This window comes from Acinetobacter sp. YH12254 (assembly GCF_013417415.1).
GTDB classification, from domain to species: domain Bacteria; phylum Pseudomonadota; class Gammaproteobacteria; order Pseudomonadales; family Moraxellaceae; genus Acinetobacter; species Acinetobacter pseudolwoffii.
The window spans coordinates 1-115343 of the sequence record NZ_VPEB01000007.1 but is presented as its reverse complement, the minus strand read 5'-3'; the positions used below and the strand labels follow the sequence as shown (position 1 = coordinate 115343).

The window sequence follows — 115343 nt, the reverse complement described above, 5'->3', positions numbered from 1 at the left end:
AACACAATTTGTTAAAGAAAAATCAAAACCGATTAACAATAATTTCACTTAAGAAAATTGTATTATTTTTCAACAGCAAGACCACTTAAAATGCGTACAGAACTTATTCTTGAGCCGTTATAAAAAACTTATTAAGGCTAGGCTAAAGCTTCTCGGGATAGACTGAAACAGTCGAGTTCATTTTTTAGCTCATCTCTCTGTCGGCGAGTTGCACTACTGAAATAATTTTGTATCCAGCTATCCCCATTCCGGGCTCCATTGCAGGATTTAAGACTCTGCCCCGCTGTTCTCCCTTTTCGAGCCTGTCTGTATGAGCAAACTATATCGCCTGCTTCAATCAACTTTCAATAATATCCGGTAGCCCAGATTATCCCGCTCACTCATCTTAATATCTGAGCTCTATTTAAAGATACCTGAATCTCACATATAAGCCTCAATCATAGTTTCTAATAAAGAGCTAAACTTAAAATTAATAGATCTATTTTAGCAAATAAATTTCCAGGATATTAAGCCTCTTGTTATTAATATATTGACTTAGCAAATTTATTTAAAAATTTCTTATTTTACCTCTATGAAATAGGTTATTTTCAAGCTAATCAATTGAAAATATACAGCTTAAATTCAAACTGATTCTCGGTCTCTATTCTTATGCAAAAATTCAGAATATATAAGCATCATCAGACATGAATTAATGAAAGTTTTTTAGGCTATTATTAAAAAAATCACTACTCATAATGAAGAAAATAAGCAATATTAAAATTTTGTTACTTTTTCATTTTCTGACTGACATCCATCTTTATTCTAATAAAAACCATGCAATAAATACCTGTAATTCCTATAAAAATATAGAAACAACAAATCTATATTTGATAAGATGTTGAAATCAAAAATAGCCTTATATCAGCAAAGAATCTACATAATTAATGACTTCATCAGTAAATTTGATGATTTTATGTTAACCTCTACGCCAATTGCTGAGGAAATGTCCACATTCAGGACGCATGAATCATCCTCTTTTCTGCTGCAGATATGAATATCCAATTGATATTCAGACGCTGGTTTTTTTATTTTCTGTAGCTTCACTGCTCTGTCTAATCTAGAGCCTTAATCTGTTGCCAATGATTTAATTTTCAAAAACAAAAGGTGACCCGCTTAAGGAGTATGTATGTTTCAATTCACTAGTACAGCAACTGTACTATTGATGGTGCTTTTCTATGGCATCACCTTTCTATTGTCGTTACGCATTAAGCAAAAAAATGAAAATGTCGATGGATATATGGTCTCGAATGGCTCCATCGGATTTGGAATGTCTGCGGCCAGTATGACCGCCACCTGGATCTGGGCCGCTTCATTTTATGCAGCAGCTTCGTCCGGATATAAATACGGTGTTTCCGGTGCCTTACACTATGGTTTGTGGGGTGCACTGATGATTTTATTTATCTACCCATTCGGCAAACGTTTCCGCGACCTGGCACCCAATGCACACACTTTGGCAGAAATCATGCATGCACGGCATGGTAACCAGAGCCAGATGATTCTGGCAGGCTCCAACATTGTCGGGAGCGTGATCAGTCTGATGGTAAACTTTACCGCAGCAGGTGCGCTGGTTGAAATTCTGTCTCCCCTCAGCTTTATCCATGGGGTCTTGATTACCGGAATTGGCGTCCTGTCCTATACCTTATGGTCCGGTTTCCGCTCCTCGGTATTTACCGACTTTGGGCAACTGGTCGCCATGATTGTGGCGGCAGTGATCATTATTCCGACGCTATTTTTCACCCTGGGCGGCCCTTCACTGTTCCAGACCGGCATGCATAATCTGCAACCGGAACAACTGGATTTCTTTTCGAAAACCGCATTTTTAGAACAGGGTGCACCATTTTTTGTGGCGGTACTGGCTTATGCGATTGGTAACCAGACCATCGCCCAACGCCTGTTTGCAGTGCGTAAAGACTTGATCAAACCCAGCTTCATTACTGCAACCATCGGTTATGCCGCGATTGTCGTCGGTTTGGGAATGCTCGGATTATTGGCGCTATTTGCCGGGATTCAGCCGATTGATGGCAACCTGAACAACCTGATTCCACAAATGGCAGCAACGTATCTGTCTCCATTTATGGTGGCCTTACTCTTTGTCATGGTGATTGGCGCGCTTTCGTCAACGGCGGATTCGGATTTATCTGCCCTGTCTGCCATCGTAATGACCGATATTTATGGCAAACAGATTGCTAAAAATCGTCCTGATCCGAAGAAAATGCTGTTTATTGGCCGGATGACCATGATTGTAGCCACCATGCTCGGTATTTTAATTGCCACGCTTAAATTCGACATTCTAGCGATGCTGATTTTCGTCGGTGCACTCTGGGGTGCCATCGTATTCCCGGTGATTGCCAGCCTGTACTGGGACAAGGTCAATGCCCGTGCCTTTAACTGGTCTGTCGGTATCGCATTTTTAAGCTTTCTGGTGGTTCGATTTGAATGGCTGCCAATTCAGGGTCTGATCGCACTCAGTTTTGAGCTTATGGCCACCATCGGTATTGGTGTGGTACTGGGTCTGATGAGCTTTGGCTTCTTTGGCAAGAAAGTCGGCCTGGTGGTCGGTATTCTGGCCAGTATCGGCTTCCTTCCATGGACCATCGGCTTCCTGCGTGATTATGGCACGCTATTGAGTTCCCTGACCGCCTACGGCAGCAGCGCCATTGTCTGTACCGTACTGACTTTAATGAATAGCAAAGAACGATTTGATTTTAAACAAATCAATAAGATGGTGATTGAATTTCACCAGGTATCTGAGAAAAGTAAATAAGGAGATTTCAGATGAGTAGTCAATTTATGACCCTATATGTACTTTTTTGGCCATTGGTGGCGACGATGATTTTGTTCGTCATTTGCATGGGGGTCTATAAAGACATCCAGGAAGCCAAGATCAGTGGTGAAGATTTGCTTTAGTCCACTTCTATCATGAGATAAAAACAGGTCAATATGACCTGTTTTTTTATAGCGATTGTTCAGCTGAAATTTCCACAGGGTTTTGTTTGTTCCGACAATTCATGTCGCAGCACTCTAGTGCTGTTGCTACTTTTTTGGCATGATGCACTTAGCAAAGAATTGAATAATGATAAATGACTCAAATGCGTTGGTTAGAGCTGCTTTCGACAGTTCGGATTGGTAGTAAAAAGCAAAGTACTGAACTGGCACGTAGCCCGTTCCACAAAGATTATGACCGTATTATTTTTTCACAAAGTTTCCGCCAGCTGAACCGTAAAACTCAGGTTCACCCTTTAACCCAGCACGATGGTATTCATACACGACTCACACATTCACTTGAAGTGTCCTGTATTGGGCGTTCACTCGGGATGCTGGCCGCAGAGAAAATAAAAGATCAGTTACCGCCCTGGATTTCCCCGGCCGATGTCGGTGCCATTATTCAGGCTGCCTGTCTGGCACATGATATTGGTAATCCCCCTTTTGGCCATGCCGGTGAATATGCCATTCGAGAATGGTTCGACGATGCATCGCATACCGATTTTTTAAAAGATCTCAGTCCTGAACAAGAAGCCGATGTACGTCAGTTTGAAGGCAATGCCCAAGGTCTACGCCTGTTGACCAAAATCGATTACCATCCCAATGATGGCGGCATGCGTTTGACTTATGCCACGTTAGGGGCTTATTTAAAATATCCGTGGCTGTCAAAAACCATGGCATCTCAAGTCGATTTACCTGCCAGCAATCGGGCCAAGTTTGGCTGCTATCAGGCCGAGAAAGAGATTTTAAAGCAGATTGCAGAACAACTCGGACTGATTCAGTTAGCTGAATATCATTACTGCCGTCATCCACTGACCTATCTGCTCGAAGCGGCTGATGATATCTGTTATGCTCTGATTGACCTTGAAGATGGTATTAGCCTGAATATGCTCAGTTATGACGAAGTTGAGCCGGTCTTTTTAAATCTGCTCGGTGATTATGGTATTCCTTCTGAAATCGCCATGAGCAATACCACCTGGCAGCAAAAAATTGCCGCCTTGCGTGGTCGGGTCATGAAACGTCTGGTCGATGAAGTGACAACGGCTTTTGCCCGTCATCATGACCAGATTTTATCGGGTCAGTTACAAGGTACTTTATTGCAATATTGTACTGCGGACATTGAAATCGGGATTAATCGCGCCAAAGAACTGGCACGGGATAAAATTTTTGAGCATCCGCAAAAAGCAGGACTGGAAATTATCGCGCATCAATGTTTGCAAAATATTCTGGATGCCTTTATTCCCTTAACAACGCCGCATAAAAACCTGAGTTTTAAAGAACAGCGCTTGATGTCGATTCTGCAACGTTCAGGGGCGAATTTTAGCGCCAGCCATTATGACAATATCATGCAGGTGCTGGATATTGTTTCGAAATTTTCTGATCATCAGGCTTATAACCTGTCGCAGGAATTACAAGGCAATAAAGCCGGATTGTTATAAAATATTCTGCTGTATAGGAGGATGATTGTAATAAAATCATCTATTTTACAGCGGCAGATTTTGCCTTTCCGGAAAATGCTGACTACTATGCAGCAAAACTGAATTTAGTGATGATAAAAGATGATTGGATGTCTGATTGGTGAAGTACTGGCTTTAGAAGCACCGACCGTACTGTTAAATGTAAATGGTGTCGGTTATGAAATTGATACGCCGCTGACGACTTTCTGCCAGCTGCAAAAAGGACAACAAGTCACACTCTGGACCCATCTGGCCGTGCGTGAAGATGCACAGTTGCTGTATGGCTTTATCAATGCGCAGGAAAAAACCATTTTCCGCACCTTACTCAAAGTCAACGGCGTTGGCCCCAAAATGGCCTTGGGTATTCTTTCAACTTTAAGTGTGGAAATGCTGATTCATACCGTTGAAAATGAAGATGTGAATACCTTGGTCAAAGTTCCCGGTGTCGGTAAAAAAACCGCTGAACGTTTAATGATTGAATTACGTGACCGCTTTAAAGCCATGGCTTCAGGTGCTGCGCCAAGCAATTCAACTGCACCACAGATTCAGTTTATGGGCAATTCAGCCGTGGCTGAAGCAGAAGCTGCATTACAGTCTTTGGGTTATAAACCTGCCGAAGCGCAAAAACTGATTAATGCGGTTAAAGCAGATTACACTGAAGCCAGCGACATTATCCGCGCTGCATTAAAGTCGATGAATCGTTAATACTGATTTAAATATTCGCTGCAAAATGAAGATGAGAAGGCAGCATGAATGCTGCAGCAGAAATATGGCATAGGATGTGCCATTATTTCTGCAAAGGGTTTTGTTACTTTTGCCCTGTCAAAAGTAAGAGCATGCCTGCACAATGGCATACGAATTGTTAAAGCATTTTGAGGCTATGACTTTATTCACCTCAAATAAACCATAGAGATTAACTCAAAAGATATGCAAGACCGTCTCATCAGTGGTTCTGAAAAACCAGAAGATCATTTTGATCGTGCCATCCGCCCAACTTCACTCGATGACTATATTGGTCAGCCTGTGGTTCGAGAGCAAATGGAAATCTTTATTGGTGCCGCCCGTGGCCGTGAAGAAGCGCTGGATCATACATTGATTTTTGGCCCGCCCGGCCTGGGTAAAACCACGCTGGCGAATATTATTGCCCGCGAAATGGGCGGTAATCTTAAGTCGACTTCAGGTCCGGTGCTAGAACGTGCCGGTGATTTGGCCGCCATGCTGACCAATCTGGAAGAAGGTGATGTCCTGTTCATTGATGAGATCCACCGTCTTTCACCGGTGATTGAGGAAATTCTCTATCCAGCGATGGAAGACTACCAGCTCGACATCATGATTGGCGAAGGGCCTGCTGCACGATCAATCAAACTGGATTTGCCACCCTTTACCCTGGTTGCAGCAACCACACGTGCAGGTCTGCTTACCTCTCCTTTGCGTGACCGTTTCGGCATCGTACAGCGTTTAGAATTTTATTCAGTTGAAGATTTGACCCACATTGTCAAACGTTCAGCCAACCTGATGGATGTACCCATGACCGGTGATGGCGCAAAAGAAATTGCCCGTCGCTCACGGGGTACACCGCGTATTGCCAACCGCTTATTGCGTCGTGTACGTGACTATGCTCAGGTCAAAGGCACTGGTGAAATTAATCAGGATATGGCGCAACGTGCTTTGGACATGCTCAAAGTCGATAAAGATGGTTTAGATACTTTAGACCGCCGTTATCTATCGATGTTATTAGAACGTTTTGATGGTGGCCCTGCTGGTGTTGAAGCGTTGGCTGCTGCCATGGCAGAAGATTCTGGTACGCTGGAAGATGTGATTGAACCATATTTGATTCAGCAAGGTTATGTGATGCGTACTGCACGTGGCCGTATTGCCACCAATATGGCCTATTTACAGTTTGGATTGACACCACCTGAGCCAAAAGAAAAGTGATTCAAAAAGCAGCTTAGGCTGCTTTTTTATTGAATATAGATTTCAAATTTTGAATAAGAGAATCTACTACAATGTTTAGAGCTTTGAAACTATCAGCAATACCTTCTTTATCAATTACCGCGGTAATACACATGATTTGTAGCTGAGTGAGATAACGCTCAAATTCGTCCCATTCAGATACTAATTCATGATCTTCCTCTACTAACATTTTTAAATGAGTACTAATACGAGCTATTAAAGGGAATATATCATCTTCTAAACTCTTTAATTCTGAACGCATATCTTCGTATTCATTATTTTTGAACCAGTCTTTCACATCATTTAGTACTAAAGCTACAGAGCCTAACAATGTAATGTATTTATGCACTAATGGTTTCAATACAGCAAGATCGTCTATTAACTTAAGTTTCCAACCTCTATAAAATTCTTCTTGTAATTCAACTCTTTTTAAATTTTCTTGACTTTCTATAAGTTGTTTAGTCATATTTCTATGAGATTCTGCTGCTTCTTTAATATCTTCACTTACTACTTTAAAAGATAGTTCTGTGAGTTGAAAACTCTTACGTCCATACCAATAAGCAAGCCAAGTTGCGAAACTACCTAAAATAAGCGCAATAATGACAGATAAAGTAAATGATGAAATTGCTGTCGTATCTGTCGAATGATTGAGATCAAGCTCCATCTTTCTATTTGGATTCTCTACAACACTTGCCGTTTGATCAAAAGGCTGCTGTGGCACTGTCCATGGCAATTGAAATCATCACTGCATTATTATTCTGCTCTGCCACAATTTCCCCATTTCATTTCAATAAATTTTTATTATTGATATTCTAAAAATTTTCAAACCATTACAAAAGAAAAAGCCAACTGACATGTCTAAATCAGTTGGCAAAAGCACAAAACAAAAAACTAAATAAAAAAATTACTTCTCTTTTTTCTTAAACTCCTAAAAGTCCGCTTTACGAATCATCGCGTGAATACCTTTGGTTTTATCTACCACTTGCGATACTTTAAAATCCGTTGCAGCACTTAAATATGCATAAGCAATTTCTTCTGAAATTCCGTATTCATTGACCAAAAAACGGATTGCTTCGCGTGTCGATTTACGCATGGCTTCGTCTAAGTCTTCATCTAAACCTAGAGTAATCCACAACTCATCATTTTCGCCCAAAGGTTGCGTTAATGATTGTCGCGGAATCTTGTCCTGATCTATTTTTGATATTTGTTTTTATTTTGTCTTATTGATAATTTTGATACCTTTAGCATATAGAAAATAAATAAGGGTACATAATTTTACAATGTAAAAGTATTCATAAAGCTCTTTTAGAACAAGGTCTAACAAGCAATATACCTTAAAGGTATTATCATAATACTTAGAGAGTTTTGGTCAAATTTAAATCAATATGCAATCCTAGAGAATCACTTTAACCATTTAAAATTCTTAAGGTTCTCCCCAAGTATGAATATGTATAAGCAGATTTCCCTTTGTCTTCCTCTTCTTTTCTGTAGCCAACTCAGTCTGGCCGACTGGATTGATGATTCTGTACAAACGGCTGAAGCGCACACCATAAAATTACGCCAGCATATTCATCAATATCCTGAGCTGGGGAATATGGAATTTAAAACCTCGGAACTGGTTCAAAAAGAATTAAAATCCTATGGGATTGAAGTACGAAAAGGTTATGCCAAAACGGGTGTGATCGGTGTACTAAAAGGTGGTAAACCCGGCCCGGTCATGGCATTGCGTGCAGATATGGATGCATTACCAATTAAGGAAACTGCACCGGTATCATTCGCCAGCAAACAAAAAGCCATTTATCAGGGCAAAGAATCTTATGTGATGCATGCCTGTGGTCATGATGCGCATACCGCCATGTTACTGGGTGCAGCCAAAGTTCTGGCCGCCAACAAAGATAAAATTGCAGGAACGGTGGTATTTGTGTTCCAGCCAGCCGAAGAAGGTGGTGCAGATATTGATAACTTTACCCAAGGCGATCAGATTGGTTCGCGTAAAATGATTGCGGACGGCGCCCTGAAAAATCCAAAACCTGAAGTCATTTTCGGTATGCATGTCATGGCCGGTATGCCAAGTGGCAATATCTTCTACAAAGATGGTGCCATTTTAAACAGTGCCGATCATTTACGCATCCAGGTCAATGGAAGTCAGGTTCATGGTTCGATGCCTTGGGCAGGAAAAGATCCAATTTATGCCTCTGCCCAGATGGTCACCAATCTGCAAAGTTTGATCAGCCGTAAAGCGGATCTGACCAAAGGAATGGGCGTGGTCAGTATTGGTAGCATTCAGGGTGGTACCACCGGTAACGTGATTCCAGATCAGGTCAATATGGTCGGGACTATTCGCTCCAATAGTGAAGACGTTCGTCAAGGCATTTTAAAAGACTTACCGAAGATGCTAGAACACAATGCAGCAGCCAACGATGTCAAGGTGAAAGTCGAAATTGCGCCTTATGCCCCGGTCACCACCAATGACAAAACTTTGACCAAGCTGATGCAACCGACCCTGGCCAAAGTCCATGGTGAAGATAAATTGCATGTCTTGGATAATAATGCCAGTGCGAGTGAAGACTTTGCTTACTATGGCCAGCTCATGCCATCCCTGTTTGTCTTTGTCGGTGCCACGCCGGCCGATCAAGATCCGGCTAAAGCCGCGCCAAACCATAATCCGAACTTTATTGTCGATGATGCGACCTTAAAAACCGGTGTCGAAAGTCATGTGCGCTTTATTCTGGATTATCCAAAAGTGGCTGAACAGGTTCAGGCCAACTGGAAACAGAACAATAAAGGTTAATTGCCTGCTATAAAAATGCGCGAGTTGATGAGCTCGCGCATTTCATCATCTTCTGCTGTTTTATAAATGAGCTATCAGGTGCTCTGCGCTTCCTCTTGACTATTTCTAGCCAGATTTGACATCTTGTGCCATTGGTCTCAAAACTCAAAATGCTAAACTTTGTCCCGCTAAATTGCTTGACTTTGGACAGGAATCCGGCAAATTCAAGGATTTTCCTCTCTCCAAAAAACAAGCAAAAATTTCGAACATCTGCATGGAACAAAACTATGGCGAATCATTTTGAATTCAATATCCGCGTATATATTGAAGATACTGATCTAGGTGGTATTGTCTACCATGCTAACCACATTCGCTATATGGAACGTACCCGTACCGAATGGCTGCGTGCTGCCGGAGTCAGTCATTACTGGCAACAGGCAGAATATAATTTTGTGGTACACAAAATTAATGTCAAATATATGCGCCCCATCCTGATGGATGATTTAATTACTGTTACTGCACGTGTGATTTCATGTAAAGCTTCATCATTTGTATTGCAACAAAATATTTATCGTGGTGAAATCATGCTTGCATCGGGTGAGGTTGAGTTGGCATGTATCAGTGCAGAGATGCGACCACGTCGACTCCCGGATGAAATACGCGAACTAATTCAAAAAGAATTGGAACAAGACTAAAAAATTTATTGGCACACGTAACAACTATGGCGACTCAGTTAGAATCATCTCTTCAAGTTTCAGATCTTATTTTACAAGCAAGCCCTGTCGTACAACTGGTGATGCTTTCTCTTCTGTTAGCCTCAATATATAGCTGGTATCTGATTGCCAGACTCTATATGAGTTATAAAAAAGCCCAGGCCGATGATGAACATTTCCAGAAAATCTTCTGGTCTGGCGCTGAACTGAATACCCTGTATAACAATGCCCAGCTCAACTCTAAACGCACTGGCCTTGAAGATATTTTCTATCAGGGTCTGGGTGAGTTCCTGAAACTGAAAAAACGCCATGCACCGACTGCCCAGTCCATTGAAGGAACAGAGCGTATTCTGCGTGTCGGCCTGAGCCGTGATCAAGGTCATCTGGAGCAAGGACTCGGTGCTTTGGCCAGTATTGGTTCGGTTGCACCTTATGTTGGTCTGTTCGGTACCGTCTGGGGCATCATGAACGCTTTTATTGGCCTGGCAGATGTCGATCAGGTGACGCTGGCGACGGTTGCACCTGGTATTGCTGAAGCCCTGATTGCAACTGCCATTGGCCTGTTCGCAGCTATTCCAGCAGTGTTGGCCTTTAACCATTTCACGGCCAAAGGTGAAACCGTTTACTCTGATCGTGCCCTGTTTGCCGAAGAAATGGTGGCACTGCTACAACGTCAGTCCGTGGGCATAACTCAGGACAAAGACTAATGGCGATTCAAGGTTCAGGACGCTTTCAGCGTATTAAAAAGCCACTGAAAAGTGACATGAATGTCGTACCTTATATTGATGTGATGCTGGTGCTTCTGGTGATCTTTATGGTCACTGCACCCATGATCACCAGTGGCATCAAGGTCGACCTACCTCAGGCCAATGGGCTACCGATTGAATCTAAAGATGCACCGACCATTGTCACCCTGAAAGAAGATGGTTCCTATTATTTAGAACATAAAAATCAGGCCACTGGCCCAGTCACGCTGGATGAATTGACTGCTGCCCTTGTTGAAGCGCAAACACAGGCACAAAATGACAATAAAGTGCTGAATGTCGTGATTAATGGCCACAATACCCGTCCTTATGGCGATGTCATGGCCTTGATGTCCAGCCTGCAGGATGCCGGTTTATCTCAGGTCGGTTTACTGACCCAGCCATTAGAATAATGTATGAAAGATTATAAAAAGCCACCATTTCAGAAAAAAGCCATCGCGATTGGATTCACCTTAGGAATCCATGCCGTGGCTTTGGTGGGTTTACTTTATCTTGGCATGAGTAAACCACCTGAACCGCCGAAGCAGATTAAAACGGTCCTGATCAAACCTGAGGACCTCAAACCGGTCACCCGAGAAGAAACGCCGTTTGAGGAAACTGCACATGAAAATGTCGCAGAAGAAATTACTCAAACAGCTGAACCTAGTCCTGAGCCTGCGCCAGTCATTCCGACAGCGGCGCCTGCCACACCTGCTGCTCCGCCTGCACCGAAAGTGGATACACAAAAAGCCCAGCAGGAACTCAAAGAGGTAGCGCAAGCCAAGGCTGTACAACAAGCTGCTGAAGCAGCGAAACGTGCCGAAGCTGCCGAACAGGCGAAACAGGCAGCAGCCAGAGCAAAAGCGGAGGCAGCACAAAAATCCAAGGCAGATGCCGAAGCTGCTCGTAAGGCTGAAATCGATGCACAGCGTAAAGCGGACGCTGCACAGAAAGCCAAATTAGATGCTCAGAAAAAAGCGGATTTGGCCGCCAAACAAAAAGCCGATGCCGCTGCGAAAGCCAAGGCAGATGCTGCTGCAAAGGCGAAAGCTGAGGCGGCAGCTAAAGCAAAAACTGACGCGGATGCAAAACGTAAGGCAGATGCGGAGGCGAAACGTAAAGCTGATGCGGATGCAAAAGCCAAAGCAGAGGCGACAGCTAAAGCAAAAGCTGAGGCGGATGCAAAACGTAAGGCGGATGCCGATGCAAAAGCCAAAAACGATGCTGCTGCAAAGGCCAAAGCAGAGGCGACAGCTAAAGCAAAAGCTGAGGCGGATGCAAAACGTAAGGCGGATGCCGATGCAAAAGCCAAAAACGATGCTGCTGCAAAGGCAAAAGCAGACGCGGATGCAAAACGTAAGGCAGATGCCGATGCAAAAGCCAAAGCAGAGGCAGATGCCAAGGCTTCAGCAGCCAAACAGGCCGCTGAAGAAGCTGCTCAGAAAAAAGCGGAATCAAAACGGATTGCGTCTACTGCAAAACGTGATTTCGAAAATAAAATTAAACGTGCTTGGGATACCCCAGTGGGATCGTCAGGTCAGCGCGCTACTGCTCGTGTGACCTTGAATGACAATGGCGGTGTGGTTTCTGTCATCGTGAACTCAAGTGATGCAGACATGAAAGCCAGTGTCGAAGCTGCGGTGCGGGCTGCTGCGCCGTATCCGATGCCTTCAGATCCAGATGCACGCCGAGAAGCACGAAGTTTTACATCAACCTTTACCGCACAATAAAAACCAAGCCATCACACATTATTGAGGTGATGGCTTTGATTTTTTCAGCTAAACTTCACTTTAATATGATTAAATAATATTCATTTTTCACAGTGTCATAACAGTTTGGTCATAAAATCCTGGTTTTATTCTATTAAATCCATGCGATGATGTAGCCCAAGCTACCTATACAATAAATCCGTTGATTTGAGTAAATAACGAATGATGGAAAAGACTCGCAAACACCTACTCTGCCTCGCAATCATTGGCGCTTTAAGTCCTGTATTGGCAACTCAGTCCTATGCCCAGTTGCATCTGGAAATTACCAAGGCACCTGAGGCAGCACCTAAAATCGCCATTGTGCCATTCAGTCAGGATCAGAGCATCTATCCTATTGTTGAAAATGACTTGAATCGTTCAGGCAGATTTACCAGTGTTTCAAAAAACCTGCCTGCGACTGCCACATTAAATAACCCGAATGCAGAAGCTTGGGCATCCGCTGGCGTTCCCTATGTCGTGACCGGTTCATCAAAAACCACAGCGGATGGTTCTTTTGAAATCCAGTATCAGTTATACGATATCGAAAAAAAACAATATCTATTAAATGAATTACTAACTGTTCCAGCCTCACGTACCCGTCAGGCAGCGCATATGATCAGTGATGCCATCTATCAGGCATTAACTGGCATTCCAGGTGATTTTACTGGACGTATTGCTTATGTACTGCGTAATCCAGCAACACCAGAACAACGTTATACCTTGCAAATTGCCGATACCGATGGCGAACAGCCAAAAACCATTTTGACTTCGCGTGATCCGATTCTTTCTCCAGCCTGGACACCGGATGCCAAAAAAATTGCTTATGTCTCGTTTGAAACCAAACGTCCGGCAATTTATGTACAGGATCTGGCTACAGGACAACGCGAAAAACTGGCCAGTTTCCGTGGCTTAAATGGCGCACCAAGTTTCTCTCCAGATGGCAAGAGCATGCTGTTTACTGCATCCATGCATGGCAATCCGGAAATCTATCAGATGAATCTGGAAACACGTCAATTACAACGTATGACCAATGACAGTGCGATCGATACCGAAGCACGTTATGCTCCAGATGGAAAATCCTTTATCTTTACTTCTGATCGTGGTGGATCTCCACAGATTTATCGCCATGATCTCGCTTCAAGTAGCAATAAACGTCTGACCTTCCGTGGTGCATTTAATGCACGTGGTACGCTGAGCGCAGATGGCAAGAAACTTGCATTGGTTCATCGTCCAAGCGGCAGTAACTATCGGGTTGCCGTTCAAGACATGAACTCTGGTGTAAATAATATTCTGACGCCAACAACTCTAGACGAATCACCAAGTTTCTCGCCAAATGGCCAGATGGTGGTGTATGCCACACGTGAAGGCGCGCGCGGACTTCTGTCGATCATGTCACTAGATGGTCGTTTCCGTATGAACTTGCCAAGTGAAACGGGCGAAGTCCGTGAACCGGCTTGGGCACCAAAATAACATTGGTATTTGTATAAACCTTTTACCCCATAATCAAACTTCATGGAGATGAAGATGAACAAAGTAAAATTATTTGCCTTACCACTTTTAGCAGCAGCTGTCGTCATGACAGGTTGTGCGAGCCGTAAACCTGCCGCTGAAGTTCAAACCGGCGGTTTAGATACAACCAGCTCAACCACAGTGGATACGCAAGGTCTGAGTGAAGATGCTGCATTAAATGCACAAAACATGGCGGGTGCATCGGCAAAGGGTGTCACTGCGGAAAACAAGGCTTTCTTGGCAAAACGTGTCGTACATTTTGACTATGACAGTACTGAACTCAGCAATGAAGATCTTCGTACACTACAAGCACATGCACAGTTCCTGATGGCCAATGCCAACTCACGTGTCGCACTCACCGGCCACACCGATGAACGTGGTACCCGTGAATACAACATGGCGCTTGGTGAGCGTCGTGCCAAAGCTGTTGAAAGCTTCCTGGTGACCACTGGTGTAAATGCTGCTCAATTAGAAGCCGTCAGCTATGGTAAGGAAATGCCAATCAATCCAGGTCATGATGAAAATGCCTGGAAAGAAAACCGCCGTGTTGAAATTAATTATGAAGCGGTACCACCATTGTTGAAATAACTTTCAATGCTGGCGTATCAAATAAAAAGCACTCATGATTGAGTGCTTTTTATTGGGTTGAATGAACAAATCTGTTTATTCTACGGTCTGGCCTGGTTCAACTGCTTGCATCGATTCAATCAGGTCGTGTTTATTGAATTGTTTGTACTCTGGTTTTGCTTCATAATCCCGCCAGGCTTCTTTCATCTTGTCTTCAGAGATATCATCTAAAGTAATGCCTTCACTTGGCGTTGGAGTCGCATCAAACTTTAATGTTGTCATATCTGTGCTCCTATTCTCAATTTTCCCTTGCATTCAACATAGCACTTTCCACAGGAGTTGCAAGGGCAAAATCGATACAAATAATCCAGTTTGATTTTTCTTTTAGTACGTTCTCATCTAAAATATAGCCGCATATCGTTTTGATCATTTTTTCCCGATTTAAGTCTTGGAGTTTTCCCTTATGTCATACCGCACCCTATCCCAGTTTTTACAGCAACAAAGCGGGAATCTCACACCTGAACTTGCACAAGTTATTGAAACGATTGCAAACACTTGCAAGGACATCGATCTGTTGCTGCAAAAAGGTGCTTTAGCGGGTGTATTGGGAAGTGCACAGCATGAAAATGTTCAAGGCGAAGAGCAAAAGAAACTGGATGTCATTTCCAATGATTATCTGATTGATGCTTTACAGCAACACCCGAATGTCGGTGGTTTGGCCTCAGAAGAACTGGATGAATTCACGCCTGCACAGGAAAATGGTCAATTTCTGGTCTTGTTCGACCCACTCGATGGTTCAAGTAATATCGACATCAATATGTGTGTGGGTACGATTTTCTCGATTCTTCCTGCGAAAAATGCCGTGACTCAGGCCGAAGACTTTATGCAAGCCGGTGTCAATCAAGTGGCTGCAGGTTATGTACTGTATGGTCCATCGACCATGATGGCATTGACTGTCGGTGCAGGCGTAGTGTTCTTTACCTTTGACCCGGAAACTCAAGAATTCCTGCTAACTTCTGAAGCGATTCAAGTCGCTGCAGATACCAAAGAATATGCGATCAATGCCTCGAATCAACGCCACTGGGAAGCACCAGTACAACGTTATATCGATGAATTATTGGCAGGCAAAACCGGTCCTCGTGAAAAAGATTTCAATATGCGCTGGGTTGCCTGTATGGTGGGCGATATTCACCGTATTCTTTGTCGTAGCGGTATCTTCATGTATCCATACGACTTTAAAGATCCGGCTAAAGCTGGTCGTCTGCGTTTAATGTATGAAGCCAACCCAATGAGTATGCTCATGGAGCAGGCTGGCGGCGCATCCACCACAGGCCGTGTCCGTATTCTGGAGATCGAACCAACCGATCTACATCAACGTGTGCCAGTGATTATCGGTTCTAAAAACGAAGTTGATCTTGTGACCAGCTATCATAACTAATTTTTTATAGCGGTAGCCGATATTGAATCGGCTACCGTGGATTATATCTCCCATGCCAACTTTTTTTCTTGATTCAAAAGACAATCCAAAAATTAAACACTTACGTGGTTTGATTGAACAAAACACCTATCGTAAAAAACAGGGGCAAACTGTGCTGGAAGGCACGCATCTGTCTCTCGCCTGGCTGCATGAAAACCGTAAAATTGATTCGATTTTTACCACTGAACATGCACTTTCGCATCCTGATTTCGAGAAAATTCTCGCAAAATACACAGGGATGGTCTTTGTTTTAAGCGAATCTTTATACAAAGATTTAAGTACCTTAGGAACATCTTTAGCCTGTTTAGCTGTGGTCACTTTACCGACAGCAAATTATGCACTGGATTTTAAAGCCGACACTTTAATTCTGGAAAATGTACAGGATCCGGGTAATGTCGGTACCCTGCTTCGCTCTGCAGCAGCAGCCGGTATTGAACAGATTGTCTGCACCAAAGGTTCTGCATCACTTTGGTCACCACGAGTATTACGTGCCGGTATGGGCGCACACTTCACGCTGCAAACTTTTGAAAATATTGCACTTGAACAAATTCTTGAGCAATTTCAAATTCCTGTATACGTCACCAGCTCACATCGTGCCGAAAGTCTGTACTCAAAAGATTTAGGTAAACCTTGCGTATGGATCTTGGGCAATGAAGGTCAAGGCGTTTCTGATTATGCAATGCAACACGCAGAAGCTGTCAGTATTCCGCAGCCGGGTGGTCAGGAATCCTTAAATGTTGCGATTGCAGGATCGATCTGTTTCTTTGAAATGGTACGTCAACGTATCTAATTAGGGATTTAGGTTACAGTGTTTTAATTCGGCCCTGCCCGTTTATAAAATAGATTACACTACAAAAATAATAAACTTAATTGTCAACCAAACCATAATTCCCAACGTTATATGATTATGAACTTGGGAATCATGGTGGGTGTCCAATGACAGGATTTTCCATCTCTATGGATTTAGCACCAAAACAGTTGCAATCACACGATGTAAGTATTCTGAAGAGTACGGCTGAAGCACGTCTGAAGAATTTTATGCAAGATGTGACTGGACGCGCCTTGGTGATGATGGAAAGTGCAACTCAAGGTCATCATGGTATTGCCATGGATCTGGTTCAGGAAGCTTTCATTTCCTTACATAAATCCTATGCGGAAAAAAGTACTGAAGAATGGTATCCCCTATTTTATACAATTCTGAACAACAAATTACAGGATTGGCGTCGTAAAGAAGCACGGCGTGGTCAGATGTTTTCATTTTTTAAGAAAGTCAGTCTGGATGATGACGAAATTGAACTTGAGGATATCGTGGACGAAGCTACACCGACGCCTTTGGACTTTCTGGATCAGGCAGTGACAGCTGAAGAAATCCAGGAAGCTATTGCCAAACTACCTGTACGTCAGCAGCAGGCATTTATGCTGAGAGCTTGGGAAGGATTTGATACGCATACCACCGCACAAATTATGGACTGCTCAGAAGGCAGTGTAAAAACTCATTATCACCGTGCTATTCAAGGCTTACGTACCTCTTTGGCACATTTAAATCCATATCTGGGAGGGTCATCCGAATGAATCAAGATGATTTCTTAAAACAAGTAACTTCCAAACTCGATGGACTGGCACAACAACATAAACACAAACCTGTTGTCATGCACCATGTTCTTGAAGAAATTCAGGATTCTAAACATTCACGTTTTGCATTTTTAAAAATGTCAGGTTTTGCCTTGGCAGCAGCAATTGCAGGTGTTGTAGTATTACCCAATATTTCTAGCCACAATGAGCCGCAAACCCAAATGGTGTCAGTACCGAAACTGTCCCCACAAATGCTTGAAGATTTAGAAATGCTAATGGTTCTAGGTGAGGACAAAGTTCCACATGGCAGCTAAAAGATTGGCAATTGCTTTTTGTGCATTCAGTTTTCTGCAAACCAGTTTTGCAGGATTTGAACGTTTTTGGATCTTTTCTAAAGATGCAAATACTCAGGTTTCCGATACCTGGGATAGTCTTTCTGATTCCGAACAGTTGGCACTTATTAAACGCTATCAGTCCCTCAAGGAAATTCCAGAACAGCAGAGCGTCAGCTTACAGCAGCGTATGGACTGGTTTACCCAGCTTCCTGAGGTTGAAAAACAAAGAATGCGTGAGACTTGGCAAATGATGAGCAGTCAGGAACGTCGAGAACTTGGCTTACGCATGCAAAATGCCAAACCTGAAGAACGACTTGCCATTCGGGAAGAGTACATTCTCAAATACCAGCAAACGACTCAACCACCCTCTAGCTCGCATTAAGCGACCCATATAAAAAGCCTCCAAATGGATAATGCCAGTCAGTTAAACAATTGACTGGCATTTTCTTTTTTAAATTCATGATCATATTTGCCAGGTGGAAAAGTCATCCGCAACTGTTGGATGCATGAGGTGTATTGCTCCGCAAGATGCCTTCCTTGTGAAACTCCGCTTCTCATTTGAGCAAAACCAAAGTCACAAATGATATGACAAATATTTGATTTAAAACCTTAAGACTCCATCGTGAACCACTAAAAAGTTAAAGCGTCTATTGCTAAACTCCTTAACTGATCAGCATTCTTCCAAATGGAGGCTTTTGAATTTTCCAATTAGGTTTTATTTTCTTAGACGGCGATAAGCGACCAGCCCAAATAATCCGAATAGTCCCCAAATTCCGAATGAACCACCACTACTTGATGACGTATTGGCATTTTTTACCATATTTCGTAGCAGGATCGTTGCTGTTTCAGACATTTTTTCATCTGCATCAAAAATCGTATACTGCATGCTGTAATCTGCCTGACTTAAGTTATTTCTCACACTAAATGTCAGCTTTCCACCATAGCAGGTCTCGCGCTGATAAGTATCAGGACAAGGGCCTTGTCGCTCTGCATTAAGAGAAACTCCGGCAGGAATCTTCACAATACGAATTGGAATCTCTTTTCCCTCTTTATCCTGATAAAAAGCCGACTTTCCTGAAGGTAGAGGCCCATCACCATCATCACTATCATTTTCAAGTGGATTCACAGTCACTGTCAGATTATTCTCTGGGCTAATCCAATATTCATCACTCTTGGCAATCGGTGCAATATTGTTAAAAGCTGCTTTTAAAATTCCAGCACTGCTGATCCCCGTGGCCTTATCTTTGAGAGTATAGCTACAGAATTCCATATCTGTTGCCTTGGTCATTTTCCCATCGGTACGATACATCATGATCCGGTTGAGATCAGGCTTCCATTCACACTTAAGATTGGGGTCATTCGGATCACCCTTCACACTGGTCGAACTACCGGTACCAATTAACTCACCTACTCCTAAAGACTTAACACTAATATCATAATTTTGTGCATTCAAGACTTTGGTTTGAACCGTATTGCCCATCAAGGTTTCCTGAGGCATGGCCAGCACAAAGGGATTGACATAAATTGCACGGTATTGCTGATATTGCTTGGTATATTTAAGTAAATCTTCGTATTCTTTTAACTCTTCCTTTAAACCAGGTATTTCCTCTGCTGGCGTATTCTTATTTGCAATAATACTTTTGATGTCAGTTATATTGTCCTGATAAAAATTATTCAAATCGACCAAGCTGCTATTTTTCAGATCTGTGATATCTGCTGCGGTCAGACGTCGGATTTCGATTGAACCGATTTCACAGCTATTTTTTGCATCTGGATTTAAGGTAAGAGTAGATCCCACCACCCGATCAATGCCACGTTGATCCTGTTCAGCACAGCCACTTACCCCTACATCTACCAAATCTGTAGCTGTTCCATTATCACGTGGGTAATACATGCCTAGAAAACGGTTATCAATTGCAGGCTCAATATAGGCTGTTAATAAGTTGTTTATCGTGCTGTCAGAAACGTCAAGATTGTTTGAAGTTTCATCCGCATCTAACTCTGGCAATACACAACGTGATAGTCCAGTGGTTTGTATGGCATTTTTAACAGTAGTAAATACGACGCTTTGCTCCTTAGTCGGATTCCCCTGATTTAAGGCATATTCACAAGATAAGCCCTGATTAAATGCTAAAACATTAAAATAGAAATATTTAGAACCTGTTTTGTCATAAAATAAAGTAGATTGAGCTGCATTCTCAACAATAGTATTACTTAAGGCAGTTAAACTGGAAAAGGCACTGAGAGGGCGATTAGCTTGATTGGTCATACGCAAAATATGTCCTGTCTGACTCGCAGTATTTTTGGCAATGGTAGAATTATTCAACTCTACGGTTGCATAACCACAAAAATCAAGAATGCTGGCCGTATTTTCTGACCCATTTTTAACAATACTACTAGAACTAACTTTTACATTGGTTTGAGTCGTCCCTAAATTCCCCTGGCAATCCATAGCCAGCACACTACCATATGAACTTGCCTTATTTTGGTGAAGCAGCGAATCCTGGATGATCACACTCCTTTCGGTATTCATCGCCACCGTATAAATAGCCCCCCCTTCTGCATCTGCCCGGGAATTTACGATTTCACTGCTATTAATGCTTAAGGGGCCCGCCACATAAAAGGTACCGCCATTGCCCTTATCCTGTGTATTTTTTGCCGCATAACCATCTTTTAAGATGAGATGATAGACTTCCAGACTGGATTGACTGGCCATACTGTTAAAGAGACGGGTTTTTCCCTGACCTGAAATCGTGGTTTTTAAAGCATCACGGGTTGGGTATAAATTCGTAATCGGACTACGACTGGTATAACTAAAGGGCGTTTTTCCATAAATTTTGAGCGCGGACTCAATGACAAGTTCGCTGTCTAATTTGTATTCACCCGCTTCAAGCTGAATCACGTCTGGGGCTGAACCATCCAGCCGAAGCGTACGGCCGACGTTACATCCACCATAGGATTTATCTAGTTTTGCAGTTTTAATCGCTTCTCGCAAAGAGCAGGCATTACTGTTCTCTCCGTCTTCATCCACCAAAGTGGTGACATAGATAGTTTTATCTTCGGCTGCCATCAAACTCATGGCAGATAAAATCATGGCCGCAAGCAGTCCTTTTTTATAATTTTTCATGATTTTTCCTTAATCTTTTAATTCACGGCGCAAACCCATTAACCCAATTAAAATCAGTAGCCCACCAAAGCCCCATGCGCCACCTGAAGTTTTGACTGATTTGTCTTCCATTTCATTTTTTGGCTCCTGCACGATTTGAGTGGTAATGGTCAGATAAGGTTTACTTTTATTAAATCGCGTGGATGTGGTTACCACTTGCAGCTCGAAGATATCTGCCCCATGCCAAGTCGAATCTGGGGTATACACCACATTGCCATGAATATCGATACGTGTTTTACCTTTGGACTCTGTTTTAGTTTGCACAACTTTCAAACATCCATCTTGCCAAGGCTCACCTGTCGGCTGTTGACCAACTATGACATTGCATTGTTCTTTTGGAATTAAATCACTATCACCCAAAAAGGATTCAATTGAAAATTTGGCAATTTCACCTTTTAACAGGTCTTGTCCAACCAGACTCCCTGAGGTTGGCACAGTGATTTCAATCGCACCACGGTCACAGAACAGATTATCCATTAAACGGTTGATACCACGCTGGTCAGCAGCTTCACATGCCACTGTCGGGGCTGCAAGATTAAGCGCTGTACCTCTATTTACAATAGATGAGTCGCTGACCTGATTATGACTTAATAAAATACGTGGACGCATATAACCAAGAAATTGCCCTTTAGCAACGCTGTATGGACAAAGTATGGCTGTGCTATTTTCACTCAAGGTTTGACAAACACCTTCACTCTTATTTGAAGCTTCGGCTAAGATTTGTGTACCATTCCAGAGCTCATTTGGAGCAACAGCATCCCCTGTACCGCAGGACACAGTCAGCAGATTGTTTTGAATCAGGGTTTTATCGCCGGTTTCAATTTGGCAGTCCTGTGCACCATTTCTTAAAATAATACTATTTGCCACATAAGCCCTGCCAGCCGGGGCATTCATACGTAAAGCAGTATCAGCATTATCAACGATCGTTAGGTTATTTAATCCCATCCCGTCCATGACATTAATGAGTGTCCCCTTATTTTTTAATAGGGTACTACTTAATACTTCGGCACTAATATTTTGAAGATTCTCTGTGTCAGCAAACTGCCCGGCGCTATAAATATTGGCCGCCGAGTTATCTAAGGTCTGGTTATTTTTAAGGACACTTTGCCTGATAAGGAAAGCGGGCAACTCGCTATATAAAATGCCACCTCGTTGTGCTTTGTTATTTTCAATCAGGCTATTTTTAATTTCAACACGACTGAGAAAGTTCTGACCAAATTGACCCGTATTATAAATTGCCCCACCCAAATTGGCTGCACCATTAAATAAACGGCTATATTCAACCACCACTTGGCCTTTATTATGAATCAGACCACCTTGTTCAGCACAACTGACTTTGCCACAGCCTTCGAGGTCTAGTTCTTTTAAGTTAAGCTGAACCAGTGTATCTGTGCTGTTAAGGCGAAATAGATTGTCAGTTCCTTGCATTTGAATATGGGCATTATGCAGACCCAGTGTTTTTTCAGTTGTACTGAATTCTTCATCGCTATCAGCTACAGACCGAATGCTTAGAGATTTTTTGATTGCTATATGCTTATTGAGCACATAAGTATTTTTTTCTTTTAAAATAATGGTACTGGATGAATTTTCTCCACCACATCCCATAAAACCTTCTTTGGCTAAGCCCCGGTTAATATATCCAACGGCTTCTCGAAGTGAACATTCCTTGTCATCTTTTTCAATATCTTCTGTCGTGGTTACAATAATATCTGCACTATACGCCTGCCCTGCCATACACAGCAAAGCCATGCCTATGCTCTTCTTGAGCATAACCTTCTCCTTAATTTTTATTTCTTTCTTTTTCTTCTAAAGTTGCAGAATCCTTGCAACTGTGAATTATTTTGCCTTACTGTGGCATAGACTGAGCAATTACTCAAGAATTTTTATGATTTACCGATATTCGTCAATCAAGGCATAAATCTGTCGCAGATTGGCATTGCTGACCTTCAGTTTTTCTCCCTTAAGCAGTTGAATAATTTGCTCTAATCTCTTAAGAAGTACCGAAGTTTGATGTGGCCCATGACTCAGTAAATAGTCAAAAATTTGAGGATCTAAATGAATCCCCCGACGATCCAGTACGGATGAAACCAGCGCATAACGATCAGCATAAAGGCTACCACTCGGCACACGGGTACTCACCGCTTGTGTTAAGCGTGACTGTAGATCTGGCAGCTCAAGCTTAAGTTCAATCGGCGCAAAGCGTGAAGAAAATACCAGCTGTCCGCCGCCTTCATTATTATAATTAATCAGATGAAAGACTGCGCGCTGCCAATGCGGCACACCACTAATCGCTTCAATATCATCGAGTGCGACCAGATCAAAACGATCCAGCGAGGTAATCGCCTCGGTCGGTGCATCTAGAAGCTCAAGTAAAGAGACCTGAATCGCAGATTTCCCTACTTCAAGATAAGAGTCACAGATAGCAGACAATAAATGACTTTTTCCTGTACCCGCCCCACCATAGACATAAAAACGGCTGATTAAGCCTGCATGTAATTGACGCACTGCATCAATCACATGCCCCCAACCCGGCCCTGAAAAATCACTGATTCGGGCATCGAGCTGAGGTTCTATATCTAACTGCAATTGACGCATATGATTTTTTGGCCTTATGAGTCTTTACCATGGGGATCATGAATTTTACTTGAGTTCTCCTCTGCTTGCAGCGGTTTTTTCTCTGGCTTTTTCATTTCAATATCAACATCTAAGTCTGCTGTTTCGATATTGATTGAACCGGTAGAGGCATCTTGCATCACAATGGCCCGATCGCCATAAAATGTTGTGTGTTCATAGTACTCGCGTACATGCCGCAGTAGTACCACAATGACGGCTGCCACCGGTAATGCAATCAGCATTCCCAGGAAGCCTGCCAGCTGTGCACCTGCCAATACGGCAAATACTACGGCAACAGGAGAAAGACCAATTTTATCGCCCAGCAAGAATGGTTGCAGAATATAACCTTCAACTGCCTGTCCGACCATAAACACAATGCCGACCAATACCAGTTGCCACCAGTCAATCCCAAATTGCAGTAAGGTCGCAATCACCGCTGCGATAATACCGACTGCAAAGCCCAGATAAGGAATAATACTGGCCAGACCTGCCACCATACCAATAATCAATCCAACCTCAAGACCAATCAGTTGCAAGCCCACCGCATAGACAATTCCCAGCAAGATCATGACCAGAAACTGCCCTTTAACAAAAGCACCCAGCACGCTATGACATTCGCCTACAATTTTTAGTGTACTTTTTTCATAAGGACGCGGAATCAGGCGGCGCAAGCTCCCCAGCATACGATCCCAATCCAGCAGGAAATAGAAGGCAATGATGGGAATTAAGACAATCGTACCGCCAATCTGGAGAAAATTAATTCCGGATTGAGCAAGGCGTAACAAGAATGCCTGAATACTGTCTGCGCTATAATTGGTTTGTACATAATTCATGACCACATCAGAAATCTGATTGGTATCAATTTCCATTTCAACGACATTAAAGGTATTGGACAACCATGGTAAAAAGGTCGAATTAATCCATCCAATGATCGCGGGTATATTGTCACGTGCATACATCAACTGTTGCCAGATCAGTGGCACTAAATACCAGATGGCCAAGGTCAGTACAATTCCGATTCCGATAAAAACAATACTAATAGAAAGCCAACGCGGCAGACCCACATCATGCAATTTATCCACCAGCGGGCTAAATAGATAAGCCACTAAAAGTGCTGCAACAAATGGAATTACAACGGGTTTTAATAAGTATAAAGTCCATAACAATAAAGCTATCCCAGCTAGGATAAACACGCGACGCAATGTGCGATCTACCATAAAGTTTCGCCTTTTCTCTATTAATCATTCTAAAAATTAAAATATTTCAATAAAGATAGCATTTTAGATCAGAAATACCATAAGAGTTTTATATATTCAGGTTATAATCGCCACCGCGAATGCGGAGACTTCATTATGAGCAACTCAACTTCTACCCCAAATACTGGTTTAAGCTACAAAGATGCAGGTGTCGACATTGAAGCGGGCGACGCGTTAGTCGATCGTATCAAATCTGTCGCTAAGCGTACCTCACGTCCCGAAGTTATGGGCGGTCTAGGTGGCTTTGGTGCACTTTGTAAAATTCCTAAAGGTTATGAAGAACCTGTTCTCGTATCTGGCACAGATGGTGTGGGTACAAAATTACGTTTAGCATTGAATTTGAACCGTCATGACACCATTGGTCAAGACCTGGTGGCAATGTGTGTTAACGACCTTCTCGTGTGTGGTGCTGAACCACTGTTCTTCCTCGACTATTATGCAACTGGTCATTTGAATGTGGATGTTGCTGCAAATGTTGTCACTGGTATCGGTACTGGTTGTGAGCTTGCTGGCTGTGCACTGGTCGGCGGTGAAACTGCTGAAATGCCAGGCATGTATGAAGGCGAAGATTACGATCTTGCAGGTTTCTGTGTCGGTGTCGTTGAGCAAAGCAAAATTATTGATGGCTCTAAAGTCAAAGCCGGTGACGTTTTAGTTGGTGTTGCTTCTTCAGGTGCGCACTCAAACGGTTACTCACTGCTTCGTAAAATTCTAGACGTGAAAAATGTTGATTTAACTCAAATCGTTGATGGTCGCCCACTTGCAGATGTTGCAATGGAACCAACCCGTATTTATGTCAAATCGATTCTCGAATTGCTTAAACATGTCGATGTACATGCCATGGCGCACATCACCGGTGGCGGTTTGCCAGGTAACTTACCTCGCGTCCTTCCAAATGGTGCTCAAGCGCTTGTGAATGAATCTTCTTGGGAATGGCCTGAGCTATTCAAACTTCTACAACGTGAAGGCGGTGTAGAGCAGTTTGAAATGTATCGTACCTTTAACTGTGGCGTCGGCATGGTGCTTGTGGTTGATGCAAATGAAGCTGACAAAACTGTTGAATTACTCAACGGTCTTGGTGAGAAAGCATGGACAATGGGTCAGATTCAAGACAATGCTGAATCGGTTGCAGGTGCAGACGAAAAAATTCGTGTGATCTTCGCATAATTTCGCATGATTAAAATTGCTGTACTTGTTTCAGGTAGCGGATCAAATCTACAAGCCTTGATTGATGCCAATCTTTCAGGGCAAATTGTCGGCGTGATTTCCAATAAACCTGAAGCCTTTGCTTTAACGCGTGCGCAACAAGCAGGAATTCAAACTGCAGTTATTGAACACAGGCAATATCCAAACCGAGAAGCGTTTGATGATGTGATGCATCAGCAACTGCTGGACTGGGATGCGGATCTGGTGGTACTTGCCGGCTTTATGCGAATTTTAAGTGAAAAATTTGTAAAAGCCTGGGAGGGGAAAATGTTGAACATTCACCCTTCTCTATTGCCTTATTACAAAGGCATGCATACCCATCAGCGTGTACTCAATACCGGTGATGTTCTGCACGGCTGTACGGTGCATTATGTCACGGCTGAACTTGACGCAGGCCAAGCGCTTGCTCAAGGTGTGCTCAAGGTTTCTCACCACGATACGGTAGACAGTTTGGCAATGCGTGTGCATAGCCTTGAACATGTAATCTATCCTCAAGTCGTAGAATGGATTTGCAGCGGTGCGATTCAATACACTGAAGACGGTGTGCTATATCGAAACGAGAAAATGCAAGAACCTGTTCAATTCTGCAAGTTTTAACATCATTTAAATATAAAAAACGCATCCTCGGATGCGTTTTTTATATTCTCTTTTTAATGATTCAAACAGATTGTTGCTGAATCAATTGCTTTACCAAGTCCGCTACCTGATCGGGTTGTTCCAATGGAAACATATGTCCTCCCTCTACCACGGTAAAAGGAATACCAAATTTCTTTTCGACCTGCTGCGGGAACTTGCGGGCCAGAAATGGACCTTGCTCAGCCACGACCAAATGTACCGGAACTTTCGGTTTCGCCTGAGGCAACCACCACAGTGAGGGATTGGTTCTAAACACGGCCACTTCATCCTTTTTAGGAATGGTGAGTTCTACTCCGCCCCGAATCGGATCATCTTGCAAGGCATGCTCAATATAGGCCTGGAAGCAATCTGCATCAAAGTCTTGATAAAAACCTTTAGGACGCAACAACGCTGCTGCCTGTTCACGTGAATCCCAATGATCACGACGGCGCTTGGACAGGCCTGCCGGAGACATTCTGTCCAAAGCTTTTAAGCGCAAAGTTTTCGCAAGATGCAAGGCAAAGGCTTCTTTACCCATAATCATCGGCGGGTCCAGCATGATCATCTGCGAAAACAGTTCGGGACGCTGCAAGGTAGCCTGGAAAGTTAATACTGATCCTAGAGAATGTCCCAAACCAATCACCGGTCGACCTTTTGACTGACGCACAATACTGTCAATCACTTGCTGAGTCAGGCTTTTCCAATGGTTATCCACTGGATAACGTTTATCAGGCCCTAAGAGCGGCACATAGATAATATCGTAATCATCTTGCAGTCCATCAAACAGCTTTTGATAGACTTTCGATGGTACGCCATTGGCGTGCGCGAAATGAATCAATGGCTTCATTGCAATGTCGTACTGTTTTCTGACTGAAGTTTCTGCGCAACTGAAGTGGCAATTCCGTCACCAATCGATGAGCCCATGCGACCCAATACGGACTCAAATGGACTATATTCAATCGTATAATTCAAGGCTCTTTCAGTTTTAAGTTCGCGCTTCAAGGTGTTTAAACTTCCAATCCGATCTGCAATTCCTAATTTCACCGCCTGATCACCGGTCCAGAACAAACCAGAGAAAATCGTAGGATCGGTTGATTTCAGTTTATTACCACGCCCCTGTTTTACCGCATTAATAAAGTGACTATGCACATTATCCAAGACACCTTGTACATGGGCTTTTTGTGCAGGATCGACTGGTTGAGTCATCGACAGCAAGGCTTTATTGTCACCTGAAGTCATGGTGCGATCTTCAACACCAAGCTTTTGCAGCAAATTACTCACGCCATAATTTGGCATGATCACACCAATCGAACCGACTAAACTCGATGGATTGACAATAATCTCATCCGCAGCAGAAGCGATATAATAAGCACCCGAAGCACCGGTATCACCGATCACTGCATAGAGTTTTTTCTCGGGATACTGCTTTTTCAAATACTGAATTTCTTGCCAGATTTCATCGGACTGTACCGGTGAACCACCCGGCGAGTTGACATTCAGCACTACGGCTTTACTTTGTTTATTTTCAAAAGCTTTTTTCAGCGATTTAATCGTATTGCTACTGTTGACACTCTGCTTGTCGGCAGCAATCGTACCAATAATATCGACGACGGCAATATGAGCACCTGCGCCAGCGCTGGCATCTGAGGAAACTGAACTACAGCTCTTGCCGAGTGCCAAAATCACCACAAGCAGATAAGCAAAAGTCAGGAATTTAAAGAAAATTCCCCAACGGCGCGCACGGCGCTGCTCTTCAACCGAAGCTAAAACCGCTTTTTCCAGCAATTTCCATTCCGGACCAGTCGGTTGAACTGGCTGTTGCGTATTTTGTATTTGATTTTCAGGTTTTGGTGGCCAATCGGACATAAATAATCCAATAAATTGATTTATATTGAACCCATTATATACACTGAATCGGGTAATTCTGTCTAAACAAAACGTTTTCGCCTATAATAAATTTTGTTCTCTTTTTATTGTACTTAGACGAAATCAATGACCAAACAGGACTCACGGAATTCAGCTTACGGTTTACTCAAATACATTAGCCGCCAACCGCTTCCGGTTTCTCGATGGATGGCCCGTCTTCTGGCCTTTATTGTGAACAGTTTCAAAGTCACCAAAACTTCGGAAATCATTCGCCTCAATCTCGAGATCAGCCTTTCTGAACTGTCCAATGACGAACGTGAGCGTATTAACCGTGCTGCGGTTCGCAATGAATTAATGTCATATTTCGAGTTTTTTACCATTTGGGGCTCAACTAATCAGAAAAATATCAAACGGGTGCATCGCGTCATTGGCGAAGATCTACTGCATGATGCACTGGCACAAAATAAAGGCCTGGTGTTAATCGTGCCACATTTTGGTACCTGGGAAATCATGAATGCCTATGTCGCCCAGTTTACTTCCATGACCATTATGTATAAACCTGTAAAAAATCAGGCAGCGGATCAGTTTGTACGGGCTGCGCGTAGCCGCGAACAGGCACATCTGGTGCCGACCGATGAATCTGGCGTCCGTCAGATTTTTAAGGCCTTAAAACAAGGTGGCACCACCGTGATCTTGCCAGACCATACCCCAAATGTCGGTGGTGAATATATACCGTATTTTGGGGTGCCTTTGGCCACCAGTAATTTAAGTGCCAAGCTGATTCAAAAGACCAAAGCCCGCGCCCTGTTTCTATATGCCCTGCGGAATACCGAAGATGGTTTTGATATCTTCATCGAGGCAGTTGATGAGAAAATTTATAGTGGCAATGCCAATCAGGGTACGCAAGTCATTATCAATAGTATTGAAAATTTAATCCGTCGCCACCCTGAACATTATCACTGGAGCTATAAACGCTTTAATGCACATCAGGGCTTGGGCAATCTTTATACACTGGAGCATGAACAGGCTTTGGGCAAAGTAAATGCGTTAAGAACTCAGGAATTACATGAAGCTTCGCCCGCTCTAGAATCAGCGACTTAAAGGCTGACGATATAACCATTGCCATCCATGTCGTTCGGTAGAAAGTACCAGCTTTGAGCTTTGTTGCTGAAAGTGCACGCTGCCCTGTTCTGCCGTGGTCAATAAAGGAATATTAAGAGCTTTTAACCGTTGCTGAGTCAGTTGGCTTGGGTGGCCATAGCGATTAAATTTCCCAGCCGATGCAATCGCCAGTTTAGGCTGCAAAACCTGTAAAAATTGATAGGCTGAACTGTGCTGACTGCCATGATGGCCGAGTACCAGCACATCGACCTGAAGTTCGGGATAGTCTTGAAGCAGCTGATATTCAGTCTCCCAGCCCGCATCTCCCATCAATAAAAAATTTTGATAAGGCCCGGCATTTTTAACTTGCAGATATACCACACAAGACCGGTCATTTTTATTGAAATGGGCTGTATTTAACTGCTGCTGCCGAGGTGCCAAAATTTTAAACTGAATATCTTCAGACCATTGCCACTGCTGACCTTGATGACAGAACTGAAAACGGGAGGAGTGCGCTATTTCAGGAATCTGATTGGACGATACCTCTTTAATTTTCAATTGATGTTTAATACTGTGATAAGCGCCACTATGATCTTGATCCAGATGGGTTAAAATCAGTTGATCCAGCTTACCCACACCTTGCACAGACAGAAATGGCAGAATCACCTGTCGACCGATACTGAATTTTTCTTCATCATAATAGCCGCCCATATCGACCATCATACTGCGTGCTCCATCCCGAAGAAAAATTGCTTGTCCCTGCCCCACATCCAGAATAGAGAGCTGAAATGCATGCTGATTGAGCTGAGGAATGCACAGCGGCACACAGGCAAGCACCGTCCAGCTTTTGGGCAATAGGCCACGCGGTAAAAATACAATAATTAAGGCCAGAATACACAGCGTAATCATCCAGACATTCATCGCCACCGGAATCAGTTGTGGAGCAAACAGCCGATCAAGCAGATCCAGAAATGCCAGCAGCATGTGAATGAAAACATCATTCAATTGAAATACCACACTGGAAAGTGGCTCTGAAATAAAAAACAACAAAGCCGCCAGAATATCTATAGGCACAATCAGCAGCCCAATCCATGGAATCGCGACCAGGTTACTGAATGGGGTAATCCAGGCGATTTGCTTAAAAAACAGCATCATCAAGGGAAATAGTGCCAGAAAGATTTTCCATTGTGATTCCAGCAGCACTTTCAACGCAAAATATAGCCGTTGTAATAAGGTTTGTTCTATCTGACGCGGTTGCTGCTGAATGGTCTGATAGATTCGCAGCAAAACAAAACAGGCCCCATAAGACAGCCAGAATGCAGCCGACAAAATACTGAAAGGATCAAAGAGCAATAATAAGGCAGCACTCAGAATCAGTAATTTTAAAGCTTGCACATTTTGCCTGAGCAACAAGGTAAAGGTCACAATCACGCAGATCAATAAAGTGCGTAGCGCTGGAATTTCAAAGCCCACAAAGGCGCAGTACAGCAAGACACATAGTAAAAAAGGCAGGCTCAAAAAATACTGCCTTGGCCATTTCAGATAAATATGCGGCATAAATCTTGAAATCAGATATTGCAAAGTACCACAGACCATCAAGGCAAAGATCAGAACGTGCGGCCCGGAAATGGCTAATAAATGGCTCATACCAAAACGCTGGAATTGTCGCTCTGTCGCTGGATCTAACAGGCTTTCATCACCGCTTAATAAGGCCAATAACAAACCTTTATGCTGTACGGGTTGCCTGGCTACAAATTCTCTTAATGCCAGTCGCTGCCGCTCTACCCAAAGTAAAATTCGCGGACTTAAATTTTGCTGCTGGCGTAAATATTTGCCATGACCAAGCGCATAAAGTTGTTGCGGTTGTAACTCCTGAATGCTCTTGATTCGGAAACCGGCCATGATATTTTGCTGTAATGCCCACTTTTCAGCGTCAAAAGATCCGGGGGTGGCATAACTATGATGAGGTCGGATTTGGCCTTGAATTAAGTAATATCGTCCAAGTTCAAGGGAGTGCTGCTTTATCTGCGTATTTATCAAACTGGATTGAGTCACGGGTTCTTGGACAGGCAAAAAGCCCATCCATTTAACTGTACTGCCATCAGGACTGAGCACATGCAGAGCTTGCTGGATATTCTGCTCACCAAGCTTATTCAGGTCTTTGATATGCACCACGATCTGTTTTTCGGAGACTTCATGTTCACGCGTCGACAAGCGTTCAGACAGTTGCAGATTGGCATAGCCATGGCCTAGAAATAATCCTAACAACAGGCTTGAACCAGTCATGACCAAATTACTGAATGGTGTGTTGAAAATGTGCTTTAATTTACGGCAACCCAGATACCACAGTAATACCGCGATTAGAACGACCGTGCTGCTCAGTTGAACAGACAGAAAACTTTTCCCCATACAGGCCAGACCTAAAATCCAGCCGATACACAGCCACTGCAACATTGGATCTTATTCTTTATGGTTATTATTTCACCCAATAATAAAGCCCACCGGAGTGAGCTTCAATCAAATGCGAATATTCTCTTGATTTAGGGTGTGACCCACAGACCATCCTGCATATGTAAAATTCGGTCTGCTGCATGTGCCAGTTGTTCATCATGCGTCACAATCAGCATCGCCATATTGAATTCACGTTGCAATTCGGTGAGCAGTTCAAAAATCTTTGCTGCAGTCTTACGATCCAGATTTCCGGTCGGTTCATCCGCCATCATCAGTTTAGGTTTGCCCACCACTGCACGCGCTAAGGCCACACGCTGGCGCTCACCTCCAGATAATTCACCTGGCTTATGTGTCAGACGATGCGAAAGACCAACCCGCTCCAGCAAGTATTCAGCCTGCTGTTTGGCTTCTTTAAATTTCACATTATCGCGGAGCATCAGGGGCATGGCTACATTTTCCAGTGCCGTAAACTCTGGCAACAGATGATGAAACTGATACACAAAACCCAAATGCTCATTGCGCACATAGCCGCGTTCTGCTTCAGACAGGGTATCGAAACGGCGACCATTGACCATCACTTGCCCTGATGTTGGCCGATCCAGTCCACCCAAAACATGCAATAAGGTACTTTTACCAGAACCACTCGAACCGACAATCGAGACAAACTCACCTGCTTTGACCTGCAGCGACAAGCCTCGAATCACATCGACGGTGGCTTTGCCATCGGTAAAGGATTTGTGAATATTCTGGGCATCTAAAATCAGATTACTCATAACGCAAAGCCTCTGCCGGTTGAATTTTTGCTGCACGTAAAGCGGGGTAAATCGTCGCGACAAAACTTAAGGCCAATGACAAGCCGACAATCACCAAGACATCCTGCCAGCGCAAATAAGAAGGTAGATAATTGATAAAATAGGCATCAAACATATTCAGACCCAAGGTATTGTTTAACCAGCCAATAAAGCTACTGATACTGGTCGCTGCAATAATCCCGAGGATTGCGCCGGCACATGTCCCAATCACCCCAATCACCGTACCTTGCACCATAAAGATTTTGGTAATGGTGGCAGGCGAAGCACCCAAAGTCCGTAAAATCGCAATGTCCGATTTTTTATCCGTCACCACCATCACCAGTGATGAAACGATATTAAATGCTGCCACCAGCACAATCAGGAATAATAACAAGCTGACCATGGCTTTTTCCATCTGGATCGCGCTGAACAGATTACCATGAGTATAAGTCCAGTCAGATGCATAGAAGTTGGCTGGTAAATCCCGCACGATTTCCTGAGACACTTGCGGTGCGACAAAAATATCATCCAGTTTTAAACGCACGCCTTGTGCACCATCTGGTAGACGCAATAAAGTTGAAGCATCATTTAAAGCGATATATCCCATCATCGAGTCGACTTCAGCACCAATACTGAAAATTCCCACCACTTTAAAGCGCTTGAAACGAGGCACCACACCTGCTGGTGAAGGGGTCGCCTCTGGCAATACCAGAGTAATATTATCGTTTAAACCGACCCCCATGGCATCGGTCATCTGCTTGCCCAGAACAATACCAAATTCACCTTTTTTCAGGCTATCAATACTGCCCTCGACCATATGGTTTTGTATAATGGATACTTTTTTCTCATACTCGGGTTCAATCCCGCTGACCATAATCCCGGCAACCTGTCCCTGTGCCGTCAGCATGCCCTGTAATTGGGTAAATGGTGCGACCCCTTGGACATGCTCATGCTGCTCAATCTGCTTTGCAAGTTCGGGCCAATTTGTTAGAATTTGCGTTGAAGAAACAGTAGCTTGAGGTATCATTCCCAAGACACGATTTTTCAACTCTCGGTCAAACCCATTCATCACAGACAAAACTGTAATGAGGACTGCTACACCGAGCGTGAGACCGATCATTGAGACCAATGCAATAAAAGAAATGAAGTGGTTACTACGCCGTGCGCGAGTATATTTCAACCCTATATACAGCGAGATTGGTTTAAACATAACCATCTAGTCCGAGGTAATAAATTATGGAAAATGTACAGCATCCAAACGGATACACGGAAAGACGCGTTATGTCTCGCATCGATGCTGCCTTACGAATTAATTATCAGATTATTTCCGATGATGTTGCCTTAAATGATCCTTATGACTCTAACTTTGTCTTGCCCCGCTATTTTCTACTACTTGCAGAGCTAGATCAATTTGATCATGCGGTTAACTACGAATTAGAACAATTATCTGAAAAAGATCAACAAATTGCTCGAATCTTATCCTTATTCAACCAAAAATTAAACCTTATTACCGGTTCTTTGTATGACGCAATTGTACAAAGCATGTTACCTGTACCAGAGCAGGTGAACTTTTCGGAAACCGGTTTTAGTTTCTTTAGTGACCGCCCCATCACTGAAGGCACCTATCTGCACGTGACTTTAAGCCACCCGGAAAATTTCTTCCATATTGCGGCAACCGCCCAAGTGGCCTACAGTCGTGAAGAAGAAAATAGCAAATTCCGGACCGGTGCTTATTTCATTACCATGCACCCACAAGACCGTGTCAAACTGGGTGAATGTGTCAAAGCCAACTTTGCTTAAATCACTGATTTAGTCATTGTGAATACTGGATGAAAGGCGAGCTGCATAGCTCGCTTTAATTTCTCTGGAAAAATACAACAATAAACCCGTCAACAAAATACCGACACCGATTAAGGCCTCACCCGACAAGCTTTCACCATTCAAAAGCACACCTACGAATAAAGCAAGCATTGGAGTCAATACCGTCGTCAAAGACAAGGTGGTCGCCCTGATTTTCTGTACCAGTTTAAAATAACAGAACATGGCAATCAGCGAAGCCATCACCACGGCATATCCTAGCCCGATCAGTGATTTTGCCTGAGGCATTTGGGTTGGCACAAATTGCCAGATAAATGGCAACATGGCACACGCCATGACTGCTGAAACTGCAATGGAACCTGCCGCTTGCGCCATCGGTTGTAAGGGTGCATTGACTTTTTTGACCCAGAACATCGAAACACAATAAATAAACACACTCAGTAACATCAGACCAATGCCGATTGGCTGAATGTGCTGGTCTTTACCACCGAGACAAATCACTGCCAAACCAGTCAGGGCAATCGCCATCCCGCACCACTGTGAAGGATAGAGCTTGAGCTGAAACACGAAACGGCCAATCAATCCGGTAATAATAGGTGCCAGACCAAACATCAGCGCAATAATGCCTGAGCTGAGATAATCCGTGGCCAGATAGGTAAAAATCTGCGAGCCAATAAAACTGCAAGCTCCAGCCAGATAACTGTGCATCGAGAGAGAATCGACAGGAAAACGGGTTTTAAACAGCCACAACAAGATAAATGCAAAAGGCAATGCCAGAAAAAATCGCAGAGCCAGTGCCCAGAGCGGATGCAGATCGCTCACACTCCAGACAATGGCTAGCGGTGTAGTGGCCCAGATAAAAACCAATAAAAGATAGGTCACAACCATATTGGTTTGTGTTGACATGCGCGATTGCTCTTAAAGTGCAGATGTTTTACGTTTTTGTTTTTGAATGGTTTGATCCAGTGCGCTTGAAAATTCACGCTTATCCCGCTCTGAAATCGGAGGTGGCCCACCCGTTTGTACACCGGCACCACGCAAACTATCCATAAAGTCTCTTAGATGTAAACGTGCTTTGACATTGGCCGTGGTATACACTTCACCGCGTGGATGAATGGCAATCCCGCCCTTTTCAATCACTTCTGCCGCCAGGGGAATATCTTGGGTCATGACAATATCATGCTCTTTCATGCGCAGAATAATCTCTTTATCTGCAGCATCAGCGCCACTCATCACCTGAATTGAATTAATCCGGACTGAAGGCGTAATGCCCACCGACTGATTGGCCACAAAAGTCACTTCCAACTGATAGCGATCCGACGCACGGATAATCACATCTCTTAAAATACGGGGTAATGCATCAGCATCGACCCAAAGTTTGAATGGCAACACAGGGTTTCCCATTAAGGTATAAATCCTGGGTATTCTAGCAAATTGAGAGGATCAGGTTGATGATTAAATCGTTGCATTTTCATCGCTGCTGTCGCTCATGTTTTTTTGAATCTATTTGATTTGAGCCGTAACTGTGATTCAGTCTAGAAAAAAAATTGACTGCATTTAATTTGAAAATTCATTCGATTGACTTGAAAAATCGTAATGACCCTCGATTAACTATAAATAAGTCATCCAAGATCAATTGTGCATATGAAAAATCAGAATAGCCCAGAGATCATCACCATTGATGATCAGAATTTCGGTAGTCACGTCGAACACTGGACATTACTCACCGAGAATCCAGGTACAGATGTGCCACAGTGGTTAGGCAAAGCTCTTGATGCGCCTATTATGCCGATGGGCATTTGCACACAAGAATGTGATATGGATGAAAATACCTGGCTGATTCAGGGGCCGAGTAAAGCTGCGGTGCAATTGAGCCAAGTGATCGCCATAGAAAATAATAAGCCACAGGCCGTAAAAACTGCATTCCCCTGCTTTGACAGTCCTTATCAGGTCAAAGCGACCATCGACCGAATTATTTCCTGCAAATCCAATACTCAAGCGGTATTACGTCTGAATCTGGGTGCCAACAATATTATTTATGCTTTCGATAGTCTGTATAGCGTCAATCATCCGCATTATGAAAAAGACCAGTCCTATGTGGTGAATCTGAATGCTTGGGCCTATGAGCTTGAAGCAGTGGCTGACCATGAACATCTGGTGGTGGATGATCCGGCTTCGATCAAGCATCACCGTGCCTTGAATGATATTCTGGCAGCCAACCAAGGCGTGGCACCCGATAATTTGCAGGAACAGATTGATGCCTGGCAGCCACAGTCAGAAGAAGATAAAGCACCTGTCACTGTAGATTTCTCTAAAATGGTGGCTTATCTTTATGGTGAAACCATGGGTCAGGAAGATGAAGCCTGGTTTCAGGGCAATATTGTCGGTAAAACTGCCATGCAGTTTATGGATCAGGACTATACCCTGTATGATGTCACGCTGATTCATGATGAAGGTCAACCAGCCACCTTGATCCGGATTGCAACGCGGAATGAGCAGCATAAAAATTTCCAGATTGGTCAATATATTCGTGGAAATCTGTGGATTCAGGCCAATATTTATAGAAAATCGGCTTAAGTTAAAATAAACAAAGAAGGTCTTCTTTTTGATGGGGATCTTCTTTGTTTAATCCGTATTTTCTGTTTTTAATTTTATTTTTTTGATTATTTTTTACCCATTTTTTCTAGCTTAATAACCTATTTAAATCATTTAAAAAATCGAGTTATCCACATTGTTAAATTCACATGAATTCATTTTATACATGCAATCGAATCCTAAAAATCTTGTAAAAATAAGACTTTGATTTCGCATACGAATAAGTTCAGACAAATCCAAAGCTGATATTTAAATAAAATGAAAATTTATGAACTTTAATCAAGAATGTACTTTATTTAATCAATTTTTTATGATAAAAATACTCACAACAAATAGTATTAACGATAAATAGATCGGACAATAAATATCTATGAAAATCGTGCAAGAAGAAACATTAGACCAGGTCGAGCATCATCTTAGCTCTCGCTATAATATTGATATGATGTCATGCCTTTTTTTCATGTTGGGAATGCTGATCTGCGGCTTTACCCTGCATACTTTTATTTTTTAAATTCCCTGACATAACCGAATGCATAAAAAAACCCAGCCTATGCTGGGTTTTTACATTTCAGGGATTAACCATTGCGTTTTGCAAAGTCATCCATAAAATTCACCAAGGCTTGTACGCCCTCTAATGGCACTGCATTATAAATACTGGCACGCATACCACCGACAGAGCGGTGACCCGCAAGATTCAATAAATGCTGGGCTTCTGCTTCTTTCAGGAATTGTTTTTCAAGATCTGCATTGGCCAAAGTAAATGGCACATTCATGATTGAACGATTTTCTTTGAAGATTGGATTGGCATAAAAATCGCTTTGATCGATATAACCATAAAGCAGATTGGCTTTTTCCAGGTTCACTTTATGCATGGCCTCTACACCACCATTTTCCAGCAACCATTCAAATACCAGACCAGACAAGTACCATGCATAAGTCGACGGCGTATTTACCATAGAACCATTTTTGGCTTGATCTGAGTATTTTAAGATACTTGGAATTTCAGCTTTGGCTTGATCCAGTAAATCTTCACGAATAATCACCAGGGTTAAACCCGCTGGGCCGATATTCTTTTGCGCACCTGCATAGATCACACCAAATTTTGATACATCAAGTGGCGCAGATAAAATGCTTGACGAATAGTCACAAACAAGGGGCTTATCTGTTTCAGGAATAGAGGCAAACTGCAGACCACCAATAGTTTCGTTGTCTGCATAGTGCACATAGGCGGCATCGGCAGACAGCTTCCATTCGCTTTGCGCACTAATCGCGTGTTTAGCATCAATTTTGATACCTGCTTCTACGACATTGATATCGCCATAGCGTTGCGCTTCTTTCAAGGCCTTTTCAGACCAGATTCCGGTATGGATATAGTCCGCTTTGTTATTTTTACCCAGCAAGTTCAATGGAATTGCCGAAAATTGTAAGGATGCGCCACCCTGCAAGAACAATACTTTGTAGTTCTCGGGAATATTCATGAGTTTGCGTAGGTCTGCTTCCGCTTTTTCAGCCACGGCCACATAGTCGGAACTACGGTGGCTCATTTCCATGATCGAAAGACCTTTGCCATGCCAGTCAAGCATTTCAGCTTGAGCTTTTTCAAGTACGGTAGTCGGTAATGCAGCAGGACCAGCACAGAAGTTGTACGCGCGCATGAGTTTTCCTTATCTATGTGAGACACAATAAAATGATGGCATTTAACCATATCTGGCAAGGTCTTGCACAAAATTATTTCAATCTCGAACTGTAATTACAGTCAAAAAATCAATGTAGATTCACAAGATAAGTTGACCATTTATAGGGTTAATTAAACTTATTATGCCTATTTTTATTAAATGTTTGAGTTTAAAAATAAAACTATTATGATGAACTCACAATGATTAAAAAATAATCTGAAAAATTATAAGTAGGGAAAAAATGGATAACTTTATTAATCGCCTCAAATTACATATTGAGCATGTTAAACGTGTCGGTGCGCATTGCTCAACTGAAGAAACCACCAAACAAGCACTTATATTGCCACTTCTGGATATTTTAGGCTTCAGTCCTTATGATCCAACGAAAGTACTGGCAGAGTTTGCCGCTGATTTTCCTGGTGTCAAATCAACAGAGCGCGTTGACTACGCGCTATATTGTAATGGTCAACCGGTTATGTTTATTGAAGCCAAATCTTATGCAAGTAATTTAACAAATCACGCACCACAACTCTCCCGATATTTTAACTCTACTCTGGGAGTGACCATTGGCGTCATTACCAATGGACGTGAATGGCGTTTTTTTACTGACCTCATTAATCCAAATATTATGGATGAAAAACCTTTTCTGGTTGTTGATTTCACTAAACATCAAGCCGAAGAACTGACTCAATTAGCAGAATTCAAACATGATAATTTCCATGTAGAAAAATTACGATTTTTTGCCGAAGAGAATCAGTATATCCAACAGTTTAAAGCGGTAATCAAAAAATCAATTAATGAAGTCGATATTGATTTTGTACGTTATGTTGCTCAGCAAGCCAATATTCCAAGACAGCTCAATACAAAATTCCTTGAATCAATTCAACCCTTCGTTAAACAAGCAGTCGAACGTGCAATTAGCGATACGGTTTTAAAAGGCTTATCTGCACCCACCGTCATTACAGCACAACCCATTGAGCAACAAACTGAATTAAGGACTGATGAAGTTTCAGAAGAGCCGACTCCCTCAAATCTTCAACAAGACATTATAAATCCTCAGAATCAAAGAATTGTTACCACGGTAGATGAACAAAGCTTACAAAATATTATCCATGAACTTTTTCCAGACCATGAACTCACCGGAAAAGATACGGAGAGCTATTATTCCATTCTGTATCAAAGTAAAAATAATAGATGGTTATTCCGCTATGATGTGAACCGAAAACGTCCTACTGTTCAATTTATTGTTCCCATTGATGAGAGACATAAACTTGAATTAAATAGAGCGGGTCTAGAAGTGTTAAATAATGGACAAATTTATCTGGATAAACCGGAGCATATTTATAGAGCCGTAGGGGTTTTAAAAGATTGTTTAGATTTTTGCATGAATGATGAAAATTTCAAAAGAACCGCCCTAAGTTAGTCAGGACGCGCAAGCGTCCTTGATGCTAGACAGATGTAAAATAAACAATACTACAACCATGCCCCTTACTGAGCTGCAAACCACTGATTTATAATGTACACAAATCAACTTATTCTTCACTTTGGCCATCTGCTTGCATGAATATGACGAACTATAAAAGTAAATTATTTTTGGGGTGTGGATTATTGTCAGGTCTATGGTTGAATAGCCAGGGTCTATACGCCCAGACTTTGAGTTTTCAAGACGCCGAAAAACAGTTATTGCAGTCTTCTTATAGCAGTCAGGCCTATCAAAGCTTGGAACAAGCCTCAAAACTTGAAGCTGAAGCGGTAAAAGGTTTGGGATTACCACGTGTCGATCTGAATGTGCGTGCTTATGCCTTTCATAATGAATTAGATATTCCTTTGGGTGCTCTTAAAAACAACCTGGAGCAATCTCTCACCAATGGCTTAAATAATAAAATTGATGAGTTTAATTTAGCTGAGAATATTGCCAATCCTTTAAAAGAAGGTTTACAACAACCGATTCATGACGGTGTAGGCTTAATTCCCGATACCTCCAAGGTCGTACTCGAAGATCAAGTGATTCGTCCTACCGTGTCCATGATGATGCCGCTTTATACCGGTGGTTTGACTCATAGCGCCAAGGAGATTGCCAATCTTCAGGTCGGTCGCAGTCAGCTCAGTAATCAACAGCAACAAGACACGCAGCGTTTCGAACTGATTCAAAGTTATTTTAATGTGCAACTGCAAAAGCAACTCCATGCAGCAGCAGTATTTAATCTGAATGCCATGCAACAGCATTATCGCAATGCCTTAAAAATGGAACAGCAAGGTTTTATTAGCAAAGGCCAGCGCATGCAGTTTGAAGTGGCGCGTAATAATGCCGAGCGCAGTCAGCAAAATATGCAAACCAATTTAAATGCCAGTCTATTTCAACTGAATAATCTGCTGCAACAAAGCAGTATCACTGAACTGTCGACACCTTTATTTGTCAATCAGACCGAGCCACAGGCTTTAAATCAACTACTGAAAACCTTTAGTCAAAACTCTGCGCTGATTCAAAAAATGCAGCTAGATACCCAATTAGCACAAGCCAATGTCAAAGCTCAGCAAGCAGCAAAAAAACCCAATGTCTTTGCTTTTGGTGAATATAGTCTGGATCAGAATCAAAACTGGATTGTCGGTGTTGCCGCACGCTATAACCTGTTTTCAGGGATTGATAAAAACAAAAATATTCAGGCGGCCGAGCTCAAACGCTATGCCACAGAACTGCTCACCTCACGCACCCAGCAAGAGATTGAAAACCTGATTTATAAATCTTATAGCGAAGCCTTGAGTGCACAGCAAAGTCATGCTTTGTTGGAACAAAATCTAAAAGCTGCGCAGGAAAATTTACGCATTCAAGAGTTGTCCTTTAAAGAGGATATCGGAACAGCAACACAGGTCATTGATGCCCAAAACATGCTTAGCGGGCTACGAGCCGAAACTGCATTGAATGCCTATAAATATGTGATGTCACTGGCCACCCTGTTACAAAGCCATGGCTCGATTGCAGAATTTCCCAATTATATTCAACACACCAATACCCACTATATTCGCTAATGGAGCCGAACATGAACGACGATCAAAAACCCAATGATCCTGTGAATGAAGCGGTTTCATCTACCGAAACAGAAAGCTCTCCCGCTCCACAGACCCAATCAGCAACGCTAGAGGAAAATCACGCGACGACCTCGACCGATGAGCAGCCTCCTGAAATCTCCAAAAAGAAAAAATATCTACTGCTGGCGTTGCTTCCTATTCTGCTGGCCGTGATTATTTTTGGATTATGGAAAAGCTATCAACCAACGCCGATTGAATTGCAAGGTCGTGTCGAGGCTGAAACGATTCAGGTGGCCACCAAAGTGCCAAGCCGGATTGAAGAAATCTATGTGGAAGAAGGTCAGCGAGTTAAAAAAGGCGATGTTCTGGTTCGCTTAAATAGCCCGGAAATTGCAGCTAAAAAACAGCAAGCTACAGCAGCTTTACAATCGGCTTTGGCCTTACAGTCCACAGCTGAACGTGGCTCGCAGGAAGAAAATGTCGCGAGTCTGTATGCCAACTGGCAATCGCTAAAAGCACAGCAAAATCTCGCCACAGTATCTTATCAGCGTGGGGAAAATCTATTTAAGGAAGGTGTGATTTCACGTCAGCGCCGTGATGAACTGTATGCAGCCAGTCAATCTGCGCTAGAAATGACTGAGGCCGCCTATCAGCAATATGCACGTGCCAAGCGTGGCAGCACCCCGCAGCAAAAGAGTTCAGCCGATGCACAAGTAGACATTGCCCAGGCTGCTCTAAACGAAGCCAATGCGCTAGAAGCAGAAACCGAATTGCTGGCCCCCGTCAATGGAACGGTGTCTAAAACTTATGGCAAAATATCTGAGTTGGTCGCAACCGCAGTGCCCGTGGTCAGCCTGATTGAAGAGAAGATGTGGGTAAGCCTGAATATTCGCGAAGACCAGTATGCTCCATTTCAAAAATTAGAAAGCATTCAAGGTTATATTCCAGCCTTGGATCAAACAGCCAGTTTTCAGATCAAAAGTATTAGCGCTGAAGGTGAGTTTGCCACCATTAAAACCACCCGCCAAACCGGCGGCTATGATGTGAGAAGTTTTAAACTGCATTTGCTACCGACACAAACCATACCTGAACTGAAAGTCGGTATGAGCGTATTATTTAAACTTAAAGAGACACCCTAATGTGGCTGGGTATATGGCGCGAACTACGCTATTTGCTCCGAGAAAAATGGGATCTGTGCCTGGTTACGCTGGCACCCGCTCTGGTAATTATTTTATTCAGCAGCATGTTTGCGCAGGGCAAGCCTACTCATTTACCCATTGCCATTATTGATCAAGACCGAAGTGCGCTCAGCCGAAGCATCTATCAACATGTCTCGCTCAATCATACCCTTAAAATTGAAACGGTATCCCAGCAAGTCGCTGAAGTTGAACACCTACTGAATGAAAATAAAATTTGGGGTTATATCCATATTCCAAATGGTGCCGAACAACGTTTTGTTCGTGCTCAGGATGCAGAAATTAGCATTGCCTTTAACCAGAGTTATTTCAGTATCGGCAATACAATTTCTTCAGCCATGCTGGTGAGTACCTTACAAGCCCTAGCTGAGTTTACTGAACAGCACTATCTGGTGAATCGACTGCCCTATATCCAAGCACCGATACCACAGATCAAGATCTCACCTTTGTATAATCCGCAATTGAATTATGAGTTATATCTAGAACCTTATGTCATTCTCGCAGTTCTGCATTTACTGCTGTGTTGTTGTGTGGCATTTTCCGTCGGTCAGGAACTGAAGCGGCAGACCTTAACAAGCTGGATTAGCAACTCATCCATCTGGATGGCTTTAGTGTCTAAAAATCTGGTCTATGTGGCTATTTTTAGTCTATGGACTTGGGCGTGGATGTTTTGGATGATTGAAATTCGCGGCTGGTTTGTTGCCGGTTCGCTTGGTCTGATTTTATTGGCACAATTGCTGCTGTATAGCGCCTATGCATTTTTAAGCGCTACGGTGGTGCTGGCCACCCAAGATTTAAGTAAATCTTTCGGCTTGATTGCTGTATATGGTGGGTCATCATTGAGCTTTGCCGGGGTGACTTTACCCTTAAATAATGCACCCCTATTCACCCAGTTTTGGGCCAATATTATCCCCTTTACTCCTTATGCCAAATTACAAACTGAACAATGGATGATTGGCAGTCCAGTGCAGATCTCACTGCAAGCTGTATGGATCTTGCTGGCCTATGTGGTGGTGTACGCACTGCTAGCCTATATTTTTCTCAAGAAAATAGCCAAAGGAGCAGCCTGATGAAATCCCTTTGGTTTTATTATCTGCGCAGCTTTAAAGATATTGCCAGCCACGGCGCTATCTTTACCACACTGATTTTATCGGTCTTGTTTTATAGCTTCTTTTATCCCTTTGCTTATCAGGCACAGCAAGCCGAAGCCTTACCGATTATTATTGTTGATGCAGAACAAAGTCACTTGAGCGCGCGGATTATTGGCCAAGTCCATCAAAGCCCGAATGTTGAAATCAAGGCGATTACCAGCAATTTCGCCGAAGCCAAAACATGGGTTGAATCGCAACAAGCGGATGGGATTTTGCTGCTACCGGACAATTTATCGCAAACGTTAAGGCATGGTGAAACGGGCGGAATAGGACTGTACTTAAGTGCTGCCAATTTTTTAGTCACCAAACAGATGGGGATCGGTTTAGCGACCTCTCTTGAGCAGACCTTAGCAGACTATGCTGAACGTTTTGGCCAGGTTTCAGATTTTTCTCCTGCCCTATCAGTGCATCAGATTCCATTGTTTAATCCGCTCTCCGGCTATGGTAGTTATGTCTTTCCTGCGGTCGCCCCTCTCATCATTCATCAGACCATTTTTTTAGGTTTGAATATGCTGATTCTGGTGTACCGCGAAAGAAAAGTGCAGTTAAACTCAAATGCGTTGATTGGGCTATGTTTAGCGATATTGAGCATTGGCTGTCTGGGTTGTTTTTATTTATTTGGATTTACCTTTTGGTTATTTGATTATCCGCGAGGGGGTAACCTATTCGGCATGCTGCTGGCTGTGCCGGTTTTCGTTTATACTGTGATTGGAATCACCTGCCTATTTGCCAGTTTTCTGGATATGCCGGAACGCGCTGGACATGTAATTGTTTTTACTTCTATCCCTCTATTTTTTTTATCCGGTGCTGCCTGGCCACATGCAGCTATGCCCATCTGGATGCAAGTGATCGCTGAGATACTGCCTTCTACCCAAATGGTGCAGATGTTTATTCAACTGAATCAGATGGGTGTACCGACCGCACTGATTTTGCCTAAACTGATATATCTGGGGCTGATAGGCAGTTTATGTTTTTTCTTGGCTTATCGACGTTTGATTCAAGTGAGTCAAAGCAGATAAAGCATTGGATTTATGCTGCCATCAACTTATGGATTAAGATTCGCCAAAGACCTGAATATTAAAATTACGAATCTTGTTGCTACCATTCGGCTGGTCGAAACTGACATCATACTGCACCAGATTATTTGGATAGGCAATTTCATAGCTGATCTTATATTGGCCAGGCTGGTTGGTTGCTTCTTCAATCTGCTTGGTCATTAAAGTTTTAGACTTGTACTCACCTTTCGGAATTGAACGTGAAAAGCGTTTCATCAGCTTTTCGTTGTCCTTAAACTGTGTTTGCAATTGCGGCTCTAGCTGATCCAGAAACTCGTCATACTTCCCATCACGCAAATCCTCATAGGCCAGCTGTGCTGCCTGTTCCTGCTCAGGACTTGGGTTTGGGATATTGTCCATTGAGTTACAGCCACTTAATGCAACTGCTGCCGCTAACAACATTGATTGGGTTTTCATCGCTTACCTTCATTCAGTCAAGATTTATAAAAAAGGACGCCGAAGCGCCCTTTTTATCAATAGAACACTTATTCTTCTACTGAGTTTTCACCATCTTTTTCAACATGTTCAGCTACTGCATCTGTTTCAGTCGCTACATCTGTTTCTGCTACTAAAGATTCTTCACCTTCAATCGCTTCAACAAACTCATCTTCTTCAACAGCTTCAACTGAAACCACACCAACCAGTAACTCTTCATTACCGAGACGGATCAGACGAACACCTTGTGCATTACGACCGGTTTGAGCCACTTCAGAGGCACGGGTACGAACCAAAGTACCGCCATCGGAAATTAACATCAGCTCTTTAGATGCATCAATCGCTACTGCACCGACCAACTGACCATTACGTTCTGAGGTCTTGAGTGCAATCACACCCTTACCGCCACGTTTCTTGGTCGGGAAGTCATCCACCGGGGTACGTTTACCATAACCATTTTCAGAAGCACACAATACTTCGCCAGTTTCAGGGACAACAACTAAAGATACAATCCGGCTGATCAATGCTGAATCTGCAGCATCTTCATCATCAGACTCGATCTCAGTTTCTTCGCTTTCTTCCAGCAAGGCTGCTGCACCGATGGTCACGCGCATACCGCGCACACCTTTGGCTGAACGACCCATTGAACGTACATCAGTTTCTGCAAAGCGAATGGCTTTACCTTCGTTCGAGAACAACATGATTTGCTGTTCGCCGTCAGTAATCGCAACACCAATTAAAGTGTCATCGCCATTCAGTTCAATCGCACGTAAACCGTTTGAACGCACATTCGAGAACTGTTCAAGTTCTACACGTTTAATCGTACCGTATTCAGTCGCCATAAACACATAGAAGTTTTTACGAACCGCTTCAGCCTGCTGTGCAAAATCATTGATGATGTCATCATCAAGATCGGTCGTTGAAAGTTCTAAACCTAGCTCTTTCAATTGAACACGAAGTGCATCAGAAATATCATCCGCACCCTCTTCAGATTCAGCAAGTGCCGCTTCAAGTGCCGTAAAGTGACCATTAATCACTTCATTGCTTTGCAGTTGTGCAGCATTGGCTTTTACGAAGGCTTTGAAGTCCGCCAGACGTTCTTTGAATTTCTTCGGTGCATCAATCACCGGTAAAATTGCGGTAATGGTCTCGTTTTCGTCTAATGGCAACAAGTTCACCATTGGGCGACCTTTGGCACCACGTGATGCTTGTGGCACTTCATACACTTTCAGACGATAGACTTTACCAACGTTGGTAAAGCAAAGTACCGTCGCATGACTTGACGTCACAATCAGATGTTGAATGTAATCGTCTTCTTTCATGCTGGTCGCAGACTTGCCACGGCCACCACGACGCTGTGCGGCGTAATCAGACAATGGTTGAGTTTTCGCATAGCCTGTTTTTGAAACCGTCAGCACCATTTGCTCTTCAGGAATCAGATCTTCACGAGAGAAATCGATACGTGATTCAACAATCGACGTTTTACGTGCATCGCCATATTGCTGCAGAATTAACGCAAGCTCTTCGCGAATCACATTCATCAACAGATTAAAGTCATTTAAAATTGCAGTCAGTTCAGCAATTTGCGCCAGAATTTCACTATATTCAGCATGTAACTTGTCTTGTTCAAGACCGGTTAAACGATGCAGACGCAGTTCCATAATCGCATTGACTTGGGTGGGTGACAGACGATAAATATCGCCATCCAGACCAAACGGACGACTTGGGTCTTCACCTTCAATCTCATCCGGACGTACAGAAACTGAGCCAGCTTTTTCTAGCAATGCCAATACACCGCCACCTGCCCACTCACCTGCCTGCAAACGCTCACGCGCTTCAGCCGGGTTTGCAGAACTTTTGATGGTTTCGATGATGGCATCAATATTCGCCAGAGCAACGGTTAAACCTTCCAAGATATGACCACGTTCACGCGCTTTGCGTAATTCGAACATGGTACGACGGGTGACCACTTCCTGACGGTGACGGATAAACGCTGCAATAATATCTTTCAGGTTCATCAGTTTAGGCTGGCCATTGTCCAGGCAGACCATGTTGATGCTGAAAGAGTTTTCAAGTTGCGTATTCTGGAACAGGTTGTTCACGATCACTTCGGCGTTTTCGCCACGTTTCAAGTCAATCGCGATACGCATACCGTCTTTGTCAGACTCGTCACGCAGCTCGGAAATACCTTCCAGTTTTTTCTCTTTAACCAGTTCAGCAATACGTTCAATGGTTTTTGCTTTATTGACCTGATATGGAATTTCCGTAAACACGATCGTGGTACGGCCATTCTTCGGATCTTCTTCGAAGTGATACTTGCCACGGATGTGTAAACGGCCTTTACCGGTACGGTAGGCATCCACGATGCCCGATTTACCGTAAATAATACCACCTGTCGGGAAGTCCGGACCAGAAATGTGTTCCATCAACCCTTCGATGCTGATCTGGGGATCATTGGCATAGGCCAGACACGCATTCACAACTTCAGTCATGTTATGCGGCGCCATATTGGTCGCCATACCCACCGCAATACCGGTTACACCATTAACCAATAAGTTCGGTACACGGGTGGGCATCACCTGAGGAATACGCTCAGAGCCATCGTAGTTGTCTTCCCACTCGACGGTATCTTTTTCAAGATCCGCCAAGAGTTCGTGGGTCAGTTTACGCATACGCACTTCGGTATAACGCATCGCTGCTGCGCTGTCGCCATCGACCGAACCAAAGTTACCCTGACCATCGACCAACTGGTAACGCAAACTGAAATCTTGTGCCATACGTACAATGGTTTCGTATACGGCATAGTCACCATGCGGGTGATATTTACCGATCACGTCACCGACGACACGTGCAGACTTTTTATAAGCTTTGTTATAGTCATTGCCTAATTCGTGCATTGCGAAAAGCACACGACGATGAACAGGTTTTAAACCATCTCGTACATCGGGCAATGCACGTGACACAATCACGCTCATCGCATAATCGAGATATGAGCTTTTAAGTTCATCCTCAATGGCAATCGGTCTAATTTCCGATACGCTCATGCATACTCCTTATTCTACAAGCCAGTTTTGGCTTGTATTTATATGTCGTAAAACTAGCAAAATCATTAACTCAAACGACTGAGTTAAAAACTAAAATACAGCCCTAAATTATAGCATAAACACTTGTATTTTTGTGTCGAAATATTCAGCTTAACCTTGTTAATTATCTTCATTTTAGTGGTCATTTTCCTGTTATTTCAGCGTCAAAAACAAGTGCACCACATCCATATTTTTTTGCACCCAAAATATACATAAAAACAGCAGTGCAAAAAAAAGATGCACACACAAAATGGGCATCTTCCTTAGATTTAATCTGTCTTTTAATGCGCTTGATTCAGTACCTTGCGATAAGTCAGCACCGCCACAATCAATAGAATCGGCAATAGCATCTCCACCCCTTCCTCAATGGTCATGATCATGACCTGCGTATGTGGTATGAGCTGAATATTGAATTCCTCCCTGAGGGTTGACGTCGTGCGATCCAGAACCTTGCTCAGTCCGCCACAGGCAATGGTCAGGAAGATAAAAAAATGCGCAATATTCAAAGAATCTTTCATGCTGCGTATGGTGTTTACCAATTTTTTTGCCAGTACCAGAAAGACAAAAATAATGCCGAGCAATAAAATAAAGCCCAGCAGCTTGTCCATGAGCGGAATTTCAGCACTGCGATAGAAATTGGTTTTAATAAAGCTGTCGTCAAACAGTCGCTTATGAAAGTCCATTTCCCTGAAGCCCAACAATATCGCAGCAGCAGCGGTAAATATCCGGGTATTCAGTTTAATTTCAGTATTTAGCAGACACAGCATGGCCAGCAAGTACCATAGCCAAGGACTAAGCACTTCAAAAGCGCCCGACTCACTGAATAAATACTGGGTTACTGACAGCGGTGCATTCAACGCAGTATGCACACAAATACTCACATAGAGCGCAATCAGCAGGAAACTAATAAACAGGATATGAGCGGTTCTGGAAAAGGACATGATCAAAACAGGAGAAAAAGCAAAGCAGGATTTTATCACTTTTCATCCAAATCACATACTCTAGTTTCGACTGCCGAGTATCTTTAAAAATTTTCCAATAAAAAACGCCTCTTGGTACAGAGACTAAGAGGCGTTTTAAACTGTATTCAGGAATTAGATTTTAGAAACCAATTCAGGAATAACAGTGTTCAAGTCACCAACTAACCAGTAGTCAGCCACTGCATTGATTGGCGCTTCTTCATCTTTGTTGATCGCAACGATCACTTTAGATTCTTTCATACCGGCCAAATGCTGAATTGCACCAGAAATACCGACAGCGATGTACAGGTCAGGTGCAACGATTTTACCGGTTTGACCAACCTGCATATCGTTAGGAACGAAGCCAGCATCTACTGCAGCACGTGATGCACCTTGTGCAGCACCAAGCTTGTCCGCCAATGGATCAAGGATCGCGTGATAGTTCTCACCAGAACCCACACCACGACCACCAGACACCACGATGCGAGCAGCTGTTAATTCAGGACGCTCAGACTTTACGATTTCTTCGTTGATAAACTTGGAAATGCCTGCATCGCCAGCAACAGTCGCAGCTTCTACAGAGGCAGAACCGCCTTCAGCAGCAACAGCATCAAATGCTGTACCACGAACAGTTGCCAGTACGACAGTTTCGCCTGACTCTACAGTTGCAATCGCGTTGCCTGCATAGATCGGACGCTTGAATGTTTTAGGACCATCGACTGCGATGATGTCCGTAATCATGCTCACATCAAGAAGCGCAGCTGCACGTGGTAAAATGTTTTTACCAGTGGTAGTCGAAGCAGCAAGAATATGACTATAACCTTTACCTAATTCAGCAACCAGTTTCGCTACGTTTTCAGCCAGCTGGTTTGCATAAGCAGCATCATCAGCAAGTACGACTTTGCTTACACCCGCAACTTTCGCTGCTTGATCAGCAACTGCTTGAGCGCCAGAACCAGCAACCAATACAGTGATATCACCACCGATTTTTTGCGCCGCAGCAACAACGTTTAAAGTAGCAGCGTTTAATGCTTTGTTGTCGTGCTCAGCGATAACTAAAATACTCATGATTTTTATCCTTCTGTATTAGATCACTTTCGCTTCGTTTTTCAATTTTTCTACAAGCTCGTCTACAGACTTCACTTGTACGCCAGCTTTACGCTCTGCAGGTGATTCAACTTTTACTGTTTTCAGTTTAGTTGTGGTCGTTACACCAAAATCTGCAGGCGACTTGTTATCAAGCGGTTTTTTACGCGCTTTCATGATGTTTGGAAGCGCTGCATAACGTGGCTCGTTCAAACGCAAGTCAGTGGTAATAATGGCTGGAAGTGCAAGTTCAACAGTTTGTAAACCACCGTCTACTTCACGTGTTACTTGTACTTTGTCGCCATCTACTTTCACTTCAGAAGCAAATGTACCTTGGCCCGCACCCATTAGAGCGCCAAGCATCTGACCAACCTGATTAGAGTCGTCATCAATGGCTTGCTTACCTAGAAGGATTAATTGTGGTTGTTCAGCTTCAACAACACCTTTCAGGATTTTAGCAATTTCTAGCGCACCGAGCTGGCTGTCATCAGCTTCAACCAGAATACCACGGTCAGCACCAAGCGCCATTGCAGAACGGATCTGTTCTTGCGCTTCTTTAGGACCAATAGAAACAACAATGATTTCTGAAACAGTTCCTTTTTCTTTTAAACGAACCGCTTCTTCCACTGCGATTTCACAGAATGGGTTAATTGACATTTTAACGTTGGTTAAGTCAACACCACTGTTGTCCGGTTTAACACGAACTTTAACGTTGGCATCAACCACACGTTTTACAGCAACAAGAGCCTTCATGTAATCCTCGGCTGTTTTAGCAAATGTAAATGTTGAGAAAAGTTAGTGTAACTCTTCACTTAAATTTTTTTAGGTGCCCTATCTTGCAATGTGTACGGCATTTCGGTCAAGTCACAATTCAACAAAGAGCTGTAAAAATGCGTAAATTTACCTGAACGATGCGTTCACAATTAATTGTTATCCATTTATTACAATGAAATGTATAAACATTTACTTAAAATTTAAGCATTGATTTATATTATTTTTTTATTTGATTAGTCACATCAATAGTTCTGATTGAAAAGCTGTACGCAAAATGAAATGAAAGTAGTTGGCAGCAAAACTGGCAGGATGAACCCACAATCATATTTGTCATTTTAGACAGAAATCTTCTTTGAAACGGATTTGGCCCACTAAAAAGACCAATTGACTGAATAAGCAACCCGCTCACTTATAGATACGCCAGGAAAGTCATCTCTTTTTCAAATGCTTTTAACCATAAAAAAAGCATACTGTGAAAAGTATGCTTTTTGAATCGGGCTTAATTGATGATGAGCCAGCTTGCTGCAAGCGCCAATAAACCACCAGAACTTCCATCTACCCATTTTTGTTTACGTTCATCAATCTGGGTTTTCTGGCTGATTTTACTGAACAAAATACTTAAGCCACAATACACCACAAAAATCAGACCAATAAAAATAAAGGACAGAATCAAACCTTGACTGACAGTATTGGCCGATTTATCAATAAACTGCGGCAAAATCGCAAAATAAATCAGCATGCCTTTCGGGTTTAATAACGCAGTAAAAAAACCTTTTTGAATCGGATTGGCTGATGTCTTTTTCTCAATGTTCAGCACACTTTTACTGAATACTGACTTGAACAGGCCAAAGGCCAGATACAGCAGATAAGTAATTCCGAGCCAGCGAATCGTTTCAAACAGCACCGGAAAGGACACAATAATCGCAGCAATTCCGAGTGCGACCAGAATCGAATGTACCAGATAACCACAACACACACCGACAGTCGCCATCATGCCTGCTTTTGCATCTTTACCCATTACTTGAGACAGGATAAATAACATATCGGGTCCAGGCGTAAAAATCAGGGGAAGCACGGTCAGTGCAAAGAGTACAAATACAGACATTTCCTTTTCCTTTCAAACTCCAGAAAGTGAAACAAGTATCTGCGATTTTTTACAAAATTGGCTTTCAATTTATTTTATAATAAGTCTTATTTTTCGAATATTATTCTAATTTATGAAAATATCCACCAAGTCTGTGCGGGTAAAACTTGATCGAATTGATAAAAATATCATTCGACACTTACAAGCCAATGGCCGTATTCAGAATAACGATCTGGCGCGGGAAATCGGACTTTCGCCTTCCTCCTGTTTGCGGCGGGTCAAATTACTGGAAGATGCGGGTGTGATTCAGAATTACACCACCATTGTCGATCAGCAGAAAATTGGCTTTCAGCTGATTTTGTTTTCACGGATTTGGCTGGTCGGTCAAGATGCTGAAACCATTGACACCTTTATTGAGGCCATGAAAGAACTGCCTCAAGTGATGGAGTGCTATATCATTTTGGGAGAGAGTGATGCCATGCTGAAAGTTGTGGTGCCTGATCTGGAAAGTTACCGTAAATTCCAGTCGACCCATCTGACTAAAAAAAATGGTATTACCAGTGTTAAAACCGATTTACCGAGTCAGATTATTAAACAGAGTTTCCAATTGCCTTTAGAAGATTTATAAACGAATGGATTAAGAGTGACGATGGCGTATTTTTAATTCCAGCGCTAAATAATCATAGCCAGCTTGAATCAACCGCTATGTTGCAGATAGATAGATCGCAAGTTTGACGATAAGAAAAATATCAGGTTGCCTTGTTTAAAGACAACCTTTTTCTTGAGTAAAGCCGAGATACTAGGGAGTTTAGGCAGTTGCTTGTGCTAAAAAATCACGATGAATATGGCTTAAATCCACCAATTCATAGTCTGATAATTCAAAAACTGTCCAAATCGCAATCGCATCTTCTTTTAAATCGACCGCTTGGGTCGCACGATTCGACACTTGCCACTGTAAATCAGAAATCCATAAATAGTATTGTCCTGTCATTGCATTAAATGCCTGAACTTTACCATCGGCATTAATCCCTTGAATGATGGCACCTTCAGGTAAAGTCGCTGCAAGACTCGGTAAGCTAATGTCCACAAAATGCTTGATTTGTCGCAAACCATAACCGGCAAACATTTCTTTTTGAGCTGCGCTTAACTGTGCATATTTTTGTTCTATATCTGCAATCACTATTGTGTCCATATCAATTCCCATCCGCCAAATGCTGAGACTTTGCTCAGTCATACTTCATTTTAAATATTAATTACTCGTTCTTGTTATACCTGAAATGACGCATTTAACGAATAAGACAATAGTGAAATGCCCCAACAGAACGCCAGTTCTCAGTTCAATTCCATTTTAAGGTTTAAATATGAAAGTTTTATGCCAAAAATATATATTCATGATTTTTACTTTCTACCACTTGGCGCATGATCAATCCTTTTTATGCTGTGCACGCGGATGCGCCTGATCATAAATTTGTGCCAGATGATCAAAATCGACATGGGTATAAATCTGGGTGGTGCTTAAATTACTGTGGCCCAGCATTTCCTGAACCGCACGTAAGTCGCGGCTATTCGACAGCATATGACTGGCAAAGCAGTGACGTAACAAATGCGGATGTAAATCCACATTGACGCCTGCGCGCTGCGCCTGAAACTTGACCCGATTTTCAATTTGGCGTGCACCCAGTGGATTGCCCTTCTGGGTAATAAATACATTCGCTTCTGGCACAAAGTCGCCATTCCATAAAGGATAAACCTGCAACCAGGCCATGACACTTGCTTTGGCCTTGGAGCCAAAAGGCACGATCCGGGTTTTATTACCTTTACCAGTAATACGTAGCAACTGCCGGTTGAAGTCGATATCTTTGATTCTGAGGTTTTGTAATTCGGCCAGACGCAACCCACTGGAATACAGCAACTCCAGAATGGCTTTGTCCCGGAGCCACATTTGCTGCTGGATTTCATTTTCAGGCGCAGGCTGATCGATAATCTGATTCACGGTTTCAATATCCACCATGCCCGGCAAAGGACGCGATTGGCGCTTTAACTGAAAATCATCCGCCGGATTAAAGGCGAGATGCTGGGCCTGCTCTGCCCATTTCATAAACTGGCGAATGGACGACAGCATGCGCTGAAGACTACTGGGACTCAGCTGATGCTGTTCAACTTTTTCAGCCAGAAACTGGCGCAGGTCTGTGGCTTCTACATCGTTTAAATTGAGCTGCTCACGCTGGCAAAATTCTAAAAAATCCGAGACATCACGAGCATAGGCCTGCAAGGTATGTTTAGACTGGTTCTGGATTTCACGTTCTTTCAGCCACATATTGAGCAAAAGTTGAGGGGGCACAGTCACTGCCTGCTCCATTTAAAGTTGCTCCAGATAATCTTGAATCAGTGCTGCCACCTGATCTGCATGAGTGTGGGCAAAGAAATGATTTCCGCCTTGGATGATATGCAGTTTTGCTTTAAATATTTTTTCTAAGTATTGTCCTACTTGAATGGTGCTTAGAGGATCATGATCTGCCCAAATTAGCAAAATGGGAATTTTAAGACCGGCGAGCTGATCAGGATTAAATTCAGTGTGATCTTGTACAAACCAGTTCGGTACTGCTTTAAACTGTTCACGATAATCTGTTCGCCAGTCGGCACAGTGAAATCTCTTCAAATTCAAACCGCCTGATGTCGCCAACAATACCAGCCCTTTGACTTTTTGCGGATACTTAAGCGCCAACCCAACTGCCAGTACACCGCCCATCGACTGGGCAATCAGAATGGAGTCATCCTGAATCTGCCTATTTACTAGTTCTTGCAAATCATACAGGTTTTGAATGGCTACATTTGGCGTCACCCCATCAAATCCTGGATAGGCAATGACCTGCTGATCTGGATATTCGGTTAATGCTGCCCTTAACGGCTGCCAAAAACCTTGGCTGCCAGATGCACCCGGTAAAAATACAAGCTGATTCATGAAGGCATAATCATGCATATTAAATTTCAGTTTCATCCTAACATAAAAAAAGCACCGTTCTGAGCACGGTGCTTTTTTAAAACTTAATGCCGATTAACCCTGAAAATAACGCAAATCCAGACGCCCTTCATACACGGTCGCCGTTGGTCCGGTCATCCAGACCACATCGCCTTCTTTCCACTCGATCTGCAACTTGCCACCTGCCAGCTCGATTTCAACCTTGCTCGACAGCAGACCACGGCGCATACCGGAAATGGCTGCGGCACAGGCACCTGTACCACAGGCCAAAGTCTCGCCGACCCCACGTTCATACACACGCAAACGCGCATGTTTTTCATCAATGATCTGCATAAAGCCAGCATTGACCCGTGCCGGGAAACGCGCATGCGCTTCAACTTGTGGGCCAATACGTGCCACATCGGCAGCAATCACATCCGGTACAATCGTCACCGCATGTGGATTACCCATATTCACCACATCAATGCTCAGCTTTTCACCGCTAGCAAGCTCAATGTCATACAGGCTTTCCGGTGCATCGGCCAAAAATGGAATGTCCTGTGGCAGGAATTTCGGATAGCCCATATTGACCCGCACCCAGCCATTGGCACCCAATTCCGGTTCAACAATACCAGACTTCGTCTGTACCTTGATTTTGGTTTTGCTGGTCAGCTGACGGTCATGTACAAACTTGGCAAAACAGCGCACGCCATTGCCACATTGTTCTACTTCCGAACCATCGGCATTAAAAATCCGATATTTAAAATCTGCACTCGGTACGTCTGGTGGTTCAACCACCAGCAGCTGATCAAAACCAATACCAAAGTTACGATTGGCCAAGCGCTGAATGGTGACCGGATCCAAATAAGCGCGCTGGCTGATCAGATCAACCACCATAAAGTCATTGCCCAGACCATGCATCTTGGTAAATTCTAATAACATCTCGATTTAGTCCTTAAGGCAATAAACGCTCACGTTCCCAGAGTGATTCAATCGTCTCACGTTCACGAATCAGATGTGCCTGATCTGCATCAACCATCACTTCAGCCGCACGGCCGCGACTGTTGTAGTTTGAGCTCATCACAAAACCGTAGGCACCTGCGCCCAAGACTGCCAGTACATCATTTTCTTTGATTGCCAATTCACGCTCTTTACCGAGGAAATCACCGGTTTCACAGATCGCACCTACCACATCCCATTCTTTAGTTTCAGCATCATTACGCGGCGTCACTGGCTGAATGTCCATCCATGCTTCATATAAAGCCGGACGAATCAGGTCGTTCATCGCCGCATCAATGATGGCAAAATTACGATGATTGGTCGGTTTGAGCAGATCGACTTTGGTCAGCAATACACCCGCATTGGCAGAAATACTACGCCCCGGCTCCATATACACTTTCAGGCCCAATTTTTCTAATGCTGGACGTAGCGCATTGGCATATTCTTCAACCGATGGCGGGGTTTCATCTTTATAAGTCACCCCCAGACCACCACCAATATCGATGTGTTTGAGGTGGATACCCATTTCTTTGAGCTGGTCAATCATGACAATGACACGATCCAGCGCATCAACAAAAGGCTGGGTTTCGGTGAGCTGTGAACCGATATGACAGTCAATCCCGACCACATCCAGATTGGCCAGTGACGCCGCATATTGATAGGTTGCAAATACGCTATCAGATGGAATACCGAATTTATTTTCTTTTAGACCGGTTGAAATATAAGGATGGGTTTTGGCATCGACGTCCGGATTCACGCGCAATGAAATCGGCGCTTTAACATTCAATTCAGCCGCAACCTTTTGAATACGATCCAGCTCGGCATGAGATTCCACATTAAAGCAGGCAATGCCCACTTCTAAGGCTTTTTTAATATCTGCTTCAGTTTTACCCAGACCCGAAAATACAATTTTTGCGGCATCACCACCGGCTTTCAGTACACGTGCCAATTCACCGCCGGTCACAATATCAAAACCGGCCCCCTGTTTGGCCAATACATTCAATACCGCAAGATTGGAGTTGGACTTTACCGCGAAACAGATTTGATGATCGATAAAGTTAAAAGCACGGTCCATATCTAAAAAATGCTTTTCCAAGGTGGCTTTGGAATAAACATAGAGAGGTGTGCCAAATTGCTCTGCGAGCTGTTGTAATGAACATTGCTCAGCGTGCAATACCCCATTAATGCGGGTGAAACTCATGAAGGTATCCTTTCTTTGAAAGCGTTAAGGTGTAGTCGTTGAATCTGATGCTTCAGGCGCAGCAAACTGTTGTTGCACAGGGGCATCTCGTTCTTCATCGGAGGCTTTGGATTCAGCTTCGGTATTTTTATATAACAAATACTTGGCACGCTTGTCGTAATCTGGATCATTCGGCAAGTGCAACGCACCTGACTGCCCACAAGCTGCAAGAACAAGACTTGTCGCCAAGATACTGATGTAGCAAATGACTTGATGCATCTGACCACCTAATTGAATAGTGTTTCGATGAAGTATAACGCGATGATCACCATGACCAAAGCGCTAAAGCCTAGAGATTATCTTTAGCGATAAAAAAACGCCAGCAGATCGCTGACGTTTTTATTGATAAGGTTTATTTATGTTTCTGTTTATAGAAACCGAAATAGCCAATAACCAGAAGGATAAACCAGATCGGGCTGACCATCAGTGCTTGACGGGTATCGTCTTCCAGCGCCAACACCACGATCATGCTCAGGAAGAATACGATCACAATCCAGCAGGTCACCAGACCGCCCGGCAACTTAAAGGTCGATTTGGCATGCAATTCTGGACGTGTTTTGTAGTACACGATATAGCTCCAGATAATGATGATCCAGACACAGATAAACAGAATCGTGGATAAAGTCGTTGCTAAAGTGAAAGCGCGGACGGTATCTGGAACGAAATACTGTAGTGCTGCACCCAGCAACAAACATACCGCAGAGAAATACAAGGCATTTGCCGGAACTGCACGACGGTTTAAGCGACCAAAGGCAAGTGGTGCCTGCTCTTCACGCGACAGACCGAACAGCATACGGCTGGTCGAGAATACCCCACTGTTCATCGATGACATCACCGAGGACAACACCACCAGGTTCATGATGATCGCAGCTGCGGCAATACCAGCCTGACTAAACAGATTCACAAAGGGCGAGATATTTGGATCAATCTGATTCCATGGCGTTACCGACATCACAATCAAAAGTGCCAGTACATAGAAAATAATGATACGGATCGGAATCGAGTTCACTGCTTTCGGCAGGTTCTTTTCCGGATCTTTGGTTTCAGCTGCGGTCGTACCCACCAGCTCTACACCCACGAAGGCAAAAATCGCAATCTGGAACCCGGCCAGGAAGCCCATCGCTCCAGTCGGGAAGATACCGCCATGTGACCAGATATGACTAAATGACGCAACTGTGCCGGCATCCGAGGTAAACCCGGTAAAGACCATCCACAGGCCAACGGCAATCAGCACCACAATCGCGATAATCTTGACCAGAGCAAACCAGAATTCCATTTCACCAAACAGTTTGACCGTGACCAGGTTCAAACCCATGATAAACACAATCGCGGCAACGCTGATCATCACTCCTTCTTCAGGACTAAAGGGCAAGCCATTATTGAAGAATTGCAGGTAATAAATAATCGCGGATAGATCTGCGATCCCGATAGTGATCCAGCACAGCCAGTAGGTCCAGCCAACAAAGTATCCGGCCCAAGGCCCGATCAGATCCGTGGCAAAATCAATGAATGATTTATATTGCAAATTCGAGAGCAACAACTCACCGAGTGCACGCATTACCAGAAATACCATAAAACCGATGATCATATAGATCACCAGAATAGAAGGACCTGCGAGACTGATGGTCTTGCCCGAACCCATAAACAGGCCGGTTCCGATGGCGCCACCAATGGCAATAAGCTGTAGATGCCGATTGGATAAACTTCGCTGTAACTCACCGTGCTCTGCCGATGAACTGTTATATTTTTCTGACATTATTGATTTCAACTTCGAGTTTTACTCGCGACAAATTAACGTAAAAAAGCCTGAATACAAAAAGAAAAATCACATCATTTGTATTTTCTGCCTAAACTGTAAAGTTCATTTATTTTTCTTATATCTCACTCGCGCCAGCTTAACGCTTATTTTTTCGACGCCCGAGATTCAAGAAACTTCTTGTCAAAGCAGCAAAACCATGTAAAAACTAGAACACAATTCCGCCATTTTAAGTATTCAGGATGAATACCGATGGCACAATAATTGCTTTTTAATCAATATCTCGAATTACATAGACATGGATCAATAAGAAGAATTTTATGCAAAATTTACAAAGTTTAATGGAGACTTTAAGCGGCTGGGTCTGGGGCCCTTATATGCTGGTACTGATTGTCGGCACCGGGATATTCCTCACTTTCCGCTTATTGTTCTGGCAATTCCGTATGTTGCCACTGGCCTTCAAACAGGTCTTTGGCAAGCATCCCGAGCACTCAGGTGATATTTCCCAGTTCGCTTCACTGATGACTGCACTGTCTGCCACGATTGGTACCGGTAATATTGCCGGCGTAGCCACCGCCTGTGTGCTGGGTGGTCCGGGTGCGGTGTTCTGGATGTGGATGACTGCCCTGTTTGGTATGGCGACTAAATACGGCGAAGGTGTCCTTGCAGTCAAATACCGAATTAAAAATGAAAAAGGTGAAATGTCGGGTGGTCCGATGTACTACATCGAACGTGGCCTGAAATGGAAATGGCTGGCGCTGATTTTTGCATTGTTCGGGACACTGGCCTCTTTTGGGATCGGCAGTTCAGTGCAGTCCAATACTGTTGCACTGGCAGTTGAAAACAGTTTGGGGATCGAAACCTGGATGACCGGTATTATCATTACTGCCTTTTCAGCACTGGTGATTCTGGGCGGGATTAAATCGATTTCCAAGGCATCTTCGGTGATTGTTCCAATCATGGCGGTAGGCTATGTGGCTGGTGGTCTGGTCATTATTCTCAACAATTTAGAACTGGTAGCGCCTGCACTAAAAATGATCTTCACCTATGCTTTTACCGGTGAAGCTGCAGTAGGCGGTGCGATTGGTGCGGCGATTCGTTATGGTGTAGCACGTGGGGTATTCTCGAATGAAGCCGGCATGGGCTCTGCGCCGATTGCAGCCGCAGCAGCAAAAACCGACCATCCTGCCCGTCAGGGTCTGGTCTCTATGACCGGTACTTTTATTGACACCATTATTGTCTGTTCAATTACTGGTATTGTTCTGGTCATGGGCTACATCATGGCCGGTAATTCATTTGGCGATCAGACCGGTGCAGTACTGACGATTGGCGTCTTCGACAAACTCCTGCCCGGTGTCGGTGGCTGGGTCGTCACCTTCGGAATTATTTTCTTTGCTTATTCCACGATTTTAGGCTGGAGCTACTACGGCGAAAAATGTGCCACTTACTTGCTCGGCGAAAAGTTCGTTCTACCCTATCGTATTATTTATATTGCATCGGTTTTTGTCGGCTGTATCGCGACACTGGATCTGGTCTGGTTATTTGCCGATACCTTTAATGGTCTGATGGCGGTTCCCAACCTGATTGCATTGCTGTTATTGTCTGGCGTGATTGCCAAGGAATCGAAAGACTTCATCGCAAGGCGTAAATCTGGTGAACTTTATTAACTACCTTATTGCTTAAATCCCGAACCAAGAGAATAAAAAGCCACATCAATTGTGGCTTTTTATTACTAATTATTCGAAATTCAAATCCAATATTCATGTTCTATGAGCGTAAACCGCCCCATTCTGGTAATTTGCCGTCAGATTCGAGTTCAAGTGCCAGTCCTAAAGATAAAACAAAAAACTGAATGCCTTCAATTTTCATATTGCCCTGATCATCTTCCAAGTACTCGCTCAGTTTTTGATAAGTTTTATGCTGCAGGTCAAAAGGTACATCCAGATATAGACTGCCCGAATACACGTCACTGCGGACTGTGGGCTCAATGCCCAAACACGGTATATAACGGATACCCTGTTGCTCTAACCAGCCGATAAACATTTGCCGAACCGAGTGAGCGTCCTGATCTGGGTATACATACTGTTCAAAATGCACAAACAGCACATCACGGTTTTTTTCACGTGCGATCGCATCAATATGTTTCAGCAATTGTGACAAGATCTGTTCCATTTCAGCATAACAAGACGGGCATTATAGACGGCGTTGATACACAACATCCGAATAAGCACAAATAAAAACGACAAGCCTTGTCGTAAAAACCATGATTTCTCAGGTGAAAGGCTTGGTTTTAGATCACATTCACCGCTATGCTGTCAGTCAATTTCAATCGCTTCATCTTAAAATATGGCTAAAGCAAAAAGTGTCTATCGTTGTGAACAATGTGGTGCAGATCATCCGAAATGGTCGGGACAATGTTCGGAATGTGGGGAATGGAACAGCCTGACTGAGGTCAGCATTGCACCTGCGGTTACACATCGGGCTCAGCCAAAAATCGCGGGTGGATATGCAGGTCAGGCATCTACAATCACCATCTTAAATCAGGTCTCAGTCTCTCATGAAACACGCTTACCGACCGGTATCAGTGAGTTTGACCGGGTTCTGGGTGGCGGACTGGTAACGGGTTCAGTGGTTCTGATCGGTGGTGATCCCGGCATTGGTAAATCAACCATTTTGCTGCAAACAGCCACGCATATGGCCTCTGCCAAAAATCCGGCCTTATATGTCACCGGCGAAGAATCCCTGTCTCAGGTCGCATTACGTGCCCAGCGTCTGGATCTGCCAACCGATCAGCTCAAGGTCATGGCAGAAACCTGTGTCGAACGCATTTGTGAAGTATTGGCCCAGCAACGTCCTGCCGTCGCAATTCTGGACTCAATTCAAACCCTGTATACCGAGACCTTACAATCAGCTCCAGGTGGAGTCTCGCAGATTCGTGAATCCGCTGCCCTGCTGACCCGTTTTGCCAAAAACAGCGGTACCTCTTTATTTCTGGTCGGTCATGTCACCAAAGAAGGCGCCTTGGCAGGCCCACGCGTACTTGAGCATATGGTCGATTGTGTGCTGTATTTTGAAGGTCAGTCCGATTCACGTTACCGGATGATCCGTGCCGTCAAAAACCGTTTTGGCGCGGTGAATGAACTCGGGGTGTTTGGCATGACCGACAAAGGGCTGCGCGAAGTGTCCAATCCATCTGCAATATTTTTAAGCCGTTATGATGAAGCGATTCCGGGCTCGATTGTCATGATCAGTCGTGAAGGCACGCGTCCACTCCTGGTCGAAGTACAGGCTTTGGTCGATGATGCGCATGGTCAGCCACGACGGGTCGCGCTGGGTCTGGACCAGAACCGCCTGAATATGCTCTTGGCCGTCATGCACCGGCATGGTGGTGTACAAACCTCAGGTCAGGATGTGTATGTCAATATTGTTGGTGGTCTTAAAATTACAGAAACCGGCTCCGATCTGGCGGTACTTCTGGCCTGCGCTTCCAGTATTCGTGGCAAGGCCTTACCACAACAACTGGCTGTTTTTGGGGAAGTCGGGCTGTCTGGTGAAATTCGTCCCGTGCCAAATGGACAGGAGCGTCTGAAAGAAGCGATCAAGCATGGTTTTAAATACATTATTGTGCCACGTGGCAATGCACCGCAAAAAACCATTGCAGGCGTGCAGATTATTGCTGTTGCCCGTTTGCATGAAGCCCTGAGTGAAGCCATGTCTTTAAGTGATGAGCTAAATTAAGCATCAGGCAGTGAATTTGCAGTAAAGCGCAAAAAATACAGATTTTTGATTGAAATTCCACACAAAGCCTATATAAATAGACTGTACAAATAGGTTTTATTCTCATAGGAAAAATGAATGCAAGTTCGACAGCGCGGTTTGATTACAGGTATCTTGACAGCAGTATTATTGGTTGCGCCTTTTGCTGCTGAAGCAAAACGTGCCGGTGGCGGTAAAAGTCACGGTATGCAACGTTCTGCACAGCCTACCCAATCTTATCAACAACCTCGTCAAGCTGCGCCTGCTCAACAAGCGCCAGCTGCCGGTGCTGCAACCCAGCAAAAATCTGGCCCAGGTGTGGGTGGTATGGTTGCTGCCGGTGTAGCGGGTGCTGCGATTGGTGCCGTAGCTGCCAATGCATTGGCCGATGATCAAAGTGTGGCAGCGTCTGAAGCTCAGGCGGCTCCAGCAGAAGAGGAAAAAGGTGGTATTCCAGGCTGGATCTGGATCCTGCTTGCTGCTGCTGTTGCCTTCTTCATTTTCCGTAAGATGGGCGCAAAAAAAAAAGTAGCTTCTAATCCATTTGCACCAAATAGCGGTGCTGGTAATACAGCACCTTTTGGTCAAGCACCGACTGCACCTCGCGGTGGTGACAATAGCAATATCTTTGGTCAGAATGTTGGTGGTCAAACGCCAAGTACTAATGCACCGTTTGGTTCTGCGCCGGTAAATACGGCGCCTTTCGGCACGGCTTATACCCAAAGTGGTAGCCAGTTACCGGATGGTACTGAACCTGCCGCGTTCTTGCGTGTCGCACGTCAGCGTTTTAACCACATTCAGTCTATGAATACGGCAAGCAATATTTCGGAAATTCAGCGTTACCTAACTCCTGATCTTTATCAGTCAATGCGTAATGACATCATGAGCAATCAGGATCAGGATGTTGCCGAGTTTTCAAATCTGAATGCCATGGTGGTAGATTCATCGACTGACAATGGTCAGTATATTGTCAGCGTACGCTTTACCGGTACGGTAAGCGAAGACTTGAACAGCTTGCCACAACCGTTTGCAGAAATCTGGCATTTCACTAAACCAGCAGGTTCAAATCAGGACTGGGTGGTTGCAGGTATTCAGCAAGACTAATTCTGAACAGATAATATTTAGACAGCGGCTTTCGAGCCGCTGTTTTTATTTTTAAAGCTTATATTTTTTAATACCCCCCTTTTAGCCTGTCCAATAGTTCTTTTTATTTTTCATATAAATAGTTTGATGTTTCGTATTTAAAATATAAACAATAATTGTTATCATTCGCATCGAAATAGCTTAACAAGTTTAATAGATAGAATTTTCGATGATGAGTAGTCCGAATATGCATGCAATAGCGACTGAAAGAGTTACTGCACCGAGTCCATCGAGCAAAAATAAAGTTAAAGCAAATCTGCTGGTTTATCGTGGGATGATTTTATATCGCTTTCTTCTGGCTGGTGTCGGCGGTTATATGCTTGCCTCGCTGGCTGCCATCGTGATTGCCCAGATGTTTATGGATGCAGGAAGCAGTGCTGCCATGTCAGCCACCCTGATTGGTTTTAGCCTGAATACCGCAGCCTTTATTTGGGTATTTATGGTCAACAAAACTATCAAGGCAACGCTCGGAATCGTAATTCCCAGTGTTTTGCTCTATATCAGCTATAAATTCCTAGGAAATTAAGATGAGAGTAGATGCAAAACAGGAAGGGCCACGCCAGTCGATGTCATGGTTGCATACCTGGGCCAGTCTGATTTTAGGCTGGCTTTTATATGCGATTTTTTTAACTGGAACTTTAAGTTTTTTCCAGAATGAAATCAGCATCTGGATGAAACCGGAATTTCATCAGTCAGTCCCACAAAAGTCCCAAATCGAACAGACCCGTGTCGCATTGGCTTATCTGCAACAGCATCATCCGGATGCCGGCAGCTGGGCAATTCAGCTGCCTAACTCACGCCAGAATACCACCATACTGAATATTCGCGGTGCCGGTGAAGATCCGCGTGCCCGTCATGGCGGTACCCGCCTAACCATTGACAGTGCAACCGGTGAAGTGCTGCAAGCCCGTGAAACACACGGTGGTTCATTCTTATACCGTTTTCATTTTGAACTGTACGGACTGCCCCGAATCTGGGCGCGCTGGATTGTCGGCATTGCAACCTTGCTCATGCTGGTGGCGATTATCAGCGGTGTGATTACCCATAAGAAAATTTTTAAGGATTTCTTTACTTTCCGTCCTGGCAAAGGTCAGCGCTCCTGGCTGGATGCCCATAATGCAACGGCGGTATTTGCCCTGCCGTTCCATATCATGATTACCTTTAGCGGTTTGTTACTGCTGCTGTTTACCCTGATGCCTTGGGGTGTCAACCAGATTTATGAAAATCGAGGCGCATTTCTGCAAGATCAACGTAAGAGCTTGATTCAGGACAATAGCGTTCAGGCTGAATCCGGTGATAGTGACCAGCGTCGACCGCGTAGTGAGGGAGAGAATCGTGGTGAACGTGGTGATATGTCTGCACGGGGTGAAGCTCGCCGTTCGCGTGGCGATGCGTCACCTGCCCGCCCTGCGCCATTGGCAGACTTAGCGCCCATTCTTGCAGCAGCAGAAAAGCAATGGAAAAACAATCCGGTTGCTACAATTAACATCATCCAGCCAAATACCGCCAAAGCTGAAATTGAACTTCGTGCCTTAAATGGGGTTAGCGTAGCCTATCGTAATGTTTATCCGAGTCTGGCTTTCAATGGCGTGACGGGTGAATTAAAGCCGGATCAAACCACACTGAAAACACCCTCGGTTGCAAACGGTATTTATAACGTATTTACCACACTGCATGAAGCACGTGGCGTGGACTTGGCTCTACGCTGGTTATTGTTCATGTCTGGTGTGGTCGGCACATTCATGATTGCGACTGGTTTGATTCTGTGGTGTGTCAAACGCGCACCACAACAACAAAAGCAAGGCTATAAATCTTTTGGTTATCGTCTTGTAGAAGTCACCAATATCGCTGCCATTATTGGTTTACCGATTGCCTGTGCCGCCTACTTTTATGCCAACCGTTTTATTCCGGCAGACATGGACATGCGACTGAACTGGGAGATTCGTAGCTTCTTTATCGTCTGGTTGCTGACCTTAATTTACGCCATAATTCGTAGCAATCGACAAGCCTGGCTAGAGCTACTCGTGCTTGCCACTGTGGCATTCGCATTGTTGCCAATCATTAATTTCCTGACTGGCGGTCAGACGATCTGGAATACCGTCCTGAATGCTCAATGGATGATTGCTTCTTTTGATCTGGCGATGTGGGTGCTTGCTATCCTGTTCTGGTTTGCATTCAAGAAAGTGAAAAATCATAAAAGCTTGCCACCGAAAAAATCCAAAGTGATGCTCAAGGAGAATCAGGCATGATGTTCTTCTTATTGATTTGGGCTTTGACATCTCTCGGTTTGTTTGCGCTTGCCGCATCCATGTCCAAACATCAAAAACAGATCTTTGCTCAAGAATTAGATACGTCCAAAACCAGACTGGCCAGCATTCTTGGCTGGGTAATATTGATTCTGGCACTTATCCTGTGCCTGTTCGCTGGAACGATCAGCAACATGATCAGTTATTGGCTCGGCAGTTTGACTTTTGCGGCCCTGGTCGTTGGTTTAAGCCTGAGCTATCTGGAAAGTAAAATTAAAGTAATCGCCTCAATCTGTGTGGTAATCGCCGTGATTTCAGCAATCATTTGCTTGGTCTAAAATTCTAATTTACCCCCTCATACTTGAAAAGCTGATCTTCGGATTGGCTTTTTTAATTTAAACCTTTAGTCTACGCATAATATTTTTGAGATGTTGATATGACCCAGCGTGTTTCTCCCTCTGCTGCCCTGACCAATCTTGCCTTAGCAGGCAATGCTGAAGCGCAATTTGAATTGGCTGAACTGTATATGCAAAGCGAGCATGATGATGACATCATTCTGGCTGAAGAATGGGCATTGAAAGCTGCCAACGGCGGACTGGTTGATGCGATGTACTGGTTAGGTGAAGGTTATACCGTTTATGCCAAAGAACTGACTGAAGAAGATCCGGAAGAATCTAAAGCTCACTTTGAGTTAGCCTATTACTGGTTAAGTAAGGCCAATATCGAGAAGCACCCTGCTGCGACTTTAGAGCTGGCCGGTTTTTACCGTCGCGGTGATGTAATTGAAAAAGACGTGGAAAAATCGATTGCTTTGGTCAAACAAGCCGCGGAACTTGGCGAAGTTCAAGCAATGCGCGATCTTGCATTTATTTATGCCAATGGTTTAGGCGTAGATGGCGATGAAGAACAGGCTGAGTTCTGGACTCAAAAAGCAGATGCTGCTGAAACTAAATAAGTAAGAAAAGCCCGTCAGATGATGGGCTTTTTATTATAAAAATAGTCTGGCTCAATTGAAAAAGCACCTATATATTAGTCATTAATATTAATAAAATTCTGATAACAATATGGCTTACCAAGCAACAGTATTAAACGTAATGATCGCTTCACCAAGCGATGTCGCAGAAGAAAGACGACTTGTTCGTGATGCAATCTATGAATGGAATGCAATTCATTCTAAGCAATTTAATGTAATGTTAAATCCTATCAGATGGGAAACTCATGTAGCACCTGAAATGGGTAATAGGCCTCAAGAAATTATCAATAAAAGTATTCTCAATGATGCCGACATTCTGATTGGAATATTTTGGACTCGATTAGGTACAGACACTGGGGAATACGCCAGCGGCACTGTAGAGGAAATTTCCAGACATATCGACTCTCAAAAACTGACTTCAATTTATATCTGTGATAAACCTATTCCCCCAAGTCAAATTACTGAACAATATCAAAAACTACAAATTCAAATCAGGGAGTGGAAGCCAAGTGGCGTACTAGAATTTTACAATGATTTATCTATTTTTAAGCAAAAAATTAAAGATCATTTATCTCTTCATATCCAGCAAAATACATACATTCAAAATATCTTAAATAATCTAAAAATCATTGATTTCAAAAACCCTAAACTCTTAAAACAAAAAAATGAATTAAGCGAGAGAATGATGCAACTTTTACTAAGTGCTGGTGAACGCGAAAGTGAAATTCAATTTTTACAAAATATTGATTCTACCCAACTGCATGCTGGCGATTTACATTTGAATTTAAATAGCCAAAGAGAAATTTCTCAATGGAAAACGGCTATCACTGATCTAAAGAAATCAGGATTTATTAATGATCTTGGCAACAATGGTAGGCTGTATGAATTAACTGGTTTAGGCTGGAATACTTTTGATCAACTAAAAGCTCAAAGCTTAGAAAACAATTAATATTATCTTTTTTCAACTTGGCTCATTCATAGAATCCAAGTACAATACTGCGCTAGTCGAGGGATGCTGCGACGTTTTACAGGCACTAAATGTAAAATCGCTAGGCTCGACCATCGGTCAGACATTCGTTCTGATCAACAACGGCATCCGCGAACAGAACGATCCAATCTATTTTTTCCTAGGAGATCCTGATGAACGCGGTTACTGCTTCATTTACAGATTACAAAGTTGCTGATATTTCACTTGCTGATTACGGCCGTAAAGAAATTAAACTTGCAGAAGCTGAAATGCCAGCCCTTATGGGTCTGCGTAAACGCTATGCTGCTGCTAAACCACTTGCAGGCGCGAAAATTCTCGGCTGTATCCACATGACCATTCAAACTGCTGTTCTTATTGAAACACTGGTTGAATTGGGCGCCGAAGTTCGCTGGACTTCATGTAACATCTTCTCTACTCAAGACCATGCTGCTGCTGCAATTGCTGCTGCGGGTATTCCTGTTTTTGCTTGGAAAGGCGAAACTGAAGAAGAATACATGTGGTGTCTTGAACAACAAATCAATGTCAATGGCACGCCTTGGGATGCCAACATGATTCTTGACGATGGCGGTGACTTAACGCTACTTGTTCATGAAAAATACCCAGAAGTGATTGCTAAAATTCACGGTGTGACTGAAGAAACCACGACAGGTGTTCAACGTCTGTACGAAATGCTTCGTGATGGCACGTTGAAAGTTCCTGCAATCAACGTAAACGATTCTGTTACTAAATCTAAAAACGACAACAAATACGGTTGCCGTCACTCACTTAACGACGCAATTAAACGTGGTACAGATATGCTGTTATCTGGCCGTCGTGCGCTTGTGATCGGTTACGGTGACGTGGGTAAAGGTTCTGCTCAATCACTTCGTCAAGAAGGCATGATTGTACGTGTTACTGAAGTTGATCCAATCTGTGCGATGCAAGCATGCATGGATGGTTACGAAGTTGTATCTCCATACAAAAATGGCGTGCAAACAGGCAAGAAAGAAGACGTAAATACTGACCTTCTTCAAAACACTGACCTGATCGTAACAACAACTGGTAACTACCATGTTTGTGATGCAGCGATGCTTGATTCACTAAAAGCGGGTGCTGTGGTATGTAACATCGGTCACTTTGATACTGAAATCGACACCAACTACTTACGTGGTTACAAGTGGGTTGAAGTGAAGCCACAAGTACACCAAGTATATCGTTCAGAAAATGAAAACGATTACCTCATCCTTTTATCTGAAGGTCGTTTGGTGAATCTTGGTAATGCGACTGGTCACCCATCACGTATTATGGATGGTTCATTTGCCAACCAGGTATTGGGTCAAATGCATTTATTCGCTGAGAAATTTGCTGATCTTCCAGAATCTGAAAAAGCTGCGCAAATTCGTGTAGAGCTTCTTCCTAAGAAATTAGACGAAGAAGTCGCTGCTGCAATGGTTGCAGGTTTTGGTGGTGTTCTGACTCAATTAACTCAAGAGCAAGCGGATTACTTAGGCGTTCAAGTTGAAGGTCCATTCAAGTCTGATGCTTATAAATACTAATTAAACTCCACCCTCTCCCTAACCCTCTCCCATAGGGAGAGGGAACATTCATTACCAAATGTATGTCATCGAGGGTAAATCCTCTCCTGAGCGTGCTTAAAGCACTGCTTTGAAGCTCAGCGCAAGAGAGGATTTAGGAGAGGTAAAACTAATTAAAAAGTATTTATAAAAAGGATTTGAACATGTCTAAACAGATTCCAATTTCATTTGAATTCTTCCCGACCAAAACTGATGTGGGTGCGGAAAAACTCAAAGTGGTTCATCAAGAACTACAATTGCTCAATCCAGAATTTTTCTCTGTAACTTATGGTGCAGGTGGTTCAACTCGTGAACGCACCCTGTCTACCATCAACGATTTTAATGGCAAAGGTGCACCGGTTGCCCCTCACCTGTCATGTATCGGCGATGACAAAGCGCGTATTGCAGAACTGCTTGATCTGTACAAATCACAAGGCATTGACCGTATTGTTGCCCTCCGCGGTGACTTGCCATCAGGTCAGGTTGGTTTGGGTGAATTACCCTATGCCGCTGATCTGGTTCGCTTTATCCGTGAATATTCAGGCGATCATTTCAAGATTGAAGTCGCAGCTTATCCGGAAATGCATCCTCAGGCAGAAAGCTTTGATCAAGACATCCAGCACTTTGTTGAAAAAGTACAAGCTGGTGCCAATGCAGCATTAACCCAGTTCTTTTTCAATCCAGATGCTTATTTCTACTTTGTAGATCGCATCCAGAAAGCCGGAATTGATATTCCTGTGGCGCCGGGCATTATGCCAATCACCAATGCCAGCAACCTGATCCGCTTTGCGGACGGTACCGGTGCCGAGATTCCACGCTGGATTCGCAAGCAACTGGCAACCTATGGTGATGATACTGCCAGCATCAAAGCCTTTGGCCACGAAGTTGTGGTTAAATTCTGTGAGCGTCTGCTTGCAGGTGGCGCACCAAGCTTGCACTTCTACACCATGAACACCACTGATCCTACACGCCAACTTGTAAAAGACTTAGGTCTAGCATAAGTTTTTAGGCTGCATTGATCTCACCCATTTTCTCCCCTTGGGAAAAACACAAAGAGGGTGTAAATAGCAATGCAGTCTTGTTTTGTTCCATCTGAGAGTAATCCCTCCATGCCACGTTTTTTTATTGAAGCAGACTTAAATGTTGATACTACGGTTGAGTTAACGGAAACCGTTTTTCATCATTGGGTAAAGGTATTACGCGCTCAAGCGGGCGAAGCCGCGACCCTGTTCAATGGACAGGGTGGCGAATATGAAGTGACCTTAACTGAGGTTGCTAAAAAATCAGCCACAGTATCGGTCAATGCATTTAATCCCGCCAATCGCACACCCAAGTTCCAGGCCTTGCTCGGTCAGGTGATGAGCAAAGGCGACCGCATGGATTATGCGATTCAAAAAGCTGTGGAATTGGGCGTTTCAGAAATTCAATTGCTGACTTCGGATCGTTGTGAAATGCGCTTGAAGTATGATCGTGACCAGAAAAAACTGGATCACTGGCAAGGGATCGCGATTGCAGCATGTGAACAGTGTGGACTGAATATTGTGCCTAAAATTTTAGCACCAATATCACTTGAAAAATGGTTGGAAACCGAGCTACCCAAGACCAAACTGGTTTTGGCGCCCAATAAAGATGAAACAGATGTACTGGCAGATGCGACCCTGGATATTGCACTGCTGATTGGCCCTGAAGGCGGTCTCAGTGAGGCAGAAATTACAGCGGCAAATGCAAAAGGTTTTCTAAACTGGTGTATTGGTGAACGCGTACTACGTACCGAAACAGCCCCTGTCGTGGCCCTTTCAATTTTGAACTATAATCTCTAGTTCATCAGGCCAGTAAAAATTTGTCTTTAATTTTGTTGATTTTTATTCCTAAGACCTCTAATCTCGACGAAAGAATAATAACTATTGATGAGTTAATTTTACACATTTCCTGGAGTTTTTTTATAAGAACAATACATAGGGAAAAACGTTTAGGATGAATACAGGCATTGAATCACATGGTTGATAAGCAAGACGACTATATCCAGCAGCATTTGCATCATGCTCAGATTGCGAACACACTTCGCCATAGTCGCTATTTTTTAATCAGTATAATGGTGATTTGCCTTTATATTTTTTGTATTTATCACCTTCAATATCGTCCTTCCAATACCTATTTTAATACCTGGTTTATACTGACCGAGCTACTGGTCAGTATGTGCTGGTTGGTGAGCACACTTTATTTTAAGCCTGAACAATATGATTTGAAAGGCGCACATCGCTGGTTACAGATTCAGAGTCTTGCCGTCGGGAGCTGTATTGCTGTCGGTATTTATACAATTTATTACTATTTGCCGCAGGCCAATCCCGCATTCGAAGATATTGAAGCACTGACCTTATCTGCTCTGCTCCTGATTGTGACTCAGGCATTTGGCTTGACTTATCTGACCCAAAAACTCAGTTATTTCTGCCTGGTATTTTTACCCTCTTTATTCCCTTTTTTATTGTCGCAAATTTATCATGTCAGCCTTTCCAATCCCTTCTTCAGTCTGGCCTTAAATTTTGCGGTGATTGTCATTCTGCTGTGTGCCAATAGTAGTTATCGTATTCATCGCCGGACATCGCGCTTGTATGCAGAAAACAGTCTGCTGGTTAAAAATGCCGAACAGCAAGTGGCCTGGACTGATGAGCTGTGCCAGCAACTGCAAACTGAAGTCAATAAATCCAAAGATATTGAATTACAATTACAGCTCAACAATCAATTACTGGAACAAAAAGTACGGGAACGTACCTATGATATTGAACAGATTAATCATCATTTGAAAAATCAGCAACAGAACCTGGATCTTGCCCATGAGATTGCCGGCATTCGCCCATGGGACTGGAATATCAAAGACCGTCTCATTACATTAACCAATCATAAAGATGAAAAAATTCTGCGTGATTCCAAAGATCATCATCTGCAATTAGAGCATCTGATTCACCCTGATGATCTGGACTATTTTAAGCGCAACATGAAACAGCATTTGCGTGGTCAGATTGAGCGTTATGATGCCACTTACCGGATTCTGCTCAGTGATGGCAACTGGAACTGGGTGCATGATATTGGCCGCGTGATTAGCCGTGATCCTAAAAATAACAAACCTTTGCGAATGGTAGGTATTCGTCGTGATATTCAGCAGGAACGTATTTCTCAAGAACGTTTAAAACTGGTTGCCAGTGTACTGGAACAGGCCGCGGAAGGGATTTTTATTCTCAATCCTGAACTGTATTATATTGATGTTAATCCTCACTATGAATACCTGAGTGGCTTTGAGCGTGAGCAGATCATCGGTAAGTCTTTATTCGATCTTGTTGCACAAAATAAAGCTGAACAGCGCAGCAACCATGCCAGTATTATCAAACAGCTTCAAAAGATTGGCTCCTATGATGGCGAGGTATACGCCAAATTCATGTCTGGCAAACAATCCGCCTTATGGTTACACATCAATGCCGTCACCGATGATGAAGGCCGGATTACCCATTATGTCGGGATTGTCTCGGATCTGACCGAACGCAAATTACAGGAACAGCGCCTGTCTTATCTGGAAAATTATGACCCACTGACCGATTTACCGAATCGTTTCTATTATAACTATCAGCTGCATCAATATCTGGTCTCGCAAAAAGATTCCATTCAGCAGATGGCCGTGATTCGCCTGAATATCGATCGCTTCCGTCCATTAAATGAATATCTATCCAATAATGGCGGGGATGAACTTTTACGTCAGGTCGCGCAACGCCTGCGCATGAATAATGCAGAAGCCTTGTTTGTGGCGCATCTGAATGGTGATGATTTTGCGATTATCTATGAGATTTCACATATTCGCCCTTCAGTACAGCGACACTGTGAACGCATCGCGCAGGCATTTACCACTCCATTTAATATTTACGGTCAGGATTATGTGATCACGCTTTCCATGGGCGTGGCATTTTATCCAGATCATGGTCGTCAACTCGATTATTTAAACAACTGTGCCGAACAGGCCCTGAACGAAGCTAAAAATCTGGGCGGCAATACCATTCACTTTTATTCTAATCAAAGTGATGGTCTACAAGAAACGGGGATTTTTCTGGAACGGGATTTGCGTAAAGCCATCCAGAATAATGAGTTGATTGTTTATTATCAGCCAAAAATTAATTTCAGTGATCAGCGCATTTATGGCTTTGAAGCCTTGATTCGCTGGAATCATCCCGAAAAAGGCATTATTCCACCCGGCTTGTTTATCCCTTTAGCCGAACAGACCAGCCTGATTTCAGATATTGGCCGTCTGGTCATCCAGCAGACAGCCAAACAGATTCGCCAATGGAACAATCTGGGCTTTAATCATATTTGTGTATCAGTCAACGTCGTGGCGCAGCAATTGCGCCGCGGTCAGTTACTCGATGACCTGGATCAGGCCATTGCCGACAACCAGATTTCAGGTGCCAGTCTGGAACTGGAAATTACCGAATCGTCTTTAATTGAAAATTCGGAAGCAGTCAAAAACCTGCTGAACGAAATCAAACAGCGACAGATCCATATTGCTCTGGATGATTTTGGCACGGGGTATTCATCCCTGTCCTATCTTGCTGATTTCCCGATTGATACCCTAAAAATTGACCGCAGTTTTGTGTCCAAGATTGGTGAAAACAAACAGGAAGCCATTGTCAGTGCCATGGTGGCGATGGGTAAAGCCATGGGCATGACCGTGGTCGCGGAAGGCATCGAGACTGAAGAGCAGTTAGCATATCTACATGATTTAGACTGTGATATCGCTCAAGGATATTTATTCTCCAAACCGCTGCCAGAAGAGGACGCCACTGCGTATTTGACACAAAATATGACCAATGATTCTTATACTTATCAAGTCTAAGTTTATACCCTACCCCAATAAGATTGTTGGAAAAACGGCCGTCTTTGGCTGTGCGAACTGGCGAACAAATGGTATATTCGGGGACATAAATAAATTTTTTACCCGCTGACCGGGTAATCTTTACAACGATCGAGAGACTGATGGACGAACAATCTTTAAAGCAACAGGCCCTTTACTATCACGAGTTTCCTACCCCGGGGAAAATCAGCGTTACACCAAGCAAACAATTGGTCAACCAACGTGACTTAGCCCTTGCTTACTCGCCTGGCGTAGCTGCACCATGTCTTGAGATTGAACGCGATCCTTCAACTGCTGCATTGTATACCGCACGCGGTAATCTGGTCGCTGTAGTGACCAACGGTACTGCGGTGTTGGGCTTGGGTAATATTGGTCCTCTGGCTTCTAAACCAGTCATGGAAGGCAAAGGCGTATTATTTAAAAAATTCGCCGGTGTTGATGTATTCGATATCGAAATCGCTGAAAATGATCCAGATAAAATTGTAGATATTATCGCATCCTTAGAGCCGACTTTTGGCGGGATTAACCTTGAAGATATCAAGGCGCCAGAATGCTTCTACATCGAGCAAAAACTGCGTGAACGCATGAATATTCCGGTATTCCATGATGATCAGCACGGTACTTCAATTATTGTCGGTTCTGCGTTACTGAATGCCCTGCAAATTAATGGCAAAAAAATTGACGAAATCAAGATTGTGGCATCAGGTGCGGGTGCTGCAGCACTATCTTGCTTAAATCTGCTGTGTGCTTTGGGCGCTAAAAAAGAAAACATCATCGTTGCCGATTCACGTGGTCTGCTGACCACGCATCGTGAAGGTCTGGATGAATCTAAAAAAGCGTATGTACAGGACATTGAAGCCACTCAGCTTGGTGATGTGATCGCGGGTGCAGACATGTTCCTCGGTCTTTCTGCTGCCGGCATCCTGACCAAAGAAATGGTTAAGGTAATGGCCAAAGATCCGATCATTTTCGCACTGGCGAATCCGGATCCAGAAATTCTGCCTGAACATGCACACGAAGTTCGTGATGATGTGATCATGGCCACTGGCCGTTCTGACTATCCAAACCAGGTCAATAACGCACTTTGCTTCCCGTACATCTTCCGTGGGGCATTAGACGTTGGTGCAACCACGATTAACGAAGAAATGAAAATTGCCTGTGTACATGCAATTGCGCGTATGGCACACGTCGAAGCGGATGCTGCAACTTATGGTGAGAAATCGGCATCATTTGGCCGTGAATACCTGATTCCGGGTCCACTAGATCAACGCCTGATTCTTGAAATCGCGCCTGCAGTGGCACAAGCAGCCATGGATTCGGGTGTAGCAACACGTCCAATTAAAGATTTCTCGCATTATCGTCAACGTTTGTCTGAGTTTGTCTATAACTCGGCATTCGTGATGAAACCGATCTTTGAACAGGCAAAATCGAATCCTAAGCGTATTGCCTATGCGGAAGGTGAAGACCTGCGTGTACTTCGCGCCGTTCAAATTGCAGTCGATGATGGTTTGGCGATCCCTATTTTGGTCGGTCGTCCAGCCGTGATTGAAGCCAATATCAAAAAATTGGGTCTACGTCTTGAAGATGGCGTGAATATCACGATTGTTGATCAGGAAAAGAATCCGGATTATGAGTTGTTTGCAGACGATTATTACCAGATCATGCAGCGTAAAGGCGTAACGCCTGAATATGCACAGCGTGAAGCGCGTCGTCGCTCTACCTTAATTGCATCGATGCTGGTCAAACATGGCATGGCAGATGGCATGCTCTGTGGTACTTATTCAAGCTACGACATTCATCTGGACTTCGTCAGCAACATCATTGGCAAAAAAGAAGGTCATAACACTTTCTTTACCCTAAATGCCTTGATGCTTGAAGATCGCAACCTGTTCATTGCCGACACCTATGTCAACACCAATCCAACGGCTGAACAGCTGGCGGAAATGACCATTCTGGCTGCTGAAGAAGTGCGCCGTTTTGGTATGACCCCACGTATTGCCCTGCTTTCTCACTCAAGTTTCGGTTCAGACCAGCATGATGCCAGCGCGCAAAAAATGCGTAAGGTATATGACATCCTGTCTGAAATCGCGCCTGAGCTAGAAGTTGAAGGTGAAATGCACGGTGATGCTGCACTGGATGAAAATATTCGCCAGTTTGCCTTCCCGAACTCACGTTTTAAAGGTTCTGCAAACTTACTGATCATGCCGAATCTGGATGCTGCCAACATTTCGTTTAACTTGTTGAAAGCAACTTCAGGCAACAACGTGACGATTGGCCCAATTCTGTTGGGTGCTGCGAAGCCGGTACATATCTTGACTCCGACTGCGACTACGCGTCGCGTGGTGAACATGACTGCACTTACCGTTGCAGAAATCCAGCAAGCGGAACAAGACGCACTTTAATCCAATGACAAGATAACGACGCATCCGCCTCGTTTCTTAACTTGAGAAAACCTCTATTCTGTAGCATGATGCTTGTAAGAATAGAGGTTTTTTCATGCAAGTTTATTTAGTAGGCGGTGCAGTTCGGGATCATTTGCTCGGACACCCCTATCACGAAAAAGATTATGTGGTCGTTGGTGCAACTCCGGCGCAAATGCTTGACTTAGGCTATCAGCCCGTAGGCAAAGATTTTCCTGTTTTCCTACACCCCAAAACAAAAGAAGAATATGCACTGGCCCGTACCGAACGTAAATCCGGCACCGGTTATCATGGTTTTGACTTTCATACCGATATCAGTGTGACCCTGGAACAGGATTTGATCCGTCGTGACCTGACCATTAATGCCATGGCGATGGATGATGCCGGTCAGATTTATGATCCTTATGGCGGTCAGCAAGATTTGAATAACCGAGTGCTGCGTCATGTTTCCGATGCTTTTGTCGAAGATCCATTACGGGTGCTGCGAATTGCCCGTTTTGCGGCCCGCTATACCAGTGCAGGTTTTGTGATTGCGGATGAAACTTTAGCACTCATGCAGCGCTTGACGGAATCCGGTGAATTGAATGCATTAACACCGGAGCGGGTCTGGAAAGAAACTTCACGTGCCTTAACAGAACGTCATGCTGATGTGTATTTTGAAGTATTGCGTCAATGTGGCGCTTTAAAAGTCTTATTTCCTGAGATAGATGCCTTATATGGTATTCCGCAACGCCCTGAATATCATCCGGAAATTGACTGCGGCATTCACACCATGATGTCCTTGCAGCAGGCGTGTCGTCAAAACTATAGCCTGGATGTACGTTTCGCCGTTTTAGTGCATGATTTGGGCAAAGCATTAACCCCGGTTGAAGAATTACCGCGGCATATCATGCATGAAGAACGTGGCATCAAGCCGGTCAATGATCTGTGTGATCGCTTAAAAGTACCGACCTATACCAAGCAACTGGCGTTGGCAGTATGTAAAGAGCATCTGAAATGTCATCAGGCATTTAATCTCAAACCCGGTACTTTATGGCGATTATTGCAGCGTCTGGACGTTTTACGTCGTCCCGAGCGTGTCGAAGCTTTTGTACAGGCCTGTGAATGTGATTCACGTGGCCGTTTAGGACTGGAAGATCGTGCCTATCCACAAGCACAATATGTACTTGATGCCATGCAGATAGTACGTGCCATTAAAGCACAAGACCTGCCTGCCGATATTCAAGGCCCGGATATTGGCGAAATGCTGATTGAACGGCGTATTCAGGCACTGGGTGAACTTAAAGCCCAACAAACTGTATCTATTGAATAAAGACAAAGCACCCGAGGGTGCTTTTTTATTGCTTCAATCATTTAGTGCAGAGACCCAGCCCTCTAAAGAGCTTAAGGAAAATCAAATCCCGATCAGGAAATATCCGCCGGGAAACTAATCACTTGCTCCAGTTTCATCTGATTGGTCGCGATCATGAGCAAGCGGTCAATTCCCAAGGCAATCCCTGAACATTCCGGCATATTCGGTAAAGCCGCCAGTAAATACTCATCAATAGGCATGACATGCAGCCCAAGTCTGGCCCGCTCTGCATTATCCGTCTCAAAGCGTGAGCGCAAAACTTCAGCATCAATCAGCTCATCATAGGCATTGGCCAATTCTAAACCTTCGATATACAACTCAAAACGTGCAGCGACCAGTTCCCCATCTTCATCGATTCGGGTTTTCGCCAAAGAGGCCATTTCAGGCGGAAAATCGGTCAGGAATACTGCGGTATCAAAACCGAGACTCGGCTCCACCATATGTGAAAATAACAGGTCGATATAGCCGAGCCGATCCTCACCCAAATCCAGATTTAGACCGACACGGCGACAGCAGTCTTTCAGTTCCTGCAAGGTCGCTTGCAATGGATTAATATCCAGACGATCCATAAAGGCATGTTTATAGCTCAAAATGGTTGGACGGATTTCAGCAAAACGTGCTTTAAGCGTCACATTAAGCAGATCGGCTACTTCGAACATCAAATCTTTTAAGCTAAAGCCCGGGCGATACCATTCCAGCATGGTAAATTCGCTATTGTGCTTACGCCCATGTTCATCATCACGGAAGACTTTACAAATCTGGTAAATAGGCCCGCTGCCACTGGCCAATAAACGCTTCATGGCAAATTCAGGTGAGGTCTGTAAATAATGCGTATGTGCTTTAGCCAGTACATGACGCTGTGCCTGTACTGAAGCCAAATGCACATCGGTCACACCGGCTTGAGATAAAATTGGTGTTTCGACTTCTAATACATCCCGCTCAGCAAAAAATTGACGGATTTGTGCATATAAGGTGGCACGTGCACGCATGGCATTCAGGTCACACGTCGGCTGATAAGTGCTATTCATGCTTTTGGCCCACCATGTGCAGCCCATTCACGACGCAGCGGATAGGTTTTTCTTAAATGATCAAAAGCCTGCTGATCCACTTTGCCATCCTTGACACAAGTACGCAGATTTTGATCATCACAGGCAATATCATAAATTTGCGTTAAATATTGCTTTAGCACCATTTTTAAATCCTGATTTTGGAAAAACTGCTCGCAGACCGGAAGCTGGGTTTCGAACTGTTTATGTGCTGCAAAAGCAAAAGTTTGACAGAAAGCGTCATAGATCATTTGAGTACCACGCGCCTTGCCTTCCAGGCTATAACCGGCAATATGCGGCGTCACCAGCGTCAGCAGATCCAGAAGCTCTGCTGAAATAACCGGTTCGTGTTCAAAAACATCTAAAATCACGGTTCGTTGTGTCGCTTTAAGATCCTGGATCAGGGCGGCCTCTTCAATCACTGGCCCACGTGCAGAATTAATCAGAATTGCATCAGGCTGCATTTGCGCCAATGTAGCCGTATTGAATAAATGGTAAGTTGGATAAAGACCCGTTTGAGTTAAAGGGACATGAATCGAAATCGCATCCGCTTGCTGCAACAATTCATTAAATTCAACTTGATCGACCTGCGTTCTTTGAACCAAAGGATCATAGCCAATCACGCGCCAGCCCAAAAGTTTTGCCATATAAGCCAGACGGGTTCCAACATTACCCAAACCGACTATACCCAGGCTAAATGTTGCATTGGCATCTACTAACTCAGGACGTACATGCAGTAATGCGGTAATGACATATTCAGCCACGGCTTGTGCATTACAGCCGGATGCATTGCTCCACTGAATCCCATGCTGTTCCAATACAGCAATATCCAGATGATCTGTACCAATAGTGGCACTGCCTACAAACTTGATCGAACTATTCTGTAGCAGTGCTTCATTGACCTGAGTCACTGAGCGTACCAATAATGCATCTGCATCCTGAACATCCTGTGCCATTAAGTTACGGCCTGGACAATGACGAATGTCTGCAAATTCAGAAAAGAAATAATCGGTAAATGCCAGATTTTCATCTGCGACAATTTTCATAATGAGATCCATATGATGCTTGGGCATATGATAGCGCGTTGATGTCTCTGACTCTATATTTGGCACATGCGTCCATTTTTCAAGTTTTGGGCTATGGACTGGTTATTGATGAATAAAGTATTGAATCATTGCTGCCTAAAAAGAAAAACCCCAATCTTTCGACTGGGGTTTTTAGAATTTGGCGGAAGCGGTGAGATTCGAACTCACGGAGGACTCACACCCTCGTCGGTTTTCAAGACCGGTGCATTAAACCGCTCTGCCACGCTTCCTTGGCCGCCATCATATAAATAAATCGGATTTTTGGCAATAAAATTTAGCAAAACTTTTAGAAAAAGCTGTTTATTCAGTTAAAAATCAGCCGAAACAAAAGCTGAAATGTATTTTTATTTAAAGAAGTTAATACTTAAACGATGCCAAGAGCTATTTAATTCAAGATAAAGCAACGGCATGAATCAGAATTAGCTTGATAATGAATATAAAAATAAAGGCATAAAAAAACCCAGTCAATTGACTGGGTTTTTTGAATTTGGCGGAAGCGGTGAGATTCGAACTCACGGAGGACTCACACCCTCGTCGGTTTTCAAGACCGGTGCATTAAACCGCTCTGCCACGCTTCCATGGCCGACATGATATAAACAAAAATCACGCTTGGCAAATATTTTCATGCTTTCACTGCATCAATTGCACAAAATAAAATCAATTCCATTAATTTGCTGAATTTTCTGGTTTTTCATAACGAATTGAATTGATGAACCAGCGTTTCTTTCCGGAAGGTGTCAGCACTTCAGCCTCATCATCCACCTGCTTGCCCAACAACGCACGTGCCATGGGCGAACTGATCGAGATATGCTGCGGATGATGATCATAAATTTCATCGACTCCGACAATACGTAAATTTTTCTGCTCGCCTTCTTCATTTTCAATCTCGACCCAAGCTCCAAAATAGACCTTGCCTTCCTGCTCTGGAGAAAAATCGATGATTTTTAGCTCTTCAAGACGCTTGCCTAGGTATCTGACCCGGCGGTCAATCTTACGCAAAATTTGCTTGTTATATTGGTAATCGGCATTTTCCGAACGGTCGCCGAGACTCGCTGCCCAGTTCACTTTTCTGGTGATTTCCGGCCGCTCTTCATGCCAGAGATTCTTAAGTTCTGCCACCAATTTATCGTGTCCACCACGGGTGATTAAGTTGGATTTCATACGTCGTGCTGATCAAATTTTCAGTGTATTAACTTACAAACAGCTTATTTTATTTACCATTTCAAAACAATGAAAAAATTCAAAAAAAATTCACATTACATTTCAATATCTTAAAATTATTTTTAATAATAATTTGTGTACAAAATTTGACAATCGTTTTTTAGATCATTAATATGCCACCTACTTCCGGAAATGCTTACTTTTTAATCTATGTAGTTTTTCTACATAATGATGCGTAAATCTCTTGTCATTTTGAATGACGTCATGACTGCCCAACCCTTATTGAATTTATCAAACTGTTAAAATTTCTGGCTATGTTGGCTGTGATTTTTAGGGCATAAATTACTTGTAGCGGAGACAACATGCACAGTAGTTCATCCACTGGGTCGAGGCTTTGCCTACGATCTGTAATTTCTTCTCTCCCTTTGAAAGCACTTGTACTGAGCACTGCATTTATTCCCTTTCATAGTATCAATGCAAGTAAGACCACACTTCAGTTTGATCATGTGGTCAATAGCAATAAGCTGACCGTGGTTGCAGTCGAAAATCCGACCACCGTATTTCAGGATGGACAACATCTGCATGGCTTCGGTTATGACCTGGTGCGCAACTATGCCAACAGTCTGAATGTGAAACTGGATTTTAAAATTGTCCCGAATAATGCCACTGCACTGCAATGGGTTGCTCAGGGCAAAGCCAATCTGGCCATGACCACCACCGATTTAGGTGAAATTGAAAATAAGCGCCTGACTTCATTCTCCGCCACCTGTGGTGATCAGTCTATTTTGGTGAGTAATGGCTTGAATACCAATTTAAATCTGGTATTTAAATCTGCCACAGATCCCTTGAGCCAGACTGCTAGTGCTTTTATCTGTAAAGGCAAACAAAGTGGTGCCATCAAGCAGCTTGCTTCATTTTATAATCAGAATGTGGTGAAAGAGGAATCTTGGACAGCCATTCAACGTGATTTGAGCAACCGGTTACCGATCTATAAAGCAAGCTTTAAACAGACAGCGCAGCAATATGATCTAGATTGGCATTTATTAGCTGCCATTGGTTATCAGGAATCTTATCTGAAACCGAACTCGGTCTCTCCGACAGGTGTCCGCGGTTTGATGATGCTGACCAATAGCACTGCTAAAGCAATGGGCGTGAGCAATCGTACCGATCCAGCCCAAAGCATTCAGGGTGGTGCCAAGTATTATGATCAAATGCTGAGCCGCTATGAGCATATTCCTTATCCGGATCGCAACTGGTTTGCACTGGTCGCTTATAATATGGGCCCAGGTGCAGTGAATCAGTTACAAAAACGCATTCAGTCACAAGGCAAGAATCCAAATAACTGGGTCAACCTCTATGCCTATCTGGATCAGAATAAAGCCAATAACGGCCGCTATCGTCAGGCAGTACAATATGTAACCCGTATTCGTGCTTATTTGGAACACATCAAGACCACACCACAATTGGTGAATATCTAAGGTCTGATGAGCTGGATTTTATTCTATCCGGCGATAAAAAAGCTTACCTCAAAGGTAAGCTTTTTTTGTGCTCATTTCAGCTGATGTTCAGCAAAATTAAGCTGTCGTATTTTCAAGTACTTTCTTGAATAGATCTTTTTGTTCCTGACTCGGTTTGGCAGTTTGAAGTGCCATCAATTGAGACATATCACCCTGTACTTTGATTTTACCGGTCATAAATGCCTGCATGGCTGCGGCCATATCAAACTCCAGAAAAACTTTACGTAACGTTTCGCCGTCCATATTCAAAGTCGTTTTGGCATTTGAAGACAAACCTTTTTTAATTGCTCCACCATCTAAAGATAGTTCAGTATTACCTGTAGTGTCCGCTACAACCAAATTAATCGCCAGGTTCGCCAAAGCTGGTGGCAAGTTTAAATCACCAGCTTGCGCAGTAAGTGTTTCTACAGTTGAAAACCAATCATCAGTTAAAAAAGCAGGCATGATCTTTCCTCAAATTATTTGTTCATTTGTGTCGACTATCCAGACGACATCATGTTGAAGCTATTATGCTCGTGCTTTGTTATATCATGATCATTAGCGCAAAGGCTAACGAATTTTGTACGCGTCGTTCAATTTTTGTAGTTCTATTTTTATTTGTTTTTCATACAGACATCAACCCGAAGGCTGATATCTGTGTGCTGAAATTATTCTGCGGCAAAGCCCAGATTGACCATATTAATCCGGCGTTTCTCGCCTTCCAGCGCTTCTTCAGTCGAACAGCTGTCTTTGAAGTCAAATTCGCGCTGGCTGTCCAGCACTTCAAAGTCAAACAATTCACGATCGACCAGCTGTGATGGCGAGACATTTTGCAATGCACCAAAAATACTGTGCAGACGTTTTGGATGTGCCTTATCCCAATCACGTAACATGTCATTGATAATTGCGCGCTGCAGGTTCGCCTGAGAGCCACATAAATTACATGGAATAATTGGAAATTGACGCATTTCTGCATATTTGATGATGTCTTTTTCTTCCACATAAGCCAGTGGACGAATCAGAATGTTCTTTTTGTCAGAAGACAACAGTTTTGGTGGCATGGCCTTCAAGCTGCCGCCATGGAACAGGTTCAGGAAGAAGGTCGCCAGAATATCATCACGGTGATGCCCCAGCGCAACCTTGGTCGCACCAATTTCCTGGGCAAAGCCATACAAAGAGCCACGGCGTAGACGCGAACAGACGGCGCAATAAGTCTTACCTTCCGGGGTCAACTTTTTGGTGATGCTGTAGGTGTCTTTTTCCAGAATGTAATACGGAATGTTATTTTCTTCTAAATAACGTGGTAATACATCTTCCGGGAAGCCTGGCTGTTTCTGATCCAGATTCACCGCCACGACATCAAAGTTGATCGGTGCGATACGCTTGAACTGCAACATGATATCTAACAGGGTGTAACTGTCTTTACCACCTGAAATACACACCATGACCTTATCGCCTTCTTCAATCATTTTGAAGTCACGAATGGCATGTCCGACCTGGCGACGCAGCTTCTTCAACAAACGATAGTAGGCTGAGCTTGTTGGCAGTTCAGGTTTGAAATTAAATCCTTGTTCGGACTCAACTGGCGAGTACATAGACGAGATTCACCCATAAATAAAAATACCGCGCAATTTTAGCCGATTCAGGCCCGCATCGCATCAAAAGAATTTATTTTCATGCAAATGTCATATTAGTTTCATTTTCATGTTTTATTTAGATTGATATATTGAACGTTTCAGTTCAATTAATCAGCAAGATGCCTAGTTTTTGGACTTTTCCACAGTTGTCCACAAAAGTTGTGGATAACTTTGTGGATTGAAACGCACTTGACAAGTTCTTCGTCTCAAAAGATAAGGCTTTTCTTTAAATTGATCACTTTTTAACCAATTTAATTATTAATAAAAATCAACTAGTTAAACCTGTCAACCCTAAGGTTTTAAATTAAATCATATTTTTTTTTCTAACTCTAAAATGTAAAAAATGGCTTGCACTTACAAACTCGTTTATAAATGCAGCGTACAAGTCTTTTCATTCCGTAATTTTTTGTTAAACTCATCATTAAATTTTTCTCGATTGTGTTTACCTAATATAAACAATGAAAATAAATTTGCGTGTTTTGGGGTGTCAGGGGATCAGTGCTGTGCTATTGGCGAGTTGTTGCCAGTTGGTCTATGCCGGTCAAACCATTTATCAGTTGCGCGATAGCAATGGCAGCACTTTATTAACCAATAAGAAAAGTCGCTATAACCATCTTCAGGTTGAAAAGAAGACCTATTATCCAGACAGTAATATTCATAGTTATAGCAATTGGGGTTCCAGTGAAGCTTCGGTCTTGCCGAGCTATAGTAGAAATAAAAATGCTTATGATTCGATTATTCGCCAGGCAGCGCAAACCTATGGTGTCTCTGAAGGCCTGATCAAAGCCGTGATGCATACCGAGTCCGGTTTTAATGTACAGGCTCGCTCTCCAGTCGGTGCACAAGGCCTGATGCAACTCATGCCGGCGACAGCACGTCGTTTTAATGTCAGCAATGCCTATGACCCGCAGCAGAATATTATGGCCGGGGCCAAATATCTGGCCTGGTTATTGAAACGCTTTAATGGCAATACCACCTTGGCACTGGCAGGTTATAATGCCGGCGAAGGCAATGTGGCCAAATATAAGGGTGTGCCACCTTTTCGTGAAACTCAGGACTATGTCCGCCGTGTCAGCAGCCGTTATCAGAACTTGTACGCACAGGGACTGGGCAGCACCAGTGGTACATATACCGCTTCTTCTGATACTGGTCGTGTCATTGCCAGCTCTGCCAATTATTCAACTGAAACCACGACGGCGTCCAATGTTCAGGCGGCAAAATATCAGCGTCAGATCATTGCACGAGCAGATGGTAGCTTCACTGATGCACCGATGGGTTCTTATGCCACTGCCAATGCGATAGCATCTGCAAAAATATATTTAAGTGAGTAATTTTGAAACAGCTTTTTTTTTAAAGACCTATCTTTCAATATGGACAAAAAACATACTGTCTTTTTGTAGCGAATTGCTATTTTTTTCTTGAAATCTTATCGATTTCACCTCATATTGATTTCAATGATTTACATTCAATAATCAGATTATTTTTCTGTAATAAGAGGATTTCTCAATGATGCGGATTGGTTTGTTCTTGCTAACCAACCTCGCGGTACTGGTTGTAGCTGGCATTATCTTGTCACTCTTCGGTGTCGGTAGTTACCATGGCGCAGGTGGCTTGAATCTAGGCAACCTGCTGGTCATCTGTTTCGTGTTCGGTATGGTTGGCTCAATGATTTCCCTGTTCATGTCTAAATGGATGGCGAAAAAGACCACGGGTACTGAACTGATTGACCCGAATGCACCTCGTAACCAAGCTGAAGCCTGGTTGCTCCATGAAGTTGCACAACTTTCTCAGCGTGCAGGCATTAAAATGCCGGAAGTGGGTATTTTCCCATCTTATCAATCCAATGCCTTTGCCACTGGCTGGAATAAAAACGATGCTTTAGTAGCCGTATCGACTGGTCTGCTTGAGCGTATGAACAAAGACGAGCTTCGTGCAGTATTGGCGCATGAGATTGGTCACGTCGCCAATGGTGATATGGTCACTCTGGCACTGATTCAGGGTGTTGTGAACGCCTTCGTCATGTTCTTCGCACGTGTCGCGGGTGATTTTATTGACCGTAACGTTTTTGGTCGTGAAGAAGGTGAAGCACCGGGTATTGCCTATTTTGTAATTACCATCGTACTGGATATCGTATTCGGTATTCTGGCGTCGTCGATTGTGATGTGGTTCTCCCGTCAGCGTGAGTATCGTGCCGATGAAGCAGGTGCGCGCTTGGCAGGTAAACAGGCTATGATTTCAGCATTATTGCGCTTACAGGCAGAGTCTGAAATGCCAGATGCCATGCCGAAAGAAATGAAAGCATTTGCGATTTCTGCGGGTAAAGAAGAAGGCTTTAGCCTTGCTGCCTTGTTCCAGACGCATCCAAGCATCGAACAACGTGTTGCTGCACTACAACAGCTTGATTGTGCTTAAGTAATACTATTCATTGATTGAAAAAAGCCTGCACTTGCAGGCTTTTTTATTGGATTCAATTATTCATTATTTATATAGGCCTTTATGCGCTAATCCACTGATACAACGCCATCGCACCCCACCCAATCGCAAAAACAAATAGAATCAGGAACAAGGCGCCTAAAATATCCGGGATATGAATCCAGATCCAGGCCACTACAGGATTGCGCCAAAATACAGATTGCTGCTGTTTGCGTTCCAGGCTTTCATGCAAAAAAGGGTGTACCACATGTCGATCACTGTGAATCTGATATTCTTCACGAATATGAACATGCACCACATCAAGCGCCTTGCGACTGGGACGAATAAAAATATCAAAAATGGTGCCTGCCACTGGAATAAATCCAACCACCGCATCCATCACCGCCAGTTTCATGACCGGATTCAGCTTGGCACTCGGCACCCCAATCTGTTTGGCCTTATGAATGGCATAACAGGTCAATACAAAACCGGCGATATCTCCAGCGACCGGAATCGTACTCAGCGCGGCATCTGCCCCTACCCCTTGCTTGGTAAATGGAATACGTACCACTGAATCCATCATGTTGGCAAACTTGGCCAGATCACGTTCCAGACGAATGACCTCTTGTTGACTCAGTTTTGTTTTTTGTCCAGGCTCAGGCATATGTGATTCCAAAAATAGGGCTGACTTTCATCAGCATAAATTATTTTGAGACCAAAGTTGTAGCAATCTGTGAATTAAAACAATAATTTGGAAGCAACAAATAGATAAATAATCACACCGGTGGCATCACAAATAGAGGTCACCAAAGGTGCAGAGGCACTGGCCGGATCCATCTTAAACTTGTTCAGAATAAAAGGCAGACTCATGCCGATCAGGCAGCCCATCAGCACAATGCCGAGCATACTGATCGCCAGAACCACAGCCACCATGATATCCCCTCGGACATAACCCAACACCGAGACAGCCAGTGCCATGGTGCCACCCAGACACAACGCCACCAAGGTTTCCCGGCTGAGCAGGCTAAACCAGTCTCTAAACTCTACATCACCGGTGGCCAAAGCACGCACCATCAAGGTCGCCGACTGCGAGCCGGCATTACCACCACTGCCCACCAGCAATGGCAGAAAAAAAACCAGAACAATATGCGCGGCAATGGTCTCTTCATAATGTGCAATGCCAATGCCGGACAATAGACTGCCAAAGACCAGAATCACCAGCCAAGATACGCGTTTCTGGTACAATGTAAAAATAGGCGCAGTTTTTAAACTTAACTCAGTTAAGGGCTCAACCGCCCCTGACTTTAAAATATCCTCGGTGGTTTCGGCTTCCATGATGTCCATGGCATCATCATAAGTGACAATTCCAAGAATTTTTTTATGCTCATCGACAATCGGCAAAGCCATAAAATCATAATAGGTTAAAGTTTTTGCGACGTCTTCTTGGTCATCCCCAATCTTGGCGTAAATCACATCTCTTTGCATGATCTCGGCAATGCTGGTTTCAGGACTGGCCTGAATCATCTGCCTTAAAGAGACTACCCCGATCAGCTGGTCCTGCTCATCAACAATATAAATCAGATACAGGGTTTCCTGATCTGCGGCCACCACACGCAACATTTGGATAGCGTCATGAATCGACAGATCCTGATGCAAAGAAACAAAACTGGAGCTCATCAGCGCACCAGCAGTCCCTTCAGGATAAATCGCCAGATCTTTTAGGGTTTGCCGACTCGCTTCGGACAATTTTGCCATGAGCTGCTGCTGCAGCTGTGGAGAACATCGTTTATAAACATCGACAAAGTTGTCCGAATCGAGCGCATTTAAAATCGCAATAATCTGTGCGACCGGTAATTGCTCAGCCAGACTGACTTGTTGGCTGAGTGGCATAAACTCGAATACCCGGCTCGGTTCTTTGAGTTCCTGAAAAATCCGGATCTGTTCTTCTAACTTCAAACCTTTTAAAATACTGGCCTGATCGGCGACATTCAGCTCATTTAATAAGCCAATCGCCATAGCATGGTGTTCAGAACGGATCTGTTGTTGAATATGCTGTATTTTTTCTGAAATTTTCGGCATAGGCAGTCCATGGTTATAAGCGCAAAGGCGTGGATTTTAGCATCATCCTCCGAACATTACCCCTGCTCTCAGTGCATCTAAATCATCACAGCCGGATTGAGTCAGGCTATGGATTGTTTTTCTGAGCGCACGATCATGAATCAACCGGTTCTTTTTTAGCCATTAAACTTCGAATCATCACATACATAAAGGGAATAAAAATTAGCACCAGCACGGTTCCGAAAATTACGCCGCCGAATACACTGACACCAATTTCCTGACGGCTTACCGCGCCTGCTCCCGTGGCAAAGACCAAAGGTAAAATTCCGGCGCCAAAAGCCAAGGAAGTCATCAGGATCGGACGCAGACGCAGGGAAGCACCTTCCAATGCTGCCTCCACCACCGATTTTCCCTGTTGCTGTGCCAGCGAAGCAAATTCCACAATCAGAATGGCATTCTTACAGGACAAGCCAATGGTGGTCAGCAAGGCAATCTGGAAATAGATATCATTCGGGAAGCCAGCCAAATAACTGAAAATAATATTGCCGCCAATACCAAGAGGAATTGCTGACATTACCGCCGTTGGAATACTCCAGCTTTCATACAATGCGGCCAGACACAGGAAAATAAAACCTATCGAAATCAGATACAGCCAGATGGCCTGATTATTGGACTGTTTTTCTTCAAAGGATAAACCGCTCCAGACCACATCTACACCGTCCTGTTCAGCAATCAGCGCCTCTACATCCTGCATGGCCTGACCGGAGCTGCTGCCTTGAGCCCGATCTGCTTCCATCTGTAGTGCGGTATAGCCCATGAAACGGTTGACCACTTCCGGACCACCACTCCAGTCCACTTGCGAGAAGTTACTAAAAGGCACCATTTGATTCTGGTCATTGCGGACATGCCATTGTGCCAGATCTTCCGGCTTGGAACGAAATTCGGCATCGCCCTGCATGATCACCCGTTTAATCCGGCCGCGATCAATAAAGTCATTGATATAACTGCCACCCCAAGCGCTAGATAAGGTGCTGTTAATTGCCGTTTGGGTCAGACCATTGGCCATGGCCTGTTTTTGGTCAATATTGACGCGTAGTTCGGCTTTTTCAGGATTAGAACGTTTACCCAGATTTTCAAAGCTTGCATAATTGCCAGCCTGAGCTTCCAGTGCCTGAAATTGCTGTTCCAGATACTGCCGGCCATTACCATTGATATCCCGAATCCAGAAATCCAGACCATCGGTTTGTCCCAGACCATTGACTGACGCGGGCATGGATACGTTGATTTGTGCATTAGGGTTACTTTGAAAATGCTTCAAAGCCCGTTCACGAATCGCGGGTGCGGTATTGTCCTGACCGGAACGTTCATTCCAGTGTTTTAATGCCACAAAACCGGTGGCCAGATTCTGGCCAGTTCCCGAGAAATTGCGGCCATAACGAATCATCACCAGACTGACATTGGCCTGTTCCTGATCCAGAAAATATTTACGAACCTCTTCTCCGACCTGAATGGTATTTTTCATCGGAGCACCTTCCTGCACTTTGATTTGCAGGCTTAAAATCCCCTGATCTTCACTCGGCAAAAAACTGGTTGGCAAAGCACGGTAAAACAGTGCAAAGACACAGATCAAGCCGGCAAAAAGCAGTAAACAAATGACCTGATGCTGAATCGTGACTTTGGAAAGATGCAGATAACGATGCTTTAAATGATCCAGCTTCTGGTTAAACCATGCCGCCCATTTTGCCGGTTTCGGATTCGGTTTCAGAATGAGCGCACACAGTGCTGGGGTTAGAATCAAGGCCACCAATAAGGATAAGGACATGGCCGCAACCAAAGTGATGGAGAACTGTCGGTAGATCACCCCGGTAGAACCGCCAAAGAACGCCATCGGAATAAAGACTGCGGTTAGAACTAAGGTAATTCCGACCAATGCCCCACTAATTTCCTGCATGGACTCTAACGCCGCCTCTTTGGCAGACAAATGCTGTTCATGCATCAGCCGTTCCACGTTTTCTACCACCACAATCGCATCATCAACCAATAGTCCAATAGCCAGAACCAAAGCGAATAAGGTTAAGGTATTGATACTCATGCCCAGTGCATAAAGCACCGCCATGGTTCCCAAAATCACCACCGGCACCGTTACGGTAGGAATCAAGGTGGCACGCCAGTTCTGCAAGAAAATGAACATCACCATGATAACCAGAATGATCGCTTCGATCAGGGTTTTGACCACCTCTTTAATCGACTCTTGTACAAAGGGCGTATTGTCTCGTGGATAGGCAATTTTATAGCCTTCGGGCAACTGCTGGGAAATACGGGCAACTTCAGCTTTAATCAAGTTTGAGGTGGCAATGGCATTGGCGCCTGAGGCCAGAGAAATCCCAAGACCTGCCGAAGGATAACCATTGTTGGTGCTATAAGACTGATAACTTTCAGCACCGAGTTCGACCCGCGCAATATCTTTTAAATAAATAAAACTACCGGCACGATCCGATTTGACAATAATATTCTGGAATTCTTCAACGGTTTTTAGACGGGAACCCGAGGTGACTTTAGCATTCAGGTATTGTTCATCCACTGCCGGCAAATCCCCAATCGCGCCCGCAGCCACCTGAGTATTCTGAGCTTCAATGGCGGCACGAACATCGCTTGGCATCAGCTTATACTGTTTGAGTTTTCCTGGATCCAGCCAGATCCGCATCGCATATTGAGAACCAAAAACATCAACTTCACCAATGCCTTCAATCCGGGAAATGTCCTGCTCCAGATGTGTCATCAAGTAATCAGAAAGCTCAATATTGTTACTGCGACCGGACTCATCATACAGGCTGATCACCATATGGGTATCGCCGAGAGATTTAAACACGTTAACGCCCTGGCGTTGGACATCTTCCGGTAAACGGTTCAATACCCCATTAATCGCATTTTGTACCTGAACCTGTGCTGTATCGGGGTCGGTACCATTTTCAAAGCTGATGCTGACCCGGCTGCGCCCTGAAGAATCACTACTCGAACTAAAATACAGTAAATGGTCAATCCCTTTAATCTGCTGCTCCAGCACCTGGGTCACGCTTTCTTCCACAGTTTCCGCAGAAGCGCCACTATAGGTTGCTGCCACCGTTATCCGTGGCGGGGCAATGTCCGGATAACGTTCCACTGGCAGGTTCATCACTGCGAACAGGCCAATCGCCATCACGACAATCGCCAATACCCCAGCAAAGATCGGGCGGTGGATAAAAAATTTAGACAGCATAAGTCCGAGTCACTTTTTAATTAAAGAGGGATGAATTTAGACCAAATACGAGCAAGCTATATCTAAATATTCAGTGACATAGCAGTAGAATGCAAGAATTAAACACATAATAACTGTGATAAAAACCAATCATGGAGAAATTATGGATGATCTCACTTGAATACTTTCTTGAGGTTGCCATTTCCTATTTATTAATAGCATTTTTCCAAATAAAAAACCCTGCAGATGCAGGGTTTTTTGGTGAATCAATTCAGCAGATTAAGCACTGAACTGGTTCATTGTGTTTTTAGCGTCATCACCAGCTTTCAATGCATTGTCACCAGCGAAGATTTCTTTGTGGTCATCACCGATGTCAGAACCAGCCATTGCCTGGTGTTTAACACATGCGATACCGCCGCGGATTTCTTTACGTTGTACGCCAGCAACATAAGCCAACATGCCTTCAGAACCGAAGTAACCTTGAGCAAGTTCATGCGTAGAAAGTGCAGCTGTGTGGTAAGTCGGAAGTGTGATCAAGTGATGGAACACACCCGCTTCACGCGCAGCATCTGCTTGGAAGGTACGAACTTTTTCGTCAGCTTCAGCAGCCAGTTCAGTTGCATCGTACTCAGCGCTCATTAACTTAGCACGGTCGTAAGCAGAAACGTCTTTACCTTCAGCAACCCAACGGTCATACGCTTGTTGACGGAAGTTAAGCGTCCAGTTGAATGAAGGTGAGTTGTTGTATACAAGTTTCGCATTTGGAACTGTTTCTTTCACACGGTTTACCATGTGAGCGATTTCAGCAACGTTTGGTGTCGCAGTTTCGATCCAAAGAAGATCCGCACCATTTTGCAAGCTGGTTACACAGTCAAGTACAACGCGGTCAATTTGCGTGCCTTCACGGAACTGGTACAAGCCAGAAGCAAGACGTTTAGGACGGTGAAGTTTGCCATCACGTTTGATCAGGATTTCATCTTCTTGTGCATCAGCGATATCAATTTCAGATGTTTCCAAGTAGCTGATATATTGAGAAGCGATGTCGCCTGGCTCTTTAACCACTGGGATTTTTTGAGTCAGGTCAGCACCTTCAGAGTCAGTACGTGCAACGATGATACCGTCGTCAAGACCCATTTCAAGGAATGCATAGCGAAGTGCGTGGATTTTCGCGATGAAGTCTTCGTGTGGCACAGTTACTTTACCAGCTTGGTGACCACATTGTTTCGCGTCAGACACCTGGTTTTCGATTTGTAGTGCACATGCACCCGCTTCGATCATTTTCTTAGCTAAAAGATAAGTCGCTTCTTCGTTACCGAAACCCGCATCAATGTCCGCAATAATTGGCACAACGTGAGTTTGGAAGTTGTCGATTTGTGAAGTCAATTCAGCTGCTTTAGCAGTATCGCCTGCTTCTTGTGCTTTTTTAAGTGCACGGAACAAGTCGTTCAATTCTTTCGCGTCAGCTTGACGTAAGAATGTGTAGATTTCTTCGATCAATGCAGGAACAGAAGTTTTTTCGTGCATAGATTGGTCAGGAAGTGGACCAAATTCTGAACGAAGTGCTGCAACCATCCAACCAGAAAGGTAAATGTAGCGACGTTCAGTCGTACCGAAGTATTTTTTGTTGGCAATCATTTTTTGTTGTGCGATGAAACCATGCCAGCAACCTAATGATTGAGTGTATTTGCTAGAGTCTGCATCATAAGCAGCCATATCACGACGCATAATTGCCGCGGTATATTTCGCAATGTCTAAACCAGTTTTGAAACGGTTTTGGATTTGCATACGCGCAGCATCTTCAGGACTGATGTCTGCCCAAGTGTTACCGAATTTCGCTTTCAATTCGCGGATTGCATCAATCGCTGTTTGGTATGTAGTCATGATATTTTCCTGTAATAATATTAGGATTTTTCTGCAACGAACCGTTCAAATCACACCCTCAGTAACTTGTTTAGATTTTCGCCGGTCCGTTGGGATAGCTAAAGATTAGTGGGCTTATGAAAATTAATCCAATAGTCTGCAAGAATCTTCAGTATTTATTTAAAAAATGAGTAGATGAAAGTCTTAGTATAATCCTGTGATTTTAAAATAAGATATTGTTTTATTTTATATTTTACTAAAATAAAACTGATCGTTTTTCACTCATACTGCTTAAAAATACTTCATTAGACTTAAGTCTGGGCTTGGCTCAAATCCACTTTTATTAAAAAATAATCATGATTTTGAATTATTTCTTAGGCTGAAGCATTTATCAAGATAGCATACTTTTCACGCAATTATTCACGCACTCACACCTGTATTTTTAAAGTTTAAAGCTTGGTTATGGAGCTGTTGATCTGCATACATGAAAATACTGAATCTTTGCTTAGCCCGTGCTTCTACTCAGTCGAATAAAATCGTTAATTATTCAGCTTAAACCTGCATAAATTCCCTAGATTTTATCTGCTTTATCATGGCTTTTTTTTCATCGGCGCTTTACACAAAGCCCGGCAGTTATGGCATAATCAGCATAATTTCTTGTATTTATTCTCGGTATTTCTTTTATGAATCTGGAGCGGGTCGATCTCAATCTATTAATTTATCTTGATGTACTTCTTCGCGAAAAAAATGTCACCCGTGCAGCCGAACAATTGGGCGTTACCCAGCCTGCCATGAGTAATATTTTACGCCGATTACGCAATTTATTTAATGATCCTCTCCTGATCCGTTCTTCTGAAGGCATGACACCAACAGAACGTGCACTTGAGTTACAGCCACGTATCCGCGATGCGCTGGCTGACTTGTCCATGATTCTGGAACCGCGTACCGAGTTCCGTCCTTATACGTCAAATCGTGTCTTCCGGATTATGACCTCGGATTATGCCGAAGCGACACTGGTTCCTCGGCTGGTCAAAGCCTTACGTTCAGAAGCACCGAACGTGGTCTTGGACTTTCTAACCCCGAGTGATGTGTCTTATCGTGACATGGAACAAGGCAAAGTTGATCTGGCGATTAACCGTTTTAATGAAATACCGCAAAGTTTTCATCAGGTTCTGGTCTGGCGTGACAGTTTTTCCTGTTTATTAAACAATAAACATCCGGCTGCAACCAACCTGAACTTAAAAAGCTATCTGGATGCACAGCATATCTGGGTCTCTAAAACCGGTATGGGTGTAGGCTTTGGGGTCAACCCGGAGAAACAGGCCGGTTTAGGCTGGATCGATCAGGCTTTGGAACGTATTGGCCAGAAACGTAAAATCTCGGTCTTTACCCGTCATTATCAAATGCCAGGTTTATTGGCCTCCAATGTCGATCTGGTGGCAACCCTGCCTTCACGGATCGCACGCCTGCAAGCCAAGAATCATAATTTAATTCTGAAAGATCCACCATTTTATATTCCCGAATTTGAACTCAAAATGGCATGGTGCCCTCTATTGCATCATCACCCTGCACATCGCTGGTTACGTCAGCTGATTTTGTATGTTGCGCGTCAAATGATTGAGGAAGAAAATCGTGAATTCCTGAGCAATAATTCTCAATTTTCACACTATTAAACTCAAATTCTTCTAAATTCTTATTTTTTAAGATTATACTTTGAAGGCTTGAGAGGTAGTTTTTACACCTCAAGCCTTTTTTTGTGTTAAAAATATCCCAAGATACTATTCATCCACAGGTGGATTTGTGAGCCTCTTACAAAATATCGTGATTATCTTAATACTCATCGCGGGGGCCGGTTTTTTATCTTTAACAGAAATCGCCCTCGCAGGTGCCCGTAAAGTCAAACTGAAAATTCTGGCTGAATCGGGTGAACATCGCGCTCAAAAAGTTTTAGATCTACAAGAAAATTCTGCTGACTTCTTTGCAGCCTCTCAAATCGGTTTAAATGCAGTCGCCATTCTTGGCGGTATTTTAGGTGAAGGAGCCTTCCGTCCTTATATTTTTAATTTTGTTTCCCGCTTTTACCAGGGTCCTTGGGCTGAGAATATTAGCTTTGCACTTTCCTTTACTGTCGTCACTTCTTTATTTATTCTATTTGCAGACTTGATGCCGAAACGTCTGGCCATGATTGCACCAGAAAAGATCGCAGTCTCGGTCATTGAACCCATTCAGATTTTCATTAAAGTCTGTAAGCCTTTGGCCTGGCTCATTAATGTTATTGCCAACATGCTGTTCCGTCTGTTTAAAGTGAATACCATTCGTGATGATAATATTACCTTTGATGATATTTCCGCAGTGATGGATGCAGGTGCGCAGGCTGGCGTACTGCAAAAACAGGAACATCATTTCATTGAAAATGTATTCGAGCTGGAAGAGCGTAATGTACCTTCGAGTATGACTACCCGTGAGAATGTGGTGTTCTTTACCCTAAATGAACCAGAAGAAAGTATTCGGCAAAAGCTGGCGGAATATCCCTATTCCAAGTTTCTGGTGTGTAGCAATGACATCGACAGTGTGATTGGTTATGTCGATGCCAAAGATATTCTGGTACGGATTCTGAATAACCAGTCGCTGCTACAGTTAAATGAAAATACCATCCGTAATGTCCTGACCATTCCGGATACTTTAACTTTATCGGAAGTTCTGGACCGTTTTCGCTCGACCAAGGAAAAATTTGCCGTCGTCATTAATGAATATGCGCTGGTGGTTGGGGTGATTACCCTCTCCGACATTATGATTACTGTAATGGGCGACTGGGTGACACCAATTGAAGCCGATCAGCAAATTATTAAGCGTGACAATAATTCCTGGTTGATTGAAGGCAGCACGCCAATTGAAGACATGAAACATGCGCTTGAAATCGACTCAATGCCAGATGAGGAAAATTACGAAACACTGGCTGGTTTTATGATGTTCAAGCTGCGTAAAATTCCGCGTCCTGCCGATACCGTCATTCATGCCGGTTATAAATTTGAAGTCGTCGATGTCGATCATTTCAAGATTGACCAGTTGCTGGTGACTCGGATCATTGAAATCAATCCATTAATTCAGGAAGAATCAGAATAATCTGATTCTTCCTCTATTTTAAAATAAAAATCATAAGGATAGAGTGATGTCCATTTCTGCGCTGTTGGCTTGTTTTAGTTTTTATTCAGGACTGTATTTAATCTATTTCTTTTTTGCTCAACAACAAAATCCGCTGTTCTTGTTTTTAGCGATCATTTTATTGATTTTTGCTTGCATCATTACCCCTTATGGTTACCAGCGTCACCGTGGCCATTATGACCGAACCATGAGTTGGGGACAGTATTTGGCCATACCTTTGATTTTATGGGGACGACTATTTATCGTTCCTATCAGTTTTATTTTAAGTTTGTTTTATTCAAACCAGTAAATTCAATCATAAAAAAGCACCTAACGGTGCTTTTTTACATCTATTGAGGTGCTTAGATCTTTGTTAACAATGCATCTAAAACAGCTTGATAGTGAATCTGGATATCATCTTCTAGAATCTTGTAAGCATTGTCGAACTGCACCATAGGCCAGCCTTCTTTCCAGAATGGAAAAATATTATGCAGGTCATGGGTAACAATCGCATCTTCACGCAGAATCGCTTGTGCAATCTGGGACAGCACTTGTGCCGTTTCAGCGCCATCAATCGCCATATAGTCGATTCCGCGCGCTTTTAAAATACGGACGCGGTCTTTTTTATAACGGATTTTTTTGATTTGTGCCGTATTCAGGCCCAAAGCCAAAGATACCGCTTCGACAAATTTGTCTTCAAATGACTGATTCAATGCCACTAACGCTTCTTTATGCGCTTCCTGACGACCAGCTTTACCACCCTGACGAATCACTTCTTTCGCCTCAGTATTTAGTTCATCCTTTTTCATGCTTTGCAGGATGTCTAAAATTTCGATGTCGCTTAACGCCTCAGGAGATTGATCAGTCATAAACTGTCCTTAAAAAAATAAATCTTGAATCGGCTATTTTCGCATAATTCGTGGCTAAAAAACTAAAATCTTCGTGATTAAAGCAATGATAAGCGCTGAAAATGGATTTGTCCTGTGATTCTGCGTCAAATCGACTATAGTGCCTGTGTCTATTTCTGAATCAATCTCTGGATGATGCCCACTACCCAAGTGACTTTGTTACTGCAGCAACTTCAACAACAGTATCCGACTGCATTTAAAGGCAATTACCTGTTCTATAGCCAGATCAAAATCCGTGGGATCTGGGATAAAGCCAAGCTTTTGATTCCCTGGGTCTTGGCGGCCATGATTTTTATTCCCGTCAGTTTGATGTTCGGTGACGTCATAAAGCAATCTTTTGTGCAAGTGAGCGAATTTCAGGCGCAAAGTTATGCCATTTTGGCGATACTGTTGTTCCTGATGTTGAGTCTCACCTTAATTCTGCAACAGGTTCAGCATTCTTCTTATTCGCTATATCAGTTATTACGCCATACCCCAATCAAGATGGCTGTGGTGATTATACTACAAACCTTAAATCTGTTTTTTGTACAAAGTAGCCTGCTGATGTGGAGTTTATTCTTTTTTGGAGTGAGCTTTGGCTTTATCCGTTTTTATCGGGAAAACTTGTTCCGGGAAAACAGCCAAAATACTGAACATTATCAGTTGCAACAATTACGTAGAATCTGCTTCTGGGCTTATAAACAGACCTGTATGCTTCGACTAAAATTACATTTTTGTTCAAGCAATCATCCTCAGCGTGCCGAACTAAAACAGCAATTAAATCACTATGCCGAATTATATACCCAGCTGCTGAAACATGAGCATCAATACTGTAAAACCATCAAGCATCTGGATGTCGACAGTTATTTGGACGAGAACTCATAGTGCTCTATCATTTTGATTAGCCATCTTGAATATTTTTAATAAGGGTCCTTAAAAAAACAGATTGATTTGCTAGTTTTTTTAGAGAGAAGCCACGGAATTGCTTGAAAAGAAAGCAATCATTTAGAAATGTGCTTGCCAAGCTTTATTTCGTCCTCTATTATTGCGCACATGCCCGAGTGGTGAAATCGGTAGACACAGGGGATTTAAAATCCCCCGCCCACAAAGCGTGCCAGTTCGAGTCTGGCCTCGGGCACCATTTTAATCTTTATTAAAATGGTGCAATAGAAAACCCAGCATTAGGCTGGTTTTTTTGTGCCTGAATTTTATTCTTTTAGCGCGAAATCCTCATGTCAGAATTAAAATACTTCGATCTCGCCACATTACAATTACGCCATCCAGACGCTTTTTTCCTGAAGCTGCGTTATAGCCGCTTCAAATTTAATGCCCTGCAAAATCTCCAGTTTGTGATCGCGATTAATTTACTGTCTCTTTTAATCTGCGTGGCCTGTAGCATCAGCTCAGTACTTCTGGAATATTATTTTTTCAAGAATGCCACGATCGCCTTTAATGTCACCTTGATCATGTTAATGGCCCTGCTTTATCCCTATATCTGGTATGCACAATATCAGGCGCAATTCAGCTCCAAAGCCTATAGTCAGCGCTTGCAGAACTGTCTGTATCTGCAAATTCCGATTTTTCTGGTTTTATTGCTGAATCTGTATGTAATTCATTCAGATATGTTGGTGATCATCAGCATGATCATTTTAGCGCTTTCCTCTTTTGGCGCTGTGACCTTAGAACCTTTATTTAAAAGTTCTTGTAGTGCAATTGATCAGATCAAACTGCAAAAACTGCGGCAGCTGGCCTTTTGGGCCTATCAACAGTCCAGATCCAAAACACCGCAACCGATTCAGGACCAGTCAAATCTGCAGGCTTATTACCAGAATCTTTATCAGCAATGCATGCATGAAGAGCAAAAATTACTCAGCTCGATTCGCTTTAAAAGTTTTAAAGACTATTTCTACAAATAATAAAAAACCCTGCAGTAGCAGGGTTTTATCGATCACCATTCACGATTGGTAATCAGCTCTTCCATTTCAATCTCGAACAACCCGTGCTCTTGCACCACCATCATCATGGCTTCGGCAATATAATCTGCAGCGGTATCATCCAGAGATGAATCCAGATCTTCAAACTGCGGTTTCATGGCATTAATATCAGCAACGGTCAGATGGGCAAGCTGGTAAATTTCTTGATCTGACAAAGCTGATTTAGCGACTTTTTGGGCAAAATGTTCGATGTGCTGTTTGATTTCAGCAACCAGAATATCGGGATAATACGCATCATCGAACATGGGGAGAAGTAAATCTGCAAACATTACAGGCACTCTAAAAGATGACAATTTAATCTAAGCGTGCCTATATAGCACATTGTTGCCTGAAAGCCAAACAACATTGCCAGATGCTTACTCTCCCGCCATCAATGTCTACGCCATCTGCATGGCTTGCCAGACTCTAATCGCATCCGCTGTCGCTTTCACATCATGTGCCCGTACCATACAGGCGCCCTGCTGAATACTGAGCAAATGTGCTGTTGCCGAACCCACCGCACGCGCCTGTGGTTCTGCGCCATCTAAGACAGCCCCAATAAAGCGTTTACGTGATAAGGCAGATAAAATCGGATAACCCATTTCTGTCAATTTATAAAATTCTTGAAGCAGCTTGAGATTTTGCTGGGCATTCTTGGCAAAACCAAACCCCGGATCAATCATGATATTTTCGGCTTTTACTCCTACATCCAAGGCATCCTGAACACGTTGAGATAGTTCGCCAATCACCTCGGTAGTGACATCCTCATATTGATCCAGATTGTTCATGGTGGTCGGCTCACCACGCATATGCATAATGATTACCGGAATATTTAATTCAGCGGCCGTTACTAAGGCATTGGGGCGGGTCAACGCACGGACGTCATTCCAGATATGCGCTCCGGCCTGAACCGCTGCACGAATCACTTCTGGTTGTGAAGTATCAATCGAGAGAACAACATCATGTTTTGCCAAGGCTTCAACCACAGGCACCACGCGGCGGATCTCTTCCTCTACGTCTACCACAGCGGCACCCGGACGGGTCGATTCCCCGCCGATATCAATTACGGTCGCACCTTCAGCCATCATCTCCAGCGCACGTGCAACTGCATCTTCTTTTTGATTATGCCGACCACCATCACTAAATGAGTCGGGGGTGACATTGAGAATTCCCATCACATGCGGCTGAGATAAGTCCAGTTTTAACTCACCAAATGTCCATACATGTGGTCGTAAAGGCATCAGCTGCATGTTTCCATTCTCGTTCACAATAATTCGAATATTGTCTTATGGATAGAGCAATAAAGCAAAGCTCGATAAGACATTTGCCCATTAGTTTTGAGTTAAATATAGCATTCAGAAAATTATCATAAAAATGACTGACATAAAAAAACCACCCGAAGGTGATTTTTTATTTAACTTAGTTGGCTGGCAATGGCGGTGGCGTTAACGGGCCATCATCTGGGGTTACATCAATCACAGGATTTTCTGCAACATAGACTTTTGGCGGTTGAGGCTCACGACCTTCCATAATGTCACGGATTTGATCACGATCAATAGTTTCCCATTCCATCAAGGCTTTGACCATCGCATGGGCAACATCTTTTTTACTTTCCAAGATATCGCGTGCGACTTTATATTGCTCATCCAGAATACGACGGATTTCACGATCGACTTCTAACTGGGTCGTTTCAGAAATACTGCGACTGCCAATACTACCCATAAACGATTGCTGTGCATCTTCTTCATAGACCATGACGCCCATTTTGTCAGACATACCGTATTTGGTCACCATCGCACGTGCCATTTTAGTTGCACGTTCGAAGTCGTTTGAAGCACCTGTCGACATTTGGTTAATGAAGACTTCTTCTGCAATACGACCACCAAACAAAATCGAAAGTTCATTCAACATTTTGTCTTTATAATGGCTGGTTTGGTCAAATTCAGGTAGCTGCCAGGTCACGCCCAATGCCCAGCCACGCGGCATAATGGTGACTTTATGCACAGGGTCTGTACCCGGCAAACTTTCAGCAACAATCGCATGACCTGCTTCATGATAAGCCGTCGCGCGACGCTCTTCATCACGAAGTACCATCGACTTGCGCTCAGGACCCATATACAGCTTGTCTTTTGCATCTTCAAAGTCATGCATATCGACGGTGTTCTTGTTACGGCGTGCAGCAAACAGAGCAGCTTCATTCACTAGGTTTGCCAATTGCGCACCCGAGAAGCCCGGTGTACCACGTGCAAGAACCTTAACATCCACACCTGTCACTGAAGGCAATTTTTTCAAATGCACATTCAGGATTTGTTCACGACCTTTGATGTCTGGCAAGCCAACCACAACTTGACGGTCAAAACGACCTGGACGAAGTAATGCTTTATCCAGTACATCTGCACGGTTGGTTGCAGCAATCACGATAATGCCTTCATTACCTTCAAAGCCGTCCATTTCAACTAGCATCTGGTTCAGTGTCTGTTCACGTTCATCGTGACCACCACCGGTACCTGAACCACGGTGACGACCGACTGCATCAATCTCATCAATAAAGATGATACATGGCGCATGACGTTTCGCCTGTTCGAACATGTCACGAACACGGGATGCACCGACACCGACAAACATCTCAACGAAGTCAGAACCTGAAATACTAAAGAATGGAACTTTCGCTTCACCGGCAATGGCTTTGGCAAGTAGGGTTTTACCTGTACCCGGAGGACCAACCATTAACACACCGCGTGGAATACTCGCACCCAGACGTTTAAATTTGGTTGGATCTTTCAGGAAATCTACGATTTCAACGACTTCTTGTTTAGCTTCGTCACAACCGGCAACATCGGTGAAAGTGACTTTAATCTGGTCTTCAGACAACATTTTGGCTTTAGATTTACCAAAACTCATTGGGCCGTTTTTACCACCTGCACCGCCACCCATGTTGCGCATAAAGAACATGAATAACAAAATGATTAAAAGCACAGGGAAACTTGCAATAAGCAACTGCATGAGCAAGCCTTGACGTTGTGGTGCTTCACCTTCGACCACAACATTATTTTTAATGAGGCTTGGCATCAGCTCAGGATCCTGAACTGCCGGACGAATACTTTCAAACTCTGAACCGTTTGATTTTTCGCCACGAATTCTTTCGCCGTCAATAACAACTTGTTTAATTTGGCCAGCATTGACCGCGGCAACAAACTCTGAGTAGTTCATTGTAGTCGGTTGATTGCGGTCACTGACGTTGCTGAAGATTAACACCAGCACACCCAGTATCACGAGCCACAATACGGCATTCTTAAAAAGATCGCTCAAAGCTTTATTCCCATTCCAATCTAATTTGATCATGCCCTGTTCAGGGTGACCTTAATACTTAAGCTGTAAATTAACTTACAATTATCTGAAAACGTACAAAATGCACAATTTTTAACGACTTGGCAAGTAGACTTATTTTAAAGCCTTCTTGCGTCCCTGCCCGATCAGGAAAACTTCTTTAGAGCGAGCACGTGATGCCAAGGGTTTAGATGTTTTCAGAATATCAAAACTATCAACCACTTGCTTACGGAATTCATCAAAACCTGAGCCTTGGAAAACTTTTACCACAAATTGACCTTTAGGGCCTAGCACCTTATTGGCAAAATCCAGTGCAAGTTCACACAAGTAAATCTGACGCGGTTGATCTACAGCCTTATTACCTGATGTATTGGGGGCCATATCTGAAATTACAACGTCTACAGTACGACCATCTAAAATTTCTAGCAGTTTTTGGAAAACTTCTTCTTCACGGAAGTCACCTTGCAGAAAAGTGACATCTGGTAAAGCATCCATTGGTAAAATATCAGATGCAATCAATAAACCCTTATCGCCAACAAGTTTACCGGCAATCTGTGACCAGCTGCCTGGCGCTGCGCCCAGGTCGACCACAGTCATACCAGGTTTAATGATTTTATACTTTTCTTGCATTTCTAAGAGCTTATATGCTGCACGCGCACGATAGCCTTCCTTTTGTGCCTTTTTCACATAAGGATCGTCTAAATGCTCTCTCATCCAATCACGACTACTTTTAGATAACTTTTGGTTGGTAATGCGTGTAGCCATAACTCTCTAAATAAAAAAATGTCTCATTATATTAATTGTACGTGAAAAAGACTTATTTTGCAGTATACATGTGTATCTAAATCTAAGGCTTTTGCTCTCTCCGTGGACAGATTGAATATGATTATTTCCTGATAATTTACAGCGTTTATTTTTTGCTTTTGCTATACTAAGCCGTTTTAAAATTCAGGTTATCTCTCATGGCGGCTTTATCTATTCAGGAACGTAAGCGTTTACGTCAAATCGGACATACACTTAACCCAGTCGTGATGCTAGGTGACAAAGGTCTGACGGAAAATGTCATCGAAGAATTAGCGCGTGCTTTAAACGATCACGAACTGATTAAAGTTAAAATTGTCGCTGAAGATCGTGAAGCGCGTGCAGCGCTGATTGCTGAAATTTCAGAAGCGACTGGTGCTGAAGTGGTTCAAACTATTGGTAAAATTGCACTTCTTTATAAGAAAGCGGCAAAACAGAACCAAAAATTGTCCAATCTTGTTCGTTTCGCTCATTTGTCTAACTAAGTACAGGACTTATGGCAAGTTACGAACTTAGCGCATTTGATCGCCGTTTTCAGGCCATCTCTCTGGTTGCTGCCATTGAACAGCAAGGTCCATGTAGTTTAAATGTGGGCTTCTGGATCCGCGATCCCAATCATTACATCCTGTGGCCAGACATGGTAGCTGCACATCCCCGTCAGGATTTCTTGTGGGAACAGACCTGCTTTGAAATTTTTATTGGGGTTCAGGGTGAAGATTTTTATCGTGAGATTAATCTCTCCCCTTCTCAGGCCTGGCAGGCTTATCAATTTGAAGAATACCGCTATCCTGAAGATATGCCACCACAAGCTGCAGATGATATTGAGCTGAATCAGCTCAAACGTACCCATTATGGTCTCAATGTCAGTGTGGATCTGACCGATTTTATGGCAACACATAAACTCAAATGGGAAAACTTGTTCCTGGGTTTATCTGCTGTTTTAAAAACCTCGCAAGGTGACCAGTACTACGCGATGCAGCATAGTAGTCCTCAGGCAGATTTTCATAATAAACGTGACTGGTTGCATGTATTTTAGATCAATCAAACCTGTATATCCTCTGTCTGAATCTGTAATAGGCTGATAAAACGTGAGACTTGAAGTCTCACGTTTTTGTTTGTCTCTAGACAAAGTAGTTAGCTGTGTATGGTTATTTTGCATTTTCTTGTTTTTGAACATCTTAGAGTAGCATTTTAATGAGGTAACTGATGCTGGCTCCGAATGGCTTTCACTGCAGCATAAAGAATAAAAGTAAAAGTGAGTACCATGAGCAGAACAGTCCCCAAAACCAGCCCCAGTACGCCCAAACATAACACAATCACACCCAGATAAAGTATGCGCCCCAAGCCGCTTTCCAGATTAAGCAGCATAATCAATATCAATAAAACAAGCACACCTACCAAATAATGCCGTGGCATCGTAACCCCTTCTGATTATTATTGTGAGTCCGTTTTGCTACATAAAGACAAAGGAGAACATGTGATTGTTCTCCTTTTAAAGAGCAGCCTTTCAACGCAGCTTAACTTTTCAGCTCAGGCTTTTTGTCTGAACTTTCTGCTTTCACTACCGGCTTGACTTTTTTCAGCACTTCAATGGTGCTGTCTTTAGAACGTTTTAAGGTATCGGTCAAATGCTCTTTATGTTTGGTCGAAATTTGACTGACATCCTCTTTCAGTTCCTTGCCCAGACTGGACAAGTCTTCGATCACTGCATTGAATTCTGTTTTGATAAAGCTCTTCAATTCAGTTAATTCTTTTTGTGAACCGAAGATCTGCTCCTTTAAAGTGTCAATTCGCTGCAACACCTCCTGCTTAAATTGGCGCAATTGTTCCTGTACGGTATCGGTCAATTGCTTGGCTTCAACTTCAAGCTTTTCTTTACTTTCTTCGATGCTTTCAAGTGCTTGATCTTTCGCCTCTACTGCTACTTTTTCAAGCTTCTCGGCAGTTTCTGCCACGACGCTCGGGCTGGCTTTTTGGGATTGGGTAGATTTTGATGCTGTAGTCATTTGTCTTGTTCCTATTTTTATATTGACTGAGCTATAGTAGTAGACTTGATAAAATTTAAGATTTGATTTGTCTGACAATTATTAATTGCTTACATTTTTTCACCCTGCTCACAAAACAGACTTCCACTCAAAAAGCAAGGCATTTATCTTATACTTTCGCTGTAAAGCCATTGGACTTCAAGCATCATTCTGCGTATAATGCCGTGTTAAGTTCAAGCGAGCAGACATAGGAGGGTAGGTTTAAAAATTAGCCTTCCTTTTTTTTCGTCTTCTCGCTTTTTTACAGCCTAAATTTCAGGAGCTTTGGTTTGAGCACCCCAGCAATTTTAGCCCTTGCCGACGGAACTATCTTTAAAGGTACTTCGATTGGCGCATCGGGTAGTACGACTGGTGAAGTCGTTTTCAACACTGCCATGACTGGCTATCAAGAAATTTTGACTGACCCGAGTTATGCACAGCAACTTGTGACACTGACTTACCCGCATATCGGTAACACAGGCTGCAATGAAGAAGACGCTGAATCAGGTCGTATTCATAAAGTTTGGGCCAACGGATTGATCATTCGTGACCTGCCTTTATTGCACAGTAACTTCCGTTCAACCCAATCATTAGCTGAATATTTGGTACAACACAATGTTGTGGCAATTGCGGATATCGACACGCGTAAATTGACACGTATCCTACGTGACAAAGGTGCGCAAAATGGTTGTATCCTTGCTGGCGAAAATATCACTGAAGCAGAAGCGCTTGAAAAAGCACGTGCCTTTAGCGGTTTAAACGGTTTAGACCTGGCAAAAGAATGTTGCGATCCTGAGGGCTTTGAGTGGACTGAAGGCTCTTGGGCATTAGGCAAAGGTTTCTCTCAACCTGAACTTAAATTCCATGTTGTTGCATACGATTACGGTGTCAAAACCAACATCTTACGTATGCTCGCAGACCGCGGTTGTAAACTGACTGTGGTGCCTGCGCAAACTCCTGCTGCTGACGTACTTGCTCTGAATCCAGATGGTGTGTTCCTGTCGAACGGCCCTGGCGATCCAGCTGCATGTGACTACGCAATTGAAGCTGTAAAAACAATTGTAGAAACCACTGAAATTCCAGTATTTGGTATCTGTCTAGGTCACCAGATCCTTGCACTTGCAAGTGGCGCCAAAACACTAAAAATGCCTCACGGTCACCACGGTGCCAACCATCCTGTGCAAAACCTTGAAAATGGTACAGTGATGATTACTTCTCAAAACCACGGCTTCGCAGTTGATGAAAGCAACCTGCCGGATGTATTGCGTGTAACGCATCGCTCACTGTTTGATGGTACTAACCAAGGTATTCATCGCACAGACAAGCCTGCGTTCAGCTTCCAGGGTCACCCTGAAGCAAGCCCTGGTCCACATGACTGCGCACCATTGTTCGATCATTTCATCGAACTTATCGAAGCATCTAAGAAGTAATTAAGGAAGCATCATGGCTAAACGTACTGACATTAAAAGCATCTTAATTATTGGTGCGGGTCCGATTGTCATCGGTCAGGCATGTGAGTTTGACTACTCAGGTGCTCAAGCATGTAAAGCCCTTCGTGAAGAAGGCTACCGCGTTATTTTGGTCAACTCGAATCCGGCGACCATCATGACCGATCCTGCAATGGCAGACGCAACGTATATCGAACCGATTACCTGGCAAACTGTTGCACAAATTATTGAGAAAGAACGCCCAGACGCAGTTCTTCCCACCATGGGCGGTCAAACTGCATTGAACTGTGCCCTTGCCCTTGATGAGCACGGCATTCTAGAAAAATACAATGTTGAATTGATCGGCGCGACCAAAGAAGCGATTGAAAAAGCTGAAGACCGCAAACTCTTCGACCAGGCAATGCGTAAAATTGGTCTTGAATGTCCAAAAGCAGATATTGCCGAGTCAATGGAAGAAGCTTTAACTATTCAAGCACGCTTCGGCTTCCCCGTGATTATCCGTCCATCATTCACGATGGGTGGCTCAGGTGGTGGTATTGCATATAACCGTGAAGAGTTCATTGAAATCTGTGAACGCGGTTTCGATCTTTCTCCGACCAAACAGTTATTGATTGATGAATCTTTAATTGGCTGGAAAGAATACGAGATGGAAGTTGTTCGTGACAAAAATGACAACTGTATCATCGTCTGTACCATTGAAAACTTTGATCCAATGGGCGTGCACACCGGTGACTCCATCACTGTTGCGCCTGCACAAACGCTGACAGATAAAGAATTCCAGTTACTTCGTAATGCATCTTTAGCTGTACTTCGTGAAATTGGCGTAGAAACAGGCGGTTCAAACGTTCAGTTCGGTATCAACCCGAAAGACGGTCGTATCGTTGTGATCGAGATGAACCCACGTGTTTCTCGTTCTTCTGCCCTTGCATCTAAAGCAACGGGTTTCCCGATTGCGAAAATCGCGGCGAAACTGGCTGTAGGTTATACCCTTGATGAGTTGAAAAATGACATCACGGGCGGTACAACACCGGCTTCATTCGAACCTGCGATTGACTACGTTGTAACGAAAATTCCTCGCTTCAACTTCGAGAAATTCCCGCAAGCAGATGCAACTTTGACGACTCAGATGAAATCTGTCGGTGAAGTCATGGCCATTGGCCGTAACTTCCAGGAGTCTATGCAAAAAGCGCTTCGTGGTCTTGAAGTCGGTGCTTCTGGCTTCGATGAAAAAATCGAAATCGGTGCTGAAGGTGCGAAAGATAAAATTCTTCAAGAACTTAAAGTGCCAGGTCCTGAGCGCATCTGGTTCATTGGTGATGCATTCCGTCACGGCTTTACACTTGATGAAGTATTTGCTGCAACCAATATCGACCCTTGGTTCCTGATTCAAATCGAAGACATCATTAAAACTGAAGAACAGATTAAATCTTTAGGTTTTGGTGATTTGAACGCGGACAACATCCGCAGCTTCAAACGTAAAGGTTTATCAGATCTTCGTATTGCAGACTTGATGGGCATTTCACAAAAACAATTCCGTAAACACCGTTGGAACCTGGGCGTAACCCCTGTTTACAAACGTGTCGATACATGTGCTGCAGAATTCGAATCTGATACAGCATACATGTACTCAACTTACGATGAAGAATGTGAAGCAAATCCATCAACGCGTGACAAGATCATGGTGATTGGTGGCGGGCCTAACCGTATTGGTCAAGGCATCGAGTTCGATTACTGCTGTGTACACGCAGCGCTTGCAATGCGTGAAGATGGTTATGAAACCATCATGGTCAACTGTAACCCTGAAACGGTTTCTACAGATTACGACACATCAGACCGTTTGTACTTCGAACCAATCACATTGGAAGATGTGCTTGAAATCGTACGCATCGAGAAGCCTAAAGGCATTATCGTGCAGTACGGTGGTCAAACACCTTTGAAATTGGCTCGTGCTTTGGAAGAAGCCGGTGCGCCAATTATCGGTACATCTCCAGACGCGATTGACCGTGCAGAAGACCGTGAACGCTTCCAGCAAATGATTCAGCGTCTGCAACTTCGTCAACCGAACAACAGCATTGTAAAATCTGCTGAAGAAGGTATGGCTGAAGCAGCGAAAGTTGGCTATCCACTCGTTGTACGTCCATCATACGTTCTTGGCGGTCGTGCCATGGAAATCGTCTATAACGATGACGAATTGAAACGCTACTTACGTGATGCAGTTCAAGCATCAAACGAAGCACCGGTTCTTCTTGACCGCTTCCTTGATGACGCGATCGAAGTTGACGTGGACTGCGTATCTGACGGCAAAGACGTTGTGATTGGCGGTATCATGCAGCACATTGAACAAGCGGGTATCCACTCTGGTGACTCAGCATGTTCGATTCCTCCTTACTCGCTTTCTCAAGAAGTACAGGACGAAATGCGCCGTCAAACTGTTGCAATGGCAAAAGAACTGGGTGTAATCGGTTTGATGAACGTTCAGTTTGCAGTAAAAGGCACTGACGTTTACATTCTGGAAGTGAACCCACGTGCATCACGTACTGTACCGTTCGTTTCTAAATGTATCGGTGAGTCTTTAGCAAAAGTTGCTGCACGTTGTATGGCAGGTCAATCTCTAGAATCTCAAGGATTCACTAAAGAGATTATTCCTCAGCACTTCTCTGTAAAAGAAGCGGTGTTCCCATTCAACAAATTCCCGGGTGTTGACCCAATCCTTGGCCCTGAGATGAAATCGACTGGCGAAGTCATGGGTGTTGGTAAATCATTTGGTGAAGCGTTCTATAAAGCTGTATTAGGCTCGAACGATCGCTTACCAGGTAAACCAACTGAAGGCGAAGTAAAACATGCGTTCCTGTCTGTTCGTGATTCAGATAAGCCGCATGTCGCGCGTATCGCTCAGCAACTGGTAGACTATGGCTTCAAGTTGCTTGCAACGGGTGGCACATACAGCGTGATTACTGAAGCGGGTATTGCATGTGAACGTGTGAATAAAGTAACCGAAGGCCGTCCTAATATCGTGGACCGCTTGAAAAATGGCGAAATTCACCTCATTATCAATACATCTGAAGGTAAACAGGCTCAGCAGGATTCGTTCTCGATCCGTCGCTCGGCACTACAAGGCAAAGTGTATTACACTACCACCTTGAACGGTGCTGATGCTGTGTGCCAAGCTTTAGCAATCAAGTTGCCAATGGATGTATATCGCTTGCAAGACCTAACTAAAGGTTAATTAAGTTTCCAAGAAGTCCCGCTGCCTTCTTGGTGGCGGGCTTTTTTTTATTTATAGATTTTATATCTTTCAACTGACTTTTGAGGGACAACATGCAACGTTATCCTATGACACCTGAAGGCAAAATTGCCTTAGAGAAAGAATTACATCAACTGAAAACAGTTGACCGCCCTCGTATCACGGCTTCGATTGCAGAAGCGCGCGAACATGGCGACTTAAAAGAAAATGCGGAATATCATGCAGCCCGTGAACAGCAAGGTTTCTGTGAAGGCCGTATTCAGGACATCGAAGGTAAACTGGGCGCTTGCCAGGTCATCGATGTAAAAGAACTGGAACAATCAGGTCGTGTGGTTTTTGGTGTGACTGTTACCATTGAAAACCTGGATACTGAAGAACAAAAAACCTATAAAATTGTAGGCGATGACGAGGCAGATTTTAAGATCAATAAAATTTCTGTGAACTCGCCGATTGCACGTGGTCTTTTGGGCAAAAACGAAGGCGATGACGTGAAAATCAATACACCAAACGGTGAAGTTGAATACGAAATTGTGAAGGTTGAATATCTTTAATATTTAAAGTTATTTAATTTAAAGCCCCTCTTTTGAGGGGTTTTTATATTTAGCTATCGAACTTCAACAGATGATCGTGGTACTTATTTCAAGAATCCTGATGCCAGTAACTTGAACGCATGTAAGGCCTCAGGGAGTACCTGTGCAGGATACTCACTCGAAGCCACCCATAATGCAGCATTCATGGCTGCACCATTTAAAAACACTGCCGCTGCTTGTGGAGATACAGGTTTCAATCGATCTGCTGCCAAGAGCTGTTCAACGCACTCACGGGTAGACTGCAAACATTTGTTTTGACTCGGCCAATGTGCCGGATCACCCAGTACGGCCGGCCCATCACGTAATACTATACGCTGAAACTCCGGATCCAAGGCATGTTCAATATAGGTCTGTCCTTCAAGCAGCAAGCCTTCCCAAAGATCCTCAGGCTGTTCCAGATGCTGCTGGGCATATGCCGCCATCTCTGAATCGATCTGATCGACTACAGCAGCAAACAGACCCTTTTTATCACCAAAATGATGATAAAGCGCACCACGGGTCAGCCCCGCTTCTGCCGTGAGCTTATCCATTGAGGTATCTGCATAGCCATATTCAGCAAATGTACGGCGTGCAACTTCAATCAGTTTTTTGCGGGTTTCCGCCATTTTTTGTTCACGAACAGACATCAATTACTTTACCTCATCATCACAAAAATTTTAATTGACATACGTATCGTATGTCAATTATGTTTAATACATACGAAGCGTATGTGAAAATTTACGGCGCTTTAAAATAATTTTTCATCTAGGTTTTAACGAGAATAGTCATGACCAGAACTGCAATATTTCCTAAAGACCGCCATGCCCTATATGAACAGCATGGTTATTCGGCTGCAATCAAATCGCAAGATCTGCTCTTTGTCTCGGGTCAGGTCGGTAGCCGTGAAGATGGCAGCCCCGAACCTGATTTTGAAAAACAGGTAGAACGTGCTTTTGAAAATTTAGCTGCGACCCTCGCAGCGGCAGGTTGTAGCTTTGATGATATTATCGATGTGACGACTTTTCACACTGACCCAGAAGTACAGTTTGAAAGTATCATGAAAGTTAAGCAGCAAGTGTTTAATCAAAAGCCTTACCCAAACTGGACGGCTGTTGGTGTGACCTGGCTAGCGGGTTTTGATTTTGAAATTAAAGTCATTGCACGTATTCCCATCCAGTCTGCTATAACTTAATCATTTGCTTTATCCCTACTCGCTGGATTGTCTTTCGAGATTATTCAGCCAGTTTAGACGCCGATTAGGTATAATTTCTCATTCCTTGATTTTTGTATCTCCCTTATGGCCGAAAAGTTAATTAATTCCCCTGTAAACCACTGGTGTGAGTTCGAGTTCATCTCTAAAACGGTGAAAAATCCGAATATTCATATTAATGGGAACTATTCTTACTATTCGGCCTATTGGGATCAGGGCTTTGAGCGTTGTGTGGTGCGTTATCTGCATGATAAGCCCTCTACGCCAGAGAAGCCGATTGACCAGCTTCATATCGGTAATTTCGTCTGTTTTGGCGCAGAATGCGTGATTATGATGGGTGGCAACCAACTGCACCGTACCGACTGGATTTCAGCCTTTCCCTTCGATACACGCAGCTTTGTGCCTGCTGGCGATACATTCATTGGCGATGGTTGCTGGATTGGCTCACGTGCCATGATTATGCAAGGTGTAACGCTTGGCGAAGGTGCTGTGGTGGCAACAGGTGCCGTGGTCACCAAAGACGTTCCATCATACGCAGTGGTCGGTGGCGTGCCTGCCAAAATTATTAAATATCGTTTTCCTAAAGCAGATATAGAAAAACTGCTTTCTCTTAAACTCTATGACTTAGATGAAAAGCAGTTTTTAAAAATGCGTGAGCAGTTGCAAACAGATGATGTTAGATCACTGCTACATGCCTTTACTGCGCTTGAATAAAAGGGATTAACACCAAACTCCGCTGTTTATATTCGTCGATTTTATTATTTTTAAGCCAGTTTATATTCAAATAACTTAAACGCCATTCATAATAAGCCAATCCTACATCTCTATAGCTGATCTTAAGTACGGTCTCCTTCTGATCATCACAATAATTATTCTTTTTATCTTTCATATCTTTGTAGCAGGAAAGTCGATTCTGGTATTCGTAAAAAGGTAAATGCTCGAAGACCAGTTTTGTCTTTCCTTTTGGAAGTAATTGAATAAACTGTGCATTCTGTTCACCTGCATCATTTGAAACCCAGCCATGAATTAAGGCAATAGCATAACTATGCCGATTGAGTGGGTATAAGGCAGGATATATAAATTCTATACCACTCTTATCCTCTTTAAGCGCATAAACCTGTTGATACGTGGTTAGATCCCAATAATCAATGATTTGATATTTTCCAAGATTTTTTGAAAGCTGAATAATTTGTAAATTTTCATCAATTAAATAATATTTTTCAGCTTCAGCAATTTTAACTACCCAAAGTTTTGCATCACGCTCATCACAACTAAATTTTACTTTTTGACAAATTGATCTTATTTCTGCTTTGGAAATATTTTTTTCTTTAAAAGGAAATGACTTAATTGAATCTGCAGCAAAAACAGGCAAAGCCATAAATAAAATTAAAGTTGATAGCATTAAATTTTTAATCATCATACATATTCTTGTTATTTGTTTTATTTTAACTATTGTAGGGCTTTGTTGCACAAAGATTTGAAATGCAAAGCGCCCCTAATTGAGCCAAATTTAAGGCGTAACTTGGGTAAGTGGTCGACCTAATTCCGTAAATCTGTTAAGGACTGCTACACGTGCATGGATCTC

Annotated in this window: 103 protein-coding genes, 3 tRNA genes and 1 pseudogene; 58 read left to right on the top strand and 49 right to left on the bottom strand. The window is 43.5% G+C overall.

The features are described 5' to 3' along the window. Positions 1-1165: 1165 nt before the first annotated feature. The 5 genes from FTV29_RS07225 to ruvB all read left to right on the top strand — a co-directional run bounded on the left by FTV29_RS07225 (position 1166) and on the right by ruvB (position 6413). The gene (locus FTV29_RS07225) at positions 1166-2803 is read left to right on the top strand and encodes a hypothetical protein (protein WP_005170049.1); all 1638 of its coding nucleotides are present in this window, start codon (positions 1166-1168) and stop codon (positions 2801-2803) included. Between the two features lie 11 nt (positions 2804-2814). Next, complete coding sequence (locus FTV29_RS15000; RefSeq protein ID WP_005097597.1) at positions 2815-2946, top strand: putative transporter small subunit; 132 nt, start codon at positions 2815-2817, stop codon at positions 2944-2946. 173 nt (positions 2947-3119) lie between these two features. Further along, a complete protein-coding gene (locus FTV29_RS07220) occupies positions 3120-4460 on the top strand; it encodes a deoxyguanosinetriphosphate triphosphohydrolase (RefSeq protein ID WP_005097598.1) in 1341 nt (446 codons plus the stop codon). Positions 4461-4580: 120 nt separating this feature from the next. Next, complete coding sequence (ruvA, locus tag FTV29_RS07215) at positions 4581-5183, top strand: Holliday junction branch migration protein RuvA (RefSeq protein WP_005097599.1); 603 nt, start codon at positions 4581-4583, stop codon at positions 5181-5183. Between the two features lie 222 nt (positions 5184-5405). After that, entirely contained in the window at positions 5406-6413 is a 1008-nt protein-coding gene (gene ruvB, locus FTV29_RS07210; RefSeq protein ID WP_005097600.1) for a Holliday junction branch migration DNA helicase RuvB, read from the top strand. A 13-nt stretch (positions 6414-6426) separates the two neighbouring features. On the opposite strand, the gene FTV29_RS07205 is transcribed toward ruvB, so the two are convergent. Both FTV29_RS07205 and FTV29_RS07200 read right to left on the bottom strand, forming a co-directional pair. Continuing rightward, positions 6427-7164, bottom strand: a complete 738-nt coding sequence (locus tag FTV29_RS07205) for a hypothetical protein (protein ID WP_227523631.1) — start codon at positions 7162-7164, stop codon at positions 6427-6429. 195 nt (positions 7165-7359) lie between these two features. Beyond that, a pseudogene (locus tag FTV29_RS07200) lies at positions 7360-7629 on the bottom strand (acetamidase); the annotation flags it as partial. A gap of 249 nt (positions 7630-7878) precedes the next feature. On the opposite strand from FTV29_RS07200, the gene FTV29_RS07195 reads away from it, so the two are divergent. The 7 genes from FTV29_RS07195 to pal all read left to right on the top strand — a co-directional run bounded on the left by FTV29_RS07195 (position 7879) and on the right by pal (position 14502). Continuing rightward, on the top strand, positions 7879-9222 hold the full coding sequence (locus FTV29_RS07195) for an amidohydrolase (protein WP_167381270.1): 1344 nt from the start codon (positions 7879-7881) through the stop codon (positions 9220-9222). Positions 9223-9488: 266 nt separating this feature from the next. After that, positions 9489-9896, top strand: coding sequence for a tol-pal system-associated acyl-CoA thioesterase (ybgC, locus tag FTV29_RS07190; RefSeq protein ID WP_004731733.1), 408 nt, complete (start codon positions 9489-9491; stop codon positions 9894-9896). Between the two features lie 26 nt (positions 9897-9922). Beyond that, positions 9923-10621, top strand: a complete 699-nt coding sequence (tolQ, locus tag FTV29_RS07185; RefSeq protein ID WP_004279111.1) for a protein TolQ — start codon at positions 9923-9925, stop codon at positions 10619-10621. Beyond that, positions 10621-11070 carry a protein TolR gene (gene tolR / locus FTV29_RS07180; protein WP_005170046.1) on the top strand — a complete coding sequence of 150 codons (450 nt, stop codon included), beginning with the start codon at positions 10621-10623 and terminating at the stop codon, positions 11068-11070. The genes tolQ and tolR overlap by 1 nt, the downstream gene beginning before the upstream one ends. Before the next feature lie 3 nt (positions 11071-11073). Then, a complete protein-coding gene (gene tolA / locus FTV29_RS07175; protein WP_180075275.1) occupies positions 11074-12387 on the top strand; it encodes a cell envelope integrity protein TolA in 1314 nt (437 codons plus the stop codon). A gap of 204 nt (positions 12388-12591) precedes the next feature. Beyond that, positions 12592-13875 (top strand): Tol-Pal system beta propeller repeat protein TolB, encoded by a 1284-nt coding sequence (gene tolB, locus FTV29_RS07170; RefSeq protein ID WP_171063343.1) that lies wholly within the window; start codon positions 12592-12594, stop codon positions 13873-13875. Positions 13876-13929: 54 nt separating this feature from the next. After that, positions 13930-14502, top strand: coding sequence for a peptidoglycan-associated lipoprotein Pal (gene pal / locus FTV29_RS07165; protein ID WP_005097609.1), 573 nt, complete (start codon positions 13930-13932; stop codon positions 14500-14502). Between the two features lie 75 nt (positions 14503-14577). On the opposite strand, the gene FTV29_RS07160 is transcribed toward pal, so the two are convergent. Continuing rightward, a complete protein-coding gene (locus FTV29_RS07160; protein ID WP_005097610.1) occupies positions 14578-14763 on the bottom strand; it encodes an NF038105 family protein in 186 nt (61 codons plus the stop codon). Positions 14764-14944: 181 nt separating this feature from the next. Here FTV29_RS07160 and FTV29_RS07155 point away from each other — a divergent pair, with 181 nt between their 5' ends. The 5 genes from FTV29_RS07155 (at position 14945) to FTV29_RS07135 (ending at position 18247) form a co-directional block, all read left to right on the top strand. Continuing rightward, positions 14945-15919, top strand: coding sequence for a class 1 fructose-bisphosphatase (locus FTV29_RS07155; RefSeq protein WP_005097611.1), 975 nt, complete (start codon positions 14945-14947; stop codon positions 15917-15919). A 52-nt stretch (positions 15920-15971) separates the two neighbouring features. Further along, positions 15972-16748 carry an RNA methyltransferase gene (locus tag FTV29_RS07150; protein ID WP_005097613.1) on the top strand — a complete coding sequence of 259 codons (777 nt, stop codon included), beginning with the start codon at positions 15972-15974 and terminating at the stop codon, positions 16746-16748. A gap of 167 nt (positions 16749-16915) precedes the next feature. After that, positions 16916-17530 (top strand): RNA polymerase sigma factor, encoded by a 615-nt coding sequence (locus tag FTV29_RS07145; RefSeq protein WP_005097615.1) that lies wholly within the window; start codon positions 16916-16918, stop codon positions 17528-17530. Beyond that, positions 17527-17844 (top strand): hypothetical protein, encoded by a 318-nt coding sequence (locus FTV29_RS07140; RefSeq protein ID WP_005097616.1) that lies wholly within the window; start codon positions 17527-17529, stop codon positions 17842-17844. Before FTV29_RS07145 ends, FTV29_RS07140 begins: the two co-directional genes overlap by 4 nt. After that, positions 17834-18247, top strand: a complete 414-nt coding sequence (locus tag FTV29_RS07135) for a DUF3106 domain-containing protein (RefSeq protein WP_005097618.1) — start codon at positions 17834-17836, stop codon at positions 18245-18247. The genes FTV29_RS07140 and FTV29_RS07135 overlap by 11 nt, the downstream gene beginning before the upstream one ends. Before the next feature lie 333 nt (positions 18248-18580). Here FTV29_RS07135 and FTV29_RS07130 read toward each other — a convergent pair whose 3' ends face one another. The 4 genes from FTV29_RS07130 to cxpE form a co-directional block, all read right to left on the bottom strand. Next, entirely contained in the window at positions 18581-20992 is a 2412-nt protein-coding gene (locus FTV29_RS07130; protein WP_180075274.1) for a CSLREA domain-containing protein, read from the bottom strand. Positions 20993-21001: 9 nt separating this feature from the next. Further along, positions 21002-22801, bottom strand: coding sequence for a rhombotarget A (gene rbtA / locus FTV29_RS07125; protein ID WP_005097621.1), 1800 nt, complete (start codon positions 22799-22801; stop codon positions 21002-21004). Positions 22802-22921: 120 nt separating this feature from the next. After that, positions 22922-23626 carry a DnaA regulatory inactivator Hda gene (gene hda / locus FTV29_RS07120; RefSeq protein ID WP_100329062.1) on the bottom strand — a complete coding sequence of 235 codons (705 nt, stop codon included), beginning with the start codon at positions 23624-23626 and terminating at the stop codon, positions 22922-22924. Positions 23627-23640: 14 nt separating this feature from the next. Then, positions 23641-24861, bottom strand: a complete 1221-nt coding sequence (gene cxpE, locus FTV29_RS07115; RefSeq protein ID WP_074383363.1) for a chloramphenicol efflux transporter CxpE — start codon at positions 24859-24861, stop codon at positions 23641-23643. Between the two features lie 135 nt (positions 24862-24996). On the opposite strand from cxpE, the gene purM reads away from it, so the two are divergent. Together purM and purN are read left to right on the top strand one after the other, a co-directional pair. Next, positions 24997-26067, top strand: coding sequence for a phosphoribosylformylglycinamidine cyclo-ligase (purM, locus tag FTV29_RS07110; protein WP_005097626.1), 1071 nt, complete (start codon positions 24997-24999; stop codon positions 26065-26067). Between the two features lie 6 nt (positions 26068-26073). Next, the gene (gene purN / locus FTV29_RS07105; RefSeq protein WP_074383364.1) at positions 26074-26703 is read left to right on the top strand and encodes a phosphoribosylglycinamide formyltransferase; all 630 of its coding nucleotides are present in this window, start codon (positions 26074-26076) and stop codon (positions 26701-26703) included. A gap of 61 nt (positions 26704-26764) precedes the next feature. Here the strand turns inward: purN and FTV29_RS07100 are convergent, their stop codons facing one another. Both FTV29_RS07100 and sppA read right to left on the bottom strand, forming a co-directional pair. Further along, positions 26765-27568: an alpha/beta fold hydrolase gene (locus FTV29_RS07100; protein ID WP_005170030.1), complete on the bottom strand. Its 804-nt coding sequence runs from the start codon at positions 27566-27568 to the stop codon at positions 26765-26767. Beyond that, complete coding sequence (gene sppA, locus FTV29_RS07095) at positions 27565-28587, bottom strand: signal peptide peptidase SppA (RefSeq protein WP_005170028.1); 1023 nt, start codon at positions 28585-28587, stop codon at positions 27565-27567. Before sppA ends, FTV29_RS07100 begins: the two co-directional genes overlap by 4 nt. 126 nt (positions 28588-28713) lie before the next feature. On the opposite strand from sppA, the gene FTV29_RS07090 reads away from it, so the two are divergent. After that, complete coding sequence (locus FTV29_RS07090) at positions 28714-29688, top strand: lysophospholipid acyltransferase family protein (protein WP_180000985.1); 975 nt, start codon at positions 28714-28716, stop codon at positions 29686-29688. Here the strand turns inward: FTV29_RS07090 and FTV29_RS07085 are convergent. The 3 genes from FTV29_RS07085 to FTV29_RS07075 form a co-directional block, all read right to left on the bottom strand. Next, on the bottom strand, positions 29677-32142 hold the full coding sequence (locus tag FTV29_RS07085) for a DNA internalization-related competence protein ComEC/Rec2 (RefSeq protein ID WP_180075273.1): 2466 nt from the start codon (positions 32140-32142) through the stop codon (positions 29677-29679). The genes FTV29_RS07090 and FTV29_RS07085 overlap by 12 nt on opposite strands. A gap of 86 nt (positions 32143-32228) precedes the next feature. After that, a complete protein-coding gene (lolD, locus tag FTV29_RS07080; RefSeq protein WP_005097632.1) occupies positions 32229-32912 on the bottom strand; it encodes a lipoprotein-releasing ABC transporter ATP-binding protein LolD in 684 nt (227 codons plus the stop codon). Further along, positions 32905-34140, bottom strand: coding sequence for a lipoprotein-releasing ABC transporter permease subunit (locus FTV29_RS07075; RefSeq protein WP_005097633.1), 1236 nt, complete (start codon positions 34138-34140; stop codon positions 32905-32907). The genes lolD and FTV29_RS07075 overlap by 8 nt, the downstream gene beginning before the upstream one ends. Positions 34141-34166: 26 nt before the next feature. On the opposite strand from FTV29_RS07075, the gene FTV29_RS07070 reads away from it, so the two are divergent. Then, positions 34167-34730, top strand: coding sequence for a PilZ domain-containing protein (locus tag FTV29_RS07070; RefSeq protein ID WP_005097634.1), 564 nt, complete (start codon positions 34167-34169; stop codon positions 34728-34730). Positions 34731-34739: 9 nt separating this feature from the next. On the opposite strand, the gene FTV29_RS07065 is transcribed toward FTV29_RS07070, so the two are convergent. Together FTV29_RS07065 and FTV29_RS07060 are read right to left on the bottom strand one after the other, a co-directional pair. Then, entirely contained in the window at positions 34740-35654 is a 915-nt protein-coding gene (locus FTV29_RS07065) for a DMT family transporter (protein WP_180075272.1), read from the bottom strand. A gap of 12 nt (positions 35655-35666) precedes the next feature. Continuing rightward, a complete protein-coding gene (locus tag FTV29_RS07060; RefSeq protein ID WP_005097638.1) occupies positions 35667-36152 on the bottom strand; it encodes a YaiI/YqxD family protein in 486 nt (161 codons plus the stop codon). 240 nt (positions 36153-36392) lie between these two features. Between FTV29_RS07060 and FTV29_RS07055 the strand changes: the two genes are divergently transcribed. Next, positions 36393-37325, top strand: a complete 933-nt coding sequence (locus FTV29_RS07055) for a hypothetical protein (RefSeq protein WP_100534844.1) — start codon at positions 36393-36395, stop codon at positions 37323-37325. 593 nt (positions 37326-37918) lie between these two features. On the opposite strand, the gene serC is transcribed toward FTV29_RS07055, so the two are convergent. Beyond that, positions 37919-38998, bottom strand: a complete 1080-nt coding sequence (gene serC / locus FTV29_RS07050) for a 3-phosphoserine/phosphohydroxythreonine transaminase (RefSeq protein ID WP_074383369.1) — start codon at positions 38996-38998, stop codon at positions 37919-37921. A 262-nt stretch (positions 38999-39260) separates the two neighbouring features. On the opposite strand from serC, the gene FTV29_RS07045 reads away from it, so the two are divergent. The 5 genes from FTV29_RS07045 (at position 39261) to FTV29_RS07025 (ending at position 45412) form a co-directional block, all read left to right on the top strand. Next, complete coding sequence (locus tag FTV29_RS07045; RefSeq protein WP_100329066.1) at positions 39261-40442, top strand: type I restriction endonuclease; 1182 nt, start codon at positions 39261-39263, stop codon at positions 40440-40442. 137 nt (positions 40443-40579) lie between these two features. Beyond that, positions 40580-42046 (top strand): TolC family protein, encoded by a 1467-nt coding sequence (locus FTV29_RS07040; protein ID WP_100357845.1) that lies wholly within the window; start codon positions 40580-40582, stop codon positions 42044-42046. A gap of 11 nt (positions 42047-42057) precedes the next feature. Next, positions 42058-43185 carry an HlyD family secretion protein gene (locus FTV29_RS07035; RefSeq protein WP_180075271.1) on the top strand — a complete coding sequence of 376 codons (1128 nt, stop codon included), beginning with the start codon at positions 42058-42060 and terminating at the stop codon, positions 43183-43185. Further along, entirely contained in the window at positions 43185-44312 is a 1128-nt protein-coding gene (locus FTV29_RS07030) for an ABC transporter permease (protein ID WP_180075270.1), read from the top strand. Before FTV29_RS07035 ends, FTV29_RS07030 begins: the two co-directional genes overlap by 1 nt. Beyond that, the gene (locus FTV29_RS07025) at positions 44312-45412 is read left to right on the top strand and encodes an ABC transporter permease (RefSeq protein ID WP_180075269.1); all 1101 of its coding nucleotides are present in this window, start codon (positions 44312-44314) and stop codon (positions 45410-45412) included. Before FTV29_RS07030 ends, FTV29_RS07025 begins: the two co-directional genes overlap by 1 nt. 33 nt (positions 45413-45445) lie before the next feature. Here FTV29_RS07025 and FTV29_RS07020 read toward each other — a convergent pair whose 3' ends face one another. From FTV29_RS07020 to FTV29_RS06995, 6 genes are all read right to left on the bottom strand, one after another. Beyond that, the gene (locus FTV29_RS07020) at positions 45446-45865 is read right to left on the bottom strand and encodes a hypothetical protein (RefSeq protein WP_005169984.1); all 420 of its coding nucleotides are present in this window, start codon (positions 45863-45865) and stop codon (positions 45446-45448) included. A gap of 68 nt (positions 45866-45933) precedes the next feature. After that, positions 45934-48927 (bottom strand): DNA gyrase subunit A, encoded by a 2994-nt coding sequence (gene gyrA / locus FTV29_RS07015; protein ID WP_180075268.1) that lies wholly within the window; start codon positions 48925-48927, stop codon positions 45934-45936. A 320-nt stretch (positions 48928-49247) separates the two neighbouring features. Next, the gene (locus FTV29_RS07010) at positions 49248-49907 is read right to left on the bottom strand and encodes a hypothetical protein (RefSeq protein WP_074383377.1); all 660 of its coding nucleotides are present in this window, start codon (positions 49905-49907) and stop codon (positions 49248-49250) included. Positions 49908-50060: 153 nt separating this feature from the next. Next, positions 50061-50993 (bottom strand): FAD-binding protein, encoded by a 933-nt coding sequence (locus tag FTV29_RS07005; RefSeq protein ID WP_180075267.1) that lies wholly within the window; start codon positions 50991-50993, stop codon positions 50061-50063. An 18-nt stretch (positions 50994-51011) separates the two neighbouring features. Further along, positions 51012-51764 carry an electron transfer flavoprotein subunit beta/FixA family protein gene (locus tag FTV29_RS07000; protein WP_005097655.1) on the bottom strand — a complete coding sequence of 251 codons (753 nt, stop codon included), beginning with the start codon at positions 51762-51764 and terminating at the stop codon, positions 51012-51014. A gap of 520 nt (positions 51765-52284) precedes the next feature. Continuing rightward, entirely contained in the window at positions 52285-52890 is a 606-nt protein-coding gene (locus FTV29_RS06995) for a LysE family translocator (protein WP_180075266.1), read from the bottom strand. A 112-nt stretch (positions 52891-53002) separates the two neighbouring features. Here FTV29_RS06995 and FTV29_RS06990 point away from each other — a divergent pair, with 112 nt between their 5' ends. Beyond that, positions 53003-53497, top strand: coding sequence for an Lrp/AsnC family transcriptional regulator (locus tag FTV29_RS06990; RefSeq protein ID WP_004645712.1), 495 nt, complete (start codon positions 53003-53005; stop codon positions 53495-53497). Between the two features lie 180 nt (positions 53498-53677). On the opposite strand, the gene FTV29_RS06985 is transcribed toward FTV29_RS06990, so the two are convergent. The 7 genes from FTV29_RS06985 to FTV29_RS06955 form a co-directional block, all read right to left on the bottom strand. Beyond that, entirely contained in the window at positions 53678-54061 is a 384-nt protein-coding gene (locus FTV29_RS06985; protein ID WP_005265835.1) for a hypothetical protein, read from the bottom strand. Positions 54062-54292: 231 nt separating this feature from the next. Then, positions 54293-55228: a site-specific tyrosine recombinase/integron integrase gene (gene xerA / locus FTV29_RS06980; protein ID WP_005265836.1), complete on the bottom strand. Its 936-nt coding sequence runs from the start codon at positions 55226-55228 to the stop codon at positions 54293-54295. Next, positions 55229-55831, bottom strand: a complete 603-nt coding sequence (locus FTV29_RS06975; protein ID WP_257224493.1) for an alpha/beta fold hydrolase — start codon at positions 55829-55831, stop codon at positions 55229-55231. A gap of 93 nt (positions 55832-55924) precedes the next feature. Next, a complete protein-coding gene (dapF, locus tag FTV29_RS06970) occupies positions 55925-56770 on the bottom strand; it encodes a diaminopimelate epimerase (RefSeq protein WP_100534855.1) in 846 nt (281 codons plus the stop codon). A gap of 13 nt (positions 56771-56783) precedes the next feature. After that, positions 56784-58028, bottom strand: a complete 1245-nt coding sequence (gene lysA / locus FTV29_RS06965) for a diaminopimelate decarboxylase (protein WP_005097661.1) — start codon at positions 58026-58028, stop codon at positions 56784-56786. Between the two features lie 24 nt (positions 58029-58052). Further along, positions 58053-58286 carry a lipoprotein gene (locus tag FTV29_RS06960; RefSeq protein WP_005097662.1) on the bottom strand — a complete coding sequence of 78 codons (234 nt, stop codon included), beginning with the start codon at positions 58284-58286 and terminating at the stop codon, positions 58053-58055. Positions 58287-58419: 133 nt separating this feature from the next. Continuing rightward, a complete protein-coding gene (locus FTV29_RS06955) occupies positions 58420-59823 on the bottom strand; it encodes an amino acid permease (RefSeq protein ID WP_005097664.1) in 1404 nt (467 codons plus the stop codon). 320 nt (positions 59824-60143) lie between these two features. On the opposite strand from FTV29_RS06955, the gene FTV29_RS06950 reads away from it, so the two are divergent. Beyond that, positions 60144-61490, top strand: coding sequence for a sodium:alanine symporter family protein (locus FTV29_RS06950; protein ID WP_005097666.1), 1347 nt, complete (start codon positions 60144-60146; stop codon positions 61488-61490). A gap of 100 nt (positions 61491-61590) precedes the next feature. On the opposite strand, the gene FTV29_RS06945 is transcribed toward FTV29_RS06950, so the two are convergent. Beyond that, on the bottom strand, positions 61591-61995 hold the full coding sequence (locus tag FTV29_RS06945) for a hypothetical protein (protein WP_005169959.1): 405 nt from the start codon (positions 61993-61995) through the stop codon (positions 61591-61593). A 174-nt stretch (positions 61996-62169) separates the two neighbouring features. On the opposite strand from FTV29_RS06945, the gene radA reads away from it, so the two are divergent. The 13 genes from radA to FTV29_RS06880 all read left to right on the top strand — a co-directional run bounded on the left by radA (position 62170) and on the right by FTV29_RS06880 (position 79105). Continuing rightward, on the top strand, positions 62170-63561 hold the full coding sequence (gene radA / locus FTV29_RS06940) for a DNA repair protein RadA (RefSeq protein WP_005097669.1): 1392 nt from the start codon (positions 62170-62172) through the stop codon (positions 63559-63561). A 117-nt stretch (positions 63562-63678) separates the two neighbouring features. Further along, the gene (locus FTV29_RS06935) at positions 63679-64683 is read left to right on the top strand and encodes a Tim44 domain-containing protein (RefSeq protein ID WP_005169956.1); all 1005 of its coding nucleotides are present in this window, start codon (positions 63679-63681) and stop codon (positions 64681-64683) included. A 208-nt stretch (positions 64684-64891) separates the two neighbouring features. Next, a complete protein-coding gene (locus FTV29_RS06930) occupies positions 64892-65248 on the top strand; it encodes a hypothetical protein (RefSeq protein ID WP_180075264.1) in 357 nt (118 codons plus the stop codon). Between the two features lies 1 nt (position 65249). Next, a complete protein-coding gene (locus tag FTV29_RS06925) occupies positions 65250-66971 on the top strand; it encodes a PepSY domain-containing protein (RefSeq protein WP_180075263.1) in 1722 nt (573 codons plus the stop codon). Next, positions 66968-67306, top strand: coding sequence for a DUF3325 domain-containing protein (locus FTV29_RS06920; protein WP_180075262.1), 339 nt, complete (start codon positions 66968-66970; stop codon positions 67304-67306). Before FTV29_RS06925 ends, FTV29_RS06920 begins: the two co-directional genes overlap by 4 nt. A 98-nt stretch (positions 67307-67404) precedes the next feature. After that, positions 67405-67923, top strand: a complete 519-nt coding sequence (locus FTV29_RS06915; protein WP_180075261.1) for a tetratricopeptide repeat protein — start codon at positions 67405-67407, stop codon at positions 67921-67923. Between the two features lie 109 nt (positions 67924-68032). Continuing rightward, positions 68033-68890 (top strand): DUF4062 domain-containing protein, encoded by an 858-nt coding sequence (locus FTV29_RS06910; RefSeq protein ID WP_159138231.1) that lies wholly within the window; start codon positions 68033-68035, stop codon positions 68888-68890. Positions 68891-69081: 191 nt separating this feature from the next. Beyond that, positions 69082-70464, top strand: coding sequence for an adenosylhomocysteinase (gene ahcY / locus FTV29_RS06905; protein ID WP_100534859.1), 1383 nt, complete (start codon positions 69082-69084; stop codon positions 70462-70464). A 182-nt stretch (positions 70465-70646) separates the two neighbouring features. Next, complete coding sequence (metF, locus tag FTV29_RS06900; RefSeq protein ID WP_100329083.1) at positions 70647-71483, top strand: methylenetetrahydrofolate reductase [NAD(P)H]; 837 nt, start codon at positions 70647-70649, stop codon at positions 71481-71483. Between the two features lie 108 nt (positions 71484-71591). Continuing rightward, complete coding sequence (locus FTV29_RS06895) at positions 71592-72302, top strand: 16S rRNA (uracil(1498)-N(3))-methyltransferase (RefSeq protein WP_034608453.1); 711 nt, start codon at positions 71592-71594, stop codon at positions 72300-72302. 176 nt (positions 72303-72478) lie between these two features. Continuing rightward, entirely contained in the window at positions 72479-75355 is a 2877-nt protein-coding gene (locus tag FTV29_RS06890; protein ID WP_180075260.1) for a bifunctional diguanylate cyclase/phosphodiesterase, read from the top strand. Between the two features lie 140 nt (positions 75356-75495). Then, complete coding sequence (locus FTV29_RS06885) at positions 75496-77775, top strand: NADP-dependent malic enzyme (protein ID WP_005097682.1); 2280 nt, start codon at positions 75496-75498, stop codon at positions 77773-77775. Between the two features lie 94 nt (positions 77776-77869). Beyond that, a complete protein-coding gene (locus FTV29_RS06880) occupies positions 77870-79105 on the top strand; it encodes a multifunctional CCA addition/repair protein (RefSeq protein WP_074383390.1) in 1236 nt (411 codons plus the stop codon). A 92-nt stretch (positions 79106-79197) separates the two neighbouring features. Here FTV29_RS06880 and epmA read toward each other — a convergent pair whose 3' ends face one another. The 5 genes from epmA to greB all read right to left on the bottom strand — a co-directional run bounded on the left by epmA (position 79198) and on the right by greB (position 82436). Continuing rightward, positions 79198-80172 (bottom strand): EF-P lysine aminoacylase EpmA, encoded by a 975-nt coding sequence (gene epmA / locus FTV29_RS06875; RefSeq protein ID WP_180075259.1) that lies wholly within the window; start codon positions 80170-80172, stop codon positions 79198-79200. Next, positions 80169-81236, bottom strand: a complete 1068-nt coding sequence (locus FTV29_RS06870) for a 4-phosphoerythronate dehydrogenase (protein ID WP_180075258.1) — start codon at positions 81234-81236, stop codon at positions 80169-80171. The genes epmA and FTV29_RS06870 overlap by 4 nt, the downstream gene beginning before the upstream one ends. A gap of 179 nt (positions 81237-81415) precedes the next feature. Next, a tRNA-Ser gene (locus FTV29_RS06865) sits at positions 81416-81505 on the bottom strand. Positions 81506-81763: 258 nt separating this feature from the next. After that, positions 81764-81853, bottom strand: a tRNA-Ser gene (locus tag FTV29_RS06860). 88 nt (positions 81854-81941) lie between these two features. Then, on the bottom strand, positions 81942-82436 hold the full coding sequence (gene greB / locus FTV29_RS06855; RefSeq protein WP_005097688.1) for a transcription elongation factor GreB: 495 nt from the start codon (positions 82434-82436) through the stop codon (positions 81942-81944). Between the two features lie 362 nt (positions 82437-82798). On the opposite strand from greB, the gene FTV29_RS06850 reads away from it, so the two are divergent. Then, entirely contained in the window at positions 82799-83914 is a 1116-nt protein-coding gene (locus tag FTV29_RS06850; RefSeq protein WP_005097690.1) for a transglycosylase SLT domain-containing protein, read from the top strand. 96 nt (positions 83915-84010) lie between these two features. On the opposite strand, the gene FTV29_RS06845 is transcribed toward FTV29_RS06850, so the two are convergent. Beyond that, positions 84011-84397, bottom strand: coding sequence for an SCP2 sterol-binding domain-containing protein (locus tag FTV29_RS06845; protein ID WP_004280536.1), 387 nt, complete (start codon positions 84395-84397; stop codon positions 84011-84013). A 203-nt stretch (positions 84398-84600) separates the two neighbouring features. Then, the gene (gene ttcA / locus FTV29_RS06840) at positions 84601-85527 is read right to left on the bottom strand and encodes a tRNA 2-thiocytidine(32) synthetase TtcA (RefSeq protein WP_005097691.1); all 927 of its coding nucleotides are present in this window, start codon (positions 85525-85527) and stop codon (positions 84601-84603) included. A 500-nt stretch (positions 85528-86027) separates the two neighbouring features. Between ttcA and FTV29_RS06835 the strand changes: the two genes are divergently transcribed. Then, positions 86028-86900, top strand: coding sequence for a lytic transglycosylase domain-containing protein (locus FTV29_RS06835; protein ID WP_180075257.1), 873 nt, complete (start codon positions 86028-86030; stop codon positions 86898-86900). 175 nt (positions 86901-87075) lie between these two features. Beyond that, positions 87076-87981, top strand: coding sequence for a protease HtpX (htpX, locus tag FTV29_RS06830; protein WP_005097694.1), 906 nt, complete (start codon positions 87076-87078; stop codon positions 87979-87981). A gap of 82 nt (positions 87982-88063) precedes the next feature. On the opposite strand, the gene FTV29_RS06825 is transcribed toward htpX, so the two are convergent. The 4 genes from FTV29_RS06825 to FTV29_RS06810 all read right to left on the bottom strand — a co-directional run bounded on the left by FTV29_RS06825 (position 88064) and on the right by FTV29_RS06810 (position 95155). Beyond that, positions 88064-88645, bottom strand: coding sequence for a DUF4112 domain-containing protein (locus tag FTV29_RS06825; protein ID WP_005169896.1), 582 nt, complete (start codon positions 88643-88645; stop codon positions 88064-88066). A gap of 74 nt (positions 88646-88719) precedes the next feature. Next, complete coding sequence (gene mgtE / locus FTV29_RS06820) at positions 88720-90060, bottom strand: magnesium transporter (RefSeq protein ID WP_100357860.1); 1341 nt, start codon at positions 90058-90060, stop codon at positions 88720-88722. 133 nt (positions 90061-90193) lie between these two features. After that, on the bottom strand, positions 90194-93295 hold the full coding sequence (locus tag FTV29_RS06815; RefSeq protein ID WP_100534864.1) for a multidrug efflux RND transporter permease subunit: 3102 nt from the start codon (positions 93293-93295) through the stop codon (positions 90194-90196). A 258-nt stretch (positions 93296-93553) separates the two neighbouring features. Next, positions 93554-95155 carry an isocitrate lyase gene (locus FTV29_RS06810; RefSeq protein WP_005169883.1) on the bottom strand — a complete coding sequence of 534 codons (1602 nt, stop codon included), beginning with the start codon at positions 95153-95155 and terminating at the stop codon, positions 93554-93556. Between the two features lie 662 nt (positions 95156-95817). Here FTV29_RS06810 and FTV29_RS06805 point away from each other — a divergent pair. From FTV29_RS06805 to FTV29_RS06795, 3 genes are all read left to right on the top strand, one after another. Then, entirely contained in the window at positions 95818-96807 is a 990-nt protein-coding gene (locus tag FTV29_RS06805; RefSeq protein WP_005097703.1) for a LysR family transcriptional regulator, read from the top strand. Positions 96808-96934: 127 nt separating this feature from the next. Further along, positions 96935-98257 carry a hemolysin family protein gene (locus FTV29_RS06800; RefSeq protein ID WP_005097704.1) on the top strand — a complete coding sequence of 441 codons (1323 nt, stop codon included), beginning with the start codon at positions 96935-96937 and terminating at the stop codon, positions 98255-98257. 46 nt (positions 98258-98303) lie between these two features. Beyond that, positions 98304-98585 (top strand): hypothetical protein, encoded by a 282-nt coding sequence (locus FTV29_RS06795; RefSeq protein WP_005097706.1) that lies wholly within the window; start codon positions 98304-98306, stop codon positions 98583-98585. Between the two features lie 52 nt (positions 98586-98637). Here FTV29_RS06795 and FTV29_RS06790 read toward each other — a convergent pair whose 3' ends face one another. Continuing rightward, on the bottom strand, positions 98638-99144 hold the full coding sequence (locus FTV29_RS06790) for a hypothetical protein (RefSeq protein ID WP_005097708.1): 507 nt from the start codon (positions 99142-99144) through the stop codon (positions 98638-98640). Between the two features lie 174 nt (positions 99145-99318). On the opposite strand from FTV29_RS06790, the gene FTV29_RS06785 reads away from it, so the two are divergent. The 3 genes from FTV29_RS06785 to FTV29_RS06775 all read left to right on the top strand — a co-directional run bounded on the left by FTV29_RS06785 (position 99319) and on the right by FTV29_RS06775 (position 101078). Further along, positions 99319-100047 (top strand): hypothetical protein, encoded by a 729-nt coding sequence (locus FTV29_RS06785; protein ID WP_180075286.1) that lies wholly within the window; start codon positions 99319-99321, stop codon positions 100045-100047. Positions 100048-100217: 170 nt separating this feature from the next. Next, positions 100218-100303 (top strand) — tRNA-Leu (locus tag FTV29_RS06780). A 91-nt stretch (positions 100304-100394) separates the two neighbouring features. After that, on the top strand, positions 100395-101078 hold the full coding sequence (locus tag FTV29_RS06775; protein WP_100329093.1) for a hypothetical protein: 684 nt from the start codon (positions 100395-100397) through the stop codon (positions 101076-101078). 32 nt (positions 101079-101110) lie between these two features. Here FTV29_RS06775 and FTV29_RS06770 read toward each other — a convergent pair whose 3' ends face one another. From FTV29_RS06770 to rlmE, 4 genes are all read right to left on the bottom strand, one after another. Beyond that, positions 101111-101425 (bottom strand): DUF5713 family protein, encoded by a 315-nt coding sequence (locus FTV29_RS06770; protein ID WP_005169878.1) that lies wholly within the window; start codon positions 101423-101425, stop codon positions 101111-101113. A 108-nt stretch (positions 101426-101533) separates the two neighbouring features. Further along, the gene (gene folP, locus FTV29_RS06765; protein ID WP_159138239.1) at positions 101534-102385 is read right to left on the bottom strand and encodes a dihydropteroate synthase; all 852 of its coding nucleotides are present in this window, start codon (positions 102383-102385) and stop codon (positions 101534-101536) included. A 169-nt stretch (positions 102386-102554) separates the two neighbouring features. Then, positions 102555-104444 carry an ATP-dependent zinc metalloprotease FtsH gene (gene ftsH / locus FTV29_RS06760; protein ID WP_218946052.1) on the bottom strand — a complete coding sequence of 630 codons (1890 nt, stop codon included), beginning with the start codon at positions 104442-104444 and terminating at the stop codon, positions 102555-102557. Positions 104445-104576: 132 nt separating this feature from the next. After that, positions 104577-105227, bottom strand: a complete 651-nt coding sequence (gene rlmE / locus FTV29_RS06755; RefSeq protein ID WP_005097715.1) for a 23S rRNA (uridine(2552)-2'-O)-methyltransferase RlmE — start codon at positions 105225-105227, stop codon at positions 104577-104579. A 197-nt stretch (positions 105228-105424) separates the two neighbouring features. Between rlmE and yhbY the strand changes: the two genes are divergently transcribed. Next, positions 105425-105748, top strand: a complete 324-nt coding sequence (gene yhbY / locus FTV29_RS06750) for a ribosome assembly RNA-binding protein YhbY (RefSeq protein WP_005097716.1) — start codon at positions 105425-105427, stop codon at positions 105746-105748. An 11-nt stretch (positions 105749-105759) separates the two neighbouring features. Next, positions 105760-106299, top strand: a complete 540-nt coding sequence (locus FTV29_RS06745) for a DOMON-like domain-containing protein (RefSeq protein ID WP_005169863.1) — start codon at positions 105760-105762, stop codon at positions 106297-106299. 155 nt (positions 106300-106454) lie between these two features. Here FTV29_RS06745 and FTV29_RS06740 read toward each other — a convergent pair whose 3' ends face one another. Together FTV29_RS06740 and FTV29_RS06735 are read right to left on the bottom strand one after the other, a co-directional pair. Continuing rightward, on the bottom strand, positions 106455-106679 hold the full coding sequence (locus tag FTV29_RS06740; RefSeq protein WP_005169862.1) for a hypothetical protein: 225 nt from the start codon (positions 106677-106679) through the stop codon (positions 106455-106457). Between the two features lie 101 nt (positions 106680-106780). Beyond that, positions 106781-107269: a hypothetical protein gene (locus FTV29_RS06735; protein ID WP_005097720.1), complete on the bottom strand. Its 489-nt coding sequence runs from the start codon at positions 107267-107269 to the stop codon at positions 106781-106783. A 308-nt stretch (positions 107270-107577) separates the two neighbouring features. Here FTV29_RS06735 and carA point away from each other — a divergent pair, with 308 nt between their 5' ends. The 3 genes from carA to greA all read left to right on the top strand — a co-directional run bounded on the left by carA (position 107578) and on the right by greA (position 112530). Further along, positions 107578-108717, top strand: a complete 1140-nt coding sequence (carA, locus tag FTV29_RS06730) for a glutamine-hydrolyzing carbamoyl-phosphate synthase small subunit (protein ID WP_005097721.1) — start codon at positions 107578-107580, stop codon at positions 108715-108717. Between the two features lie 13 nt (positions 108718-108730). Continuing rightward, the gene (gene carB, locus FTV29_RS06725; protein ID WP_005097722.1) at positions 108731-111961 is read left to right on the top strand and encodes a carbamoyl-phosphate synthase large subunit; all 3231 of its coding nucleotides are present in this window, start codon (positions 108731-108733) and stop codon (positions 111959-111961) included. A gap of 92 nt (positions 111962-112053) precedes the next feature. After that, positions 112054-112530 carry a transcription elongation factor GreA gene (gene greA / locus FTV29_RS06720; RefSeq protein WP_180075255.1) on the top strand — a complete coding sequence of 159 codons (477 nt, stop codon included), beginning with the start codon at positions 112054-112056 and terminating at the stop codon, positions 112528-112530. Positions 112531-112613: 83 nt separating this feature from the next. On the opposite strand, the gene FTV29_RS06715 is transcribed toward greA, so the two are convergent. After that, on the bottom strand, positions 112614-113195 hold the full coding sequence (locus FTV29_RS06715; RefSeq protein ID WP_159138242.1) for a TetR/AcrR family transcriptional regulator: 582 nt from the start codon (positions 113193-113195) through the stop codon (positions 112614-112616). Between the two features lie 140 nt (positions 113196-113335). Between FTV29_RS06715 and FTV29_RS06710 the strand changes: the two genes are divergently transcribed. After that, entirely contained in the window at positions 113336-113740 is a 405-nt protein-coding gene (locus FTV29_RS06710; protein ID WP_005169859.1) for a RidA family protein, read from the top strand. 105 nt (positions 113741-113845) lie between these two features. Next, positions 113846-114472, top strand: a complete 627-nt coding sequence (locus FTV29_RS06705) for a CatB-related O-acetyltransferase (protein WP_005169858.1) — start codon at positions 113846-113848, stop codon at positions 114470-114472. Here the strand turns inward: FTV29_RS06705 and FTV29_RS06700 are convergent. Then, a complete protein-coding gene (locus tag FTV29_RS06700; protein ID WP_180075254.1) occupies positions 114456-115178 on the bottom strand; it encodes a hypothetical protein in 723 nt (240 codons plus the stop codon). The genes FTV29_RS06705 and FTV29_RS06700 overlap by 17 nt on opposite strands. Positions 115179-115343: the final 165 nt, after the last annotated feature.

Bases quoted from the DNA above. Each gene is read 5' to 3' on its own strand.
- FTV29_RS07225 (WP_005170049.1), top strand. From the start codon at position 1,166: ATGTTTCAATTCACTAGTACAGCAACTGTACTATTGATGGTGCTTTTC.
- FTV29_RS15000 (WP_005097597.1), top strand. From the start codon at position 2,815: ATGAGTAGTCAATTTATGACCCTATATGTACTTTTTTGGCCATTGGTG.
- FTV29_RS07220 (WP_005097598.1), top strand. From the start codon at position 3,120: ATGACTCAAATGCGTTGGTTAGAGCTGCTTTCGACAGTTCGGATTGGT.
- ruvA (WP_005097599.1), top strand. From the start codon at position 4,581: ATGATTGGATGTCTGATTGGTGAAGTACTGGCTTTAGAAGCACCGACC.
- ruvB (WP_005097600.1), top strand. From the start codon at position 5,406: ATGCAAGACCGTCTCATCAGTGGTTCTGAAAAACCAGAAGATCATTTT.
- FTV29_RS07195 (WP_167381270.1), top strand. From the start codon at position 7,879: ATGTATAAGCAGATTTCCCTTTGTCTTCCTCTTCTTTTCTGTAGCCAA.
- ybgC (WP_004731733.1), top strand. From the start codon at position 9,489: ATGGCGAATCATTTTGAATTCAATATCCGCGTATATATTGAAGATACT.
- tolQ (WP_004279111.1), top strand. From the start codon at position 9,923: ATGGCGACTCAGTTAGAATCATCTCTTCAAGTTTCAGATCTTATTTTA.
- tolR (WP_005170046.1), top strand. From the start codon at position 10,621: ATGGCGATTCAAGGTTCAGGACGCTTTCAGCGTATTAAAAAGCCACTG.
- tolA (WP_180075275.1), top strand. From the start codon at position 11,074: ATGAAAGATTATAAAAAGCCACCATTTCAGAAAAAAGCCATCGCGATT.
- tolB (WP_171063343.1), top strand. From the start codon at position 12,592: ATGGAAAAGACTCGCAAACACCTACTCTGCCTCGCAATCATTGGCGCT.
- pal (WP_005097609.1), top strand. From the start codon at position 13,930: ATGAACAAAGTAAAATTATTTGCCTTACCACTTTTAGCAGCAGCTGTC.
- FTV29_RS07160 (WP_005097610.1), bottom strand. From the start codon at position 14,763: ATGACAACATTAAAGTTTGATGCGACTCCAACGCCAAGTGAAGGCATT.
- FTV29_RS07155 (WP_005097611.1), top strand. From the start codon at position 14,945: ATGTCATACCGCACCCTATCCCAGTTTTTACAGCAACAAAGCGGGAAT.
- FTV29_RS07150 (WP_005097613.1), top strand. From the start codon at position 15,972: ATGCCAACTTTTTTTCTTGATTCAAAAGACAATCCAAAAATTAAACAC.
- FTV29_RS07145 (WP_005097615.1), top strand. From the start codon at position 16,916: ATGGATTTAGCACCAAAACAGTTGCAATCACACGATGTAAGTATTCTG.
- FTV29_RS07140 (WP_005097616.1), top strand. From the start codon at position 17,527: ATGAATCAAGATGATTTCTTAAAACAAGTAACTTCCAAACTCGATGGA.
- FTV29_RS07135 (WP_005097618.1), top strand. From the start codon at position 17,834: ATGGCAGCTAAAAGATTGGCAATTGCTTTTTGTGCATTCAGTTTTCTG.
- FTV29_RS07130 (WP_180075274.1), bottom strand. From the start codon at position 20,992: ATGAAAAATTATAAAAAAGGACTGCTTGCGGCCATGATTTTATCTGCC.
- rbtA (WP_005097621.1), bottom strand. From the start codon at position 22,801: ATGCTCAAGAAGAGCATAGGCATGGCTTTGCTGTGTATGGCAGGGCAG.
- hda (WP_100329062.1), bottom strand. From the start codon at position 23,626: ATGCGTCAATTGCAGTTAGATATAGAACCTCAGCTCGATGCCCGAATC.
- cxpE (WP_074383363.1), bottom strand. From the start codon at position 24,861: ATGGTAGATCGCACATTGCGTCGCGTGTTTATCCTAGCTGGGATAGCT.
- purM (WP_005097626.1), top strand. From the start codon at position 24,997: ATGAGCAACTCAACTTCTACCCCAAATACTGGTTTAAGCTACAAAGAT.
- purN (WP_074383364.1), top strand. From the start codon at position 26,074: ATGATTAAAATTGCTGTACTTGTTTCAGGTAGCGGATCAAATCTACAA.
- FTV29_RS07100 (WP_005170030.1), bottom strand. From the start codon at position 27,568: ATGAAGCCATTGATTCATTTCGCGCACGCCAATGGCGTACCATCGAAA.
- sppA (WP_005170028.1), bottom strand. From the start codon at position 28,587: ATGTCCGATTGGCCACCAAAACCTGAAAATCAAATACAAAATACGCAA.
- FTV29_RS07090 (WP_180000985.1), top strand. From the start codon at position 28,714: ATGACCAAACAGGACTCACGGAATTCAGCTTACGGTTTACTCAAATAC.
- FTV29_RS07085 (WP_180075273.1), bottom strand. From the start codon at position 32,142: ATGTTGCAGTGGCTGTGTATCGGCTGGATTTTAGGTCTGGCCTGTATG.
- lolD (WP_005097632.1), bottom strand. From the start codon at position 32,912: ATGAGTAATCTGATTTTAGATGCCCAGAATATTCACAAATCCTTTACC.
- FTV29_RS07075 (WP_005097633.1), bottom strand. From the start codon at position 34,140: ATGTTTAAACCAATCTCGCTGTATATAGGGTTGAAATATACTCGCGCA.
- FTV29_RS07070 (WP_005097634.1), top strand. From the start codon at position 34,167: ATGGAAAATGTACAGCATCCAAACGGATACACGGAAAGACGCGTTATG.
- FTV29_RS07065 (WP_180075272.1), bottom strand. From the start codon at position 35,654: ATGTCAACACAAACCAATATGGTTGTGACCTATCTTTTATTGGTTTTT.
- FTV29_RS07060 (WP_005097638.1), bottom strand. From the start codon at position 36,152: ATGGGAAACCCTGTGTTGCCATTCAAACTTTGGGTCGATGCTGATGCA.
- FTV29_RS07055 (WP_100534844.1), top strand. From the start codon at position 36,393: ATGAAAAATCAGAATAGCCCAGAGATCATCACCATTGATGATCAGAAT.
- serC (WP_074383369.1), bottom strand. From the start codon at position 38,998: ATGCGCGCGTACAACTTCTGTGCTGGTCCTGCTGCATTACCGACTACC.
- FTV29_RS07045 (WP_100329066.1), top strand. From the start codon at position 39,261: ATGGATAACTTTATTAATCGCCTCAAATTACATATTGAGCATGTTAAA.
- FTV29_RS07040 (WP_100357845.1), top strand. From the start codon at position 40,580: ATGAATATGACGAACTATAAAAGTAAATTATTTTTGGGGTGTGGATTA.
- FTV29_RS07035 (WP_180075271.1), top strand. From the start codon at position 42,058: ATGAACGACGATCAAAAACCCAATGATCCTGTGAATGAAGCGGTTTCA.
- FTV29_RS07030 (WP_180075270.1), top strand. From the start codon at position 43,185: ATGTGGCTGGGTATATGGCGCGAACTACGCTATTTGCTCCGAGAAAAA.
- FTV29_RS07025 (WP_180075269.1), top strand. From the start codon at position 44,312: ATGAAATCCCTTTGGTTTTATTATCTGCGCAGCTTTAAAGATATTGCC.
- FTV29_RS07020 (WP_005169984.1), bottom strand. From the start codon at position 45,865: ATGAAAACCCAATCAATGTTGTTAGCGGCAGCAGTTGCATTAAGTGGC.
- gyrA (WP_180075268.1), bottom strand. From the start codon at position 48,927: ATGAGCGTATCGGAAATTAGACCGATTGCCATTGAGGATGAACTTAAA.
- FTV29_RS07010 (WP_074383377.1), bottom strand. From the start codon at position 49,907: ATGTCCTTTTCCAGAACCGCTCATATCCTGTTTATTAGTTTCCTGCTG.
- FTV29_RS07005 (WP_180075267.1), bottom strand. From the start codon at position 50,993: ATGAGTATTTTAGTTATCGCTGAGCACGACAACAAAGCATTAAACGCT.
- FTV29_RS07000 (WP_005097655.1), bottom strand. From the start codon at position 51,764: ATGAAGGCTCTTGTTGCTGTAAAACGTGTGGTTGATGCCAACGTTAAA.
- FTV29_RS06995 (WP_180075266.1), bottom strand. From the start codon at position 52,890: ATGTCTGTATTTGTACTCTTTGCACTGACCGTGCTTCCCCTGATTTTT.
- FTV29_RS06990 (WP_004645712.1), top strand. From the start codon at position 53,003: ATGAAAATATCCACCAAGTCTGTGCGGGTAAAACTTGATCGAATTGAT.
- FTV29_RS06985 (WP_005265835.1), bottom strand. From the start codon at position 54,061: ATGGACACAATAGTGATTGCAGATATAGAACAAAAATATGCACAGTTA.
- xerA (WP_005265836.1), bottom strand. From the start codon at position 55,228: ATGGAGCAGGCAGTGACTGTGCCCCCTCAACTTTTGCTCAATATGTGG.
- FTV29_RS06975 (WP_257224493.1), bottom strand. From the start codon at position 55,831: ATGAATCAGCTTGTATTTTTACCGGGTGCATCTGGCAGCCAAGGTTTT.
- dapF (WP_100534855.1), bottom strand. From the start codon at position 56,770: ATGTTATTAGAATTTACCAAGATGCATGGTCTGGGCAATGACTTTATG.
- lysA (WP_005097661.1), bottom strand. From the start codon at position 58,028: ATGAGTTTCACCCGCATTAATGGGGTATTGCACGCTGAGCAATGTTCA.
- FTV29_RS06960 (WP_005097662.1), bottom strand. From the start codon at position 58,286: ATGCATCAAGTCATTTGCTACATCAGTATCTTGGCGACAAGTCTTGTT.
- FTV29_RS06955 (WP_005097664.1), bottom strand. From the start codon at position 59,823: ATGTCAGAAAAATATAACAGTTCATCGGCAGAGCACGGTGAGTTACAG.
- FTV29_RS06950 (WP_005097666.1), top strand. From the start codon at position 60,144: ATGCAAAATTTACAAAGTTTAATGGAGACTTTAAGCGGCTGGGTCTGG.
- FTV29_RS06945 (WP_005169959.1), bottom strand. From the start codon at position 61,995: ATGGAACAGATCTTGTCACAATTGCTGAAACATATTGATGCGATCGCA.
- radA (WP_005097669.1), top strand. From the start codon at position 62,170: ATGGCTAAAGCAAAAAGTGTCTATCGTTGTGAACAATGTGGTGCAGAT.
- FTV29_RS06935 (WP_005169956.1), top strand. From the start codon at position 63,679: ATGCAAGTTCGACAGCGCGGTTTGATTACAGGTATCTTGACAGCAGTA.
- FTV29_RS06930 (WP_180075264.1), top strand. From the start codon at position 64,892: ATGATGAGTAGTCCGAATATGCATGCAATAGCGACTGAAAGAGTTACT.
- FTV29_RS06925 (WP_180075263.1), top strand. From the start codon at position 65,250: ATGAGAGTAGATGCAAAACAGGAAGGGCCACGCCAGTCGATGTCATGG.
- FTV29_RS06920 (WP_180075262.1), top strand. From the start codon at position 66,968: ATGATGTTCTTCTTATTGATTTGGGCTTTGACATCTCTCGGTTTGTTT.
- FTV29_RS06915 (WP_180075261.1), top strand. From the start codon at position 67,405: ATGACCCAGCGTGTTTCTCCCTCTGCTGCCCTGACCAATCTTGCCTTA.
- FTV29_RS06910 (WP_159138231.1), top strand. From the start codon at position 68,033: ATGGCTTACCAAGCAACAGTATTAAACGTAATGATCGCTTCACCAAGC.
- ahcY (WP_100534859.1), top strand. From the start codon at position 69,082: ATGAACGCGGTTACTGCTTCATTTACAGATTACAAAGTTGCTGATATT.
- metF (WP_100329083.1), top strand. From the start codon at position 70,647: ATGTCTAAACAGATTCCAATTTCATTTGAATTCTTCCCGACCAAAACT.
- FTV29_RS06895 (WP_034608453.1), top strand. From the start codon at position 71,592: ATGCCACGTTTTTTTATTGAAGCAGACTTAAATGTTGATACTACGGTT.
- FTV29_RS06890 (WP_180075260.1), top strand. From the start codon at position 72,479: ATGGTTGATAAGCAAGACGACTATATCCAGCAGCATTTGCATCATGCT.
- FTV29_RS06885 (WP_005097682.1), top strand. From the start codon at position 75,496: ATGGACGAACAATCTTTAAAGCAACAGGCCCTTTACTATCACGAGTTT.
- FTV29_RS06880 (WP_074383390.1), top strand. From the start codon at position 77,870: ATGCAAGTTTATTTAGTAGGCGGTGCAGTTCGGGATCATTTGCTCGGA.
- epmA (WP_180075259.1), bottom strand. From the start codon at position 80,172: ATGAATAGCACTTATCAGCCGACGTGTGACCTGAATGCCATGCGTGCA.
- FTV29_RS06870 (WP_180075258.1), bottom strand. From the start codon at position 81,236: ATGAAAATTGTCGCAGATGAAAATCTGGCATTTACCGATTATTTCTTT.
- greB (WP_005097688.1), bottom strand. From the start codon at position 82,436: ATGAAATCCAACTTAATCACCCGTGGTGGACACGATAAATTGGTGGCA.
- FTV29_RS06850 (WP_005097690.1), top strand. From the start codon at position 82,799: ATGCACAGTAGTTCATCCACTGGGTCGAGGCTTTGCCTACGATCTGTA.
- FTV29_RS06845 (WP_004280536.1), bottom strand. From the start codon at position 84,397: ATGCCTGCTTTTTTAACTGATGATTGGTTTTCAACTGTAGAAACACTT.
- ttcA (WP_005097691.1), bottom strand. From the start codon at position 85,527: ATGTACTCGCCAGTTGAGTCCGAACAAGGATTTAATTTCAAACCTGAA.
- FTV29_RS06835 (WP_180075257.1), top strand. From the start codon at position 86,028: ATGAAAATAAATTTGCGTGTTTTGGGGTGTCAGGGGATCAGTGCTGTG.
- htpX (WP_005097694.1), top strand. From the start codon at position 87,076: ATGATGCGGATTGGTTTGTTCTTGCTAACCAACCTCGCGGTACTGGTT.
- FTV29_RS06825 (WP_005169896.1), bottom strand. From the start codon at position 88,645: ATGCCTGAGCCTGGACAAAAAACAAAACTGAGTCAACAAGAGGTCATT.
- mgtE (WP_100357860.1), bottom strand. From the start codon at position 90,060: ATGCCGAAAATTTCAGAAAAAATACAGCATATTCAACAACAGATCCGT.
- FTV29_RS06815 (WP_100534864.1), bottom strand. From the start codon at position 93,295: ATGCTGTCTAAATTTTTTATCCACCGCCCGATCTTTGCTGGGGTATTG.
- FTV29_RS06810 (WP_005169883.1), bottom strand. From the start codon at position 95,155: ATGACTACATACCAAACAGCGATTGATGCAATCCGCGAATTGAAAGCG.
- FTV29_RS06805 (WP_005097703.1), top strand. From the start codon at position 95,818: ATGAATCTGGAGCGGGTCGATCTCAATCTATTAATTTATCTTGATGTA.
- FTV29_RS06795 (WP_005097706.1), top strand. From the start codon at position 98,304: ATGTCCATTTCTGCGCTGTTGGCTTGTTTTAGTTTTTATTCAGGACTG.
- FTV29_RS06790 (WP_005097708.1), bottom strand. From the start codon at position 99,144: ATGACTGATCAATCTCCTGAGGCGTTAAGCGACATCGAAATTTTAGAC.
- FTV29_RS06785 (WP_180075286.1), top strand. From the start codon at position 99,319: ATGCCCACTACCCAAGTGACTTTGTTACTGCAGCAACTTCAACAACAG.
- FTV29_RS06775 (WP_100329093.1), top strand. From the start codon at position 100,395: ATGTCAGAATTAAAATACTTCGATCTCGCCACATTACAATTACGCCAT.
- FTV29_RS06770 (WP_005169878.1), bottom strand. From the start codon at position 101,425: ATGTTTGCAGATTTACTTCTCCCCATGTTCGATGATGCGTATTATCCC.
- folP (WP_159138239.1), bottom strand. From the start codon at position 102,385: ATGCAGCTGATGCCTTTACGACCACATGTATGGACATTTGGTGAGTTA.
- rlmE (WP_005097715.1), bottom strand. From the start codon at position 105,227: ATGGCTACACGCATTACCAACCAAAAGTTATCTAAAAGTAGTCGTGAT.
- yhbY (WP_005097716.1), top strand. From the start codon at position 105,425: ATGGCGGCTTTATCTATTCAGGAACGTAAGCGTTTACGTCAAATCGGA.
- FTV29_RS06745 (WP_005169863.1), top strand. From the start codon at position 105,760: ATGGCAAGTTACGAACTTAGCGCATTTGATCGCCGTTTTCAGGCCATC.
- FTV29_RS06740 (WP_005169862.1), bottom strand. From the start codon at position 106,679: ATGCCACGGCATTATTTGGTAGGTGTGCTTGTTTTATTGATATTGATT.
- FTV29_RS06735 (WP_005097720.1), bottom strand. From the start codon at position 107,269: ATGACTACAGCATCAAAATCTACCCAATCCCAAAAAGCCAGCCCGAGC.
- carB (WP_005097722.1), top strand. From the start codon at position 108,731: ATGGCTAAACGTACTGACATTAAAAGCATCTTAATTATTGGTGCGGGT.
- greA (WP_180075255.1), top strand. From the start codon at position 112,054: ATGCAACGTTATCCTATGACACCTGAAGGCAAAATTGCCTTAGAGAAA.
- FTV29_RS06715 (WP_159138242.1), bottom strand. From the start codon at position 113,195: ATGTCTGTTCGTGAACAAAAAATGGCGGAAACCCGCAAAAAACTGATT.
- FTV29_RS06710 (WP_005169859.1), top strand. From the start codon at position 113,336: ATGACCAGAACTGCAATATTTCCTAAAGACCGCCATGCCCTATATGAA.
- FTV29_RS06705 (WP_005169858.1), top strand. From the start codon at position 113,846: ATGGCCGAAAAGTTAATTAATTCCCCTGTAAACCACTGGTGTGAGTTC.
- FTV29_RS06700 (WP_180075254.1), bottom strand. From the start codon at position 115,178: ATGATGATTAAAAATTTAATGCTATCAACTTTAATTTTATTTATGGCT.